A 115,343-nucleotide genomic window follows, 5' to 3' on the forward strand; every position below is an offset into this window, starting at 1 on the left:
TATCCAAAACCCGAATACTCCACGGGTTTGCTGATTTGATTGAGGTAAATGGAAGCAGATTAAGGATGTTCGGAATTCGCAGATATGCTAGTTTTTTCCCGTCAGGACTCCAAGCGGGATAGGCATCGAAGTCAAGACTGGCTTCTGGATACTTCAATTCCTTTTTCTCCAAATCCCACAAACCAACAAATGAATGATCCGAGCGGCTGGACATAAATGCCAAATACTTTCCGTCAGGAGAAAATGAAAGCATGGCTGCATTTCCTCGTGCCGTAAAAAGTTGCTTTACCGAGTCCGTGGTATCTGATGCGGCTTTCAAATAAACCGCTCCGCCAGTCTGGTAGGCAACATTTTGGCCATCTGGACTGAAAATAGGTGAGGTACCGGGAGAAAACCAACGGGATTTTTCACTTTCCAGATCTAAGCTGTAAATCTTCTTATCCGTATTTTCCTGAAGTTGGGCTGGATTTGCAGGTTGGCCATTTGAATTTCGACCATTGCCGCGAACGAAAAGCAATGTTTTGCCATCGGGAGAAAAGACCAATGGTCCAAGATCCACTCCGATATCACCTTTGTAATCGGTCAGCTTTTTGGCGGCATAATCCGGAGCTTTTGCATAAAAAACATTTCGCTCGCCTTGATCATTGAAAACCCATGCGATGGCAGTTCCATCGGGAGATGCCGTCATTGAAGTTGGAAAAGGAGTCGAAAGGTAGTCGGCGATGCTTTGTGAATAGGCGAAAAATGTAAGTAGTATGAGGTAAGTGGTAAAGAGTGCCTTTTTCATTGAGTTGTGGTTTTTTGGAATTTACTTAACCTTCATCAACCCTCCAAGCCTTTTGAATCGGTTTGAGATATTTGATGTCCTATTTTCAATTCAGTTTTAAAATTCTAGCCAAAAAAATCCTAGATTTTAGCTCTTTAAACTTAAAGGGCTCACAGATGGCACGGATTTGCACGGATAAAATTAATTTCTGTGGCCAAATGAGAAATCTTAGAGAAACAAGTTATGGAGTGGGTTAGGTGTATTTTTAATGAATAAATAGCTTCGTGATAAAGGGCTCACAGATTGTACGGATTTGCACGGATGAAATTAATTTCTGTGGCCAAATGAGAAATCTTAGAGAAACAAGTTATGCAGTGGGCTAGGTGTATTTTTAATGAATAAATAGCTTCGTGATAAAGAGTTCACAGATGGCACGGATTTGCACGGATAAAATTAATTTCTGTGGCCATCTGAGAAATCTGTGAGAGACAAGAAATTTAGAGAGTTGAAATTTTGAAAATAGACTTACAGTAAAGCAAATGATTCTTCGAGTTTGTATCGTTTTTCTTATTATTCTCAGTCCCATTTTAGCTTTTCCCCAGCAGAAAAAAATCGTTTTCATCATTTTGGATGGGATTCCTGCTTCGGAACTGGAGCGAGTCGACACGCCTAATCTTGACGAAATTGCCGAGATTGGAGGTTATGCCAGAGCTTTTACCGGAGGTAAAAAGGATGGCTATTCCCAAACTCCCACGATCTCGGCTGTAGGCTACAACTCTCTTCTAACTGGCACTTGGGCCAATAAACATAATGTATGGGGTAATGGAATTGAAGATCCGAATTACAACTTTTGGACGATTTTTCGCTTTTTGAAAGAGGCTAGACCTGATGCCAAGACAGCGATTTTTTCCACTTGGCAGGACAACCGAACCAAGCTGCTTGGAGAGAACTTGCCTGAGACAAACTCCCTCAAGCTTGACCGCTCTTATGACGGTTTGGAACTGGATACCCTGACTTATCCACATGATGAAGAGCATTATTATATCCGAGACATTGATGAAAAAGTGGCTGATGAAGCGGCCAACTACCTGCTTTCGGATGGCCCAGATTTGTCATGGGTCTATTTACAGTTTACCGATGATATGGGACATAGGTTTGGCAAAAGCCCCGAAATGGATGAAGCTATCCGTCTTGCTGATGCTCAGGTTGGGAAAATTTGGGAAACTGTGCAATACCGTCAGAAAGAATTCGGAGAAGATTGGCTGATTTGGATCACCACGGACCATGGTAGAAAAGAACCAGAAGGCAAAGATCATGGAGGACAAAGCGATGCCGAGCGGGAGATTTGGATGATTAGCAATGCCCAAAACTTGAATGATCGTTTTCATTCCGGGCATGCGGCAATGGTGGATATGGTGCCTTCGTTTCTTCGGTTTTATAATTTAGTGGTGACCGAAGAAAGGGAAAATGAATTAGATGGAGTTTCTTTAATCGGACCAATTTCAATTATTGATGCTGATATAATTCGAAAAGGAAGAGGACGAATTTTGACCTGGAACTCTGTGGATAAGTCGGGTAAGGTCAAAATTTCCTGGAGCCCAACGGACAATTTTTCCAAAGGGGGAAATGACATGTATATGCTTTTGGAGGAAGTAGAGTCTGTTTCTGATCGGTTTGAAATCCCAAGATGGATTTCTAAAAAGAAGTTTTTCAAAATTTTAATTGAAGGAGAGAAAAACACGCTGAATGTGTGGAAAACTTCCAGTAAATAAAAAAGAGGCTGTACCAGAAAAAGTTTCAGTGTCAGCCTGAGCGGAGTCGAAGGCCATTTCTAGGGAACTGGACTACATTTCGACTCCGCTCAATGTGACATTAGGTACTTACGAGACAGCCTCTTCAATTACCTTTTTCAATTCTGGATTAATTCATTCCTCCTTTTCTGGTTGGAGATCTTTTGCCAGGCCACTCAGTAGGTTCACCTCTCTGATTGACCGGAATACGCTGCTCTCTCGAAACCATTTCAGACTCCTCACAGGCCATATAGACCAAAATCGCAGTTAGGATCGCATTGTTCCTCACATCTTCGAAGACGATTTTATCATAGGTGTCCAAGTTGGTGTGCCAAGTGTAATTGAAGTAATTCCAAGGCAAAGCGCCCAAATTGAAAGCCGGAACCCCAGCTGCAACAAAAGAAACGTGGTCAGTTCCACCTGCACCAGGGTTTCCCGGGAATTCGGTTTTCAGTTCACGAGTAATGTCTCTCGGCACTTTACTCAACCATCGACCGAGGTAATCATAACTGTGAACATATCCTTGACCTGAGATATTGACAATTCGACCTGTGCCATTGTCCTGATTGAATAAGGCTTGGATTTTATCAATCATTTCAGGATGATCTTCTACAAAACCTCTTGATCCATTAAGTCCCTGCTCTTCAGAACCCCAATGTCCAACCAAAATAGTTCGCTTTGGATTTGGATATACAGCCTTTAGAATTCGCATTACCTCCATCATTAAGATCGTACCGGTACCGTTGTCGGTAGCGCCCGTTCCTCCATCCCAAGAGTCAAAGTGAGCCGATAGCATTACATATTCGTCAGGCTTTTCGGTTCCTTTGATTTCTGCGATGGTGTTGTAAGTAGGCTGAACTCCTGTTTCTTTAGACTGAGCATTTAGATTGATTTGTGGTTTTTTACCACTTTCAGCCAATCTGTAAAGCAGGCCGTAATCCTCCAGTGATATGTCAACAGTAGGAACTTTCTTCGTGGAGGCAGAGAAAATTTTGTTTGCTCCAAACGCATTCGACCAATAGGAGGTGATGATGCCTAAAGCTCCTGCATTTTCAAGAGCAATTGGCAACTGGGCTCTGTTCTTTCCTGTGGCGGCAAGTCGCTTATTCCATGACTCGTTTATTTTAGTACGTTCTGCCCTAATTCTTTCTATTGATTCAGGCGTGCCATGCTCATCCCAGTTGTAGTCGGGTCGACCGGTGATCTGAGGTACAGAGATCATGACGTATTTACCCTTTACTGAAGGAAGCCATTTTTGGAAAGCCACGGAATCAGCAAAGTCCGGAAGGATAACCACTTCACCTTTGGCTCCACCTTGTGGGGAAGAAGGACTCCAAGCCAATTGAGTTCCCGCCAGCGATCTAGTCCATGGTGCGATCATGTCGATGTGCGTGATTCCTCTTTCCCAACCTCTCCATTCGCCCCATTTTTCATTTCTCGCGGGGATTCCCCAAGATTGATAAGTAGAGACAGCGAGGTCGTGTGCTTTTTGCATTTGGGGAGAACCGACCAATCTTGGTCCTACACCATCCATGATTTCATGGGCCAAAACTTCCAGTTTGGAGTTTTCAGTGGCTTCTTTAATGATGGCATCGATTACTTGGTTTTGAGCCTGTACTTTGACAGACACCAAAAGCAATAATCCGAGGCCGTAGCGATAGATTTTATTCATTGGAATTTAGTTTAGGGTTTAAAAATAGGTTTTGAAAAAAATAAAAAGGAACCGTTGGTGGATTTTGGTTAAATCAATTAAAATTTTTTTGGATATAATTTGAATTTGCAACTATATTCAGTTACTTAGAGTTGTGTCCAAAAAGGAAAAACTGTTAGAAAGATTTCTGGAACTCCCTTCTGACTTCCATTATGATGAGATGGTAAAGCTATTATCACAGTTTGGATTTTATGAGGTCAAGAAAGGAAAAACCTCCGGATCAAGAGTACGATTTGAAAATACTGAAGGTATTCCAATCATGCTTCACAAGCCCCACCCTAGCGGAATTCTAAAAAAGTATCAAATGAAGCAAATTAAAGAGTTATTGAAATTATGAAATTGAGCCTGCCTTTGGCAGACAGGCATGACTGAAAGTGACACAGAGAACAATGGTTATTGACCATGCGAGATTCCACCTGCCTGCCGGCAGGCAAGTGGGGCCCCACAGAAAAATTATAAAGACATGAAATCAAGCATGACCCTGTCGGCGACACACAGAGGGATGATTATAATTCATGCGAAGATTCCATATGGCCTTTAAAAATCAAATTATAATCATATGAAATATTTAGAATACAGAGGTTTTACTGGTAGCATAGAATATAGCCCTGAGGATGATTTGCTTTTCGGTAAAATTTTGGGAATCCAAGGATTGATATCTTACGAAGGAGTGACTGGAAAACTTCTTGAGGAGGATTTCAAGACTTCCATTGATGAATATTTGGCAATTTGCAAAGAGCAAGGAAAAGCCCCGGAAAAATCCTTTAAAGGGAGTTTTAATGTTAGAATTCCTGCAGAATTGCATCAAAGGGCTGCTTTAAAGGCCATGGAAGAAAAGAGTTCTTTGAACAATCTGGTTTCAGAAGCTATTCGGTCGCATCTCAGTAAGGAGAAGGATGTGGTTTAGTTGATTTTCAAGGCACATCTCATTTTTCTATGTATGTAATCAACTCAAATTTTAAAAAGCCTTATCAATGAACTTGGCAGATTTTATCATTTATTTTCGATTTCGAAGTACATCTATGTCAAGATCCAAGTCAATAGATCCTTTCATAGTAAGAATTCTTTTCCGCTTTGTTTGAGCTATTTTTTCCTCAAGAACTAACCTGATTGCTTGACTTTTAGTAGTTGCTCCTGTAAGCATCATTACTTCTTTGAGCAATTCTTCTGAGATTCCAATCGTTATTCGCATGGCTTTTTGTTTTCAGAGTTGCTCCATTTTCTTAAGTTAAGAATGAAGTTCTATAAATACATTCATCTTCTGACCTTCCAATAATTATGATTTTCATCAGGATTGAAGTATTTCTTCTCCCGTTTCTGTTATGCGGGATGGTTTTTTATCCGAGATAAAGTTTATTTACGCTTGAAGTAAACCAAAAATCTGACTGATGGCCTCTGATATTGAAATGAAGAGTTTTCTCTGGAAAATCATTGAAAACCGTGCGGAAGAAAAATCATGCTTTTGGCTTCGCCAAAAGGCCGAACAAATTGAAAGTTCCAGCACTAATTCTACATTCTTCCTTGCTTTCTCCCAAGCTTCTCGCTTTTTCAAAAAGGATAATCTTGGACTTAGTACGGAAGAGAAAGATAAAGCAAAAAAGCTAGTTCCAGGATTTGAACCAGGTCATTGGGATTTGCTTCAAACGGCCCGAACCTACCTTTTACTTCACTTTCCTCAGGAAAAGAAAAAGTGGTTTATTGCCATCAATCAACTTTTTGAAACTGGGGATATGTATGAGCAACAGGCGCTTTATGCCGCTTTGCCATTAATGCCTTTTCAGGAAGAATTGCTTCCTCGGGCGATTGATGGATGCCGGACAAATATGACGCTGATCTTTGATGCCATCGCGCTGAATAATCCTTTTCCTGCTAAATACTTCCCCGAAGCCAATTGGAATCAATTGGTTTTGAAATCCATCTTTATGCAGCGACCGCTCTATCGAATTCAAAAATTGGATGAGCGAAGAAATCCAGCCTTGGCAGATATTGCATCGGATTTTGCACATGAGCGATGGGCGGCAGGAAGGGAAGTGATGCCTGAATTGTGGCGGCTCGTGGTGCCATTTATCAATGAAAAGTTCATCTCAGATTTGAAAAGAGTACTTGCCTCAAATAACCAATTGGAAGTAGAAGCAGGACTTTTGGCTTTGTTCGGTTGTAAGTCTGAGGTGGCGAAACAGTTGCTGCAAGGGCACAACGAAGAGGTCATGGCCATCGAATATGGAGAAATCATCTGGGATAAAATCGGCAGGGACTTTCAGGAAAAAAGAGTTTGAATTCCTTAAAGTCCTAATTTTAAAATGACTATTCGGAATGTTGAACGTAAGCTGTAGAAACCATATTATTAGATATAAATCCCCCTTACCCCCTTTAAAAAAGGGGGAGTTGCCCAAATTAATCATCAAAGCCAGTTTCTAATTCGGTGTGTGCATGATTACCGATACACATAAAAATTTAAGTTTGAATTATTAAAACCTGAAAAAATGGAAATGTACATAGATCCTCATATTCACTTGGTTTCACGCACGACAGACGACTATGAAGCCATGCGAAAAGCCGGAATTGTTGCGACTATCGAGCCTGCCTTTTGGTTGGGTCAACCTCGAACTGAAGTGGGTTCTTTCAAAGATTACTTTAGCACTTTGGTAGGTTGGGAGAGATTCCGAGCCAGTCAATTTGGGATTGTGCACTACTGCACGATGGGCTTAAATTCCAAGGAAGCCAATAATGTGGCTTTGGCCGAGCAAGTGATGGAGCTTTTGCCGCTTTTTGCGGGGAAAGAAGGCGTAGTAGCCATCGGCGAAATCGGCTATGACGATCAAACTGAGGCCGAAGACAAGTTTTATCGCCTGCAGCTCGAACTGGCAAAAGATGTCAATCTCCCGGTACTTATCCACACTCCTCACCGGGACAAGAAAAAAGGAACTACTAGATCCATGGACGTAGCCGAAGAGCATCAAATGGATCCCGGTTGGGTGGTCGTCGATCACAACAATGAAGAGACAGTGAAAGAAGTTTTGGATCGGGGATTTTGGGCAGCTTTTACCATTTATCCACATACCAAAATGGGTTCGGAGCGAATGGTGGAAATCGTCAAGCAATACGGACCCGAGCGCATAATCGTGAATTCTGCGGCTGACTGGGGGATTTCTGATCCTTTGGCTGTGCCAAAAACTGCCAACCTGATGCGTAAAATGGGAATTCCTGAGGAGCACGTGCGACTTACAACTTATCAAAATGCTTTGACTGTTTTCGGCCTGAGCGGACAAATGGATGAAAACGATTGGCTCAAAGCTCCTTCCATTGACCAAACCAAGAAACTGGGTGGAAACTCTGTCCTACGTGGCGGTCAAGTTCCGCGAGTAGAAGGTCCTGCCGACCGAGTTGAAAATTAATCTATGGCCAAACACGGAATTTTCCCATACCTCCAACTTACTCGCCCGGCCAATGTAATCACGGCGATTGCAGATATCTGGGCGGGTTTTGCTATTGCCGGTGCATGGGATTATATGGCTACCAATTGGATTTATGGTGACCAACAGTTTTGGCAAAATCTGCTTTGGCTTTCATTGAGTACAATAGGATTGTATGCTGGAGGAGTTGCCTTCAATGATATTGCAGATGCGGAATTAGATGCCATAGAGCGGCCCGAAAGGCCCATTCCAAGTGGTCGAGCATCTAAATCCAAAGCAATTATCATGTCTTTTGCTCTTCTCGTTTTTGGAGTGCTTGCAGCAGCTCAGGTCAATTGGACGGCTGCGATAATTGCTGCAGCAGTTGCTGTTTTGGCGGTGCTTTATGATTATTGGGGAAAGCATCAGCGGATTATTGGACCAATCAATATGGGTCTTTGCCGATCAGGCAATTTGCTTTTGGGCATCAGTGTTGCACCTGAAGTATTGGAGAAAATCTGGCCGATAGCTTTAATTCCTCTGATTTACGTGGCAGCCATTACCATGATCAGTAGAGGGGAAGTGCATGGGAAAAATCGTAAAGCCCTCTTTGGTGGAGGTATAATGTATGCTTCAATCTTCTTTGCAATATTTGCCTTGGCCTATCTGCAGAGTCCGGGCTACTTGCAGATTATACCTTTTTTAGCTTTGCTCGGCTACATGATCTTTCCGCCTTTGGCCAAAGCCATCCGAACTCAAGAACCCAAATTCATCGGAAAATCGGTCAAAGCTGCTGTAATTTCCCTAATCATCGTCAATGCTTCAATAGCGACAGCTTTCTCAGGTTGGCCCATTGGAATCATCGTTTTGCTCCTTCTTTCTATTTCCCTTTGGTTAGCCAAAAAATTTGCCGTAACCTGAGTAAAAATTAAACTAAATCGCCGCTAAAATTGTCTTCAAGGCGGTAATTGCCCAATAACCTATTGCCATTCTGATGAATACCATTCTCGAACAGACCTTTTCAGTTCCTTTCCGATATCCGGTGTGTTTTACGGAGGATCTTTTTGATCCCAAAAACACCATTTTGGCTGATGTGCTTCGGGGAGAGCGTATTCCAAAAGTACTTTTTGTAATCGATAGCGGAGTTGCGGATACTCACCCGCAATTAGTCCAACAGATAAAAGCTTACTCCGAATCCTTCCAAGTCGTATTTACTTTGGCCGCCGAACCCATCATAGTCCTTGGTGGTGAAGCTTGTAAAAATGACGAGTCATTTTATCAGCAAATCGTTGAAGCCACACATTTATATGGAATTGATCGCCATTCCTACATTGCGGTGATCGGTGGTGGTGCTGTATTGGATATGGTGGGTTTCGCGGCTGCAATTTCCCACCGGGGCATTCGTCTGATTCGCATTCCGACGACTGTGCTTTCGCAAAATGACTCTGCCGTTGGGGTGAAAAACAGTATCAATGCCTTCGGCAAAAAGAATTATCTCGGCACATTTACACCTCCAAATGCTGTCTTGAACGATTTTAATTTCCTGAAAACGCTTGATGATCGTGATTGGAGAGCAGGAATTTCCGAAGCTATAAAAGTGGCGCTGATCAAGGATTTAAGCTTCTTCGAGTGGCTAGAGGCGAAGGGTGAAGCGCTTGCAAATCGAAATATGGCGCCTATGAAGGAACATATTATCCGAAGTGCCAAAATGCACATGGATCATATTTCCGGGAAAGATCCCTTTGAGTTTGGTTCATCCCGACCCTTGGATTTCGGGCATTGGGCGGCGCATAAATTGGAAAAATTGTCTGATTTCCGAATTAGACACGGCGAGGCTGTTGCGATCGGGATTGCATTGGATTCTACCTATTCCTTTTTGAAAGGGAAAATTTCACAAGATGATTTGAATCGGATCATCAATTTGATGAAGACCTTGGGTTTTGAGCTTTATGCTCCTGAACTGCAAGGCGATAATCTGATCAAGGGGCTGAAAGAATTCCAGGAGCATTTGGGTGGTCAGTTGACGATTACGCTTTTGGAAAAACTCGGAAAAGGAATCGAAGTTCACGAAATGGATGAGAAATTAATCCGCCAATCAGTAGATTTGCTTCAATCATTTCAGGAAAAATCCAGTCTGATTACTTCCTGACTTTTTAAATTACAAATATGGACATCAAGGGATTTCATCTGAGCTATTGCAGCAATATTCATCCCGGTGAAAGCTGGGAAGCCACTTTTCAAAACCTCAAAATCTATATCCCTGAGGTCCGACAGCGACTGAAAGCCGAGGGCCCATTTGGGATTGGGTTGAGACTTTCCAATGAAGCATCCATTGAACTGGAAAAACCTGAAAAGCTAAACGAATTCCAGGCCTGGATGCGCAAGTTCAATGCGTATGTATTTACCCTAAATTGCTTTCCTTATGGTGATTTTCATCGCCATATCGTAAAAGAAAAGGTGCATTCGCCAGATTGGACTACCATAGAACGCCGGGATTATACCATTCGATCTTTCAAGATTTTGTCCCAACTTTTGCCTCAGGGAATGGTAGGCGGAATCTCAACCTCACCGATTTCGTATCGGCATTGGTTTAAGTCTGCTGAGGCATTGAATAAAGGTATGGAAACCGCAACTCAGCATTTGCTGGAAGTAGTGGAGCAATTGGTGCTGATTCACCGAATCACAGGGAAATTGATGCACCTCGATATTGAGCCTGAACCGGATGGAGTTTTGGAGAATTCCGATGATATGGTTAGACTTTTTACTGATTGGTTGCTTCCAAAAGGTAAACCATGGCTTGCTGAGAAATTTGATATATCCGAAGAAGAGGCTGAAAAGTTGATAAAAACCCATATTCAGGTTTGCTATGATGTCTGTCATTTTGCAATCGTCTATGAAGAGCCGGCTGATACTTTTGCGAAGTTTGAAGATGCAGGAATCCAAATTGGCAAAATTCAGATTTCCGCAGCGCTAAAAGTTTCGATTCCTGAAACTCCCAACGGGAAGTTTAGCTTGGGTAAAAAATTACAGTCATTTGTAGAGTCCACCTACCTGCATCAAGTGGTGGCAAAGCAGGAAGATGGAATGCTAAAATCCTATTCAGACCTTCCTCAGGCATTGGCAACCTTAGCGGATACCAAAGAGAAAGAATGGCGAATACACTTCCATGTGCCTGTTTTCATGGAGAATTACGGATCATTTTCTTCCACACAAGAGACAATTTCAATTGTACTCAAAGAAATTTTATCCAATCCAGAAATCACCCAACATCTGGAAGTTGAGACCTATACCTGGGAAGTTTTACCGGAAGATACACGCCTGAGTTTGGGAGAGTCTATTGCTCGGGAATTGGGCTGGGTGATTGGGGAGATGGAGTAGTCTGAAGGTTTGTGATTTACGATTGTTGATTTACGATTTACGAGTCTCAGAGTAGTTTCAGGCTTTTTCTCAGATTTTCAACCTATTTGAGAACAAGGATTGAAGTTCAATTTGAGGCCGTAAATCGTAAATCTGAATTCGTAAATGAAGGCCTAAACCAAAGCGTAGTTGGGTGCCGCTTAATGATTTTAGAAAAAATTATGATGAAGACCGTCGTCCTTGATATAGTTGCCCTTTCTCCACGAGTCATCGGAGAGCATACGCCTTTTTTGAAGAGCTGGATTGACACCAAGCAAAGAGCGGTTGTCGAGCCAGTGCTTCCTGCGGTGACTTGCTCGGCTCAGTCGGTGTATTTGACAGGAAAATGGCCTTCGGAAAACGGAATTGTAGGTAACGGATGGTATTTCCAGGACGAATGCGAGATCAAGTTTTGGAGACAATCCAATAAATTGGTGCAGGCGGAGAAAGTATGGGAAGTGCTCAAAAAGGAAAATCCGGATTTTACCGTAGCCAATATGTTTTGGTGGTACAATATGTACTCGAGCGTGGATTATGCGGTTACACCTCGTCCGCTTTACCTTCAGGATGGACGCAAAATGCCGGATTGTCATTCCCAACCTATGGAACTTCGGGAGCGACTACAAAAGGAACTCGGACAATTCCCCTTATTTTCCTTTTGGGGACCAAAAACGTCTATCGAATCTAGTCGCTGGATCGCTGAGGCAGCCATGAAAGTTGATCAATGGCATAACCCAACCCTGAATCTTATTTATATCCCGCACCTGGATTATGGACTTCAGAAGTATGGGATTGACTTTGACAAAATCGGTAAGGATCTACAGGAAGTGGATGACTTGGCGAAAGACCTGATCACCTATTTTGAGAAGCAGGGAACTCAGGTTTTATTACTTTCAGAATATGCCATCACCACGGTTAACAAGCCTGTTCACTTGAATCGGATTTTCAGAGAAAAGGGCTGGGTTCAGGTGAAAGATGAATTGGGTAAAGAGACGCTTGACGCAGGAACTTCAGCGGTTTTTTCGGTCGCTGATCATCAGGTTGCACACATCCATGTGAATGACAAATCCAAACTTGCGGAAGTAAAAACCCTTCTCGAAAAGACGCCCGGCGTGGAAAAAGTCTTGGATGAAGCAGGTAAAAAAGCCTACCACATCGACCACGAACGATCAGGAGATTTGGTTGTGATTGCCGATGCGGATTCTTGGTTTACTTATTACTTCTGGTTGGACAATGCAAAGGCACCTGACTATGCGCGATGTGTGGATATTCATCGCAAACCCGGCTATGATCCTGTGGAACTCATTTTGGATCCAAAGATCAAGTTTCCTTTGGTGACAGTTGGCTCAAAAGTGCTGAAGAAAAAGCTGGGTTTCCGCTATCTGATGGATGTGATTCCTTTGGATGCGACATTGGTGAAGGGCGCACATGGGAGAATTCCTGAATCCGACTTGGACAAGCCACTTTTTGTCTCCGATGCAGCTATAAATTCTGGTGGAAACATCCAAGCTACAGAAGTTTTTGAGCTGATTCTAAAGGCAGTAAGAAGTTAATATTCCAAAAATAATGTTGGTTATTCTTTGATTTTAGTTTTCCTAAGCTAGTTTAGTAGTAAAATTATTTACTATGAGGAGACTTGCTTTTTTTGCTGTCGCATTGATCACTTTTTCCTGTGGGACAACTAATTCTGAAAAATCCGCTTCTTCAAATGTCTTAGAAGACATCAGTTTTACTATTGACACGGTCATGGTCGATCCGGGTGAAGAACTCATTAATTTGGCTTCGGGGCTTCGGCTTTCAGATCTTTCACCTGATAAGCGGACACTGTATCTTTTGGATGACAAAGACAAAAGTGTATCGGTAGTCGATTTGGAGGAATTGAAGCTCTTGCGAAAACTACCATTTGAAAAAGAAGGTCCAAATGGAATTGGTCAATATCTTTCCAACATCCAGCTATTACCTAATGAAAGGTTTCTTTTTGCCGGCTTTCAGAATACCGGGATTTATTCCTTCCAAGGTGAAAAAGTGGAAGACATCAAGGTATCTGGTGCTGATGTAGAAGGAATGAATGCTTCCGATGAGAACAGTATTTGGAATGGGATCAGAATTTCAGGCGATGAAAAATTCCTTTTCTCCCTTCCCGGAAATTTCTTTGAAGGTACCCGAGATTTGGTTGTTGTGGATTTTGCAAGCAAAAAAGGGAAAGTCATCGATATTCCAGCCATGGATATCACATCTGAATTTCGGATTGTGCTGCGTTCGGATGAAACGATAAATGTTTACACGGAGGAGATTTCCCTTCAGGAGCTGAATGGTAAATTAATCATTCAAACCACCGCCGGAAGTGATGCTTACCTTTATGATTATACCGCCGATTCGCTCAGGTTATTAACATTCGACCACAAACTAGTTCTGAAAAAAAAGGAAGGAACGGTTCGAAATGAAGTGACTTCACAAAAGGAATTCGAGGATGAAATGGGCAAGTTGAGTTCGCAAATCAGCTTCGAGAAGTTCATTTGGGACGATGGCAGTAAGCGATATTTCCGATTTGCGAAGATTTTCTATCCAAAAGTAGACGACAAAACTCCTCGAAAGGCTGATGTTTTTCTTTTTGCATACGACCAAGATTTCAAACTGATCGGTGAAACCCAACTGAAAGAACTAACGAGTGTCCCTGCTTATCCATTCTTCAAAAACGGCAAACTCTGGTCCTATGTGAATGTGGAGGATGAATTGGGCTTCGCGGTGATAGACTTTAAATTTTAATCAACTACAACATGAAGTTAAAACCAGTTTATCTGATGATTTTGGTGCTTTTTTCCTGTGGGGGAGAAGGCGAAAATGTAGAAAAAAAAGGAACAGTTCTGGAGAATTTCAGCTACACTGTGGACACAGTCGTGGTCAATCCGGGTGAAGAAATCATCAATCTCTCCCGAGGGCTGGGCACTGCGGCTTTAAGCCAAGACAGAAAATATATCTATCAACTGGATGTTGCGAACACCAAAATCAATCAGGTCAATCTGGACAATATGATATTGGAAAAGCAATTTCCCATGGAAAAAGAAGGTCCCAACGGCATTGGTCAGTATGTTTTTAGCATGCAATTCATGGACAATGGAGATTTGTACATGGGAGGATATAATTCCAATGGGCTCTTCAATTTGCAGGGTGAGAAGGTAAAGGACCTCAATGTGAAACCTGAGGAATTGGCGGGGCTTGAGAAGGTGGAAAGTAACTTGCTCACCTCTGGGCTGAAGCTGACCAAAAATGGAAAGTATATGTTTTCCCTACCAGGTGATTTCTTAGGAGAAACCATTGATTTGGCAATCATTGATGTGGAAAATAAATCTGGGAAGCTCCGCAAAATCCCGGCAATGGAGACTGCTTTGAAATACAATCTCTCATTTCGAACAGATAATATGATTCAATATTATGGAGAGTCAATTACTGTCAACTTGATTGAAGACCAAGTTTTGATTACTAATTCGGCCAACAATAAGATCTATAATTATAATATCGAGCAGGATTCCCTGTACCTGATAGACTATAATTTTACTTTGACCGCGAACGAGAAAGATAAGCCGATCATTCAAAAAGTTACCTCAGAACAAGCATTTAAATCCGAGCAGGAGAAAGCTCAGATGCAGATCTATTTTGGAAATCTCCTTCACGATCGGGAGAATAAGCGGTTTTTTCGCTTTGGGAGAATATGGGGACCTCAGGTGGAGGAAGGTCAAACAAGAAAAGGAGAGTTTTTCATCTTCGTTTTCGATCAGGAGCTTAAGTTGATCGGGGAGGCAAAGCTCGAAGGGATTAAGGATATTCCCTATTCGGCATTTTTCAAAGCCGGTAAACTTTGGAACTACGTCAATGTGGATGATGAGTTGGGCTTTGCTGTTTTTGACTTTAAATTTTAAAATGATGAGAAGACTAGTAGCATTACTTTTCCTGCCTTTGATTTTTTCCTGCGGAGATAATTCTTCCGAAAGCGAAACTAATATGGGATTCCTGGAAAATTTCTCTTACACCATCGACACGGTGATGATCGATGCCGGAGAGGATTTTATTTTTCTCCAAGCTCTGAATTTCTCTTCGCTCTCTCCTGACGGAAGCCATCTGTACAGTTATAATTTCAAAGAGGTACAGCTGGAGGTCATCGATCTGAATCAGCTCCGGCTTAAGGAAAAAATCAAACTGGACAAAGAAGGCCCGCTTGGAATTGGAAATTCTTCTAATGTTAAAATCACTAAAAACGGTGATTTTTTCTTCCTTGGTTTTTCAGGTATTCATCAGCTTGATCCCAAGCTGGAGAATATGACTTTGTACGCACTACGAAGGCAAAAATTTGAATTACTTGAACCAGGCGAGACTTTAGATTTTGGTTTTTCCATCTCAGAAGACGGTCAGACCGCTTATGTGGCTTATGGTAAAGAAGATGAAGAGCAGGCAAGAAGCGGACTTGCTGTGATTTCGCTCAAAGACCTAAGCCTTCGCAAGATTCCTGTCAAAATCTGGGAATCATTACAGCCCTATGTGCGGACGCTTTTAGAAAACGGCGAGATGCGCATGAAGACGATTGAGCCTGTAAATAAGACACAAGTAGGTAATCGACTTCTGCTTTCCTCGGGGAATTTCAATGAAGTCTATGTGATTGATTTGGAGACGGATTCGGTTCGGCATATTACCTACACATCCAAGCTTACCCGGGATATGAAAACCCTTCCTGAAAGGACAACTGCAAATTCTAATCTGGAAATGCGGGAGATGTTTGATCAGGCGAATCGGGAAGTAGAGTTTAAGGAATTTCATTTCGATAATAAAAGCAGGAAGTTCTTTAGGTTTTCCCGAGATGTATCGAGGACTATCGCAGACTCAGTGGTGTACAAGTCAGTATTGACAGTTTTTGATGAGGAACTAAATCAAATCCACGAGGAAGAGGTACCACTTGACATTTTTGGACTTCGATTTTTCAAAGACGGCAAGCTTTGGTCTTATGTCAATGTGGAGGATGAATTGGGTTTTGCTGTAATGGATTTTAAGTTTTGACCCATTATGAAAACACTTTACTTCCTCCTTTTCCTTTCAACATTATTTTCCTGTGGAAAAGAGACTTCTGAAAACGCGGAATCAAGAAATATCCTTGAAAATCTAACTTTTAGCGTGGATACGATTATGGTGGATGCGGGCGAGGATTTTCTGAACCTTGCTGGTGGAATTTTTCCCTTCAGTCTAAATGAGGATAAAAGCCAACTTTGGTTTTTTGAAAAGTCTCCAAAAAGGCTTGTTCAAGTGGACTTGGATCAACTGAAAGTTCTAAAAAAGTCAATATTCGAAGAGGAAGGGCCTGATGGGGTAGGTAGCTATGTTTCTGATCTAGAAATTGGTCCCAATGGCGAACTTTATTTAAAAAGCAATTCGGCTGTTGTGATATTCGATCCAAACGGCCAAAAACTTCAAAATCTGATGTTTGTCCCCTCGGGAATAGATTCCATTTTGGCAAGAAACAGGCACGCCATTTTTGATAAATCTGTCTTTGATTTTGGTACTAAAAAAATTTATTCCCATCCCAGTTTCGCAGATGCTGGAGAGTATATGCTGTTGATTCTCAATCCAGAAACTCAATCCGCCACTTCCCTGCCCGTCCCCAAAATGAAAGTCGTGAATGATTATAGCAGAACACAAACTTTTGAAATAGGAGGAAGAATGGCAACATCTTTTTACAGTGTGGGAAGTGACATCACCTTACTTCCAGGAGAAGTAATACTATCCAATGCTGCCATGAGCGGGATTTACAGATTGAATATCCAAACAGAAAAGCTTGAATTTATTGATATCCAACACCAAAATTTCCCCAACTCAATGGATATAGAGATCATTCAAAATCCAGCAGGACCGGAACAAATGTTTGAAAATCAGAAAAAAATATTGGAGCATATCAACTATATGGAGCTCCTTTGGGACGATAGTCGGCAGCTGTACTTTCGGTTGGGAACCAAAACTTTCATGGGAGACAAACCTGGCCCTCCTTCGGTAGAATATTATCTATTTGTATATGATCAGAATTTCAAGGTGCTGGGAGAAACCAAATTGGAGGATGTAAAGGGTTCACTTTGGTCTAGTTTCTTCAAAGATGGCCAGCTTTGGTCCTATGTCAATGTGGAGGATGAATTAGGTTTTGCTGTAATGGAATTTAAATTTTAGACTGATGAATAAACTACCTCTCATATTAGCCTTAGCCTTTTTTTCAGCATGCGCCAGCAATTCTGACACTAGAGAAATCTCTCAAGAAGAGGAACCGTCCAATGTGCTGGAAAAAATGACCCTTTCTGTTGACACGGTGATAATCGATTCAGGAGAAACAATTATTGATACCAGAAACTTGGTTGAGTATGTAAAAAAAGTCTACAGTTCTGTGTCTGAAGATGGGAAGTTGCTTTACATTTTTGATAGAGAGAAGCTGATTCTCCAAGAAATTGACCTGAATTCTTTGAAACTAGTCAATAGATATCCCTTCGAACTAGAAGGCCCGGATGGTGTAACTAGGTTTGTTTATACGTTCAGAATACTTTCTTCCGGTGAGTTTTTGGTGACGGATTTACTTGGAAATGCTGCCCTTTTCTCTGAGTCAGGAAAAAAATTAAGAAGTATTAAACCGAATGGCGAAAAACTGCTACAGAACACGAATCTAGAGCCATATTCTATCAACTCGGATTTGGTAGTGGATAAGAAAGCGGAAAAACTCTATTCGCTTCCTCGTAATTTTAGAACTAAGGAAATTTATTTTGCTGTCATGAATTCTATCGGTCAGACAGGTGAGATTTTTGGAATCCCGGAATTCCAAAAACCATTCAATTTCAGTGTCGAATATAATTCAGGAGGGGGAGGGAGTTCACAAGGAGAACAACTTAGGCTTCAAAAACCAAACGATTTAGTCATACTTTCTTCCACTTTTGGCAATTCAGTTTATGTCTATGATCCTGAACTTGATAGTCTTTACTATAAAGTATTTCCTCATGAGTTAGCGCCTTTAGAGAAAGATATCGAGATCAAAAATCAAGTCTCGAGCGAAGGAGAATTCCAAGCCGAAATTGAAAAACTCTACACCCAGATTGAATATGGAGAGTTTTATTGGGATGAGATATTTCAGCGTTATTACCGTTTTGCGCGAATCGGACTTCCGCGAGCATCACGTGACTCTCCTAAAAGGTATGAGTTCTTTATGTTCGCTTACGACAAAGATCTGGAGCTTAAGGGTGAAACCAAGCTGCAGGGAGTCACCGAAATACCAGAAAGCGGGTTCTTCAAAGACGGCAAGCTGTGGTCCTATGTCAATGTGGAGGATGAGCTGGGCTTCGCTGTGATGGATTTTAAGTTTTAGTGGCCGCATATGGAGACTGAAAAATTATTAATGATGATACGAACCATATTAATCACGACTTGTCTAAGCTTTTTTCTCTTGACTTCTGGTTGTAACGAGGATTTAAAACCTTCAAAATCGGGTTACATCATTTTTGGACACTTTTATGGAGAATGTTTGGGGGAAAAATGCATCGAAATTTTCAGGTTGGAGGACGACAAACTTTTCGAAGATAGCAATGACAGGTATCCAAGTTCTACCGGTTTTTATGTTGGAAAATGGGGAAAACTATCGAGCCAAAAGTTTAATGACACGAAAGACTTGACTAATGATTTTCCATTGGACTTGCTTAATGAAACAAGTACTGTAATTGGACAGCCGGATGCAGGTGACTGGGGCGGCCTTTACATTGAGTATAACTTTGATGGAATTAGAAAATTCTGGTTGTTAGACCAAAAGAAAAGTAATGTGCCCATGAAATATCACCCCTTCATTGATAAGGTAACCGAAAAAATAAACCAACTGCAATGAAAAAACACCTTTTACTAATTCTTGGTATGGGCTTGCTAATTTCAGCTTGTTCCCAAGAAAAGAAAACTGATTCTCCAAATTCCAATTTGTTGGAGAATCTAACTGTCACCATCGACACGCTTCGAGTGGACGTCGGCGAGGAACTTTTCATCGCTGGAGCCTATCAAAAAGGCCAAATCAGCCCCGATGGTAAGCGGATCTATTATGAATATTCCGAAAACCAGGAAATCCATGAGATCGATCTGGATGAAATGCGGCTATTGACCCGCCATCCTTTGGCCAAAGATGGTCCAGATCGGGCTCCTCAATATGTTCAAGGATTTCAGCTATTGCCGGACAACCAGTTTTTTATGTTGTCCCAAAGGATGGGTGGAATCTATGAACTGAATGGGAAAAAAGTAGAATCTATCCCGAATCAATTGGCCGAAATTCCCGGTTTGGAGGAGTTGGAAGGAATCAGTTATTTCCCTCAAATCTGGATAAGTCCCGATCGCACGAAGTTGATGGCTATTCCTTTTAAACATGGAGAGTGGTTTTTGCGGCTTGTTGTGGTTGATTTGCCCAGTCAAACTGGAAAACTGTATAAACTTCCCGCATTGGATATTACAAAGGATTACCAAGTCAGGCAGGAAGAAAAGGATATGAGTATCACTGCCGGAGATAATATTTCATCTTTCTTGATCAATGATCAATTGGCAATTGGAAGTACTTCTACGGCTGAATTTTACCTTTTTGATTGGAAGACAGATTCTCTAGCGCTGATAGAAACTACTCCCCGAATCCTTCTAAAACAGAAATCCGGAGCCATTCGAAATCTAGTAACAACACAGGAGGAACGTTGGGAGGTTTCTCGGCAATTAGGAAAAATGGTCAACTATCGTGATTTGTTTTTTGATTCATCTAGACAGCTTTATTTTCGACTAGCCTCCCAAAATGCCCGATACGACGACCAAGGAAGATCTTTGGGTTTTGACACTTGGCTATTGAGTTATGATTTAGACTTTAAGCTGACCGGGGAGCAGCATATCAAAGAAGTAGATAAGATTCCGATGAATCCATTTTTCAAAGACGGGAAATTATACAGTTTCACAATTTTAGAAGAAGATCCTGGCTTTGCGGTGGTCGAATTTAAATTTTAGATATATGAGACAAACACACTTGATTTTCACTTTGATTTTTCTAGGTTTCACTGCTTGTCAACCTGACAAATCACGACTTAAACCAAAATTCAATAACCCATGAAATATCTTTTCTCCCTTTTGATACTCGCCGGCTTGGCAAGTTGCTCGACTGAAAAAAAATCTGATAAGCCTCAGTTCCTTGACATTTCCGTAGAAATGGATACAGTAAAAGTTGATGCCGGTGATGAGCTGATTTATGTCAATTGGAGTCTATCTTCTTCTGGGGAATCTCCTGATGGTAAATACTTATACAATTTCAAACGTACTAAGCCGATCGCTTTGGAAATTTTGAATCTGGAAACCCTTAACCTAGAAAAGATTGTTCCCATGGATTTGGAAGGACCCAATGGTTTGGGGACAGAATATATTTCAAAAGTTCACCCCACTCCTAAGGGAAATTTCATTTTCCGTGATGGATACCAAGTTTCTACTTTTGATAATGATCTAAAAAAAATCAGCTCTTATATACTTGATAAGGAAGAATTTATTCTGAAATCTCTCCCTGAAGGTCTCAGAGTTTGGCTTGATCAAGCCTTGTCCGATGATGGGAAAGTTTTAGCGGCATTCTATGGAGGTCAAAATATGACTGATCCGAAAGAGGGATTGATTGTAATTGATTTTGAAGCTCAAAAAGCGCAGATTTTTCCATTGGAATCGCTTAAAACTTGGAAAAAATATCAGACAACATTCCTATACAATGGAGAACATCCTGTTAATGCAACCTTCCCACCGAACAATCTATTGGTAACGGGTGAATCAGTGGTATTCTCAATCGGAGCAGAAAATAAGGTTTACTTTCTGGATTTGAAGACTGACTCGATCAGTTCCAAAACATATGGAAGCCAGTTTACTAGCCAGGTTTCACAGGCTTTATTTCCTGAAACTGTGGACTCGGAAGAAAAATTTCAGGAAATTTTCAAAGAAAAGCTGAATGAAGTCCGATATGGGAATTTTCATTTTGACGAAAAAAATCAGGTTTACTGGAGATTTACCATGGAGTCTCCAAAAGCTGTGCTTACTGCATTTTCTACTGATTTCGAACAACTGGGCGAAATTCTTCTGGATGAGAAATTTAAATTGCCCTCAAAAGTTTTTGTCCGTGATGGAATGATTTACACTTTCCTTAATCAGGATGATGAAGTGTATTTCGTTAGGCTTAAACCTCAAATAAAGTATTAAACCAATCCCAGCCTTTTCTTTACAGTCAGCAGATTTTCTTGTTTTTTTGGCTCGCGGTGCTTTTGGCAGTACTCAGTGTGAAAATGGTGCTTTTGCATAAAAACCAACTGCAATTCGTCCCAAGCCTGCTCTGTAAAATCCGGATTGAAGTGCTTCAACTCTTCAAAAAGGGTTTTGCCGATTTTCTCAAAAAGATCGGTACCCAAGTATTCCAAATCGGCATCTGCGAGGATGTTTTCCAAAAGTGAGGTTGGGCTTTGCGGGATTTTGGTGGCCATGATCATCCCGTAGATTTTTTGAAGTTCTTCGTTCGTATAAGCTTCTTCCAGATAGCCTCTTGCGATTTTGCAACCCTTTTCCTCGTGGTCTTTTGGATTGTCGATAAAGCCTGTATCGTGAAAAAGCGCAGCCAACTTCAACAAATGAAGGTCATTGGCCGAGACTTTCAGTTCTTTTGCCAGAAAAATAGCTTTCTCTATTACGTAAGCCGTATGCTCCAGATTGTGATACGTCAGGTGCTTAGGCAATTTTGCCAGAATTTCCTGATAGACCGTATGTTGAATTTCCTCAAATACCATCAGCTGTGTTTTTTACCGACCCTTTTGATCACTCCTCCTTTTACTTCCTTGATCGTCTGTACATAAAAGAATGCTTTCGGGTCTATTTGTTGAATTGCCTCTTTCATTCGGTGAACTTCCAGCCTAGTCACCACTGTCATGATAATATCACAGGGATGTTTGATATGAAATGTTTCTGGAAGATAACCTCTTTCACCTTTATAAACTGATATTGCCTTTCCAAATTCCTTTACAATAAGCTCTTTTACTTTGTCATCCTCTCTTGATATAATGGTCAAAGCAGTGTACTCTTCAAATCCCTCCACCACGTAATCAGTCATCTTGATTGCTGTGAAGTAGGTCAGTATGGAATATAGAGCAGCATCAGTGCCAAAATAAACTGCAGCGGCTAACATGATAATAGAATTTAGGAAAACTGTGATTTCACTGCCTGAAAAAGCCGAATTTTTCTGAACATATTCCGTGATAACCTCAAAACCATCAATCAAACCTCCACCACGAATAATAAGCCCAATCCCGGTGCCCATTAAAACCCCACCAAATACTGCTATCAGCACTTTATCCTCTGTGAAAGGGGTGATTTCCATAAATTCCAACACCACAGTCAGAAGAAGAACTGAGAATGTAGATTGAACAGCAAAGGTTTTACCTATTTTTTTCCAGCCAATCCAAAGAAAAGGGATGTTGATCAAAACCAAGAGTAGGTTTAAATTCACACCGAATCTAAGATTGACGATAATTGCAATGCCAGTAACGCCCCCATCCAAAAATTTATTTGGAAGCATAAAAGCTTCAAGTGCAACAGCTGCGCAGAGTACACCGATTATGATATAAAAAAGAGATGCGGGATCGAAGACTGCTTTCCAATCGATTTTCTGCCTGGATGATATCATTCCCGCATTTTATTTAAAAAGTACATGTATTGCAATCTTCATATTTCCTGAAAATTTAATCAAAATCCTAGGTTGCCCAAATATTCTACAGCGGAAACTTTAAGGAAAGTAGAAATAATCTTTGTTTTTTGGAAAGTTGAGGCAAATTCTTATCCCAAGCGTGGCAAGCTAAGCTTATATTTCATGGCAATCATGCGAATACTGATGATCAGCGACATGGAAATAAGCATATTGTAGTTTCGTTCCACTCCATAATTATATAGAATCAAATAGAGAATCGCACCGACCAAACAGGCTGAGGCATACACTTCTTTTCGGAATAGAATCGGAATTTCATTGGTGAGGGTATCTCGGATTACTCCTCCCATTACCGCTGAAAACATTCCCATGATCGCCGCTATTTCAGGCCTTACGCCCAAACTCAGGGCTTTTTCCACACCCAAAACGGTGAAAAATCCAATCCCTAAGGTGTCAAAGAGAAAAAATGTTTTACGGAGTTTGCTGAGAATAGCCGGAAATAAAAAGGCAGTTAGAATTCCTGCCAAGATCGCATAAAGCACCTGCACATTTCCAATCCAAACCAAAGGATGACTGTCCAATAAAATATCACGAAGCGTTCCTCCGCCGATTGCAGTGATAAATCCTGTAAATCCAGCACCGAATAGGTCGTGCTCTTTCTCTCGGATAGCCAATGCCCCCGAAATCGCAAATACAAATGTTCCGGTAAGTTCAAGTCCGTATTGAAGATCCATGGGTTAGAAAGGGGATTGAGATGTGGAAGATATTGAATTGGAGTATAGGGTGAAATGGCTTGGAAGAAACAAGACCCTTCAAAATGCTCAATTACCAATGTTCAATTACCAATTTTCAAGTAGGAGGTATGTAACCTTGAAAATTGAACTTTGAATTTGATAATTGAACATTGTCCTGTCTTGCGTCTTAAATCTAAAGTCTCTCCTCACTCTTTCTCCATCACAAACACCCCCATCGCCCGCTGTCCATGTACCAAGACAGATTTTGGGTTTTCTAAATGTCGGAAACCCATTTTCTCCAACTTATCCACATGTGCCTGAGTAAGCAAAAATCGCTCTGATCCGTCAGGAAGGAAGAATTTACCGTTTCTAAAGTCTTCACTTTCTTCTAATATGCCTCCAAAACCTGTCGTCATTCGAAACCAAAAAATCCCGCCGGGTTTAAGAACGCGATTGATTTCCGTGATCATTTGCCAGAAGTTATCCACATTTTCAGCGAAGTGTAAAACTGCCGAACAGATCACCACATCAAAAGCTTCTATGTGAAATGGAATTTTTTCCAGTCTCCCAACTTGAAATCGATGTGCATCAAATTCAGGATTTAAGCTTTTGGAAAGAAATCGACAATATTGGACTGCAACTTCATTTGGATCGATTCCATAGATCTGATAGCCTTTTTGGATAAAATACACGGTATTGCGTCCTTCTCCACAGCCTGCGTCCAGGATTTTCATTTCTTTGGTAAATCTCCCTTTCAGAATTTGATCCAGCAAGTAGATATCCACATTGCCTAAAAGTCGATTTAGTTCAGTTATTTCCATTTTCCAATTTGTCCAGTGCTTCTTTAGCTTTTTGTCGTCCGATTTCTATCATCTCCGGTGCTCGATGAAACTCCAGTGTTCCAGCTTGTTTTCGTGAAACGCGAATCGTCACATCAACAGGATATTTTTCGATCAACAATTCACAAAAGCGATCTTGAAGTAAGTCAAATGATCTGGTCAGAAGGTTGATGGAACTGAGTGAAGTTGGTTTTTCCACTTTAATTTCTTCAGGGAAATAGTGTCGCATCTTATCCCGATAATCTTTCAGCCAACCTGGCATTGACAAATAACGGTTTCCTTTTTCATCTTTTTTTGGAGCTTCGACATAATGAATATCTGGCCCATTGACTTCCACGACTACCAACATTCGATTTTCATGGGTAGAAATCAGAGAAATAGGAACGGGATTCACCACTCCACCATCAATAAATTCATGTCGGTGATGCCGTGCAGGCTGAAAAACAGAGGGAATACTACCTGAAGCCCGAATTGCACCATAAAGACTCCCCTCACGAAAAATCACTTCCCTCCCCGTCTTGTAATCCACCGCATTGCAGGAAAATGGAATCGACAAATCTTCAATTTGACAGTCTTTGACCACTTTTTTTAATGCATTGTAGACTTTTTCTCCTTTTATAAAGCCCCGACTGGAAAAAGTGAAGTCCATCAAAGAAAAGACATCTACCCGATCAAGATTGCAAATCCAATCTTTGAATTCGGGCATTTTTCCTGCCGCATACATACCGCCTACCAAGGCTCCGGCTGAGCAACCTGCAATCTCGGCAATCTCGTAGCCACGACTTTCCAACTCCTCAATCACACCGACATGCGCCAATCCTCTCGCACCGCCGCTGCTCAAAACCAATGAAACTGTTTTCTTTTTTGACATATCTTTAGTGCTGGAAAAAACTTTAATTTAGACTAAAAATTATCTGCTAAACTAAGCATTATGAGCGAATTTAAACCCTTCCACCTAGCTTTCCCTATTCGGGACATTGCCGAAACCCGCGCTTTCTATGGAGATTTACTGGGGTGTGATATCGGGCGCAGTACTGATAAGTGGATCGATTTCAACTTCTTCGGACATCAGCTATCCGCTCACATCAAACCTGAAGAACTCGCCAATGCAAAGACAAATGAAGTTGACGGAAAGAATGTTCCCGTTCGTCATTTCGGCGCAATTCTAGGTTGGGAAGAATGGCACGAACTTGCGGATAAGCTAAAATCCCACGGAATGGAGTTCGTAATCGAGCCATATATTCGATTCAAAGGCGAAGTTGGAGAGCAGGCGACGATGTTTTTCCTGGATCCTTGCGGAAATGCATTGGAGTTCAAGTCATTCCAAGATCCAACACAGATTTTTGCTAAATAAAGACTGAATTGAGAAATCATTACCTAGATACCGGAATCGGTCGGATGATCGAGATTGACGGAAAAGAATATTTCTATTTCAGCGGAACCTCCTATCTAGGGATGGCCCAAGACATGGATTTTTTGGATATTCTGGCCAATAACCTTTTCGAATATGGAGCTAACCATGGACAAAGTAGAAACAACAACATTCGGCTTCGAGTATTTGAAGAGTTTGAGGAATCCTTTTCCATTTCGGTCAATGCTGGAGGTGCAGCCGTGCTAAGTTCTGGATATTTGGCAGGAATCGCAGCATCCAAATCGTTAACTGGAGAGGCAGATGAAATTTGGATAGCCCCTGATTCGCATTCCGCTATCGTACCAGATGGCCATATGCCTTCTGCTCAATTAGATTTTTTACAATGGAAAAATGACTGTTTAGCTAATTCTGAGAAGCTTTCACCAAGGAAAATTCTCATCATAGGAAATGCCCTAAATCCTATACTTTGCGAGATTCACGACTATAGTTGGGTTAGAGAAATCGCAAATAAGCATCAGGTTTGTCAACTCATTGATGATAGTCATGCCTTTGGTACGCTAGGGTCTAGCATCTATGGTACTTATGACCAATGGGCAGACCCTCGGATTGACTTAGTGATTACAGGTTCCTTGGGCAAGGGTTTGGGTTTACCGGCAGGTATTATTTTGGGCTCTGCTCTGCAAATCCAAAAAATTAAAGCTACGCCCTTATTTGGAGGAGCATCTCCGGGTTCTCCAGCTCATTTGAGGACTTTTTTGGAAATGGAAGATCGATATTTGGAGAAAAAAGGCTGGCTTGAAGATGCCTGCGGGATCTTTGCTCAAGAAACGGCCAACATCACACAAATCAAGGGGAGCAAACTGTTTCCGGCGTTTGCTTATACGGAAGATGCCTGGGTCAGAGAATTTGAAAAAGCTGGAATTATTACTTCCTCATTTTCATATCCGACTGCCAATAGTCCGAGCGTGAATCGGATAGTAATTTCCGGGTTTCATGAACTGGATGATTTGATGTATCTCAATGGAATTATTCAAAACCTAGCAAAATGACTAGATACCTCTTCCTATTTATTTTAGCGACTCTATCTGTTTTTTCATGTTCCGAAAAGCAGAATGCGCCATTTCAATCTGATTTGGAGAATTACCCAACCTTGAAAAAGGTCTTGGAAGATTCCTCCAAATACCAAGTTCAGATCCTCTACACGCAAATCGACCGGAATGAACATGTTAATCCCTTGATGACAACTTTCCAGTTTAATTTGGATGATGAGCGCTATTTTTATCCGGCATCTACAGTGAAGTTGCCGATTGCATTATTGGCTTTGGAATGGCTGGAGGAACAAAATATAAAAGGCTTGACTGCTGAGACCATCATGTTGACCGATTCTGTTAGGCCATCTCAATTTGCGGCTTTGGTGGATAGCACGGCTGAATCAGGCATGCCGAGCATTGCTTATTACATCAAGAAAATTCTGTTGGTTTCTGACAATGATGCATTCAATCGACTTTATGAATTGCTAGGTCAGGATTTCATCAATCAGAAACTGAAGGAAAAAGGACTGACTCACACAGTGATCAATCACAGACTCAGTATGCCCATGAGTCCTGAAGAAAATCGGCAATTCAATCCCATTCGATTTGTGGATAAGTCCGGAAATGTGATTCTAGAAATTCCAGCGAGAAGTACTGAAACTGTGTATTCAAACGCCGATAAACCGATAATAGGTAAGGCATATTTCTCAGGAGATTCTTTGATCAATGAGCCTTTGAACTTTACCTTCAAGAATAAGTTTTCGATTTCAGATTTTGACGGGGTGCTGAAACGTATCGTTTTTCCTCAAGCATTCCTTGGAATCGAGCGATTTGAAATCAATGAGGAACATCGGAACCTTGTACTAAAGTACATGAGTATGTTTCCGGGGGAAAGTGATTTTCCTAGTTATCCACAGTCGGAGTACACCGATAGCTACTCCAAGTTTTACAAATTTGGACTGGATAAAAATCCAATTCCTTCCCAGTTTCGAATCTTTAATAAGACAGGTTGGGCTTATGGTCACTTGATTGACGGCAGCTATTTTGTTGATTTTGAGAATGGTGTCGAATTCTTTGTGACAGCAGTAATCTACACTAATGAAAATCAGACTTTGAATGATGATACCTACGAAACAGAAGAGATCGGCCTTCCCTTTTTCACTGAGTTGGGAGAATACTTGTTTCAAAGAGAGTTGAAGCGAAAAAAGCAGATTCCTGCGGATTTGAAAGGGATAAAGTTTGATTATTAGGGACAAAAGCTAAAGCATTTTTTTGCCACGAACCTGCCTGACGGTAGGCGGGCATGACCGATAAGGAATCGAGGTTTTTTTCGACACCCTCTGGGGTCGTTGGGAATATTTTACACATTCCTGTTCCACGGTTTTCACCCGCGGTTACGCCATGCCTGTGCGCCTGTGGCGTAGCGCACAAGTATTCAGAAGTTTGACCCCTGTCGGGTTCAGATTTTTATTATTTACCGAAAGGATTGATTAATGATGAAGAAAAACGATCCTGAAAAGATCGAACTTCTCAATAGCCCTAGGTGCAACCTAGGGAAACGAAGAATTAAATATTTACATGACAACCCCGAATGGGGTTGAACTTTCCGGAAATCCAATCCTCCTTTTCCTCTATAGGTAAATCCTCCCATTTCCTTCTTTAGTAATTTGTAAGTAGTCAGTGGAGATTTGTGAATTAACAGAACTTACTACTTACTTTTTACCACTTACAAAACCCTTAGCGCCTTCCCTACTGAAAACTGAAACTGCCTTTTTGACGCTATTCGCATTTTCTTTCCCTGAAAAGCCCAATTCTTCTATCTTTGTGCCTTGTTTTGAGCGGGATGCCCCGCGTGAGGGATAGAAGCGGCATCCCGTCTCCCCGATGACAATCGGGGAGACGGGATACAGCGGATAGCCCGACCCCGGCTTTTTCTGCCGGGGGCACGCCCAAAAGCACCTTTTCTTCAAGTTTATCATACCCACGAAATTGAAAACGTACCAGGAATTTAAGCAGGTCAACTACCCACAGATCGGGGAAGATGTCCTTCAGTATTGGAAAGAGAATCAGATCTTTGAGAAGTCGATCGCCAACAGAGAGGGTGCGGAGACTTTTACTTTTTTTGAAGGGCCGCCTTCGGCAAATGGTACGCCGGGAATTCACCACGTGATGGCACGTGCGCTGAAGGATATTTTCTGCCGCTACAAGACGCTGAGAGGTTTTCAGGTAAAGCGAAAAGGCGGATGGGATACGCATGGATTGCCTGTGGAGCTTCAAGTGGAAAAGGAATTGGGCATCACCAAAGAAGATATCGGCAAGAAAATCTCTGTCGAGGAGTACAATAAAAAGTGCCGGGAGACGGTGATGCGATTCAAGCATGAGTGGGACGATCTGACTGAGAAAATCGGCTATTGGGTGGATCTGGACGATCCGTACATCACGTTTGATTCCAATTACATCGAGAGTTTGTGGGCACTGCTTCGCAAGCTTTATGATAAAGGCCTGCTCTACAAAGGCTACACCATCCAGCCTTTCTCCCCCGCAGCGGGAACGGGATTGAGTTCGCACGAACTTAACCAACCGGGTACCTACAAGGATGTCAAAGACACCTCAATCACGGCTCAGTTTAACCTGAAAAGGGAAGAGAATACCTTCATCCTTGCTTGGACTACGACGCCTTGGACATTGCCCTCCAACTCAGCTTTGGCTATTGGAGAAAATCTGGATTATGTAAAAGTGAAAACTTTCAATCCCTACACTTACGAGGCTGGGAATGTGATTTTGGCGAAAGCCAGAATGAGTGCATACTTCAATCCAAAGGCCGCTGAACTGAAGCTGGAAGACTATCAACCGGGCGATAAATTGATCCCTTACGAAGTCATCGAGGAGTTCAAAGGCAAAACTATGCTGGGTTGGGAATATGAGCAACTGTTCCCGATAGCGGAATTGGCATTACCTCATCCTGCTTTTACCGTCATTTCCGGTGACTATGTAACCACCGAAGATGGTACTGGAATCGTGCACTTGGCCAAGGCTTTTGGTGCCGATGACTTTCGGACTTTGGTGCAGAATAATGTGCCGGGGGTATTCGTGAAGGACGAACTCGGAAATGAGATTCCTGTTGTGGACAGACAAGGTAAATTTCTTCCTGTAGTCGGAGAATACCTTTCTGAGAAGATGAAAGAACATGGAATCACCGCCCACAAAGAATATGGAGTGGATGATTTCTTTGTGAAAAATTACCCGAAGGATGATGAAACAGTCCCTGACTACAAAAACACTGACGTCATCATTTCCATCATTCTGAAAAATGAAAACAAGGCCTTCAAGGTCGAAAAATACGAACACACTTATCCGCATTGCTGGAGAACTGATATGCCGATCCTCTACTATCCGCTGGAAAGCTGGTTTATCAAAACCACAGCCTACAAGGAACGGATGGTCGAGCTCAACAAGACGATCAACTGGAAGCCTGAAGCGACCGGAACGGGTCGATTTGGCAACTGGTTGGAAAATCTAGTGGACTGGAACCTCAGCCGATCCCGTTTTTGGGGAACGCCGCTACCGATCTGGAGAACAAGTGACGGAACGGAAGAGAAATGCATCGGCTCAATTGCAGAATTGAATGCTGAAATCGAGAAGTCGGTAGCTGCCGGTTTCATGGCAAAATCTCCTTACGAAGGAAAGGAACTCGATCTCCACAGACCTTTTGTGGATGATGTAATCTTGATCTCGGACAAGGGTGAAAAGATGTTCCGAGAGACGGACCTAATCGATGTTTGGTTCGATTCAGGTGCGATGCCGTATGCGCAGTGGCACTATCCTTTCGAAAATGAGGAAATCTTCAACGCCAACTATCCTGCAGATTACATCGCCGAAGGCGTGGATCAGACACGGGGTTGGTTCTTTACGCTTCATGCGCTTGCTGTGATGCTATTTGACAGCGTAGCATTCAAAAATGTGATTGCAAACGGACTTGTCCTGGACAAAAACGGCAACAAAATGTCCAAGCGTTTGGGCAATGCAGTTGATCCATTCAAGACCTTGAAGGAATATGGACCGGATGCCTTACGCTGGTACCTGATCAGCAACGCCAATCCATGGGATAACCTGAAGTTCAACTTAGATGGCGTGGCTGAAGTGCAGCGTCGATTCTTTGGCACACTACAGAATACCTATAATTTCTTTGCACTCTACGCCAACTTGGATGCTTTCGTCTATGACAAGTCCAAGTCTGTCCCGGTCACCGATCGAGCGGAACTCGATCAGTGGATCATCTCCAAGCTTCAATCCCTCATCAAAGAGGTGGAGGATGCGATGGACAATTATGATTCGACTAAGGCGACTCGCGCGATCATGAATTTCACCGTAGATCAGCTTTCCAATTGGTATGTGCGACTGGCGAGAAAACGATTCTGGAGAGGGGATATGAATGCGGACAAGCAGGCAGCTTATGAGACGTTGTATGAAAACTTACTCAGTCTGACGCAATTGATGTCTTCATTTGCTCCATTCTATGCGGATTGGATGTACAAAAACCTCCACGAAACCAGTGAAAACGGACTTGAGTCTGTACACTTGACAGATTGGGTTTCGGTGGATCATTCCCTGATCAATACCGACCTGGAGGAAAGTATGGATTTGGCACAGACCATTTCTTCATTGGTTCACTCGTTGCGCAAAAAAGAAAAGATGAAAGTTCGTCAGCCACTTCAGCGAATCCTGATTCCGGTTTTGTCAAAGAAAACTCAAGCTCAAATCGAGCATGTGCAGGAGTTGATCAAATCAGAAGTCAATATCAAGGCTATCGAGTATTTGGATGACGCTTCCGGTATTTTAGTGAAAAACGTGAAACCTAACTTACCGCTTTTAGGTAAGAAACTGGGTCCAAAAATGCGATTTGTTGTTGCTGCTATTAATGCTTGGGGACAGGAGGAAATCGGACAAATCGAGCGAGAAGGTAAAATCGGTGTTCAAGTCGAAGGAGAACCTATCGAGCTTTCTTTGGAGGAGGTATTGATTACCTCACAGGATATTCCGGGCTGGTCTGTAGCTTCTGATCAAGGTGTTACTGTTGCACTGGATGTGACATTGACCGATGAATTGAAGCAAGAAGGCGTGGCCCGTGATTTAGTCAATCGCATCCAAAATCTCCGCAAGGAAATGGGATTGGAAGTGCAGGATAAAATCAGGATTATTGTGTCCGAGGAGAAGGACTTGGTGAAAGCTTCAGTTTCTTCTTTCGGAGAATATATTCAATCCGAAACTCAGGCTGTAACCTTAAATCTAGGCCATGTAACCGATGGAACAGTGTTGGATATGGATGACTTTGAATTGGCTGTAAAAGTAGAAAAGGCTTAAGCCTGTATCACAGATGAACAACTACGTAAAATATTTCGGGATCGCATTTCTGGTGATCGCCATCGATCAGATTGTCAAAATGCTAGTTCATTTTGAGATGGATTTTGGTACTCCGGGTCAGATTCCGATTTTTGGCGACTGGTTTAAGCTGCATTACACCACCAATCCAGGCATGGCCTTCGGGATGGAACTCGGCTCGGAATACGGTAAAATGATTCTGACTTCATTTCGTTTGGTAGCCATGGTCGGCATAGGCTACTATTTATATTATATCATTGAAAAGAAAAATCATCCAGTTTATATACTCTGCATTGCTATGATTCTGGGTGGAGCGATCGGTAATTTAGTAGATTCTGTTTTTTACGGAGTATGGCTAAATAATGCTCCGTACAATGCTCCGACGCCTTGGTTTCATGGGCAAGTGGTCGATATGTTTTATTTTGATATTTGGGAAGGATATATTCCAGAATGGGTCCCGCTTTGGGGCGGAAGTTATACGGCATTATGGCCAATATTCAATATCGCAGATGCATCTATATTCATCGGAGTAGCTATAATTTTAATTTATCAAAACAGATTTTTCCCCGACAAAAAGGAAGAACCCATCACTGAAGAGACCGAATCACTTTCCTGATTTTCAATAAAAAACTGATTCCTGGCCCGAAAATTCAAATTTTCGGGCTTTTTGCGTTTATTTTTCAAATATTATGGAGTTTTTTCAAAATGGAAGCACTTTTTCAGTAATTTCCATTTTGCATGTACAATACCCAATCTTAAAATAATTAAATATAGTTATCAGAATATTTCTCTATAGCTATATAGCGTATATATAACAGACGATGATAGTTAATTCTGATCAACCATTCCAAATAGTATATTCTATTTTCAGTCATGAATTTCTGGGGTTACTTTTTGAATCATTTGCAGTCCAATTGGATGATAAAGGAAGACTTTCTTTAGCTAATCAAAATATCAGTTCTGCAAATGCAGCTGAGTTTGATTCTGGTATGGATGAGTCAGATTATGAGCTGATCAAGTTAATGGATTCCATGCAGCCAGAGGTAGTGGTCAAACCCTACATGAAAAAAAACAATCTGAAGCCTAAGGATTTTTTAGCCAAGATTTACGATCCAAAAACAGCTGACCCCTCAATACAGGAACTTCTCGCCAAAAATCTGGAAATCAAGAGAGCCAAAATTCTTCCCTTACTCATCGGCAAGAGGCTTTTTGAAATGGGATCTGATAACAATCCTATCTGGAAGGAAATTACGGTCAATGCAGAACGAGCTACAGTTATTTTTCACTTTGATAAGGGTGAGTATAATACTCAATATTATCCTGTAGTGAAGTTCAGGGGAAAAAAGCTCGAGTGGCAACATAAAAACGGCTATCTGATTTGTAAAGATCCGGCTTGGCTGATTGTTGAACAGCAACTTTATCACTTCGAAAAGGGAATCGATGGCAAAAAGCTTCAGGCATTTCTGAATAAAAGCCGCATCATGATCGAGCGGCGATTTGAACTCGAATACTATCGGAAATTTGTCACGAACCTGATTACTCAGTTTGAAGTAATAGGCACCGGATTTCAAATTAATACCGAACAGGGCACTCCACAAGGTTTACTCGCCTTCAGTGAACTACCCGGAGGTGCCAAGGAAAATCTTTTTGGAGAAGAACTAGAGCACTTAAATGAAGATATTATTGTCTTTGAATTACGCTTTAAATACGGTGAATATGACTTTGGTATTTTATCCAAAGACGGTGAAAATAACGGAAATTCCTGTCGATTTGAGGAAAAGGATGGAGAGTTTACTTTTTGGAAAACGGTCCGTACACCTCAGGTAGAGAAGAAATTTGAGACCATTCTGAAGAAGGTAAAAATGGTCTTTACTAACGGGAAGTTTGCCTTGCCAAAAACTCAAGCCTTTGAATGGCTAGGAACCAATGAAGACTATCTCGAAGAACACAAAATCAAAGTCATACAGCGAAGTAATCTAAACGGTAAAACATTCCATGTTGGCAAAGCTCAAATCACCATAGAAGTCAATGAGAACATTGACTGGTTTGATGTCAAAGCATTGATCAAATTCGGAATTTATCTGGTGCCATTTGCAAAAATCCGGAAACTGATCATTCAGGGGAAATCCGAATTTGAGCTTCCAAATGGTGAGGTAGCAGTAATCCCCGCCTCTTGGTTTGTCAACTATTCCGAACTTTTCAATTTTATCGAAGAGCGCTCTTCAGAGGAACTCGTCCTTCGAAAGCATCACTTAGCATTTGCCCGAGAACTTCAAAATGGCGAATTAATCAGGTTGAATCTCAGCTTGAAGCTAGAGCGTCTGAGAAATTTTGATGCAATTGATGATTACCAGTTACCTGAAAGTTTTGAGGGAACTTTGAGACCTTATCAACATTCAGGTTACAATTGGCTTCGATTCCTCAATGATTACCAGTTTGGTGGTTGCCTTGCCGATGACATGGGACTCGGAAAAACGGTACAGACCCTGGCGCTTTTGGCACATGAGCGAGAGGAAAATCCTGGGTTTGCTTCGCTATTAGTGATGCCTACCTCCCTGATATACAACTGGGAATTGGAAGCCAAAAAATTCACACCTGAACTGAAAATTCTAGTCTATTCAGGAACCTCAAGAATAAAAGATCCCTGGAAGTTTCGAGGTTACGATATCGTCTTGACTTCTTATGGACTTGTACGACTTGATATAGATATCCTGAAAGATTTCTACTTCAACTATGTAATTTTGGATGAATCACAAGCCATCAAAAATCCAACGTCAAACATTGCAGTAGCGGTAAATAAGCTGAAAAGCAAACGCAGGTTGATCCTGACTGGTACGCCAGTCGAAAATGGCACAATGGATCTGTGGTCTCAAATGAACTTTGTAAATCCCGGACTCCTTGGCAATCAGAATTTATTCAAAAAGCAATATCTGATTCCGATTGAAAAACAAAACGATAAGGCGAAGGCGGTCAGGCTGAATGCCATGATCAAACCATTTATCCTTCGGAGACTGAAATCTCAAGTGGCTAAAGACCTACCGGAAAAGCTCACCAACGTGAAGTATTCGGATATGACTGCCGAGCAAGAGAAAGTCTATGAAGAGGTTAAAACCTACTATCGAGAAAAAATTATTGGGGAATTGGATGGTATGGGTCGCGGCTCGCAGCAGTTTACTTTGCTTCGTGGCTTAACTCAATTGCGACAAATCGCTAACCACCCAAAACTGGTTCGTGAAAACTATGAAGGAGAATCTGGCAAATTGGAAGACATCACTTACATGCTGAAGGAAACAATTTCTGAGGATCACAAAGTGCTTGTTTTTAGTCAGTTTGTGAGGCACCTGACCATCGTAAGGAAATATCTGGACGAACAAGGCATTCGTTATGCCTACCTCGATGGATCTACAAAAGACCGCCAAAAACAAGTCGAGAATTTCCAGGAAAATCCCGACATCAAAGTGTTTTTGATATCGCTAAAAGCTGGTGGAGTCGGACTTAACCTGACCAAAGCTGAATATGTCTTTTTACTGGATCCTTGGTGGAATCCTGCTGTGGAAGCACAGGCAATCGACCGTGCTCACCGGATTGGACAGGAAAACAAGGTTATCATCTACAAATTCATCACCCGAGGATCTGTCGAGGAAAAGATCATGGCCCTCCAGGATAGAAAGCTCGCACTCGCAGGTGAACTGATCAGCAATGAGGAAAGCTTCATGAAAAGCTTGGACAATGATGACATTCGGACGCTATTAGATTGAAAGATTTTAAGATTGGAAAATTAGAAGATTAGGGATTAAATGATTGTTTAATTTGCATTGTACGCACTATCAGCGGTTGTTGAATTTCATTTTGGTTACACCTCGACTTCGCTCGGTGACCAGTTTTCTTGTAATTTAGGGGGTAGAAGGAAAGGCGGCTGGCCGCCTTTCTTTCTACCCCTCGTTTAAATTATCAAATCCGGTGGCCGAGCGAAGTCGAGGCCGAAATGATTCTGGGTTAGTGGAAAATTAAATCCCACTAATCTTTATCATTTTGATTTTCAACTCTCTACCCAGACTTGACAATTCTTAACCATTTTTTATCGCAAGTTCTTAGCTTTTGATGTGGATATTTTTCTAATTTAATTCTAAAGAGTACCACTACAATTTTCCTGCGCATGCCTAGAGCCAAGTCCGATAAAGATCGGAAAATCTTTGTGCTGGACACATCCGTGATCCTATACGCACACAACTCCATCATGAATTTTGCTGAGCATAATGTGGTGATTCCTATCACCGTGCTGGAGGAACTCGATCAGTTCAAAAAAGGGAACGACACCAAAAACTTTGAAGCCCGGGAATTTATCCGACTGCTGGACAAACTGTCCAAAGATCAGCGGATCGATGAATGGGCTCCTTTAAATGGGAAGACCAGAGGGGACTTTAAGGTGATGATGTATCATCCTGAGAATGAGAAAAATGCCAATGTGATTTTTGGAGAGGACAAAAACGACCACAAAATTCTAAATGTCGCACTTCATCTTCAGGAAAAAGAAAAAACCCGAAAGGTAATTCTTGTCTCCAAAGACATCAACCTCCGACTGAAGGCAAAATCGCTCAATATCCAAGCTGAAGACTACGAAACGGGTAAAATCAAAAACATCACCGAGCTCGAGAACACCGGGAAGTATGTGATGGAGAATGTCGATCCGGATGCAATCAATAAATTGTATGAACAAGGATTCATTGAGGCGAAAACGATACTAGGCACTCGGAAGCGAAAGTCAAACGCATATTATATCCTCAAAAGCGATAAAAACTCAGTTTTGGCATTCTTCAATTCGGATGAGAATGTACTTGAGCGAGTAGACAAGCGATTGGCTTACAATATCAAGCCGAAGAACGCCGAGCAGACTTTTGCCCTGCATGCGATCATGAATCCTGACATCAAGCTGGTTTCGATTCAGGGTGTGGCTGGAACGGGAAAAACCCTTCTTGCCCTTGCAGGTGCTTTGGAACAGCGACGGGAATACAAGCAAATCTTCCTAGCCCGGCCAATTGTCCCACTTTCAAATAAAGACATCGGTTACCTACCGGGTGATATCAAGTCCAAGCTAAACCCCTACATGGAACCGCTATGGGACAACTTGAAGTTTATCCAAAACCAATACAAAGAGACTGACAAAGAATTCCAGAAAATCACTGAATTGGTCAATCAGGAAAAGTTGGTAATTCAGCCTTTGGCTTACATCCGTGGACGTTCGCTTTCCAATATCTTCTTTATCGTGGATGAAGCGCAAAACCTAACTCCGCATGAGATTAAAACGATTATCTCAAGAGCTGGAGAAAATACGAAGATCATCTTCACCGGAGATGTCTTCCAGATCGATACCCCATATTTAGATTCGCAGTCAAATGGTTTGTCCTACCTGATCGACCGAGTGAAAGACCATCCGCTCTATGCACATATCAAGCTGGAGAAAGGCGAGCGATCTGAGCTGGCTAACCTGGCGAATGAGTTGTTGTAAGATTTAGGTAAAATTTGCCAATAAAAAAGCTGTGAGATATTTCACAGCTTTTTTGTTTTTGTCACTTTCAACGGTTACCGCTCTACCCTGATTTGCTTACGGATCAGTCCATCTTTGTTTTCGATGTGTAGGTAGTAGAATCCGTTTTTGAGTTGGCTAAGATCTATTTTAATGGAAGGATTTTTGGTCGTTTCGGTTAAGATTATGCCTCCAACAGCATTATAGAGACTTACTTGATAAGGATCAATAACTTCAGACAATACAAACCCTTCAGCGTCCATCCATTCTAGGGTCAATTCATTAGATACTGGATTAGGATACATTCTTGGGCATGGATCACAGGAACCTGATGGTGTTACATACAAAAGCGAAGCTCCGCCTGTCCCACAAGGATTTACTCCCATCGCTTGAACATATCCCTGCGAATCTCCAACATTGGCGGTTATCAAAATATCATTTTGACCGGAATAGAATGACCAAGGCTGAGAACATCCTACACAGTAGGGAAGACTCCAAGTCATGGATGTCGCTCCAGATGGTAGATTATTGATATAATATGGCGTTAGACTACCCGGTCCAGGTGATGTATTTCCGGTAATTGGGCCTGGGGGCGCAGGAGCCTGAACCCATATCATTTTACTAAATTGAACTACTCCACATGATCGAGTAATTGTAAAAGTCAATTTTGCTTGGCCTCTTGTATTTGGATGATAAGGAGTAAGTGTCACTGACGTACCTGTACCGGATGTAGTACCCGAAAAAAGATTTGTCGGACTTGCAGTCCAAGAGATAGAACTTCCAGAAGGCGGGCTATTCAGTGTGTAGCTACTTGTCGAGCATAGATAACTTGTTCCAGAAATAGAACTATCTAAGCAATTACATAAGCAACTTGCATTCGCCACCGAATTCCGAATCACATTTCCAGGCTGAGTACCAAATCCCTTCGTAAAATTTACTCCCACACCCGGGATTTGATTACAGTAGCTCATAATTGTACCACCTCCTGATGGATGCCCTGGATTCCAGCAGGTCGTATTTACACATCCATCAATTGCAGTATTATTTCCGTTCCAAATACAAGCATGTGTATGCTGTGAGCCTAATAAATGCCCAAACTCGTGGGTCATTACCTTCACAGGTCTGCTATAGACTGGAATATTATTGAAAGTAGGGGTAATCTGAGCCACAGAAAGTTTTTTCCTTACTGACACATTACACAAGCCATCTCTTCCAGCGGCTATGCCCCCATTAACATTTCGAAAAGTTAATAATTGACCAAGGTCACCTTCAAAACTTGTTCTTGTATCCTTAAATTAATTAAGGAGGTCAAGCGTATTGGTTTCAGTATAAGGGTCAGTAGTATTCCACACAAAAATCTGGGAAATATAAGTACCGATATTTTCATTCTGATACAAGATCGCCACTTGGTTATATAAGGAGGTGACAAAAAGCTCAAGATTCTGTACACTGCCTTTATTTTGAAAAATATCAAACTCAGTTTCAAAATAGAACCTTACACATTTATCAGATGAGTTTATAGCTAATTTACTTTCTTGTGAAAGTACTTTAGGATCATAACTTTTGATTTGACTATCTGCCACATCATTTTCAAACTGCATGGGATTTGAAAAATCCATGACAGCAATATCATTTTCATTAAAAAACACAAACTTCTCCTCATTGGAAATAGAAGCAAAATTAAAATTTCCTTCTTCAGTTGCCACTAGACCAATTACTTCATCTTCAGAAAAGGTAAATGCAGCCAAACTTAATTCCTTATCTTTTACAACCCCTCTATAATGCTTTATATTCTGATTAGCACCAATTTTCTTTCCATCACTAGTAACGATATTGTAATTATAAAATGCACTAGGAACATGGAAAAGTTCAAGTGATATATCGCCTTTATTGGAAGGAATGTTTATCGAAATAGCTTCACCTAACCTTGAAAATAAAGACTTATCATAAGTGTAAAATGAGATATTACTCTCATCATTTGCATTACGCAATAATTTATAGTCTGGATCTGTTGATCTAAATATATTATTTACATCAACAAATTCAGTCCCAAGTATTTTTTGCTCGTTAACCTTATTCAATATAAGATTTTCCTGAGAAAAAGTATTGAAAGCATATAACGCTATCAAGAAAGTAATACTATATTTCGTGTTCATTTTCGTGATTTTAAAAATTGTTAATCTAAAACTTCAGCCACTCTATAAAAAATAAGTATTTCCCCATCCACATACGTACTATTTAATACCATTTTATCCTTTTCCACTAAGCATGGATGATCGAAGTTGCTTAATCGCAAAGTGGAGTTACCAAAATCAGCTAATTTTTCCCCATAATTAAAATCATATGTTAAATTTGAAAACATTGGCATCTCGGGATTGAAACCTTTTACTACAAAATTTCCATTTTCTAGAAAGGTATAAGCAATGTTATCACATGAAAAGTCTTGAGTAGTTTCTTTTCCTGTCTCCAAAACCAGAAATCTTCTACTTACCAATTGCCAGGTTCCAAGTACACTTTTGGGGTCACCATTGGTCTTATCAATAGGACAATTGGGCTTTTCATCCTCTGAGCATCCAAGGACAAGGATTAGGCAAAGAGGTAAAAAGTACTTTAAGGTGACTTTTTTTCTTAATAGATTCATTTCATTATTAGTCAAGTTTTTAAAAAAAGTTGGTGATCCCAACATCATTCAGTAGCTGCAAAAATCCAATTCCGGGTAAAAAAGCATCCCAAGAATTGAAACCATAGGCTGGAGCTATCAAAATTAGATCCTTATCTGAGTGCCTAGCATGATAAATCGATGTTAACTAAATAAATAGAAACTAAATTTCAAATTAAGTTTACGATTATTTCTTTGGTTTTTACTTTTGAATGTCTAAAATGTCACAAAAACAACTGTTTTTCTATACTCCCTGATGATATCTTTTGAATAGAATTCCATAAGAGCTCAGCTTTAGAAAAAATGCTAGCGGAAAATCAAGAAAACGTAACACCAAGATCATCTTCACGGGTGACGTCTTTCAGATCGATACACCTTATTTGGATTCGCAGTCCAATGGATTATCCTACCTGATCGATCGGGTAAAAGACCATCCGCTCTATGCACATATCAAGCTGGAGAAAGGCGAGCGATCTGAGCTGGCTAACCTGGCGAATGAGTTGTTGTAAAGTTTGAAATTGATTAGATCACAATATCGGCACAGGTCTTTGGGCTTGTGCTTTTTTTTATGCCTTCGAGGATTTTAGCAAGCTCGAAATCCCGAAAAAAGACAGATAAAATTTGAATACTCCATAATTAGTATATACTTTAGGTACTACTCAAGAAATTATGAAGACACTCTCGCTTAAACTAAAGGAAACTATCTTGGAAGAAACCGAAGAAATTCTTCGGGAAAAGCAAATTCCAAGAAATCGATATATCAACGATGCCTTAGATTTTTATAACCGCTACCAAAAGCGGAAAAAGCTGGCCAATGCTTTCAGCAAGGCATCTTTACTGGTGCGAGAATCCTCAATAGAAGTCAATAGTGAATTTGATCGGCTGATAGATGAAGGTGCAATATGACATTTGGCTGGTTAACCTAAATCCATCACGAGGAACGGAGTCGGGCAAGATTCGTCCCGCTGTAGTCATTCAGACAAACTTGCTAAACCAGGTAACTCATCCATCAACCTTGATTTGTCCAATCACCTCCCAACTTTCTTCCGAGGAAAACATTCTACGTGTTCGGGTCGATACCTCAACTACTGGTTTGGATCAAGAATCTGAGATTTTAGTGGATCAAATCAGAGCTTTGGACAATCAGCGATTCATTGAAAAGTTAGGAAGGCTCTCGCCATCAAAATCACTTGAACTTCATCAAAAACTACAAGCGATCCTGGACTTTTGAAAAATTAGATCCGTATCTGCGCGCTAAGCATTATGTTCTGATTTGATTATATTTGACCATTATGAAATCGAGCCTGCCTGAGGCAGACAGGCATGACCCAAAGCGACACACAGAGGGATGATTAATGCATGCGAGATTCCACCTGCCTGCCGGCAGGCAGGTATGGCCTTTAAAAATCAAATTATAACCATATGAAGTTAGATAGTCATCAAATCAAGCAAATCAAGCAATATTTCAAAGACAAACCTGTCTTGAAAGCTTATTTATTTGGCTCTTTCAGCCGAGAACAAGCTTCTGCTGATAGCGATATTGACATCTTAGTCGAATTAGATTATTCTCAAAAAATCGGCTTAAAATTTTTCCGGATGCAAAACGAGCTCGAAGGGATTTTGGATCACAAAGTGGATCTAGTTTCCAATGGAGCACTCTCTCCACTCATCAAGCCTCAGGTAGTTCGCGATAGAAAGCTCCTTTATGAAAAATAAGCTTGGAGATGAACAGCGGCTTCGACATATTTTAAATGCGATTGGAGAAATCGAATCCTACACACTCGGAATTCAACTAGAAGACTTTCTTCAAAACTCAATGATGAGGTTCGCTTCTATAAAACAATTGGAAATTATCGGTGAAGCTTGCAATCACCTTTCCAAGGAAATCAAACAACAAAGTCCGGCTGTTCAGTGGGATGAAATTATTGGAATGAGACATGTTTTCGTTCACGAATATTTCGGCATAGACAACATTTTGCTTTGGGAGATCATCACCCAAGATCTACAGGATTTCAAAAAATCAGTAATTCCCCTCCTTGGAAATTTCTAGCTTGTCATAAGCTTTACGCTTTGCACTTTTTGGCTTGTCAGCTGACCAAAAACCATATTTCATTCAGTATTTTGTCCGCCACTGGGGGATAACCGTACGAAACCGAACATCATTTTTCTACAAAAGTGCCTTTGAAGCTTTTTTTAGGCCTTTTTAAAGTTTGGTCGCCTTTTGGCATAATGTGGTATACGAAAACAAACCAACATATTATTACTGCCATGACTACTGCAATCTTTTCTCAAAAAAACGTCTGTGCGGCACTGGGACTTGCAATGGCAATTACCATTGTTATCAAAGCGAAAACTGAAACTAGCCTTGCACAGCAAACTGCCCGATTTGAAACTACTAAACCAACTCCACAGATCGGATTTGCAACTACAACAGGTCCTGAAGCACTTCAGGTAAACATCTACAAAACAGAAAAGTCCCAGAGTTCTGAGACTTGTTAAACCCGGAATTATGCATTAGGATCCGTAGTGAGAGCTAAAAATGCAAGAAAATCAAGGATTTAACGAATGAGGCATAGCACCGCTACGGTGAATGAGTTAAATGCAGCGTAGCGATTGATTTTAAAGCATTTTTAGCTCGGAATAGGAAACCTAATGCATATTTCGGGTTAAAGACAATTATCCGTAAGGGTTAATTTGGTTGATTGTTTGGTTAATCTAAAGAGGCGGATCATGTCCGCCTCTTTTTTATTTCTAATAACTTAAAATTTCCCGCTGATCACCGCTGATAAATTCGCTGATTCACACGGATTAAGTTTCTGACTACATCTTCTTGATCCGCTATTTCATCCTACGGAGTGGGACTTATTTCAATTGTATTTCGCTTTCAGCGTATCTCATTTCAGTATTTCGCCAAAGGCATATCTCTATTATATCTCGCTTTAGCCTATCTCCCTTAACTCAACTTTCAGTAATCGTATTCAATTTCGCCAAAAAGCTATTGTAATACTGCCTTCCAACCTGAATGATTCCTCCCTGAAGCAGGGTGATTTCTTTGGTGTTAAAGCTTTCGATCTGTCCGAGGTGAACGATGTAGGACTTTTGAACTCTTAAAAACAGATTAGAAGGAAGGATATCTTCGATTTCCTTCATCGACTTTCGAATGCTGTAGTCTCTGTTTTTGGTGAAAATCGTCACCATGTTTCCATTGGCTTCAATATAAAAAATGTCATCATATTGAACGCGCTCGAAGGCATTGTCCGCTTTAATAAAGACTGCATCGTTTACTAAATACGGACTTTCGTTTGCATTTTTAACGACCGCAGCTTCAGGTGCGGGTTTTGTCCGTTTGTTGTAAAGTACGATTTCGACAATCGCATGAATATCGTTTGTATTAAATGGCTTCACGATAAACCCGGCAGGTGCGATTCGCTTCGCCCGCTCAATAATGGTCGGGTCACTATAGGAAGTCACAAACACTAAGGGAGCATCTACCATTTGCTTGATGATTTCTCCAAGTTCAATACCATCCTTATCGCCTTTCAATTTGATATCCATAAATATCAAATCCGGCCGGTATTTCTTAATTATCTTAATACACTGATTCGCAGAATTGGCAATGTCAATGTTGATATAGCCTAGGAGCTCAAGTATTTCCTGAATATTTTCTGCGATACTTAAGTCGTCTTCAACTATTAGGATGCGTTCTTCTTTCATAAGCTGGTCAAGTGTAATGAGTTATGGCAACAATAATGGGTGAAACTATATCAAGGGGAGAATTATAACCCTAATGTCAAAATTTTCTTCGGAAAATCAAATGCTTTTTTATGCATACGAAAACATTATAAGCTCATCATCTCCTTGAACCGAGCTGCTTGTCTTCGGCTTACCTCTATTCTGTCTCCACCTTTGAGTGTGACTACTAGGCCACCGTTGAACCAAGGTTCTATCGCTTCTACCCATCCAAGATTAATAATGTGCTTTCGGCTGGCTCGAAAAAACGACTTTTCATCCAAGCGCTCATCCAAAGCATTCAGCGATTTATGAATCATCGGCTTGAAGTTGTCAAAGTATACTTTGATGTAATTGCCATCTGATTCGAATAGTCTTACATTGGATAATCTCACAAACCAGCATCGATCCCCGTCTTTGACAAAAACCTGATCTTCCAGCGTCAATTTTTTCTGGTTTACAAAAGAACCTTCCTCATCACGCTTAGCTCCCCCTTCGATTTTACCCAATAATTTATTGATTGCATCTTCGAGTCGTTTTGGTTCGATTGGCTTGAGTAGGTAATCGAGCGCATTCACTTGGAATGCCTTTAGTGCATATTCATCGTATGCAGTGGTGAAGATGACATGAGGTACATAATCCAGTTCTTCGAGTAGATCAAAACCAGTTTTCTCTGGCATTTGAATATCCAGAAAAATCACATCGGGTTGGAGTTGCTCTATTTTCTCTTTGGCATCATCTACATTCACAGCTTCACCTACCACTTCTACCGTCTCCAGCTGATTGAGCAGGGTGATCAGTTCTTTACGAGCAAGTCTCTCGTCATCGATTACAATGGCTCTCATAGTTATTGAGTTTGTTATTCTAAAGTAACTCTTTGTTTTGGTATTTTAATTTCGGTGATCACGAATTGACTTCCTGAATTGAAAATCCGGAAACTGGCCTGATTACCATATAATAATTTCAATCGTTGCCGGGTATTTTCTATCCCATGTCCTCCTGCATCCTTTTTGGATCTGGATGTATTTGGATTGAGATATCCACTATTTTTCACTTGAATATAAAGCTCTTCCTGTAAGCCTTCTCTGCATTTAATCTCTATCAGACCTCCCTTTACCAAGTTGGAGATCCCATGTTTGATCCCGTTTTCCACGATAGTCTGCAGCATCATGGGTGGAATTTTATAGCTGTAGGCTTCGTCCTCTATTTGATAGACCACTTCTAAGCGCTCTTCAAAACGGATGGATTCAAGCGCAAGATAATCCTTAACTGTAGACAATTCATCTGCAAAGTCAATTACCTGCTTTTTGTCCATCATCAGGGAAAACCGTAGCATGTTTGAAACCCTGGTAATAGCGGATTTGGCTTTTTCAGGGTCTTCATCCACCAAAGCGCGAACAGAATTCAAGGCATTGAAGATGAAATGAGGGTTAAGCTGGCTTTTCAGGTGGTTAAGTCTAATTTCATTGATTTTTGCTTCGTATTTCAGGCTGCTGTTATAATTATCAAGGAAATGGAATAAAAAGTAAAGCAAAAACCAAAATGCGTAATACAAGAAATTTACAAATAGCGTGACCGCTATGATTACCGATCTGAAATCCTGGTCGGGGTTCAGTGTGCCAAAAGCCAGGTTGATCAGGATCTGAGCTATAAAATTTAAAATCGAAAGACCAAGCAGGGCAAGTATAGTCTGCAACAGGAGCCTTAAGATACCCATCTTAAACCAACCGTAGGTTTTGACTATATGTCTAAATCCATGAGTAGAAAGCAAAAAACACATGGCCCAAGCCACGAAAGCCCAACTTTGCTTGGGCGTAATTCCCTCTGAAAGGGTGGCAAAAATGATATTCACTAAGGCAAAGGCTCCCCAACCTAGTAGCTGCAATATCCAATAAAGCCTAACCCTGTTCATACTAGGCTCAAAGTTAGAAATGGAGGAGGATTGCAAGCTCTTAATTTGATAGAAGGACAAGACACCTGATTTTGGTGTCAATTTCAGCGTTTTAGTTCAGCTTTCAAAAATCTACCCGTGTGACTTTTGGGATGTGCAGCCACTTCTTCAGGTGTTCCTTGGACTACGATTGTACCTCCTTTATTTCCACCTTCCATTCCCAAGTCAATCACCCGATCTGCCACTTTGATCACATCAAGGTTATGTTCGATAATCAAAACGGTATTTCCCTTATCCACGAGTTTTTGTAACACCCCCATCAACAAATCAATGTCCTGAAAATGCAATCCGGTGGTTGGTTCATCCAGAATATAAAAGGTCTTACCTGTATCTTTTTTGGAAAGTTCAGTTGCCAACTTCACCCGCTGAGCTTCACCCCCAGAAAGTGTCGTGGCATGCTGTCCCAAGGTGATATAGCCTAGACCAACTTCACTAAGCGTTTTAATTCTTCGCAGAATTTTTGGTTGAAATTCGAAAAAATCAACCGCCTGCTCCACGGTCATATCCAGAACATCAGAGATCGACTTTCCTTTAAATCGGACTTCCAAAGTTTCTCGATTGTATCGCTTGCCTTTGCAGGTTTCGCATGGAATATGAACGTCAGGAAGAAAGTCCATCTCGATCAGTTTCATTCCCGCCCCTTCGCAATCCTCACATCTTCCTCCTTTAACATTGAAGGAAAAACGACCGGGTTTGTAGCCTCTGATTTTTGACTCCGGCAAATCAGTAAATAATGCCCTAATGTCCGAGAAAACTCCAGTATACGTCGCCGGGTTGGATCTTGGCGTCCGACCGATTGGAGATTGGTCTACTTCGATCACTTTATCCAATTCTTTGAGCCCTTCGATGCTTTTGAAAGGCATCGGATCTTTTTTGGAGTTATAAAACTCCCGATTCAAAATCGGATAGAGGGTTTCATGTATCAGTGTGCTTTTACCACTTCCGGACACGCCGGTGATCAGGATCAAGGTACCCAAAGGAAGCACCAACGTGATATTTTTCAGATTATTTCCGGTAGCCCCTTTTAGAATTAAACTTGTGCCATTTCCTTTTCTACGCTGTTTTGGAATCGGCAAGCCAATTTTTCCGCTTAGATATTGAGAAGTCACAGAGCCGTTAGTGAAGATATCTTTTGGGTGACCAGCAGCTACTACATGACCTCCATGCCGACCAGCCCCAGGACCCATGTCCAGGACAAAGTCGGAAGCCAGCATCATGTCTTTGTCATGCTCGACAACCAAGACAGAATTACCCAAATCCCGAAGACTCTGAAGTGCTTTTATCAGTTTTTCATTGTCCCGCTGATGCAGTCCAATGCTTGGTTCATCCAAAATATAAAGCACTCCAACCAACTGTGTTCCGATCTGAGTGGCCAGTCGAATCCGCTGGGCTTCACCTCCGGATAGCGTCCTCAAAGGACGATTGAGGGATAGGTAACTCAATCCGATATCTAGCAAAAAGCCTATCCGCTTTCGAATCTCCTTCAGTACTTCGGCACCGATGATATTTTGCTTTTCGGTAATTCGGCTTTCCAATCCTTCAAACCATTCGGCAAGGCCTTGGATATCCATCATTGCCAATTCACCGATGTGCTTTCCATCGATTCTATAGTACAGTGCTTCTTTTTTTAGTCGATAGCCTTCACAGTCAGGACAAGTCTTAGTCACGGTAAATTCTGAAACCCAATCCTGGATTTTGTCCGAACTTCCTTCCTGATATTTCTGGAGAAAGTTCACAATACCTTCGAATGTGGTATTCCACTTCGTACCTGGATATTTCACCGAATCGACTGCGACTTCGACTTTGTCACCAAAAAGTAAAACCTCCACCACGTGATCAGGAAGATCCTTGATTGGCGTGCTCATGCTGCATTTGTAATGCTTGAGTATGGCCTCGATTTTCTTGAAAATCCAGATATCTCGATATTCTCCTAAAGGAGCTATACCACCTCTGGTGATACTTAGTGAAGTGTCTGGTATAATGCTTTCCCGGGTGATTTCCTCAATAATTCCTAAACCATTGCAGGTAGGACAAGCGCCATAAGGAGAGTTGAATGAAAATGCATTCGGTGCAGGTTCATCGTAGGATAGGCCTGTCTCCGGATCCATCAGATACTTGGAGAAATGATGAACTTCTCCATTCTCCTGTCGGATCATGATCACGCCTTTACCATGCTGAAGACCTGATTTAAGGGATTGTGTGATGCGGAATCGGTCGGATTCATCAGCCACGATGCGATCAATGACGATTTCAATGTCATGGATTTTGTAACGATCCACCTGCATTTTGGGCACGATATCCATCACCACACCATCTACTCGGACTTTGGAAAAACCCATTTTCCGTATTTGCTCAAAAAGTTCGCGGTAATGTCCTTTCCTACCCTTGACCACTGGCGCAAGTACATAGAGTTTTTTCTCCGAAAAATTTGAAAATAATTGATCAATGATCTGATCTTCAGTCTGACGGATCATCCGCTTTCCTGTTAGGTAAGAATAAGCTTCACCAGCTCTGGCATAAAGTAATCGCATGAAATCATAGATTTCAGTTACGGTGCCAACGGTAGATCGGGGGTTTTTGGAAGTAGTCTTTTGCTCTATGGCAATCACCGGAGAAAGTCCGTTGATCTTGTCCACATCAGGACGCTCCATTCCACCCAAAAAAGATCTGGCGTAAGCCGAAAAACTCTCCATGTAGCGACGCTGTCCCTCTGCATAGATCGTGTCAAAAGCCAAGGAACTTTTTCCACTTCCACTTAGACCCGTTACGACCACCAATTTATTGCGAGGGATCTTTACATCTATGTTTTTGAGGTTATGCTCTCGGGCACCAAAAATTTCAATATATTCTTCCTGTGAAGCAGGGGATTGACTCATGAAAGTGCGGAATTATTAATCGGCGAAGGTACAATTTTTTGAGGGGAAGAGTGATGCTCAGCCCACAGATTGTAACCTGAAATAGGCGGACTTGGTTCTCGCAAATTTATAATTCGAAAGGCTGCGAAATCGAAGGGCTTGGCTTGGAAAACCAAACCGGTCCAGTTGCTGTCATGTAGACACAATCTTCATGTCTTACTCCAAATTCTCCGACGATGGAAATGTTGGGTTCGATACTGAAACACATTCCAGGTTCCAAGATCTGCTTATTCCCCCGGACGGCATTTCCCCATTCGTGTCCATCCATACCGATACCATGTCCTGTACGGTGAGGCAATCCCGGTAATTTGTAGTCCGGCCCAAAACCTGCGTCAGTAATTACTTTTCGCGAAGCGGCATCGACATCTCCGAGTGTTGCGCCGATTTGAGCGGCTTTAAATCCCGCAGCTTGAGCTTCTTTTTCGAGGTTCCAGATGTCGAGTTGCCTTGGAGTAGGTTCAGCTCCAAAGACGATCGTACGGCTGATATCGGAATTGTATCCTTCGATCGTACATCCACAGTCAACCAATACGACATCGCCTTTTTTCAAAATCTGAGGTTTGGAGGTGCCATGAGGATACGCTGATGCCTCCGCAAAATTTGCCAAAGCAAAGGCATGTCTGCCTCCCATTTTTTGATGAGCCTGCGCTACTGCCGAAGAAAATGCTGAAGGACTTACTCCTTCTTTGAGTGCGGCAAAACCCAAAGTCATCGCCTCAATAGTAATGTTTGTTGCTTGCTGCATCAATGCAATTTCTGCTGGTGATTTAATGATTCGGCAAGGAATAACTATCGGATCCCCACTCACTAATTCAAAATTAGTAGCGACCTGTCGTAAACCGTCTGCAATAAAAAAGCGAACCCGTTCCTCAATTCCGATTTTGCCGGAAGTGGCTCCTGAGTCCAAGACTGCCTTTTTGATTTGTTCGTATGGACTTTCATCCTCTTCCCAAGGGTAGACTTTGGTTCCAATTGTGATCCGCTCCTCCAATCTGTCCTGCTCAAATCTGGGACAGATATAGCTTACGTCTCCTTTGGCTGGAATCACAACCACCATTGGGCGTTCACTTTGTCCCCAAGTCATTCCTGTGAAGTAATTCATGGAAGTACCAGAGTCTAAGATTATCGCACGAAATCCTTTTTCCTCCATCAAACGCTGCGCTTTTGCTATTCTGGCTTTTCGCTCTTCTAGTGAAATTGGCACAACATCGCCCATTCGGGAAGTCAAGCGATCAGATGGGGATTCTAACGTTTTTGATTTAGTTGCTGCAAATGCTGAAGTTCCTGCAAAAAGCGCTGTTCCTGCTCCCAAAGCAGAGATTTGCATAAAATTCCTTCTCTTCATTTTGATCTTTTGTTGGTGGTTTTGAATTATATGTATATACGGATTTTGCCAGTAGTATTTGAATAGACTTAAAATTACCTGAAAACACCAAATGTTAGGCTTCATCGGACATCGGACCTGCCTTTGCCGGCAGGCAGGTACCCGACATCTGGCCCAAATGAGTTATTAAATGTGCTTACTGGCAGAAAAGCGTATAATCACATTCAATTACGACAATCCTTATTCGGGAAGAATTATCTCATAGGATTTACCTTTTTTCACATTGAGATTGCGGTCCCTTAGCCAAGGGTTGTAAAGTTTCACGTCTTTGTATGAGCTTCCATTTTCTTTGGCCCACCTGGGAAGATCTTTGATGTCTTCATCCACACGAACAGTTCGAAATGTTGGATTTTTGTAATAATCACTTTCCCTGAAATGATACCCAAAAGCTCCCGGATTCTCAAAAATCACTTTGAAGGCGAGGATTCGAAAGAGGTAGCGACTCGTCTCGTCGTTGAGGTATAACTCGTAATAATTATTATGAAGCTGCTCTTCTTGTCTTCGACTAAATCCGGATTGACCCATGTTATAACTTGCCGCCACGGCAGTCCAATCTCCGAATTTAGCATGAGCTTTTTTCAGGTACTTCGTGGCTGCCAAAGTGGACTTTTCGAAATGGTAGCGCTCATCGACATCTTTGGTGATCTCCAGTCCATATTCTTTACCGGTATCTTCCATTATCTGCCAAAAACCCCTTGCACCCGCAGGAGAACCCACATTCATCAAGGCGCTCTCAGCGATGGCAACGTATTTGAAATCATCCGGAATTCCATTTTCCTTGAGCATTCGTTCGATTTCGGGTAAGTATTTTGCAGATCTTTTGAGCAACAAAATCATATTGGACTCCCAATACGCATTGACGTAAAGCTCACGTTCCAAGCGCTCGAAAATATCTTCCTTTTCCAAGGGGACTTTTTCCCCTGCAAAATCAAGGTTCTTAGGAATGTCAAATAGTCGAATCGAGTCGCGCGTAATTGTAAAAGCCTGAACTGGATAAGATCGCTCTTCAATTAGGTTTGAATTGTCAACCTGAGGCTTAGGAGTTTTCAGTACAGCCCAAGTCCCCAAACCAATGGAGATAAGTAAAAGGAAGTATATCAAAAAGAGGTGATTTCTACTCATAATTCAATTTAAACCCAGATTGGATCTATTCCTAGGCTCTTTTGTAAAAGGCAGAAATTTAACCCGAGTGTGTCAAAGATTGATTTTGAATCTGAAATATATTGTTGTTTGTAAACAACATTTTATATTTCTGTTGTTTATGAATAACAATTATTACATTTGTTGTTTCAAAAAAACAATTTCATGAATCGGCTTTTAACAATTTCAGAACGGAAACTACAAACCAGCTTGCCAGAATCAGTTCGGTACCTGATGGAGAAAATCGATTGGAATCAGCGTCTTATAATGATTTTGGGGCACAGAGGTGTAGGCAAGACAACTCTGATTTTACAAAAAATGAAAACGGTGATCGAAAAAAAAGTCTACTTGAGTTTGGATGATTTTTATTTTGAAGAAAACCGCCTGATTCTACTCATAGAAGAGCTTTACAAACTTGGATATAGACATTTTTATTTGGATGAAGCCCATCGATATGCCCATTGGTCCACAGACCTCAAGTCGATATTCGACAATCATGATGATGCATTTTTTGTAGTCTCAGGTTCTTCGATCTTGGAATTGAAAAAAGGAACTGCAGACTTGTCTCGAAGAGCAGCAGTATATCACTTGGCAGGGCTTTCTTTTCGAGAATATATCAACATCGAAAAAAATGAAAACCTCTCTCAAATTTCTTTGTCGAAGATATTAGAAAATCATCATCAAGAGAGCGAAAAGCTTACTGATAGATTTGATATTCTTCAGCTTTTCGAGCAGTATATGAAGTACGGATACTACCCTTTTTCCCGCACGGGAAACGAATTGTATTATTCCCGATTACTGGAAACAACTCACTTGGTTTTGGAGATGGACATCGGCCCTTTTGAAGAGATCTCCTACAAAACAGTCAGGAGTATGAAAAAGCTTCTATACATCATCAGTGAATCTGTCCCATTCACTCCAAACGTTAGCAAACTCGCTGAGAAGCTGGAGACTTCAAGAAATACAGTATTGAAAATTCTGGATATGCTTCAGCAAGCACAAATTCTCAACCTACTGTACCAATCAGTCCATGGAATTTCTTTTCTTCAAAAACCGGAAAAAATCTACCTACAAAATCCAAACCTTGCTTTTGCACTGAGTTCATCGGAACCGAATGTGGGAAACCTACGAGAGACATTTTTTATGAATCAAGTCCAGATTTCTCATCAAGTGACCCTGCCAAAATTCGGAGACTTTATGGTAGATGATCAGTATGTATTTGAGATTGGTGGACCAAATAAAACCGCACAACAAATTCAAGGAATCCCCAATGCGTATTTAGGGATTGATCAGATCAAAATCGGTTCAGGAAACAAAATCCCGCTGTGGTTATTTGGCTTTCTGTATTAAAAAAATCACCCCATCATCCCCAAAATCTCTTCCAATAGCTCCCTGGTATTGGAAAGCCGAGGCACTTTGTGTTGCCCACCGAGTTTTCCTTTTTTGCTCAGCCAAGACTCAAAAAGTCCTTCGGGGGCCTGGTGTAGTATGGGAAGCTTCAAAGCTATATCCTTATAACGCTTGGCATCATAGTCTGAATTGACCTGCCGGAGTTTTTCATCTAGAAGGACTGTAAATTCATGCAAATCAGCTGGAGGAGTCCTAAATTCTACAATCCACTCATGTGCTCCATTTGAGCCGTTTCCTTCAAAATAAATCGGGGCAGCAGTGAAATTAGCGATCGTTGAATGGGTTTTCTCAGCCGCAAACTCTATGGCCGCTTCAGCATTTTCTACGATTACTTCTTCCCCAAAAGCATTGATAAAGTGCTTGGTTCGACCCGAAATCCGGAAACGGTAAGGCAAAGTGGAAGTGAATTTGATCGTGTCACCGATTTTATATCTCCAAAGGCCTCCGTTTGTAGAAATGACCATGGCGTAGTTTTTTCCTACTTCCACATCCTTTAATGAAATGACCTGGGGATTTTCTTTTTCATAGTCTTCCATAGAGATGAACTCATAGAAAATTCCGTAATCGAGCAAAAGCAAAAGCTCGTCTGAATCCGGTTGATCCTGAATCCCAAAAAATCCCTCAGAAGCATTGTAAGTCTCCATATACCGCATTTTGGCAGATGGGATCAATTCCTTAAATAGACTTCTATAGGGTCCAAAAGCTACAGCACCATGGAAGAATATTTCCAGGTTGGGCCACACTTCGAGAATATTTTTGGCTTGTTTTAGCTCAAGAATCCTTCGCAGCAAAACGATCGTCCAAGTAGGCACGCCGGCGATACAAGTGACATTCTCATTCATCGTTTCACGAGCCATCTTTTCGATTTTGGCTTCCCACTCACCCATCAGGGCAGTCTCCAAGGATGGTGTTCTGGCAAATTGAGCCCACATCGGCAAATTTTGCATGATCACTGCAGACACATCCCCGGCTTTGGCTGTTCCTTGCGGATTCAATGGATTTTTCTCCAATGTCCCTCCGATTGTGAGACTTTTCCCTGTAAAAAGCTTAGACTCCGGGTAATTGAAAACATAGAGGGAAACCATGTCTTTTCCACCTTTATAGTGGCATTCTTCCAGACTTTCTTCAGAGACAGGGATATATTTACTACGGCTTCCGGTGGTCCCTGAAGACTTGGCAAACCATTCGATATCGGTATTCCAAATGACATTTTGCTTGCCTTGCATCGTTTTTTCGATGTAAGGCTTGAAGGATTCGTAATCAAAAACGGGAACTTTGGAAGCAAAATCAGAGTAAGATTTGATCTGGTCAAAGCCATATTTTTTCCCAAATTCCGTTCGTAATCCAGCTTCGATCAACTCACTAAAAGTTGCTTCCTGAACTTGGATGGGGTTCGTCTTAAAATTTTCGATCTGACCCATCCGATTTTTAAAAATCCAAGTCATGAAGCTGTTGATCACTTCCATTACTTAAAAATTTTGCGTTTCAGCTCAAAGTTACTTCCAAGATAAACTTTTCGAACTTGCTCGTCAGCCGCCAATTCTTCGGCAGTACCTGCCTTCAGAAGTCGACCTTCAAACATCAGATACGCTCGATCCGTGATTGAAAGTGTTTCGTTGACATTGTGATCGGTGATCAAGATTCCGATGTTCTTGGTTTTTAGTTTGGCCACGATGGTTTGGATTTCTTCCACAGCAATTGGATCCACCCCGGCAAAAGGCTCATCGAGCAAAACAAATTTTGGATCCACAGCCAAAGCTCTTGCGATCTCCGTTCGTCTTCTTTCACCCCCTGATAGGACCATCCCCAAGTTTTTCCTCACATGTGTTAGGCTGAACTCTTCCAATAAGCTTTCCACCTTTTCTTTTTGCGCAGCTTTTGGCATTTTGGTCATTTCCAGAACTGCCATTATATTTTCTTCCACAGAGAGCTTCCGGAAAACAGAGGCCTCCTGAGCCAGATAACCGATTCCCAGCTTTGCTCGCTTGTACATCGGAAGGCTGGTAATTTCTTTATTTTCCAGAAAAATCTTTCCTTCATTTGGCTGAATCAGTCCTACAATCATATAGAAGGATGTGGTCTTTCCTGCACCATTTGGCCCTAAAAGTCCGACAATTTCTCCCTGCTCTACTTGCACGGAGATATCATTGACCACTCGGCGGCCTTTATAAATTTTGACGAGGTGTTCGGCTCGTAGCATCATATCAGTCAAATTTGATGTCTTTCACGTAGAGTTGCAAGCTACTTTTATCCCGGAAAAAATTCTCTCGCATTTCGACCACCAGGTCAAAACGCATTTTGCCCCTTAGCATGTTGACGGTGGTCAAATCAGGATCTTTTGCCCGATCTGCCATTCCAAATCCAAGACAAACCGGGGTAGTCACTTGCCCGTCTTGGACGATTTTGAATCGCAAATGCTTGTCTTTCAACACGGTGACATCCTCTGCGTAAACATTGGATATCCGAAAAACCGGTTCTGTATTTCCCGGTCCAAATGGTGCCATCTGCTTCAGAATATTATAAAACTTGTAATTAATCTGGTCCAAAAGCAAACTATCGTCGACTTCGATGACAGGTTTCAGGTGAATTTCCTCAATTCTGCTACGAACAACCAACTCAAATTTTTCCTGAAAAGCCGGAACATTTTCCACGGAAAGTGTCAATCCCGCTGCATATTTATGGCCTCCAAACTGATCCAAAAGATCTGCGCATTCCTCAATTGCTTCATAAATATCAAAATCCACCACAGAGCGTGCGCTTCCGGTTGCTTTATTATTTGATTCGGTCAGAATGATAGTCGGCCGATAATATTTCTCAATACATCGGCTTGCCACGATTCCGATGACGCCCTTATGCCAATCTTGCTTGAAAAGTACTGTGGAATTCCAACTCGCACCTTCTTCACGGATAGCTAACATTTCAAATGCTTCCTTGGTAATATTTTCATCAAAGTTTCGACGGGTGGAATTGACTTCATCGACAAGCTTGGCTCGCTCGATGGCATCATCGAGGTTTTGAGCTATCAAAAGTTCAACTGATGCTTTGGCGTGCTCCAATCTTCCTGAAGCATTGATTCGGGGCCCAATCTTGAATACGATATCCGAGATCTGGATTTCCTTTTCAACGTTGGCCTGGAGAATTAAAGCTTTTAATCCCGGACGCGGAATATTGTTGATTCGATCCAACCCATAATAGGCCAAAATTCGATTTTCTCCGGAAATTGGCACAATGTCAGCTGCAATGCTGACTACCAAAAGATCGAGGTAACTGTAAAGATTGGATTCATCAATCCCAGTGAATTTGGCGTAGGCTTGGATGAGCTTGAATCCTACTCCGCAACCGCTCAATTCCTTGTAAGGATATTTGCAGTCTTTTCGCTTTGCGTCCAAGACAGCTACAGCCGACGGTAATTCATCTCCCGGAGTATGGTGATCACAGATGATGAAATCTACTCCAAGTTCTGAGGCTAACTGAACTTTATCGATGGCTTTGATTCCGCAATCAAGTGCGATAATAAGCGAAAATCCGTTTTCTGAAGCTACTCTTACGCCACGCTCGGAGATTCCATATCCTTCCTTGTATCGATCCGGGATGTAAAATTCCACGTTAGGGTAGAAGGTTTTCAAAAAACCGTACATCAAAGCAACTGCAGTCGTTCCATCTACATCATAATCCCCGTAAACGAGGATTTTTTCCTGATTTAAAACAGCCTTCTGAATGCGACGGACGGCAGCATCCATGTCCTGCATCAGAAAAGGATCGTGCAGCTGACTGAGATTTGGCCGGAAGTAATCTTTGGCTTGATCAAAACTTTCCACGCCCCGATTGATCAGCATATTCGCCAAGGTAGGATTCACATTGATCTCCTTACCGAGTCTTTCGATAGCTGCTTGTGAGGCTTTGGGCTTTTGTTTCCAGACGTACTCCATGATTCAAAATTACAAAAGTAAATGGGATGAAAATTCGCAAAGCAGGGGGTTGGGATATTCTGGTTTTTGCGAACGATTAAGACAAAAAGTTTCTTCATTAATCGCTTAGGCCTGTTTTTGCTTTTGATATTGAAACCAGAAAAAGCCCGGGAAAACTAAAGATTTTAATTTCCAGTCATTTTTGGCTTTGAAGCTCAAACTTGTATCCTTATGTATAGTGCGATACATTTTACCGGCTAATAAGCAATGGCCTATCAGTAGTACAAAGACTATCGCATAAATGATGAGTTCGCTCATTTTTCATGAAAACTAGGAATACCCCAAGTTGCAACCTTTACGGCCTGATTCAATTTTTTCATCCAAAAGATTACCACTTTTTAACCTTCCTGAATCTTATTGTTTTTGCAAAATCAAAGCTGCCCAGTTGTCCTTGGACGATTTTTTCTGAAGATTCAAGCCTAGCGGCGAGGCAACTTCGATCAGGTCCTCAACATCTTCGGTGTAAAAACCACTCAAAAGAAGAAATCTTTCCGGAACCAAAAGCCCTGAATAAATTTCAAGCTCGTCCAAGAGGACATTTTTATTTATGTTGGCAAGGATAATATCAAAAGGCCCGATTGGATTTACTTCACGAATCGTACCCAAGCCCATTCGAGTACTGAGCCCATTCAAGTCAAAGTTTTCATTTCCATTGTCCACACACCAATCGTCTATGTCAAAAGCTTCCACTTGCCTCGCACCAAGTAGTTGAGCCATAATGGCAAGAATTCCTGTACCTGAACCTACATCCAAGACTCTTTTTCCATTGTGATCCAATTCTCCCTGATGCCGAAGCATCTGATAAGTCGTGGCATGATGTCCCGTACCAAATGACATTTTGGGATTGATCACGATCTCATGCTTGAAACCAGGTTTGGATTCATGAAATGATGCCCTTACGTAGACTAAATCTTCTACTTCTATTGGATCATAGTTTTTCTCCCATTCTTCGTTCCAGTTGACTTTGGGCATGAGACCCTCGGTCAGAGAGATTTGACCAGCTTCTTGATACTCGGAGATTACACCGTTGAATTTTTCCCGATCAAACTCCGATTCAAGAATATAGGCGTCTATTCCATCCTCATTTTCGAGAAAAGAATCAAAGCCTATTTCAGCCAATTCAGCAATAAGGATTTCCTGAAATTCTTCCAGGCACTTAATCTTAAACTCCAGGTAATCCATGTATTGATTAGAATGATTTGATGATGTCCAAGAAATCTCTGGACTTGAGGGAAGCCCCGCCGATCAATCCTCCATCCACATCTGCTTTGGAGAATAGTTCTTTGGCATTGCCAGGATTTGCGCTTCCTCCATAAAGAATGGAGATACTGTCGGCCAAGTCTCTTCCATATTTGGAAGAAATGTGTCTTCTCAGCGCAGCATGCATTTCCTGTGCCTGATCAGCGGTAGCAGTTTTGCCTGTTCCGATAGCCCAGATTGGTTCGTAGGCGATGACCACTTTTGCCATCTCCTCAGGACTTAGGTCAAACAGACTTGCAGTCAATTGAAATTTCACATTGGATTCGTGAGTTTCTGCCATCCGTATTTCAAGGGATTCACCACAGCAAAAAATCGGTGTCAATCCATTTGCTAATGCCTGTTTTACCTTTGCGGCAAGCAACTCATTATCCTCTTTGAAATACTCTCTGCGCTCTGAATGGCCCAAAATCACGTATTCTACGCCGAAGGAAGCCAGGATTTTAGCTGAAACTTCACCTGTAAACGCTCCTGATTCCTTATTGGAACAATTTTGAGAACCTAAAGCAATCCCCGGCGTGTCTCCGATTAATTTTTTGACGGGAAAAATATGTGGAAAAGGAGGGTTCAGGACAGCAATGACATCTGTCACTGCTTCATCTTTGAACATGTTTACAATTTCGGAGGTGAGCTTTTGACCTTCATCTAAGGTCATGTTCATCTTCCAGTTGCCGGCAACGATTTTCTTTCGCATAATAGGTTTAAAATTTTAAGTGGTTTGAAAAAAAGAATACGGTGGGGTAATTTGGTCTAAAATTAACAAAAATGTCCGGTTGGGGAGAAAATTACCCAAATCAAGCTCCAAAAAAGTATTGGTCACTCGATGAGGCTAAGGGAAAACTTGAAACTTACTGCGCTTATCAGGAGCGCAGTCAGTGGGAAGTGCGCCGCAAACTTAACGAAAAAGGAATAAAAGGGGATGCTGCCGAGGAACTTATTGCCGAAATGATTTCTTCGGATTTTTTAAATGAAGAGCGATATGCCAGAGCTTTTGCCCGAGGCAAATTCCGAATCAAGCATTGGGGCAAAGCTAAAATCACCCGAGAACTGAAAATGCGGGAAATCAGTCCTCGCTGTATTCAGTATGGACTTTCGGAAATTGATCCCGAGGAATATTACGATGCCCTTTTGACTCAGGCAGAAAAAAAGTGGGAAAAGACTATTGAAAAAGATGCTTTCAAAAAACGATACAAGGTAGTTCAATATCTAATGAGTCGAGGATTTGAGCAGGATTTGGCGCAGGAAGCGGTTTCCAGTTTGCAGTGATCAGTGGTCAGTTTGAAGTCGCAGTGATCAGTTTTCAGTCGCAGTTGCAGTGGGGTCGATAGCCTGCCCGGCTTGATTCTTGTTTCTTGCGTCTCTTGATTGGTTGTAATGGTTGTCGGGTTGTCATGGTTGTAGGCTGCTAAACTTTGGGCAATAGTCTCCAATCCTGTGTCTTGTTTCTTAACTGGTTGTAATAGTTGTCGTTGTTGTCGGGTTGTCATGGTTGGAGGCGACTAAACTTTGGGCAATAGTCTCCAATCCTGTGTCTTGTTTCTTAACTGGTTGTAATAGTTGTCGTTGTTGTCGGGTTGTCATGGTTGTAGGCTGCTAAACTTTGGGCAATAGTCTCCAATCCTGTGTCTTGTTTCTTGCTTCTGAATATGTCCGGTGTCGGTTGACCGAGGAGGGAAGCTAGGAAGTTAGAAGGTCCTTTTGAGCAGTTTCGTTAGTTGTGAAGAAACTGTTCAATTAACCATGTAAGAACTAAACACCCAGTATTTGTTAAACCTCCAACATTCCAAAACTGTCAACTGCGACTGCCTACTGACCACTCACCTTTAACCACTTACCATTCACAAATTCACCACTACTTTTCCATTCTGAAAACTGATCACTGATTACTGACCACTAATTCCGTCATAATCTTTGCGGACAATAACGACAGCGGAATTCCTCCTCCAGGGTGAACCGATCCACCGCAGAAATACAGGTTTTTGATATCGGAAGAAAAATTGGCGTGGCGGAGAAATGCTGCAAACTTATTATTGGAGCTATTGCCATAGAGGGCACCTTGGGCTGAAGATGTTTTGGATTCGATGGTCCTTGGATCAAGGATTTCTTCTACTTCGATCAAGGGTTCCAAATCGGTTTTTAGAATTCGGTTGATTTTCAAGATGATGTTTTTTCTTGCCTCAGCGATCATGCTGTCCCAGTCTTGACCCTGATTGTTTGGCACATTGATCATCGTAAACCAATTCATGCAGTCAGCAGGGGCATCGTCTGATTTATAGACTGAAGTGATATTAATGTATACAGTCGGGTCTGAATAGATCGTTCCTTTTTTGAAGATGTGATCAAACTCGGTTTTATAGTCCTCGCTGAAAAGGATATTATGTAGATCAAGCTCAGGAAAATTCTGGGTAATTCCCCAATAAAAAATCAGTGCAGAACTCGACTTTGGTTGATTTAATAAAAGCTTGGGCTGCTTTTGCTTTTTCAATATGGTCTTATAGGCATTGACCATATCCATATTATTAACTACAAAGTCAGCGCGGACTTTTTGACCTTGGACAATCACACCCACTGCTCTTCCGTTTTCAACCACAATCTCTTCCACCGGGGAATTGAAGTGGTATTTCACTCCAAGGGAATTTGCCAGTTTGTACAAACTCATGGTGATGTCATGCATTCCTTTTTTTGGAAAAAATGCACCGATATTGAACTCGAGGTGAGGAATGATATTTAGCGTAGCTGGAGTTTCATAGGGATTGGAGCCGTTATATGTTGCATATCGATTGAAAAGCTGCACCAATTTGGGATTATTAAACTGCCGCTCGTTGGATTTATTCATCGTGGAAAAGATTCCTAGCTTCCCCATTTTCAGATAGGATTTGAGCGCTTGGGGATTAGTCCAAGTTCCAAACTTGTGCAATGATCGGTGCATAAAGAGCGGCGCCAAGTGATCATAGATAAATGCGGATCGCATAAGTGATTCACGAATATGTCCAGCAGGTTCGCCCAACTTAGTCTCCACCTCATCCGAAAATCGATTGATATCAGACCAGGCTTTGAGCTTCTTTCCATCTTCCCAGAAATAATGACAGGCAACATCCAACTTTAGATACTCGAAGTGATCATCAGGATTTTGACCAGCTAGTTTGAAAAGCTCCTCCACTTGCTCCGGCAAAGTGAACAATGATGGTCCGGCATCAAAGCGATATCCATTGATCACCAACTCGGAAAGTTTACCGCCTGGATAGGAATTAGCCTCGAAAACTTCGACTTGATAACCTTTACATGCCAAGCGGATTGACGCTGCTATACCTGCTATTCCGGAACCGATGATGAGGGCTTTTTCTTCCATTTGGTCAATGATACCTTAATTAACTGGCGATTAATTACATGAGTTTGAATTTATTTTTAAAAATTTTTTCCTCTTTTTTTCTTCCGCTTTATGGGGATAAACTGCAACTTTTAGTGGTACCGGATTTACTGGTACAAGAACTGTTCAAGTTCAGAAATTAATTGAAGGAGAAGTATTGAGTACTATCATGCGGCTATTTCGTATTCCATACCGCAAAAAAACTGGAAATGCTCATGCCAGATAAGTGTGATCAAAGTAATACAAGCCAAGAAAGGGAATAACTCATAGCCAAAACGCTTCACCTGTTCGAAGCTGCTTGGTGGTGAGGTGGAAATCAGGAGCAGTGTGATTGCCAATGCAAAAATCGCATCGCTGAAATTCTCTAATCGACCCGGTTCTTTTCCACGCAATCGGAAATCTGTAGAAGTAATTTCTTTGGATAAGGCCTGTCGAATCATATGCATTCAGGTTGGATGTGTCTTGCTTACAGGGATTTGATTTTTAAATACCTGAAAAAATTGCAGAAGCCCAAGTGTACCTATAGTAATTCTATTCTTTTCCTTCGCATTAAATAATACACCGCCGGGTCCAAGGTCTGTGTCCCCACAGACCTTAACCATTTACATTCCCTTGCGCTGGCAATATAAAGCGGAGCGTATATCCTTTTGACCTTGAACCTTTGAGGAATGGAAAGCTATATGGCCCTATGTTTCTATGTTGTAAAAAAAACCAGGAGTTACTTAACGCCTCTGGTAAAATTCCTTTCCATGCCTTCGCGTCCTTCGTGGCAAAAAAACAAAGCTTTAGCTTTCTCCGTGCACTCAGAAAGGATTGTAAAAAATGTGAGGCTGGTGGTACAAAACACGCCCATGATGGATTTCACCTAATTTCTCAGTGCACTCTGTGGTTAAAAAATCTTCCCTTAAAAACCGGTAATGCCCCAAGTCAAAAACCAAAAAAAGTCCGACTCTAATGAATCGGACTTTTAACTTAAAACCTTATTAGAATATTAATATCCTGGGTTCTGCGTCAATGGTGCAGATACGTTGGTTTGAATTTCCACCAATGGGATAGGCCAGATAAATAGATTGCTGGCATATGGAAGCGAGTGATCCGTTGGAATCGTCCCAGTTCCTGTGTAGAAGGCAATTCCGGTGATAGATCTGGAAGTAGCTTTTGGAGGAATTCCTGCCATTCTACCCTCTCCTGACAATCTGTGAATGTTAGGGAATCTTCTACCTTCTGCAAGGAATTCGATTCTGGTCTCATTGATGATCGCGTCGATCAAGGCATCTGTATTTGCAAAGCTAGCTGCAGTGTATGCTGGAACTGTGGCTGGCAATGCTCTGCTTCTTACAGAGTTCAACAAAGTAATTGAAGCAGCTGTGTTGCCCAATCTTGCATTCGCCTCAGCTGCTGCAAGGACAACCTCAGAGAATCTCATGATAATAGACTTGTCAGAGAACGTAGTATTATCGATGTATTTGTTAGTAAACATTCCAAGTGGTCCTTGACTCACCAATCCATCTGCTGTACCTCTGATGCTTCTTCTTGTATCTTCCGGATGCCAGAAAGATGCTCTCCAAATCAATGGACTGATTTTTACAAGACCTCTAGCACCTAGATTTGGATTGCCATACATGTTGGCCAATGCTCCGTTTACTCCCGGATTGGAGTTCTGAGTGTTCTCAAAAGAGAAAATGTTGTCACTTGTAATTCCACCACTTCTGAATGGGGCCAATGGATTGGCAGTTACGGAGTATTTTCCTACCAACTTATTATATTCGGTTAATACACCTGCCCAATCTTTCATGTGCAATTTAACTCTTGCTTTCAAACCTATGGCAGCTCCTTTTTGTGCTCTGAATGGATTGGTACTTGAGTTTAACAAACCTTCAGCCTCATCTAAGTCTGCCAAAAGTTGTGTATAAACCTGCTGTACTGTTCCTCTTCCCACTGCTTCACCCGGTCCAACTTTAGACACGTCATTGATAGCAAATGTACGGTAAGGAATCCCCATCGCCGATGGATCATCAGAATATGGTCTTGAGAAATAAAGCACCAATTCATGATGTGCAAGGGCTCTAAGATAAAGCGCCTCTCCCATAAATTGATTCATCACCTCAGTAGTTATCGCGCCGCTAGTCTGTGCAATTGGAAGATTCTCGATCACAATATTAGCACGGTTGATCATTCTGTAAAGAGAGATCCACTGTCCGTTATTATTTGCTGTCTGAGGGTTCTGACCATTGATATAGGTGATTTCATAGAACAACTGATCGTTGTACATGTCTTCACCTCTCATATCACCTTGCTGAGTAGATGCTGCTCCGAATGGATATCCACGCTGAACTGCTCCAAGATAGAATCCACGTTGCGCAGATTCATAGATACCCAACACTGCTGCATTCACTCTGTTACCATCGGCAAATGCCTCTGCATCAGGGATAATGTTAGCAGGCTGCAGGTCAGTCACTTCGCAGGAGGAAGTGATTCCTACCATCGCCAAAGCGACAAACGCTGTCTTTATTTTATTTTTTAGTATTGATTTCATTTTTTGTTCGATTTTAGGTGGTTTGATTAGAATCCAACATTAAGACCCACAGACCAAGTTCTGATGATTGGAGCTACGTTCCAGTCAATACCAAAGCTCAACTGACCACTAAACTGATTAGATTCAGGATCAATTCCGGAATACTTAGTAAATATCAATGGATTCTGAACCTGTGCGAAGAATCTGGCTGATCTGATTGCACCACTGAAGGCACTGTTCAAGGTAGCTGCTGGTATTCTGTATCCCACAGTCATGTTTTGAACTCTTACGAAATCACCCTTTTCTATGAATCGGTCGTTAGCAGCAGAAGTCTGCCAAGTATTGGCGTCACGTCCAGCATAAAGTCTTGGAACATTAGTCACCTGACCGCTTTCAGTCCATCTACCCAAGATTTCTCTGTGGTTGTTGGAGAAACCTAGACCCATTAGACCTCTTAAAGATTCGTTCATGATGTAGTTTCCACCAGAATATCTGATGAAAATTTCTGCATCAAAATTTCCGAAAGTGAAGTTGTTTGACCAACCACCCTGATACTTAGGCAGTGTATTTCCTAAGAAGAATTGAGTAGGAGCAGTACCAGGAGTAGTCGTTACGGCTGGATTAGCCGGATCAAAGGCTCTCCAAGTGGCAGCACCAACTAGTTGAACGATGTTCTCGCCTGAGAAATACATCGCATTCCCATTTGCTGGGTTTACACCAGCCCACTTAAATCCGTAAAGTTGAGCGATTGGACCACCTACTTCGGTTCTGTTGTAAGTACCCGTCAACGGCTGAACCAGGTTGGTTACTTCGTTTTTGATAAAAGTAAAATTGAAGTCGGTATTCCAAGAGAATCTGCCTCGGTTGATGACATTTGAAACAGCACGAAATTCAACACCTTCGTTATACATCGCACCCACGTTCTGGCTGATGTTGTTCCCTGGTATACCTAATGAAGGAGCGGTTGGCGCATTCAATACGATTCCATCTACGTTGTTTTTGAAGTAATCAGCAGAGATCGTCACTTTACCGATCGTCATATCCAAACCAACGTTGAATTTCTTGGAAGTTTCCCACTGCAAGGCTACGTTAGCCACATTGGAATAACCGATTCCTGCACCTGCAGCTGCTTGTACTGGACCGAAACCACCTGCATAAGGGAATGAACCGCCTGGTAAGCTTACGTTTCCAACTTCAGCATAGGATGCTCTTACTTTAAAGTCAGAAATCAATTCTGAGTTAAAGAATCCTTCGTCAGATACTCTCCATCCGATAGATCCACCTGGGAAAGTACCTCTTCTGTTTTCCTTAGCCAATTGTGAAATACCGTCATTTCTTACTGCGAATGACAATAGGTATTTCCCTTTGTAGCTGTAGTTGAATCTTGCAAAATAAGAATCAAAACCCTGCTCTTGGAATCCACCACCAGAGAACTGATTGTTATAAGAGTTAGAGATCAAGTTTCTCAATCTGAAGAACTCATCAGAAAAATCTGTACCTGAGGCTGAGAAGTTGTAGAAATTGGTATACTGGTATTCTACACCGGCAGTTACATTGATATTATGATCATCAGCCAATACAGTCTGATAGTTCAAGGTGTTCTGCCAGTTCCATCTCAAAGCCGGGTTGAAAGCCATGGTTACTGAACCATTTGCACTTCTTCCATCACCATGTCTCGGATTTAGCGTAGTGAAATCATCTGCCATTGTCAAATCGATACCGATCTGAGTTCTTGCAGTCAATCCAGTCACGATATCCACCTCTGCGAAAGCATTGCCCAACAATCTGTGGTTTCTGCCTCTGTAGAAGTTGTTTTCTAAAATGTAAGCGATGTTCGGGATATTGTTGTCAGGACCGGCAAGGTTAGCACCAAAGCCAGTAGTTGCGCCATTTGCTGTGATATTGTACCCTTGGAATGCCGTATTTGCAGGATCAAAAATCGGAACGTTTGGCAATGAACGGGTTGCATTATAAATGGCTCCGGATAAAGAGTTTGCTCCATTATTTAAACCTGTGATTTCAGTGTAAGCATAAGACATGCTCGTACCGATCCTCACTTTCTTGGAGATTGCATGATCAATGTTTGCTCTGAAAGCATATCGCTTCAAATCATTGGTTTTAACCACAGACTCCTGGTCAGTGAAGCCCAAAGAGAAGAAGTATTTAGTAGCCTCAGATCCACCACTGATTGAAAGGTTATGCTGTTGAGTTGTTCCTCTTCTTAGTACAGCATTTTGCCAATCCGTGTTAACTCCTGGGTTTGCAAGAGCAGAAGCATTTACGTTTGCTCTTTTTTCGTTTGCAATTGGTACCCATTCATCACCAGTCAACAGGTCAAACTGTGCTACAGCCTCATTAATACCTGCACTGACGCTATAGTTTACTTGAGCTTTTCCAGTTTGACCTCTTTTAGTAGTAATCAGGATTACACCGTTTGCCGCTCTGGAACCGTAGATAGCCGTAGCTGATCCATCCTTCAATACTTCGTAAGACTGGATATCAGCTGGGTTGATGTTTGCCAGTGGGTTAGAAGCTACTGCGCCTGATCGGTCAGAATCTACTACTGGTACACCATCTATTACGATCAATGGATCTGCTCCACCCGAAAGGGAGTTTACACCTCTGATTCGGATGATTGGTCTAGCACCCAAGATACCACTTGGTACAGTGACAGATACACCCGCTGCTCTACCTGCTAGTTGCGTATCGAAAGAAGGTGCTACAAGATTCTCTATTGACTCATTACTGATAGAGGCCACAGATCCTGTGATATCTCTTCTTTCCTGAGTACCGTAACCCGTTACTACCACTTCATTCAAAACTTTAACATCTGTAGCCATGCTTACATTGATTACAGAGTTTGAGCCAATTGGCATTTCCTTAGTCAGGTAACCAACAAAGCTAAATACCAAAGTATTTGCGTTTTGTGGGACAGAGATCGAATATGATCCATCCAAGTCGGTAATGGTTCCTTGAGTGGTGCCTTTGACCACCACGCTGGCTCCTGGTATACCTTCAGGCTCTTCGGCCGAAGTCACCCTACCAGTGATCGTTTTGGATTGCGCAAGTACCGACACGATAGTCAGAAAACTCAGGGCAAAACCTAATAAAACTTTCTTCATAGGTAATTGATTTAGTTGATTTAACATTCAGAGAGCTAATATGAGGCCTTGGGTGCCATGTAAACAAATCTTAAAAAGCACCTAATGGATTGAATAAACAGTATTATATTTTGCAAATCGGCAATAAATAAAAATAAATTCGAATCAAAAATGGATTTACTTCATAAATCCGAATAAAGTAACATTTATTTATATTAATAGGGTATAAAATTTTATGTTATTATAAAACCCTTTATTAAAATTTTGCATATTGGTATTGTACAATTAAAAAAATCAATCTTTTAAAGATAACAATTAATTAATATTTAGATAATATTTTGTATTTTTATTAAACTCATAATTAAATTCTGAATAAGTTCTATGCTAGTTGATTGAATTCAAAATCTTCCTAACCATTTTGAAAAATTATCAAAATTTTCTGCAAGTTGTTTTTTTGTAAAAAATTTTCAACTTTTTCATGTAAATCAAGCAAAAAATTGAATTCTTCGCCTGTTAACGCTTTCCAAAGGCTATTCTTTTATCTAGCGTCCATTTTTGATCCATACGCTTTAGCACTACTAAATCATCAACAAAGAACTCTGCGAAGAAACTATTTTCTTTAACCAAATCGTAAACTTCAGCAAACTGATTTGGCTTTAGATCTTTAAATGCCACTGTAAGATGTGGGTGATAATTTCTGTCACTTAACTCATCGATCAGGTTCAGTTCTTTTTTACAAAATGTCTTCAATGAAGATTGAAGCAGTTCTAATTCAGGCGTTTTTTCGATCTTCAAAAAAATTACCCGATTTCCAAATGTCCCCACTCCCTGAATCTTGACTAAAAATCGATCTTGCCCTTTCAAAAAATCACTAAGCTTTTTCTCAAGAATCATTTCCTTAGCCTCATTATAGCTGAAAGGCATCTTTAGCGTAATGTGAGGTGGGGATTTTAATGCATATTTGATCCCAAACTCATCACGAATCAGTAACTTGATATTATGTGCTTTTTCCAAAATATCAGCCGGTGGTACTAATGCCAAAAAGTATTTTCTCATGATTTTCATCTTTGCAAATTAACCTTGAAAACCATCACATATCATCATTTAAAAAAATCTGTTCGATTTTCTGATTCAATATTTTAACTTAAGCCTAAATAAACCAAACATTATCAAAACGAGCCATCCTGAAGCAGTCATACATGACGAGTAAGCCACACATTGGCATAATAATTAGACATGTGAATCGAGCCCAGGCAGAAATGACCTTTAAAATCAAATTTATAATCCTATGAAATTCTTTTCCAGAGCCATGATTGGTCTTGATCTCACCGAGATGGATGACATTCTGATCAAAAAAACGGCAGTTTTTGCAAAATTTTTAGGAATCGAAAAATGCTATTTCGTGCATGTGGCCAAAAACTTGGAAATCCCCAATGATATCCTCGAGAAATTCCCCAACCTAATCACCCCAACGGATGAATCCATCGAATTGATTATTAATAATAAACTAAAGGAGTACAATTTTCCTGAGGAATTAGAATCAGAAGTCCTAGTCGATGAAGGAAGCCATCCTTTGGATACATTTTTACGATGGGCAAAAATCAAAAATGTGGATCTTGTCATCATGGGCAGAAAAGACACCATGCCCGGACATGGAGTCTTGGCCGATGGAGTTGCTAAAAAAGCGCCTTGCTCGATCCTCTTGGTTCAGGAAAAACGACCTATCAAATTCCCCAAGAAAATATTGATAGCAACTGATTTCTCCGCACATAATCACATCATCTATGAATTTGCCGAACAAGTTGCGGATACACTCGGCGCTGAACTTGTCCCCCTTCACTTATATGAGGTGCCCAATGGCTATTCAAAAACCGGTAAGTCCTTCGAGGAGTTTTCCGAGATTATGAAAGAAAATGCCAAAGCAGATTTCAAGAAATTTGTCAGCAAGCATAATTACCCGGATTTGGAATGTGAAACACTACTCAATGAAGGCAAAAATCCGGGAAATCTGATTTTAGAATTCGCCAAAAAGGTCGATGCTGATTTGATTTTGCTGGGTTCGAGAGGCAGAACTACTTCTGCGGCAATATTGCTTGGAAGTACAGCTGAAAAGTTAATTCATGCCAATAAATATCTTCCGATGCTGATTTTCAAGAAAAAAGGGGAAACCATGGGGTTCTTTGATGCGCTACTTAAGATTTAACCGGTTTTCTGAAATAAAAACAGGCTTGATCTCCTTTGCCCTCCTGATTGTACTGGAGGGCTTTTTCTTTTAGGGATTGTCTTTCTTTTATCGTCAGAAAAGCACTTCCTTTCTCTTCGTCCAAAATCTTTCCTCTTCGATACAGCTCTGTGGCCCAGAATTGAAAGTCAGAAGAGTCAAACTCAATTTCATCCAGTAAAAATCCTACCTGCTCAGCTTTCATTTTGAGCCCCTTCACCGTTGGGATTATTAAATGTCGCGGTGCATCAAGTTGTACCCAAAGCTCTCTGCTTTCTTTCCAAACCTCAGCATCTGCTACAGGACATCGAATAAGCAATTTTCCACCGGGATTAAGTTTTTCAAAACAAACTTTTAAAACAGCATGGGGGTCATCCATATGCTCAAATGCGTGATGCATCATGATAATATCGAAGGTATCTGCCGAATCTTCAATCCTCCCTTTCCATAATTTCACTCCAGGAGCAATCTGAATATCTTTTTCAATAAAGGGATCGAAACCCTGCAGATCGGAATATCCGCTGGCATAAAGTTCATAGAGCAGTTGTCCATTTCCGCAACCGACATCAGCTATTCGAGCCGAAAAACCAGGTTGGAGTTTTCTAAGCCAATAACCGTACATCGGAGCCTGAAATGTCAATCCCAACTTAAGATATGCACGAATCCGAAGACCTTTAAGCGCTCTAGTTAGAAAATTAGATTTGTTCAATTCCAAAAAGGAATAGTAACCGGCAGGGTAGTAACTGGACAAATCATCAGGAACAGTCACAAGTTGTAAAGAACCACAGGACAGGCATTCTGAGTAGGTAAATTCTCCTCCCAAACCCAACATACGCTCTTTAGCTTTGAAAAAATTTTGATCTGAGCTACCACAAAACTTACATTTTGTGGAGTGACTAATAGGCATTTTCCCTGTTGAAAAGTAATTCATGAATCGTCTTCACCATGATGCCCATGTCGAGAAAAAACGACCAATTGTTGATATAAAAATAATCTAACCTCACTCGAGATCTGATTTGATGTGTATTTTCGATTTCACCCCGGTATCCTTTTACCTGCGCAAGTCCGGTAATTCCTGGCCGGATTTTATGTCTGGAATTATATCTTTCAATCTGCATTTTGAAAGTCTCATTCATGGGAATCGTATGAGGGCGAGGGCCCACGATTGACATGTCTCCTGTCAGGACATTGAGAAATTGAGGCATTTCATCCAAAGATGAGTTTCGGAGGAATGATCCTATTCTTGTAACTCGAGGATCATTTTTGGTGGCTTGCTTTGAATCCGCATAATCGTTGGGAGTCATCGATCGGAACTTCAGGCAATTAAACACCTTATTATTTACTCCATTTCGCTTTTGGATAAAAAAGACAGGACCTCTAGATTCCAACTTGATCAAAATCCCAACCAAAGGGATCAACCAAGAAAGAATGAATAGGGTGACAAGACTGGCGAAAATAATATCAAAGGCGCGTTTCGCGAGATTGTTTATTGGATTATCGAGAGGAATGTCATTGACATTGATCACGAAGAAATCTCCGTATTTGGAGAAGGATAGGTTTTTTTCCAATTGTAAGCTTCCCCCGGGAATCATCTTCACCTTGATGTAGTTCTCATCCGCAAAATTAATCACGCGCTTTACAAGCACAGGATCCAATTGCTCATGAATGTAAATCAGATCCAAATCTAAATTGGGAGCTTGGCCAAAAAACTCATTAATCCCTCCTCGCGTCTGACTGCAATCAGCCTGATCGTCAAAATATCCCAGAAAATTTATTCCAAAATCTTTCCTGATTCTAAAAACATCTGCAAGTCTAGGGCTTGTACCCCCTTTACCCACTATTACTGCATTGCTGTAATTATTCCCTTTGGCCCGATATTGTCTTAAAAACATGTGAACCAGCACACGGAAACTTCCCATCAAAAATACCATCGTAATTCCCAAGCCGGTAATTTGAATCCATCTGAAATTTCCATTCTGCAGAGGAGTCCAAAGAATGGAAGTGACGGCCAAAAACCACAAAAGAGTAGCGAGAAGATTTCTCAGGGTATGATCATATTCGTCTGTACGTCCGATCTTATAATCTTTTCGAAGCGATGAAATAAGCAACCAAAGCATCGAAAGCGGAAGAAAAGCTGCAAATCCTGCTCCCCCAAATACGCCTGACAATTGAAGTAAAATATTAGCTATCAGCAAGGAAAATAAGGAAGCCAAAAAGTCAATGGCAGTAAATAGCCATGGAAAATAGGTATCGAATCTTCTCTTCATAAAAATTATAACAAACTAGATTTGTCTGGCAAAAGCAAAAACCAGACAAGAATTAGGGTTAAGCTTAAAATTTCTCGCCTTAAATTTAAGAAAGAAATTCTGTCAGCTGATTACTTTTGAATTTATTTGTGTTTCCTAAATGACGTTTACCTTTCTATGACTTTTATTAACGATCTGTTTGCATCATCAGATCACCCAAAATCCCTTGGTGCCAAATTTCGGGCCAACCGGCTTCGAAAATTTGAAAAACTCTTTTTCAGAAACTTCAATCCCGAAAAGCCAATTTTAATTTTGGATGTGGGTGGAACGGATTATTTCTGGAAAAAAAGCCAAATCCCTAATATTCCGGGAGTACGAATCACGCTTTTGAATCTTCGGCTTGAAAAAACAACTCACCCTCATATCAATTCAGTAATTGGTGATGCGACGGACATGACGGAATTCACGGATAAACAATTCGACTTAGTATTTTCAAATTCAGTCATTGAGCACTTATATACCTTTGGAAATCAGCGAAAAATGGCAAATGAAATCCAGCGTGTAGGAAGAAAATATTTCATTCAGACTCCAAATAAATATTTTCCTGTGGAAGCACATTACGCCCTTCCCTTTGCTCAATACCTTCCCAAAAGTCTGCTCTTCATGCTATTGACTAAGACGAAATTGAGCAGATTCAAACGATGGAAACCTCAGGATGCACAGCAATACCTGAACGAAATCAGATTACTAAATGCAGCGGAAATGAAAAGGCTTTTCCCAGCCTCAAAGTTATTGAAGGAGACAATCCTGGGATTGACTAAATCTCTGACTGCACACAATTTCCGCTAATCCGCAAACTGGAGACGGACCAAGTTGGCATAGAATCCTTCTTCATCGGCAAGCAAATCTTTGTGGCTGCCTTGCTCCACGATTTTGCCTTCACTTAGCGCATAGATACGATCCACCTTTCTTATCGTGGCCAGACGATGCGCTATGATTAGCGTGGTTCGGCCTTTCATCAATTCGTCGAGAGCTTGCTGCACCAAGGATTCAGATTCAGCATCGAGCGAGGAAGTGGCTTCGTCCAAAATCAAAATAGCGGGATCCTTTAGAATTGCCCGTGCAATGGCCACTCGCTGTCGCTGACCTCCAGAAAGCTTGACACCTCGCTCACCCACGAGCGTTTCGAGTCCTTCCGGGAATTGAGATATAAACTGCCAGGCATTGGCTTTTTTGGCTGCTTCGATAATTTCGTCCTCGGTAGCACCAGGTTTCGCATAAGCAATATTTTCACTAATGGATCCTCCAAAAAGCAAGACTTCCTGAGGAACTGTGCCGATTTTACTTCTCAATACCTTGAGGTCCCAATCTCTCACGTCCCTACCATCGATTCGAATTACCCCCTTATCGGTTTCATAAAAGCGTAAAAGCAGCTGGATAATCGTGGACTTACCCGCCCCAGAATGCCCCGCCAAAGCTACTTTTTCACCGGATTGAATCTCAAACGAAACGTTTTTCAACACCTGGACTTCGGGACGTGTAGGGTATTGAAACCCAACATTCGAAAATTCAATTTTTCCTTCAAATTTGTCTGAACTGGCCCCTGATTCAGATTCAGGTTCTTCATCCATGATCTCCAAAACCCGCTCCGAGCTACCGATGGCTTTTTGAAGCTGACTGTAAATATCTCCTAAACCAGCAATCGACCCACCAATGAAAGTGGTGTAAAGAACAAATGAAACCAACTCGCCCACACTCATTTGGCCTTCTGCAACTAAGCTGGCACCGTACCACATCACGGCCACGATCCCGCCAAAAAGGGCGAAAATAATAAATGAGATAAAGGCACCACGATATTTTGCTGTAGTCAAGGCAACGCCGACTACTGAATTGAGTCCTTTTCCATAGCGGGCGGACTCGTAGGCTTCACCCACAAAAGACTTCACGGTGCTAATGGACTGCAAAGTTTCCTCCACGATGACATTGGCAGCAGCTAGTTCGTCCTGAGTTTTCTTGGATAATTTTCTGATGAAGCGACCAAAAACCATCGCTATCAAAATCAAAACAGGGAAAGTCCCCAGCATAAAAACGGTCAGTTTGGGAGTATTGAAAAACAAAAACCCAATACCGGCTACCAATGTAATGACCTGACGGAACAGCTCAGCCAAGGTTGTTGAAAAAGTATCCTGTAATTGACTGACATCGGCTGTGATTCTACTGATCAGCTCTCCCGTGCGTCTTTTGTCAAAGAAAGTCATCGGAAGCCGCACTAACCTACTGTAAAGTTGCAGTCGGATATCCCGCATGGACCGTTCGGAAACTAGGGCAAAAAGCCAAACTCTAAAAAAAGAGAAAATGCTCTGCACAGCCAAAATCCCTATCAAGATCAAAGCAATGGAGTTGACATCATTGACGATCCAAGTCGATCCTTGCGCGGTGTCGATCAGCTTGCCTGCTACAAAGGGAAATGTCAATAAAGTCAATGATGAAAAAAGCAGAAAGATTAATCCCGAAATAAATGCCAGTTTATAAGGCATTAAAAACCGAAAAATACCTCCCAGTTTACTTAGATTCTGCTTATTTAATTTTCGTTTCTCCTCGGGCTCCAGCGCAGTTCCTCGTTTTTTGGCCATTCTAATATGTGGTTTTCAGTCGCAAAAGTAGCGTTTTAGCCAGAGAAATGACAGAAAAAAAGCATGCCTCCTGAGGCTATTCTTCAGTTAACATTTTTGCGAGTTGCTCACCCAAAGCAGCGGAGTGCTTAAATCCGTGACCCGAGCAGGCTGACACGATCATGACATTTGGCATCCCATCCAAAGGTTCAATGACAAAACGGGCATCTTTGGTCACAGTGTAGAAACAAACTACAGATTGGACAACATTTGGCTTCAGTCCCAAAATTTTTCCATTCACTTTTTCTTTCCAAAACAAGTCCTGCTCTTCTGCACTTACGATTCGGTTTAAAAAATCGGGATGCTCATCGTCAATAAAAGACTCCGAGCCAATTTTGACAGTTTTACCATCTAAGGAAGGAAAGCCATATATGAAATCCTCAGGATTTGCACCAAATCCCCACATCCAAACAGGATATTTTGTCCAATCAATGGCTCCATTTTCAATTTCCAGCCAGTGAAGAACTTGTCGACAGATTTGAAACCTTGGCTTTTCCGAATCAGGTAAAAAATCCTTGATCCAACCTCCAGCGCTAATCAACACCTTTTTGGCCAGTATTTCCCCCTTTTCGTTGCGTATCAAAACATCTTTTCCGGATTTTGAGAGCTCCTCCACTGGTGAGTTAAACCAGAGCTCCGCTCCATTTTTTCCAGCCAATTCAAGTTGCGTTTGGATTGCGAGCTCAGGACGAAGATATCCAGCATCAAACTCCAAATAAGCGTGTCCCGTCGGTTCAAGATTGAACGCTGGAAATCGAGCTCTGAAAGAATTAGAATCCAGGATTTCATGTTTGACTTCTTGACTTTTTGCAAAAGAAACAGTCCGCTGCCAAAACCCCTCCGAACCATGCTTACCCCAAGGCTGCATTCCGGAGTCCAACAAAACCCCGGAAGTAGTGGTCATGATTTGAACGCCAGTTTCTGCTTCGATTTCCTTCCAAATTTGATGCGATCGTTTAGCTAAAGCCACATAATCCTCTCCTTCACCGACTGCCAAGCGAGTAATCCGGCTTTCTCCATGACTGGATCCCATGGTATGTGGTGGCTCAAACCGATCAATTCCAAGGACTCTTTTTCCACTTTTACTCAATTTGAAAAGCGTAGCACTCCCCACAGCACCGAGGCCGATGACTACTATGTCGTATTTGGGGTAGATTTCTTTTGACATGAGTACAAGATAGGCTAGTAAACAAAAAAGAGGCTGTCTCATAACTGATGTTTGTCACATTGAGCGAAGTCGAAATGCCACTCTATTCGTTGCAAATGGCCTTCGACTCCGCTCAGGCTGACATAATCAAGCCTTCTGAGACAGCCTCCGCATGTTAATTTTTTCCCATCTGCGCATCTATCAGCTCTCGCTTTAATTTTCGCTCACGCTCCAAGGTGTTTTTCCGATGCTGCTCAAACTCTTCCTGAACATCCATCAGATCTTTTTCTGCCTTTGAGATTTTACTTGAGCTTCGGAAATATTGGACAGCAAAAAACGCTAAAGCCACGGCCAAAACCGTAACCAAAACCCACATCATGGTGGAGTATGCTGACTTTTGAATTCCTATCCCTAGGAAACTGAAATTGTCACGATCTGCAATCGCTTGATTTTTCTCGGCAATTTCAGCAGAAAGCTGGTTTTTCGAGGTTATTACAGTGTCATTCAGGGACGACAATTGAATTTTTAATTCTGAAACCTCTTTGGTTCTTGTTCGAATAGAATCCAAGACATTGGCTTTGAGCTGTTCAAGGTGGGATTTTTTAACCACCTCATATTCCTGAACATTATTTGAAACCCGATAGATGTAATCAAATTGGCTAATGATATTCCCCGAGCGGAGGGAGTTTTGAGTGGCGGTGGAATCTTGGGCAAAAGCGATAGAAATTCCGGAAAAAACGAAAAGTAAATTCAGGATTAGAGATTTGATCATCTTAAGGGGGAAATTAAGGATGAATAAAATTTTTTAGAATTTAACAAGAAATATGCCTTAGATCAAAAAAGCGCAATATTCTTGAGCTAAAGTTTAACAACTTATTGGCAACCTGTTAATTTTAGATTTTTTCAAACACCGAAATGAATACGAATTCACTTAAATTATGAAGTTTATCCAATCCTTTATTTTGTTGTTTTTGATTTCCAATTCCGTTTGGTCCTTTCAGGTTTCAAATTCGAATCAAGCATTTGAATTGGGTATGCTAGCTTTTGAAAATCAAAGATGGACGGAAGCTCAATCCTTTTTTGACCAATGGATTCAAACCCATCCGACTGATCAGGAAGCCCTATGGCTAAGAGGTCAAGCCTTTCAAAATCAAAGGAATTTTGATCGGGCTTTGAGTGATTTTAGCAGTTTGCTGACCTTAAATCCAGGTTATGCAGAGGCGTTATTTGAAAGAGGAAGGGTTCGATATCAATTGCAACAATACGAGGAAGCGATGTCGGATTTTGAAAGTTTTCTCAAAACCCCTCCTGGAGAAACCACTAGAATTCTTTTCAAAATAGCTCCGGGTGACAATGCCGTCTCCAGTGTCACTACGGCGCAGACAGCTAGTGAGGAAGATGCATATTACCACCTTGGCCTCTGCAGTATCGAGTTGGAAGAATATGATTTTGCATTACTCTATTTGGACGAAGCGATCCTTCTCAATCCAAGCATGGCAGATTTCCATGCCGAAAAAGGACGTGCATTAGCCCGATTAGGTGATAATGTGCCCGCAATTGAGTCCTTTGAGATTGCGCTGCAACTTGATCCTGATCATCTGCCAGCTAAACAAGGCTTGGCTTTGGTAAAAACTGGTGGAGATGCTATTTTCCAAGAACAACTCAATCAGGTAATCGCAGATTCGGAAGGCAATTCACAGACTTACAAGCAGCGTGGCTTTTATCGAATGAATCACCAAGACATAAGTGGAGCAATTGAAGACTTTTCGATTGCTATTTCGATGGACCCTGAGGACTCGGAATCCTATTTTTATAGAGGAAAAATTTACTATCGTCAGAAAAACTGGGGAAAAGCTGAAGCTGATTTTTCTGATGCGATAGCCATCGAACCTGAAAACCCTGATTACTATCTTGCAAGAGGGCAATCGCGCTATGTCAGCGAAAATCTCGAGGCAGCAGTGGCTGATTTTACAATTGTAATTTCTCTTGACCCTGAATTTGCCTCCGGATTTTATCACAGAGGGATTACCTATCAGCGGATGGGAAAGCTGTCTGATGCTTGCCCGGACCTTCTCGAAGCAAAAAATCTCGGAATGGATGAAGCCGGAAAAGCTCGGGAAAAGGTCTGCAAATAGTTACAATTCACGGACAGTATCCACTTGGGAAGCAATAATCGCCGGTCTCCAAGAAGCCAATAGCGTAATGGAAATGACAGCAGCACTGATCCAAATGAGGTCAGTCCAAACCATTCGTACCGGATATGCATCAATCACCGCTGAAGAAATCCCTAAGGAAACCAATCCAAAAGTATCTTGGGCTACTACAAGCAGATAACCCAAAACAAGGCCGATTACAGCTCCGCTAAATGCAATCAACGCTCCTTGCTTGAGGAAGATTTCACGAATCAATCGGTCTCTTGCACCCATTGCTTTCAGGACGGCAATATCTTTTTTCTTCTCGATCGCTAGCATGCTGAGCGAAAAGAAAATATTGAAGGAGGCAATAGCTAAAATAAAAGTCAGCGTGAGAAATACGAAAAGCTTTTCGAGCTTGACAGTCCGGATTATTCCTGCATGCTGCTCGTCTGCATTTTTGACCAAAAACTCAGGACCCAGGAAGCTTTTTAAGGACTTTTGAACATCATTTACTTTGTATCCATCCTTAACCTTAATTTCAAGGGAAGTCCGTTTTTCGCCATAATTCAGCAGGTCACGGGTAAAATGTAAGGGGGCAATCACGTATCCGTCATCAAACTGCTGATCAATGCTGAAGAATCCACGGGGCTCTAGCAGTGCCGATGCATATAGCTGGCTTGGATCAATACTGGCCGCAGATCTGGGTGCTTTCGGATAGAAGACTTTTACTATCGAATTGACCTCCTCTAAATTTACAGAAAGGAAAAACCCGACACCTCGGCCCAATATTGCTCCAGGTCTAATATCCGTTCCCAATGAGGTATCTCCCCAATAATATCCTTTCGAGAATCTTCCCTGATCCAAAAAATTAGCTGACACTCCCTTAATTTTGGCAACAATCTGATTGCCGTCATGCTCGAATAGCGCATTATCCTCGATCACTTCGGTCAAGGTTGAAACACCTTCGATCTTTTCGATTTCACTGAGCCACTCTTTAGGTGCGAGAAAACTTTTTCCAGAGCTGGGTTCTATCTTCAGTTCTGCATCAAAACTCGCAAACAATCCACGGATCAAATCCTCCAATCCATTAAAGACCGACATCACCACGACCAATGCAATCGTACCTACGGCTACGCCTACCATAGAAATGATTGACAAGACTGTGATGAAATTTCGCTTCTTCTTACTTCGAAAATAGCGTCCGGCTATAAATGAACTGAAATTCAAGGCAATTACGATTAATCTTCGTCTTCTTCATTCTCTTCCTCCGGAGGTGCTGGAGGAATATTTAGATCAGATATTACCTTATCCATGTACTGGGCATAGGTAGCCGAATCGTCCGGAAAAAATGCGATTTCAGGAATGACCCGAACGGACTTCCCGATTCTTTTGGAAAGATGATGACGGATTTCTTTCTTGTGATCATTGATCAGTTCGTAGGCGGCCTTTGGGTCGGCTAAGAGAAAACTTACATAAACCTTTGCAAAACCCAGATCGGGACTGACCATGACACGGGTAATGGTGACCATGGCTTTTCCAATAAGGTGTTTTGCTTCCTTCTGAAATATATCACCAAGCTCTTTTTGTATGAGCTTCGAGTATTTTTGTTGTCTTTTGCTTTCCATGTGAAGTATTTGTGGAACAAATTTAGCGAAATACTTGGGCAAGCTTTAATTTCGACCCAATCCTAACAACTCTACACCAAAACCTTGTTAAGTTTTTTCAAAGTAAACGACCCATTTAGACTAATTGGAGTAGCTATCTACCTGATTTTGCTTGCAATCCTGATGCTTGGATTTTTTTCATTTCCAATTACTCAACCAAGGCTTCTCTGGATGGTTTTGGGTGAACGATTGAGTGATGGCTATTTTATCTATCAAGATATCATTGATGATACAGGGCCCCTTTCCGCCGGATTTTTTGCTATTGTCTACTTCGTTTTTGGAAGAAGTGAGTGGGCTTATGAACTCATCGGAAGATTATTGGTCCTTGTACAAGTGATTTATTGGAATTCAGTTTTGATTCGCTATAGGGTTTTTGAAGAAAATACCTACTTGCCAGCAATCATTATGACTGCCCTCTTCCATCTTTCATTTGATATGATTGGACTGTCACCGGCTTTGTTGGGAAGTACATTTCTTGTTCTAGCAATCGGACAGCTATTTTCTCAGACCGTTCTTCAGAAAGAGACGAGCGAATCCACCTTATTGATTGGAATTTATGGTGGAATAGCGACGGGGTTTCATTTGAATTTTGGGATTTTCCTCCCCTTTATGATATTTACAGGAATTGCGATCAGCGGCTTTTCCTTTCGTCAGCTATTTTTATCCCTGATTGGATTTTTCTTGCCTCTACTTTTGATTTTGGTGTTTTTCTTTTGGAATGATGGGCTCAAGGAAACCTTGCAAATCTTTCCCCTAATTTTCACTTACGAAAAATATAATTATCAATCACTAATAACTTGGGCAATTTTGGGAGCCTTTCCTGTTTTGATTGCTTTAGTTGGGTATTTCTATAGCGCAGTCCTAAGAGGAGCTACGATTAATCAGCAAAAGCAGCGTCAAATAATGATCCTGTGGTTGATAATTTCTCTGGGTGGCTTATTTCTGAATAAAAGACAAGCAACCTACCATCTTTTAATTTTCATCCCGGGATTGACTTATTTGATTACCCAGTTTTTTCTAAATATCGGCAGAGGCTTGATTGGAAAATTAGCATTTTTGATTCTCCTTTTCGGACTTCCAGCATTGGGATGGTGGTATAATCAAGTGCTATTGACTACCTCTTCAACTTATTTTGTAGAAAGATCAAAGGAATATATAGGTCAATCAGGCGAAAAAATCATGGTCCTATCCTCAGATTCCAGTCCTTTTCTTGATAATTCGCTTGGTGGCCCATTTTTGAACTTCAATCTGACCAAGGCCTACGTGGATTCTGAAAAATCACTGGAACAAAAAGCTAAAATTTTCCAAAATCTTACCATTCAGAAACCTCAGGTAGTAGTAGACCCTGCTGGGATATTCAAAAATCTTCTGGAGGAACTCCCCGCGCTCAAAAATCTATATACTGAAACTCAGCCAGGAATTTTTCGGTTGAAATAAAAGTTTTGGCACTATTTCTAAACCCCATCCTATCATAGCACGATACTGGCTTTACCAATTTTAACATTACATCCTTTATTCTTCTTCTGTACCAAATTACCTTTATCAAATGAATAAACCCTTGTTTAAATCACTAGCCAGCTTAAGTATTGGACTGCTAGTAATGGGTTGCAGCACCTCAGCTGTAATTACCGCTCCCCCGATTTCCTACACTAATATTTCACCCAGAATCTCCGAACTGTCTGTTTCCGACACCAAGCGTTGGGGCCATTTGGATTTGATAAGGGACACCATTCCAGGCATGAGTGTGGATCGGGCTTATAATGAGCTTTTGAAAAAGAGAAAAGGTCAAACAGTCGTCGTAGGAGTAATCGACTCAGGAATAGATCTCAATCATGAAGATATCAAGGATGTCCTATGGGTAAATCCAGGAGAAAAGCCGGGGGACGGAATTGACAACGACGGCAACGGCTATATCGATGATATTCATGGGTTTAATTTCTTAGGTGAATCCTATCATGAACAGATGGAAATCGCCCGAATCATCCGGCTTAAAATCGGAACTGAAACTTATCAGGCGGCAGCTAAAGCAGCATTAGACTCCAAACTTCCGGAAGCTAAAGAGGGACTGCCTCAACTGCAGCAAATAGAGCAGTTTGTAAGCATGGCTCATCAAAACATCCAAAAGGAGTTAGGAAAAGAGTATTATTCCATTGAAGATTTAGAAAAATATTCTCCAAAAACACCTCAGGAAGAGCAACTCGTAGGAGTTTTGATTCAGGTGATGGGAATGGGTCAGGATATTCCTACTGCACTTGCCGATCTCAATCAGGGGATCAACTACTACCAAGGACAAGTAGATTATCATCTGAATGTCGATTTTGATGGACGAAAGCCAGTGGGTGATAATCCCTATGACTTCAATGACCGAAAATACGGAAATGGGAATCCAAATATTCGTGATTCCAAGGAAAGTCATGGAACTCATGTAGCAGGCATAATTGCGGCTACAAGAGGCAATCGAAAAGGAGTGGATGGCGTAGCCAAAAACGTCAAAATCATGAGCCTTCGTGCCGTACCTGATGGAGATGAATATGATAAAGATGTGGCTTTGGCTATCCGATATGCAGTGGACAACGGAGCTAAAGTCATCAATGCCAGTTTTGGCAAAGGGTTTTCCCCAAATGCAGAATGGGTGTATGAAGCCTTAATTTATGCGGCATCCAAGGATGTTTTATTTGTTCATGCTGCAGGAAATGACGGAGCAGATTTGGATGATCCCGAAAACCCCAATTTTCCAAATGATCACAAGCTCCGAAACTCTCCTGAAATTTCGGATAATGTCATCACAGTAGGCGCACTTTCCTCCAGCTTTGGCCCTGAGATGGTGGCGTCATTTTCAAATTATGGAAAGCTGAATGTGGATATTTTTGCGCCCGGTGACGGGATTTATTCATCCATGCCAAATAACGAATATGATTTTCAAGGAGGCACTTCTATGGCAGCACCGGCTGTAGCAGGAATGGCAGCAATGATCCGTTCTTACTATCCTGAGCTTACAGCAGTTCAGGTTAAATACATCATCATGAATTCAGGAATTGAACCTCAAATCAAAGTGATGATCGGTGGGCCTGAAGGTTCCGAAAAATCATTTGCTGAAATTTCCAAGTCAGGAAAAATTGCAAATCTGTACAACGCCATCATTCTAGCTGATCAAGTATCCCGCAGAGAAATCATTCTGTAAATAGAAATCTTACTATTACCAAAAAGGCCTCGGAAAATTGTTCCGAGGCCTTTTTTATGTGGTAAACAGATTTTAGCGACAAGCTATTTTATCTACTCGATTTTGGTGTCTTCCACCTTCAAAAGCCGTGTTAAGAAAGATCTCAGTTAGGCGTTCAGCATGCTCGTACGAAATAAATCGTGCAGGTAAAGCAATCACATTAGCATTATTGTGCTGACGGGAGAGGGCAGCGAGGTCCTCATTCCAACAAAGTGCTGCTCGGATTCCCTGATGTTTATTTGCAGTAATTGCTACTCCATTTCCACTTCCACAGATTACGATTCCCAGTTCAAATTCACCTTCTTCGATTGCCAAACACAAGGGGTGCACGTAGTCAGGATAATCCACTGAGGAGTCAGAAAAAGGCCCAAAGTCTTTCACTTCAAATCCAAGAGAGGTAAGTTTTTGAATCAATTTTCCCTTGTATTCAAATCCTGCGTGGTCACCTCCGATTGCAATTTTTTTAGCCATGATCTATTCTTCTTCAGTTGGATGATTTTTTAGGTATTCAGCTTCAGCTATGGCTCGCTTTTTCTCAAGTCTTTTTGCTATCGAGATCCCCACTTCATACAAGACCATGATTGGCATTGATATGAGCAATTGCGAAATCACATCCGGTGGAGTAATGATAGCTGACAGAACCAAAATCACCACAATGGAGTGCTTTCGATAAGCTTTCAACATTTTTGAAGTGACCAGACCTGACATGGACAAGAAATAAACCACTACTGGCAATTGGAACATAATCGCCGAAGCGAGAACCAACATCACCAATGTGCTCACGTAGGAGGTGATGTCAAATTCATTAAGAATGGTAGGATCCAATTGATAGTTTGACAAAAAATTAATAGAAAGCGGTGCCAATACGTAATAGCCGAAAGCCGCACCCAGCAAAAAGAGAAAACTTACGAAGAAGACCGCACCTCTAGCTGCATTTTTTTCTTTATCATAAAGACCCGGACTGATAAATCGCCAAAACTCCCAAAATACATAGGGAAAAGCTGCAATGAATCCTACTATAAAGCTAGATGTCATGTGCATGGAAAACTGCCCTGTCATTTGACGGCTTTGAATCGTGAAAGGGAGTTCATCAATGCAGAGAGCAGGTACATCCAGCCAATTAGCTAAATCACAAAGCACACGGTAAGTAAAGAAATCTACTTTGGAAGGCCCAAGTATGAGCATCCCAAAAACGACACTCTTTGCCAAAAAGGCAATAACTGAAAAGATCAGAATAACCGCAACAGATCGAAGCAAGTGAAAGCGCAAGGCTTCCAAATGATCCAAAAACGACATTCCTTCTTCCTCTTCTTGAACTTGATCTAGGGCCACTTTGGTAATTCAGTAATTAGTATAAGGGAAATTGAACCATCCACGAATTGACTTCTTCCTTGATATCAGCAAGTGCAGTTGCGTCTGAATGGCTTTGCAATGCACGATCAATCAATTGGACGATTTTTCGCATATCGTCTTCTCTTAATCCTCGTGTAGTCACTGCGGCAGTTCCTACACGCATACCCGAAGTCACAAAAGGTGACTTGGTATCGAAAGGAACCATGTTTTTATTAATGGTGATGTCCACTTTGCCAAGGGTTTCCTCGGCAAGCTTTCCAGTAAGTTCTTTATTCCTCAGGTCGATGAGCATCATGTGATTGTCAGTGCCACCAGAAATAATCTGGTAACCGAGACTTACGAACTCTTCTGCCATGATGGATGCATTCTTTTTTACCTGAACTACATAGTGCATGTATTCGTCAGAAAGCGCTTCCTCGAAAGCAATGGCTTTCGCCGCGATGATATGCTCCAATGGACCTCCTTGGGTACCCGGAAATACACCCATATCCAAAAGTGCAGACATTTTTTTGATCTCTCCTTTTGGAGTGGTCAATCCCCAAGGATTATCAAAATCTTCCCTCATCAGGATCAAACCACCTCTTGGACCTCTGAGGGTCTTGTGAGTGGTAGTCGTCACAATATGACAATGCTCCAATGGGTCTTTCAACAGTCCTCTTGCTATGAGTCCAGATGGGTGTGAAATATCAGCCAACAAAAGTGCTCCTACTTCATCGGCGATTTCCCGAAGTCGCTCATAATCCCAATCTCTGGAATAAGCGGAAGCTCCACAGATGATCATTTTTGGTTTTACTTCGATAGCCTTTTCCTCGACTTTATCGTAATCGATCATTCCGGTTTCTTCCTCGACTCCGTAGAAATTGGCCTGATACAATTTACCTGAAAAGTTTACCGGAGATCCATGAGTCAAGTGCCCCCCATGGGAAAGGTCAAATCCTAAAATCGAATCCCCTGCTTTCAAACAAGCTAAAAATACAGCTGCATTTGCCTGCGCACCTGAATGGGGCTGAACATTAGCCCATGTCGCACCAAATAAAAGTTTGGCTCGATCGATGGCGATCTGCTCTATTTCATCTACTACTTCGCAGCCTCCATAGTACCGCTTACCTGGTAGACCTTCTGCATATTTATTCGTCAAGACGCTGCCTGCAGCTTCCATCACTTGTTTACTCGTGAAGTTTTCTGAAGCGATCAGTTCGATGCCTCTTTTTTGTCTGTCTTCTTCTCTGGCAATGAGGTCAAAAACAAGCGAATCTCTTTTCATAATCAGGAATTTGTAAGCAAAGTATGAACACCGGTGATCTTCCGGCTGTTTGAAAACGAGCCCAAAAATAGCCCGAAAGTCCCTATAATCCAATGTGGAAAAGCAGTTGAAAATCTGCTAGGTGATAAAGTTAAAAAGAAAGGATATTACAAACCTAAATAGAGCTGATTGTCAGCAAATTAACGTTTGCGTTTATAAAGATTCTGCACCAAAGAGAAATAAAATTTTTGCAATAATTTCAAAAGCTCGCCAGAATCTCATTTTCGATAAGCTCAGCTAAATTGTACTTCGTATTTTTATTGCATGTTTGATTTCAAATTTCAGCCTGAAAGCTACTTCACCTCAGAATCCAACGCTGTAACCCTAGTGCGGCTCCACTATCCGGAAAGCACTTGGGGTGAGCAAATCAGTATTTATGCTCACCTATTGGAAGGCAAAATCACGTTTGAGGTAATCGATTTTTACGGAAATGAATACTCGGTGTATCCAAGTAGCACTTGGGAGCCGCTTTCTTTTGAAGATATGATCTACTTGATCGAAGGCATGCAAGTCAATCAAGATGCGGCTGAGGGAAATATTCCCTTGGTATTGGATGGGATACCGGAAGCAGAAAGCGAGTTCTATCCCGAACTTATAAAATATTTTGATGAAAAACGGAAAAGTTTCGGCTTGGGTTAAAAATCCAACAGGGCATGTCTTTGTCCTGAAATCTGATCACTTTTAAACCAATATTCATACATATCAAAATCAAGGCAGTCGTTTAATTCCATTCCTTGAAAAATGACTTTTTTAAGGCAATCGACAGGAAGTATAGATTTTAAAGATTGGACTTGGTCTGAAGAAAGCTGTGAAAGCTGAATCCATTTTTTCCCCTCAATAAAAATTGGTATAAGTTTCGTCATAGCTATGAAATTAGAATGTCTAAAAGTATGCTGATATTCAGGGCTATACAAGAATTCCAAATTATTTCTATGTTAAATAAAAATAAGTTTCAACATATTCGGTAATGGCAGGATTGATTATCGCGTTAGCATGTCTGTTCTTAGGCATTTTCCTTAGAAAATTTCCAAATTTCCCCACAAACATAGCTTCAAGCTGGGTTCAGGCTTATTTGATCAACATTGTGTTGCCTGCTTTAGCCCTTCTTTATATCCCTGAGATCAAGCTTTCCTGGGAATTATTAATACCTGTTTCCGCTGCTTGGTTAACCTTTTTACTTTCTTGGTTACTTTTTGGAATTCTTGGAAGAAAATTCAACTGGGGCAAAAATACGACTGGTTGTCTGATCATCGTGGCTGGTTTGGCAAATACTTCATTTCTTGGCTTTCCTGTGATCGAAGGATTATATGGAAAAGAAGGATTACCCACAGCACTGCTTATTGATCAGGGAGGATCTTTTTTGATTGTATCCTCACTTTCGATTTTGGTGGGCTCGATCTATGGCAACCATAGTGAAAGCTTGGCTAAGGTTCCATTGAAAATTCTCAAATTTCCTCCTTTTGGCTTTCTTGTCGGGACATTGTTAATGAGCATGTTTGACCTCAAAACTCCAGAATTTCTCATTCCACTTCTCCAACTGATTGGTAAAACAATGCCACCCATGGCTCTTTTGGCGATAGGGTTAAAATTTTCTTTAGATCGAAGCTCATTGGCCTCACGCTTTTTCTGGTATGGATTGGGCTATCGCCTGATATTGGCACCGGCGGTCATATGGCTTATTTATAGAAATCTTCTTCCTGTAGATTCGCTGGATTTGAAAGTAACCGTGCTTGAAAGTGGCATGGCACCGATGATTACGGGCTCGATTGTCTCCATACAATTCGGACTTCAGCCTAAACTAGCGACATTGCTTTCAGGTCTTGGGATGCCGATTTCGGCAGTTAGCCTTTTGATTTGGTATTTTCTTTTGGGGTGAAAGTAAGGAGGAATAACACACTTTGTTACTCTCGATTTTTAAAATAATCCTAACAAAATTTGTTTTAATGAACGCTGTTCATTTTATTTGAACCAATAAAGATTTCAAATGGGAATATCTGAACGAAAGGCAAAAGAAAAAGAAGAACTCAAATCCCTGATCTTACAGGCAGCCAAAAGGCTTTTTGTGGAAAAAGGAATCGATCAGACCACCATTCGAAATATAGCCAATGCAATCGAGTACAGTGTAGGTACTGTCTATGTCTATTACAAAGACAAGAATGACATTCTTCACGACCTTCATTCTCAGGGCTTCAAGCAATTAGGAGGCGAAATGAAAGTTCTATTTAGTGTCGGAGATCCAATGGAGAGGCTCAAAGCTTTGGGCAGGGTATACCTTCAATTTGCCCTAGATAACCCTGATATGTATGACCTTATGTTTTCATTGAGAGGCCCTATGGACTTTTTGGAATCCATGCACAAGGAAGAATGGAATGAGGGTAAAGGCACATTTGAAGTCTTGAGGGCTACTGTATACCAATGTATGGAAGGCGGTCATTTCTCAGGACATAAACTCGAACCGTTATCCTTTGCTATATGGAGCACCGTGCATGGAATGGCCTCCCTTCACAACAGTCAGCGAGTCAAAGGGGTAAATTTTGAAGATCCGAATACCATCCTAATGAAGGCATATGAGGAGTTTGTAATGATCCTAGATCGGAGGTAAAAAAATTTATTGCATTAATGAACATTGTTCATATTTAGAACTTAATTCAATCTATCCTATTCTAAATTCAACTTATAAAAGAATCAACAGACACAAATTTTAAACTAATTAAACATGAGAAAGTCAAAATTATCTATCCTATTGATCCTTCTATTTTTAGCTGGTAATGTTCTAGCTCAAATCAATCAGACAAAAGAAGGTGACGCCATTCTGGGTGAATGGATCAATGCTGAAAAAGATGCCAAATTCCAGATCTATAAAGAAGCTGGACAATACTTTGGTAAAATAATCTGGGGAACCGGAGGTGAAACCAAAGACGTAAAAAACCCTGATCTAAGTTTAAGAAAAAGAGATCTGGTCGGGCTGGTCATACTTAACAATTTCATTTTCGAAGGAAGCAATAGCTGGAAAGATGGAACAATCTACAATCCAAAAGATGGAAAAACTTACTCCTGTAAACTCACGCTAAAGTCACCAAAAACGCTAGAAGTAAGAGGTTTTGTAGGAATATCCATGTTTGGGAAATCAGAAACTTGGTCAAAAATCAACTAAATCAAAAATAATCATGAATGAATACATTCTTATAACTGGCGCCTCTTCGGGGATTGGCTTTGAAATGACCCAACTTCTGGCTGCACAGAAGTTCAACTTAATCCTCGTCGCTCGAAGTGAGGATAAGTTGGAGAGCATGAGAAAGGCATTGACGGAAAAGTATCCAATTGACATCCGAATCATGCTTTATGATTTGTCTAATCCACACAATGCCCTCGAGCTATTTAATCAGGTAAAAGCTAAAAATCTGAGCGTTTCTCATTTGGTCAATAATGCGGGGTTCGGCGGATATGGAAATTTCCTCGAAACCTCCATGGATCTAGAACTGGGTATGATTAATCTTAACGTTAGTAGTCTCGTTATTTTAACTAAGCTATTTGCACAGGATATGGCTAAGCGAGAGTCAGGCAGAATCATGAATGTTGCTTCGCTATTGTCCTTTATTCCTTTCCCATACTACTCGGTGTATTCAGCCACCAAAACTTTTGTTTTGGCATTTTCAGAAACCATTGCAGCCGAACTGGATGGAACTGGTGTCGTAGTGTCCGCCCTCTGCCCTGGAACTGTAGAAACACCTTTCCACACCCCGGAAATGCGGAAAACCAATGCTATGAGCGCAAACAAACCCGTCCCCGCCAAAGATGTGGCCGCCGCAGGAGTCAAGCTACTTTTGAAGGGAAAAGGGAAGAAAATCGTTGGGTTCAACAATTGGTTTATCTCCAATCTGCCTAGGGTTACTCCTGATTTTCTCATGATGAAGATCAAAAAAAATCTTGCGAGCATTAAGATTTAAACCCATGCTAGAGTTTGCCTTACAAGTAAAATCCAGAAATGAGACCCTGTTTTATTTCGGTCTGCTTTGCTTAATAGCCGCCATGGTTTTTCTTTTCATGACAAAAGTCTCCTCAACGCAGGTGTATCAAGTCAATGCATGGTATAAACCCTTCAAATTCGCAATTTCTACTTTCACTTTTGCTTGGGCGATGGCTTGGTATTGCCATTATTTGCCATCTTTTAATATAAGTGTCTACAATTGGACTGTAGTGCTCTTATTGGGCTTTGAAATCACCTACATTGCCACGATGGCTGCACAGGGCAAGCCTTCGCATTTTAATGTCAGTCATCCATTTTTTTCGATGATGTTTTCATTGATGGCACTGGCCGCCACAGTGGTCACATTATATACGGCTTATGTCGGCCTATTATTCTTCATAAATGATTTCCCAGCACTTCCAAATCACTACCTCTGGGCAATACGAATAGGGATTTTGCTTTTCGTGGCTTTTTCTTTTGAAGGTTTTCTCATGGGAGGAATAATGAGTCACTCTGTAGGTCTGGATAATGACAATTCCAATCTGTTCATTTTAGGCTGGAGTAAGATTGTGGGAGATTTACGAGTCGCTCACTTTATTGGAATGCATGCTTTACAAGTTTTACCAGTTCTTTCCTTTTTTCTTCTAAGAAATACAAAATTAACGCTCTGGGTAGGTTTACTATACGGAGCTCTTGCTCTTTTCACACTGATCCAAGCCTTAAATGGAAAACCATTTTTGAGCGGAAAAATAACTTCTAATCAAACTTCGCCCTTTAAGAGAAACTCATGACTAGGCCCAAGATTCAGCCAAGACCTCCATAAAATCCTGATGGATTTTTCCGTTGCTAGCCACGATTTTTCTCCCGAAAACAAAATCATTCCCTCCATCAAAATCAGTCACAGATCCACCGGCTTCTTTCACAATCAATGCTCCTGCTGCTACATCATAGGAATTGAGATTGTATTCAAAAAACCCCTCTGTCCGACCTGAGGCTACATAGCAAAGATCTACAGCTGCGGAACCGAATCTCCGCAAGCCATGGGTTTTTTGCATTAAAGATTTCATTGTTGCCAGGTATTTGTCGATCAATTCGAAATTATAATATGGAAAGCCTGTAGCAATCAATGATGCCGCAAGGGATGGGGCCTCACTGACTTTAATACGGGTATCGTTGCAAAAGGCACCTCCACCTTTCATGGCATAAAAGCATTCATGACGATTGACCTCATACACCACACCTAAAATAAGATCATCTCTTTCCATCAGAGCGATACTTACGGAAAATACCGGGATATTATGGATAAAGTTGGTTGTCCCATCAAGCGGGTCGATTACCCAATTATAAATTTCCCCTTGAGTGGAGTTTGTTCCTTCCTCTGTGATGAAGCCAGCCTCTGGAAAAATGATGCTAAGTCGGTCCACAATCTGACGCTCTGCTTCTTTATCCACATAAGACACGAGGTCATTAAAGCCCTTATGCTCCACCTTCTTCACATCAAAATGCTGTCTTTCCTTTCTTATAAACGAACCGACCTCTTTGGCAATTTCTTGAGTTTGTTCCAGTAACAAAGTGAGCTTTTCTTGGGTAATCATGAGAATGGGTAGTGGGTTAGAAAGTGATTCTATCTCAAAAATAGAATTTTTGATTAATTAATTAATTGAAAACAAAACTTGGTTAATAAATTTCATAAAAATCGATTATTCCTTTGCTTCCCGTTTTTCACTCTTTCCAGCGACAACAAGTACAATTTCCCCTTTTTGAGGATGAGTTTGATAATACTCAATCAGTTCGGCTAGGGTTCCACGCACATTTTCTTCATGGAGTTTGGTAAGTTCTCTGGAAACGCAAGCATGCCGGGAAGGTCCAAAAGCTTCCGAAAGTTGCTCCAAAGTCTTCATTAGCCGATGGGTGGATTCATAGAGGATGATTGTCCGAGTTTCCTCCACTAAGGATTCGATTCGTGTTTTTCGACCCTTTTTATGTGGTAAAAACCCTTCAAACACGAAACGGTCATTTGGAAGACCGCTATTGACTAATGCCGGAACAAAGGCGGTAGGACCAGGCAGACATTGCACTTCAAGTCCGGCAGCAAGAACTTCCCGTACAAGCAAAAATCCAGGGTCAGAGATAGCGGGAGTACCCGCATCACTCACCAAGGCGAAGATTTCTCCTCTTTTCATGCGTTCGACCAGTTTCTCTGCGGCCTTATGCTCATTGAAAATATGATAGCTCTGCAAAGGCTTGGATATTTCAAGGTGTTTGAGCAAAATTCCACTGGTTCGGGTGTCCTCAGCCAAGATCACATCCACTGCCTTTAGTATTTCTATGGCTCTAAGTGTGATATCTTTCAGATTCCCAATCGGGGTTGGCACCAAATAAAGACTGATAGGGGTTTCATTCATTCTTGAATTTTATTGATTGCTTTGGCCAATTTACGATCTTTTTCGGTCACAGTATTTCCTTCATCGTGTGTAGTGAGCTCGATCTCTACCGTATTATACACATTGGACCAATTGGGGTGATGATTGTGTTTTTCAGCTAAAAAGGCGACCCGAGTCATAAAAGCAAAGGCCTCCTGAAAGTCAGAAAATTTAAAAGTTTTGGTCAGTTTATTATTTTTCTCAACCCACATATTTTCTATTGATTAAAGTGAAATTACTCCTTCAATTGCTGAAGCGCGCTCATAAATGCCTATTATCTGATCTGCACTGTCCATCATAGCTTGAATCGTGGCACTCACATATTTTCCTCCTGAACTAGCCTTAAGTGACATTTCATTTTTTGGAAATAATGCGCCAACCTCAAATTCCTTTCCCATTGGTACAATGAATTTGAACATATACAACATCGGAAATTCTCCTGAGGACTCAAGTTTTTCTTTGAACGATGCGCTATCAAACTTACTATTCATAATCAAACTTACTTCTTTATATTAAGTAATGGAATCACATAAAAAAACCCATGCCTTTCGACATGGGTTCCTTTTGGTTGAATATTTTTAATTTATTTACGCTACTTTGATAGTAGATCAAAACGATTTATGGGAATTGGCTCAAATTCTTATTTTCAAGCCCTCTTCGCCTGCGCGCCGTGGCGTGGTCTTCGGTCTCCGGTCACTTGTGCTGAGCGTAGCCGAAGCATCCAGCTCCAACCTGTGGAAAACTTGCCTACTGTCAGAACAGCGTATAATCAGATTATTTCTTAATAATACTTGTATCTGTAATCCTTCACATCTGCCAAGTCCTGCAACGCCATCATGATTTGATAGGTCATTCGCTGAGAACCTGATTGACTCATTTGTGCTTGATAAGAGGTATAATCCCCAATTTCAGAAGCAGGTGTCAAGTTATTGACCCTTCCTACTAATACCCCGATATCTTCACGCACCGGCTTGGTGATTTGTCCTGAAGCAGTAAGGCCAAAAATAGACCCTACAGCTCTTGGTGCAAATCCAATACCCGGTATCACTGAAGCGCTCAATCGCAGGTCAGGAACTTCATTGATGGATGCATCGGCAAAAACCGCTTTCATTTCTTCTAAAGTTGTCTTTCCAGCAAGCTTTTCAGTAATCATTGCTGCTTTCTTCTCATTACGAACCTGCTGCTCCACTTGCTCTCTTACATCCTCAAGTTTTGCTTTTCCTTTTTCTTTTCTGGTTACAATAGTTGCAACTACATAAGAATTGTCGAGTTCAAAAACCTTTGAAACTTTACCTTGGGAACCTTCTCCAAATGCCCAAATGATCACTTCACGGGCGTTTTGAAGGTTATTAAGATTTCTTGAGGTAGCATCTACATTATTTGCCTGAAGAATTCTGTATCCTTTTTCGGTCGCATTTTTAGTGAATTCATTTCTGTTGCCACTTTCTGCAGCGAAAGAATCAGCATTTCTGAATGCCTCATTTCTAGTGCCATCAGATGCTACCAACTCCACCTCAAGGGTTGCAAGTTTGGTGTATTTTGAATTCGGAAGCTCGGTGACTTCAATGATATGGTAGCCATACTCAGTCTCAACTAAGTTTGGCAAAAGACCAGCAGATTTAGCTGCATAAGTTGCGGTAGCAAAAGGCTCAACGAAATCATCTTTCGCAAACCAACCTAAATCACCGCCATTTTGTGCGGTACCATCCTGTCCGTATTGACTGGCCGCTACCGCAAAGTTTCCATTGGCTTTGATGTCAGCTAGTACAACCTCGGCTTGTGCTTTCACTGCGGCCTTACCGGCTTCATCTCTACCATCTGTACTAAACAGGATATGCGAAGCTCTCATTCGAGGGGTTCCATTATACTGATCAGTGACTTTATAGGTCACATATGTAGAGTTGGCTGTGACATAAGGACCGTAGGTTTGTCCTACTTGGAGCTCAGAGACATTAGAAGAAAGAATTGCAGGCAACGCATCACCCGGTCTGTAGGTAATGAATGGATTTTGGATTTCTGAGTTTCTGCTGACGAAAGCGGAATCTTCAGTCGTATTTCTCAATTCTTCAGTTAATGCATTGATGCTCGAAATTACTTCAGAAGAATCCTGACCACTTGGCAAAATGCTGAAAGAAACATATTCCAAGTTGGCTGTATTACCGATTTGAAATTTATCCTGATGCTTGCTCAGGTAGGAAGTCAGATCCTTTTCTTCGATTTTTACATCCCCATCAGGAATTACATAATAAGGAATGTAGAGAATAGAAGCATCTGCTATCGTATTAGCGGACTTATGCTCAAGCTTGGCTTCTGCAGTGGTGAAGTACTCCGAGGTAGCCAATAAGTTATCGTATTTGACCCGCTGTCTAGCCTGTGCAAATAATTGCTCTTGCTGAGCCCAACCAGCTTGCTGTGCAGGATCGGCGGTCTCTAATGTTTGGAGAAAGGATATGAGTTGGTTCTTGTCAAACTGACCAGTCTGTGGATTTATCAGTTGAGCTCTAAGCTCAGGCACGATATTTTTGCCCTGAACCATGTCTACAAGTTCAGCACTTGACACCGTGAGACCAAGCTTTTGGTACTCCTCGTCGAATACTCGCTCGACAATCATTGCTTGCCACGCTTGCTCTCTCACAGAAACCATTTCAGGCTCCGATGCTACACGTCCGGATCGCTGTTGAAACATTGCTTTGAATTCCTCTACTTTTAGAGAATACTCTTCAAGCGTGATTTCATCCCCTGCGATTTCCCCAACGATATTTTTATTGGAATTGAGAAGACTGCTATTAGGACTCAAGAGATCGCCCCCGAGAAGGAATAGAATTAACCCGCCTGCAATCACACCGATTGCAAGACCTGTCCGCTGTCTTATTTGTTTAATTAACGCCATTTTAAATACTACGCTTTTTAGAAGTGTCGCAAAATAATAGCATTAGGGGCGAAATTCAAAATTTACCCCAGAACAAAGTCAGGCTTGGTCTCAGTCTGATTCGTTGATTTTCAGTCGCACTGTCTCAATTCGGTGGGCCAACTTGGTCATAATTGTGAAAGTGTAACGCTCAAAAGTGACATGTTCTCCTTTGTTTGGAAGATTTTCTGTCAGCGATAAGATCAGTCCAGATAGGGTCTCAAAGTCTCCATACGGCAAATTCCAACCGAATTTATCATTTAAATAATCGATTTCATGTCGAGCGCTTAACAAATATTCACCTTCGCCTACTTTCTGTTCGATCAAATCGTGGTTGTCATATTCATCGTCGATTTCTCCAAAAATTTCTTCAATAATATCTTCCATCGATACGATTCCACTCGTTCCTCCAAACTCATCGACGACTAAAGCCAAACTTTTCCTTTCCTGAATAAACTGTATGAGAAGTTCATTTGCCAAGGCTGACTCAGGTGCGATAATGATAGGAGTCAAAATTTCTTCAATGGTTTTCGGCTTTCTGAAAAGCTCCAGTTGATGACAATACCCGATCACTTCATCAATAGTCTCCCGATAGACAATCACCTTGGAATGTCCACTTTCCTCAAATACTTTTTTCAATTCTTTTATAGAATCATCCACTTCTACGGAGACGATGTCGGTACGAGGAACCATGCATTCTCTCACTCGCACAGTTTTAAATTCAATCGCATTGTCAAAGATCTTGGAATCGATCTCCATCTTTTTGTGGTTGGAGTTTGCCTGACGAAAATGTTCCTTAATAAAAGCGTTCAGATCAGTAACTTTAAACACCGGCTTTTCTTCATTGTATTCCAGCCTAAGAACCTTGGTAATAAAAACTCTGGAAAGTCCCACGATCAACCATACGATGGGATACATTAAATAATAAATTCCAAAGAAGGGCAAAGCAAATAGCGAAAGCATGCTGTTGGGGTTCAGCATAAAAAAGCTTTTGGGAAGAAATTCTCCGGTAATCAACACCACAATGGTGGAAATAACAGTCTGGGAGAGTAAAACAACCACATCATTATTTAAGGATTCCGGAAGTAGATTTTTTAGCGGTTGCTCCAGAAGAAAGGCCATAAAAATACCATAAAGCACCAACATGATCGTATTCCCGATCAAAGTAGTCCCGATAAACTGTCCTGGCTTTTGGACGAATTGACTGAGAATCCGACCGCTCAATAATCCTTGCTTACTTTGAAGTTCTATTTGAAGTTTATTGGAGGAGATATAAGCAATCTCAATCCCTGAAAAGAATGCGGAGAAAAGCAGCGTAATGAGAACATAAATCAAATAGGTGGTATCCATTATGAGCGTTTCATATGATTATAATTGTTTTTTAGCGGTCATACCTGCTTGCCGGCAGGCAGGTGGAATGCCCTGAATAACCATTTCCCCGTGTGTTCCCGTACGGACGGGATCATGGGCGTTTCTTCTTTTGTTTTGGTTTGATATGTTCTTCATTTTCAGCGGACAGCGTCTTATTTCGACGAAGTTGAAACCAAAATAGCAAGCCTGCGGCAAACATAAAAATGAAGTAAGAACCCCCTATTCCCACGGTCATACTCTGATGAACTCCAATGATACTCAGGGCCAAAGCCAATGAAAGGATCAAGACATCAGCTAGCTTCATATTCCTTCTCCAGGTAAAAGAGTCCGACTGTCTCGCACCTCTTTCAGGGTGTAATTAGAAAAGCTGTCATCAGCTTCCATTCCTGTCCCATTGAATAATGTCTGCTTATCCTGAATCGTCACAAACTTGTCTGTATAAATTTTCTTTCCGGGCTGATCCCAAAAAATTTCTTCTGATTGAAGCTTTTGGTCTTTGAGAAAATTCTGGATTTGTACGTTCCCATCTCCGCGATAGAGATTTTCATTCTTCATGAAATATCCACGATCCGCACGCATCGTCGTCTCCAATTCACCATCTTTTGTGTAAAACTTAATTTCAATTCCTTCCGGAAATTCAATATTCCCATTGAGAAACTCGAGTTGCTTGGATGCTGTGATCTCTGAACGGATGATTGCTGAATCACTTTGGACCATAAAAATGTTAGTCGCTGAGTTGATGGGTCCATCATAGACTTTCAAGGCATCAGGATCTATACTTTCTCTGCAGGAAAAAATAACTGATCCAACCAGGACCTGAAGTACAAGGACACGAAGCTTAAACACGGCTCAAATATAATTGAATAGTACTAATTCACGCAAACGAAAAAAGGCAGCCCATTGGACTGCCTTTCTACATTATATATAATAGTTAATCTCTTGTAGCAAGGGTTACTGTCTCACCAATCCAGCATCCAGTGCTCATTGAAGCACCTGGCTGAAGACCTTCTGTGAACAATTCTTCCTTGGATGGAAATCTTGATCTTGCTTCTCCCATACCTTTTGAATCACCGGCTCTTTGGTATGCGGCGTATGCTGCAATGAAGATTGACTGATCTTTTGCTCTACTTTCTCCTCCTCTGCAATCATTGCTGGATGACATATATAAGTCTCCGATCAATGAGAAAGCAGAAGCAGTCAGTTCTGGGTTAAGGGTAGCAGCTTCTCTTGCTGCAGCTCTTGCCTGAGATTTTCTTCCGGACTGAGCGTGGATTTTTGCCAATTCCATTTGTACCTCACCTTTTTGCTTGTTGTTTTCTGCCAAAGTCAAGGCTTTTTCCAATACAGGCTGAGCTTTATCAAAATCTCTTGTTGACATGTATTTCATCGCTCTAACCTGAGAGGTAGCAAAGGTTGGATTCTTTGAGTCAATGAATTCCAATGCTGCCATAAAGGAATTGGAAGAATAACACTTGTACTGTACTGAATACTTGAAGATTTGATTCGCCAATTCCTCGTTAGTAGGATCAGCTGCAAGCTTAGGACCCATGGTGTTTTCGATGAATGCACAATCGATCAATTCCATATTTACCAAAACCTGCTCAAGTAGACTTCTTGAACTTGTTACATCTTTGCCTTCCTCTTCTGATTTATTCAGCAATCCATTAGCCATTTCATATTTTGCCAATACTTGCTCACCAGTGTAAGTCTTGTTGAAGGCGTTGTCTCTATAAATCAGATCAAAGTAAGCACCTACTAATTGAGGATTGATATTGCCATTAAGCTCAATCGCTTTTTCAAAATCTTTGATAACACCAGGGATTCTGGTCTTATCTCCTTTGAAGAATTGATAGCCGTAATAAGCTTTATTTTCCATCCACTTCTCTTGATTTTTGTAGATCTGTCCGCGTTTGTCATAAATCGCCATCACGCTGTCCTGATAGATCAATTTCTTAGCTGCATCAGTAGTGGCCTTTTGGGCACCTTCATATATCTTGACTCCATTGATATAAATGGATTCATTTAATTCAGGAGTATTTACAAGTAGCCAATGTAAAGGCTTGGTAGCTTCTACAAACTGATCCGACTTCATGTAGTCTGTGTAGGCTGCATTTAGCTCGCGAGCTTTCGCTTCTTGTACAGCATCGGCAGGCCAAGTCCAGCCGTCTTGTGCTTGAACCAACCCTGAGAGCAACATGGCCCCCATAACCATAAGTGTTGATTTGATTTTCATATTTAGTAAGGTTTTATTCGGTTTCTTTGGTTTGATTCCTTTGTTAGTACTGATATTACAAGTATTGGGCCTTGTTTTCTTTTGTTTTCTTAAAATATGTTATTCGAATACTCTCTTATAGAACCAGCTGTTATCATTAAGTGAAAAACCCAATGTGAAATTTACGTAATTTTCTCTAATTAAGCCTTGATCCAAGGTTCCTCTTTGACCAACTTTCAATGCAATATTCATCATTGATAACTGATTTAGATAAAGTGATGTTCCCAGATTTAATCCTATGTCATTGATATTGGTCTGATTAAGAAAATAAGGGGTCTGCATCCACTCCAATCCAATTCGATAAGTCCCGCGGTTGAGGATATTGTCGAATGATAAATAATTCGGTATTATCAGAAATCCAATTGACAATTTTTTGGCTGCCTGAAGGTCAAGTGGATCGCCAAAGAAATTTCGATATTCTGAAAAATCCTGGAATTGACCCTCGATACTGAACGCATATTTATTCACTTTCTCAAAAGTCACCCCCCCACCGATTCGATTTGGAATGTAAACGCTTCCCGGCAAATTGTTGGCAATTAGGTCTCCATCTGTATCGACCTTGCTAGCTTGGCCAATCCCTGCAAGTTTTGCAAATCCAGTTCCATTAACGTTGCCAAATTTCTGATAAATGGTGCCAAACTGAAGATTTGTTTTCTCCGAAGTCTTCACCAAATAGTGAGCCCCCAACTTGAAACCCACATCAGACACGGTCAATCTTTCATAATATTCTGATGGACTACCTACTTCCACTCCCTTGTCATCTGTAATCAGCAATTGATTGGATCGGATTGTAGAACCAAAAAGGTAGGAACCATGAAATCCAATGCTTAGGTTTTTTGCCAGCAGGTATCCAAAATTGAGGTAGGTCTCAGAAATTCCCCCGTCTCCCCGAAGAAAATTATTTGCTTTGAGGTCCGAATTGTCCACTTCGCTTTCTACTTGAAGGCGATAATTCACACTGGTAATTTGACCCAAACCCATGCCTGCGGTAAACTTTCCTGTTTTGACAGGAAATGAAAGTGCCAGGTAAGAAAGTCCTCCTCCATCAACATTGGAAGCATCGCTTCCATTGTTTACGTTGATCCGTTTATAGTTCAGCGCGGCTTGGAAATTAAAAATGGTATTGCGGGTGGTGAGGGCCGGATTTACATTGTTTACTTGCCAACCCGTACCATAGCTTATCCCCATACCTCCCATGCCTTGATTTTGAGTAAGTCCGGAGTTATTGAATTCTCCGATTCCTAGGGCACTGTAAGTGGAAACACTATTTTGTGCATTTACCTCTGACAATAATAAAAGGGTGCATAGCGCACCCAGCGACTTCAACCAGTTTTTACTCGACATTGTGGTTTAGAATACAATTCAATCCATGGAGGACTAAATTTGGGACTACAAATATGTGGTCTTTTACCAATGATTCAAAAGAAAGCGAATCACCTCCACAGATATATACCTTAATTTCAGGAATTTTAAGACGATAGGTCTCTATTTGACCTTTCAACTCATACTCTACTCCAAACCAAATTCCCGCTTGCATGCAGGTAATGGTGGAATCACCAGTTGGATTTTCAGGCTTTTGATCCAGTTCTACCAGAGGTAACCTAGCCGTGAAGGAATTCATAGCCTTGGCACGCATTTGCAACCCTGGGCTGATGGCACCTCCTCTATAGGTGGCTGATTCATCTACAAATTCAAAAGTGATACAACTGCCTAAGTCAATAGCTAAGACGGGATTCCTTCCTGCCAATTGCCAGGCACCAACTGCCGCAGCAATCCGATCCAAACCCAGTGTTTTGGGTGTTCCATAGTGATTAAGAATTGGTAAAATCGTGCTGTGATTTAGATATTGGAAGGGGAAAAAAAGTTTTTTGGCAATTTCTTCTTCAGAATATCTAACCGAACTGATCAGACACGCCTCGAAATCCAAAGTTTCCCAGAAAGTCAACGCTGTATCGAATTCCTCGAAAAAATGTTCTTCAATCAAATCATCAACTTCAAAAAGCGCTGATTTGATTCGAGTATTGCCAATGTCTATGACCAAATTCATTCCCTTGCAAATTAGACATTATTAAAAAGGAGACTTTTACTTGCTTAAATTTATCTTTGATCTGCTTCCTGACTTAACAATCTTTAACCCATGCACCCACAGAAATACAGTTTGATCGGTTTGATGTCCGGGACTTCCGGAGATGGACTGGATATGGCCTATATTCACTTTGAGCTGAATGAAGTTTGGAGTTTCCAAATAGCTCGGGCCAAAACGGTGTCATTCCCAGTGGACTTAGGAAGAAAACTTCAAGAAGCCCACTTACTCAGCTCCTTTGAATTAGCTCAGTTGGATGTGGATTTTGGTAAATGGATGGGAATTCAGGTCAGTGATTTTTGCAAAGAGTTTCAGCTTAAACCGGACGCGGTCGCCTCACATGGACACACCGTCTTTCATCAACCGGCAAGCGGCCTCAGTCTTCAAATTGGCAATGGATGGGCACTTCATCAGGCCTCCGGCAAAAAAGTGATCAACGACTTTCGGATGCTTGATGTCCAATTTGGCGGTCAAGGAGCACCATTGGTTCCGATTGGAGATCAATTGCTTTTCCCAACGGCTGATTTCTGCATCAATTTAGGAGGGATCTCCAATATTTCAATGGAAAAGGGCGGAGTCAGAATAGCCTTTGATTGCAGCCCTTTCAACCTATTATTAAACGCAGAGGCAAATAAACTTGGAAAACCTTACGACTCCGGGGGAGAAAAAGCACGATCAGGCGAAGTCAACCTGACATTATTTGAAGCATTGAATAAGCTGCCGTTTTATTCCAAAGTTTCCGCAAAATCATTGGGCAGGGAAGATATGGAAAAGGATTTTTTCCCTTTGCTCAAAAAGTCAGGCCTCAGTTCTGCGGACACCCTGAGCACATTGGTAGAGCATTTTGCATTTCAAATCACTTCGGTAATCAAAACTTTTTCTCAAAAAGAAACCCCGGCCGTTCTAATCACCGGAGGAGGTGCATACAACACCTATTTTATCGAGCGATTGGATCATTATCTGAAAAAAAGCTGGATACAAGTAGCCGCAAATGCCGAATTAATTGAATTTAAAGAAGCTTTGATTTTTGCTTTTTTGGGCGCGTTGCGGCTTCGTGGTGAAAATAATTGTTTAGCCTCAGTAACAGGAGCATCCCGAGACAACTGCGGTGGAACCCTCTATGGGTAACTTGTCTTCGAAAGGTTGTTGAGGACCCCATCATATTTTTCCTATTTTTGGCAGCGAATATAAAACCCAAAAAACAATGCAGGAACTGCTGGAAAAATTTGAAAATAAAAAACCAGAAATCGTTTTTGAATGGAGTGATTCCGAAACCGAGGCGGAAGGATGGGTAGTCATCAATTCCCTTAGAGGTGGTGCCGCCGGTGGAGGAACGCGCATGCGAAAAGGTCTGGATAAAAGAGAAGTGGAATCACTGGCCAAAACTATGGAAGTGAAATTTACTGTATCGGGGCCGGCGATCGGAGGTGCAAAATCCGGTATCAACTTCGATCCATCCGACCCGAGGAAAGCTGGAGTTTTGGAACGTTGGTACAAAGCAGTAATGCCCCTCTTGAAAAATTACTATGGAACTGGAGGGGACTTAAATGTCGATGAAATCCATGAAGTAATTCCCGTGACAGAATCGTATGGACTTTGGCATCCACAGGAAGGTATTGTCAATGGACACTTTCACGCCAACGAACCACAGAAAATCCGAAAAATCGGTCAGTTGAGACAGGGAGTCTCCAAAGTTCTGGAAGATCCAAACTTTACTCCAAACGGATCGAAAAAATACACAGTAGCAGATATGATCACTGGCTACGGTGTAGCAGAAGCCGCCTGTCATTATTATTCCATCTGGGGAGGAGATATCCGTGAAAAGCGTGCGATAATTCAGGGCTGGGGAAATGTAGGAGCTGCGGCAGCCTGCTTTCTGGCTGTCGAAGGAGTAAAAATAGTCGGCATTATAGATAAGGAAGGTGGTTTAATTAAGGAAGAGGGTTTTGATTTGGACGAGATTCGGGAGCTCTTTGTAAAAAGGACAGGAAACAAACTTATCGCTGAGAATTTGCTTTCCTTCGAAGAAGTCAATGCCAGAATATGGGATCTAAAAAGCGAGATTTTCATCCCGGCTGCCGCATCTCGATTAGTGACTCAGGACCTTGTGTCGCGGATGGTAAATGCAGGATTGGAAGTAATTTCATGCGGGGCCAATGTCCCTTTTGCTGATTCAGAAATTTTCTTTGGTCCGATTGGCGTTTCGGCAGATGAAAAAGTAGCTGTAATTCCAGACTTCATTGCCAACTGTGGAATGGCAAGAGTGTTTGCTTATCTGATGAGCGATGATGCGGAAGTGACGGATCAGGCAATTTTCTCCGACGTTTCAAAAACTATAAAACTTGCAATGAAAAAGACCTTTGCCAAGAATCCTTCAAAAACAAAACTAGCCCAAACTTCCTTTGAAATAGCTTTGACACAACTCGTGTAAAAGGATATTAAAAGAACCGAGTTCGGAATTAATTTTCATGAATTCTGGATTTGGTTCTTTTCCTAGTTGGACAGTTTACCTCAAAATCTGTAGTTTAGTAATCAGTTTAATACTGAATGCACCCTAAAAAATTTGCTTAAATTTCCCGAAAGTAATACCCTGCATACCTAAACGACCAAATGAAGAAATATCTTGTAAGTTTATCCATACTTTTCGGAATATTATTTTTTGGCCTCGTTGAGACAACACCTGTTTTTGGCTATTCCGCTGAGAATTCGGTGGAATTACTTGCCCATGCTGATGCAGATTTTACACAATTGGAAGCCTCAACAGTCGAAATTCATGCAGAAGCCGGGGAACATGATACTCATTCCGCCCCTGCATGGTTGGTGATTCCCTTTATTACTTTGTTGTTAATGATTGCCACGGGACCACTTTTTTATGAGCATTTCTGGCATCACAATTACCCTAAAATTGCGGTTGGCTTTGCTTTGATTGTCGTCTTGTATTACCTCTTTGTAATTGGAAATGTCCATAGCCCCGTTCACGCTTTAGCGGAATATATTCAGTTCATAGCCCTCTTGGCTTCGCTCTACGTTGCATCAGGAGGCATTTTAATTGAGATTGACAAAAAAGCGACTCCAATGGCGAATGTTTCGCTGCTTTTGATCGGAGCTGTCGTATCCAATCTTATTGGCACCACTGGGGCTTCCATGCTTTTGATCCGGCCATTTATCCGATTGAACAAAGGAAATATCCAAGCTTATCACATCGTGTTTTTCATCCTGATGGTGAGTAATGTCGGTGGTTCCTTGACTCCGATTGGAGATCCTCCTTTGTTTTTGGGATTCTTGAAAGGGGTTCCTTTCTTCTGGACCATCGAACACAACTGGCCAGCATGGGCTTTTGCACTGGCTTGCCTTTCTGTAATCTTTTATTTTGTTGACCGCAAGTTTGGAAAACTTCCAGAAGACGAATACACCGAAGTAATAACCTACACCAACAAGTTCTCCATGATCGGAGTCAAAAATTTCGGTTGGCTCTTCATTATAATCTGTGCAGTATTCCTAGACCCAAATGTAATCGAAGGCGTTCCTGCGATTGTTTATGACGGTCAGAAATTTTCCTATCTGAGAGAAATTATCATGCTTTCAGTGGCCTATTTCTCCTATAAGTTCGGTGACCAAAAGGCCCTAAAAGGAAACGAATTCAACTTTGAACCCATCCGGGAAGTAGCTTTTATTTTCGTTGGAATTTTCGGTACGATGATGCCGGCTTTGGAACTGGTTGGCAACTTTGCCAAATCCCCCGAAGGTGCGGCCATGATCACTCCAAACACATTGTATTGGGGAACAGGGGTGCTTTCTGCCGTACTCGATAATGCTCCTACCTACCTGAATTTCCTGGCAGCGGCAATGGCTTCCGAAGGGGCGAATATTAACAGTATTGCTGAGGTAAGGGAATTTGCAGCTAATACCATGAATGATTCTGATACCACGTTTCAACTTTTGGCTATTGCGATCGCCTCGGTATTCTTTGGAGCGATGACCTATATCGGCAATGGCCCTAACTTCATGGTAAAGTCTATCGCTGAGCAGAGCGGAATTAAAATGCCTTCTTTCTTTGGCTACTTGATTCGATTCACCATTCCGATTCTACTTCCAATCCTTTTCTTGGTTTGGCTGTTATTTATCGCCGTTGTCTAATCCTATCCCTTGAGAGTAATATTTAAAGGATTTTTGCTTTTAACTGTACCCAAAAAGGTTCATTAAGTCTAAACCTGTATTTGACTTAATATCTAAACTTTTCTTGGATATGGTGGACATAAGATCATCCGTTTCTTTTTTACATCCTACCAAGCGAATAAATGCAAGATGAAAAAGTTTAGTTCCTCCGATGGAAACTACCATCCGCTATATGATACATAGAGAAATGAGTCATCGACAAGATTACGAAAACTCATCTATATTAATTTTAACATTTTTCTAATCACCTTAACAAATAGGCTTGCCTTGAAAAGTTAGTCCTAAAATCTCGGATATTCATATTTTGAAACTACCAATTCATCTTCTAAAGTATTTTTTTCAGGATTTATAACATAAAAGAAATTCTTAGTGAAAAACATAAATCGATAATCAAATTGATCAATTTGATACGATCCCAAATTTTCGAATGAATTCGGATCATAAAACGACAACACAAAATTAAACTTGTAAGGATTTTCTTGGTGCCTTAAAATATCAAAGTCTTGAATCCCTAGAAAACTGACTCTGACGATTTTATTGTTTTTTTCATCATAGAAGACAGAAAAATGCCCACCTTGTGTAGCATTATAAATTAACTGATTAACCCCTCCGCTTTCTGCCTCGTGAAATTCGGTTAAATCACTAATATCTTTAAATGGTTTCATTCCATCTACTTTACTATGAAATGAAGTCCAGTTTCCCTTCGAAAGATCTCTGACATATATGGAGTCAGAATTGTAATAACTGTAATAGACTACATTTTTTATTTTATTTACCGCTCTAGAAGGTCTTAATCGAACAGAGGAATAATAATGATCTTTTAAGTAACTAGTAGGAAGATAGGTTTCTCTATACACTTCAAAAGATTTGAGATTTAGAACTACATCAACATTTTGATTATCAATTATTTTTTGTGATTCCACTGATCCACCAAGTGAAATTAAGTCTTTATCTAAGAAATAGGGTTTCGATTCAGCATAAATCCCCGACCAATAGCTTCTATCATTGGGAAAATTTCTCATAAACTCAAATACTTTTGAGGCCTTCCCGTTTTGATTCCATAAGTACAGAACATGCTTCCTATAGTCATACAAAAAAATTGAATCTAAACTATGGATATAAAATCCTGAAGGTGGAGCTAATCCAATCTTTAAATTTTCAAAATCATCCTCAACTTGAAACTCTCCAATTTTTGATTTTGTTTTGAAGTCAAAATAAACGAATCTATTGTTGAACGGTGTGAGGACATAAAGTACTTCTTTATCGTTTTCAGAATAGAGTTCATAGTGATTCCCGCTATTTGAAGTTAAAGAGTCAAGTTCGAAAACCACTAGTTCCGGTAATTTTAATTCTTTTGAATTATTTTGGGAAGTTGAACAACCAAATAATCCAAGAGCGAGCAATAATGATATCCAAAAATTTTTTGCCATTTTTTTCCCTTTATTAAAAAAAAAGGAGGAATAATTTTCCTCCTTAATACCAATTTAGACCATACAATCTCCAGGCCCCTCTGCTCCAGTATCACACCATGTTTGGGTTACATCCAAAATCGTGACACTTCTGCACTGACCAGCTGTACCAGTTTCTCCCGCCATAACAGGTGGACAATTCGCAAATGAATTAAATCCAGTAACTGAAAAAACGAAAACGATTAAACAAACAATAATCTTTTTCATAACAGTTTACTTTTTAAGTTAAATAATGATTTTACTTGAATATAACTCAATAACTTGGAGAAGAAAAATAAGGAAATATTTCTCTTTGCTAATTTTATACGAATGGTATTTTTTAGGGTTTATTGGTAAGATTTTAAAATTAACACTCCCAATTACTTAGACAACTTCAAAAACTTATGACAATCGACTATATGGTCATTGATCAGACCAGATTAGCCTGTAAAGGGGGAAAAAAATTTGGCCCATTTTAAATAAATGATCGAGACTAGCGTTTTTCTTAACTAAGTCACACTCTTTTCAATGCGGCTTTGCCAGTCTTGAAATTCAATTTCAAGTTGGAATACTTTTTCAATTCAGTAAGCGTTTTCCTTAACAAAAAACTATTAAATTATATTTTGTTGAAATTGACCAACTTAGCTAAGGAATATGTTTAGGAAATCGTTATTTCATTTACTCCTCTTCTTGCTGCTGCTGTCATGCAACGAGGAGGATTTTCTTCCACAAGGAAGTCAGCTCATGTTAAATCCCAATTTATCCCTGTATCCTGACTCGGTTGTTCCCTGGACACCCTCAAATCTTAATGGGATTCAACACGGGGTCAGCAGCGAGGAATTCATTAGCGGAAATCGGTCACTATATATTGAAAATCTAGGAAGTACATTCGCAAACGCATCCTTCTGGAGCCAAACTTATTCTGGGCCGATGCCAGCGCCAGGAAGCACACTAGGCTAGTGGCATTTGTAAAGGGAGAAAATATCCAGGATCTTACGGCGGGAGGAAGAATTTTTATTGCCTTGAAAGTATTCCCCACGATTAAAACGGAATCCGTCGCTTCTGCTGTGTTTGATTTTCAAGGGGATGTTGACTGGGTTCTTTTAAAAGCTACTTTGGAAGATTTTCCGAAAGATGCCGAAAGCATCCAGGTAACTCTAAATGTGCCAACGCAGACTTTGGTCAAGGCATATTTTGATGAAATCAATCTGACAGTAAAGTGAAATTATTCATTCGGCTTGTCGGCCATACATATTTTTTAACCGAAGAACCCAAGCTTATAATTTCTGAGCTCTTGATATCGAAAGCAACTGACCAAATGGTCGTTGACCAAGCCTGTTGCTTGCATGTGCGCATAAATCGTGGTGCTACCCAGGAATTTGAAGCCACGCTTTTTTAGATCTTTGGCAAGTCGGTCAGATTCAGGAGTGGTGGCCAATGCTTCACCCATGGTTCTGAGGGAATTTTGAATAGGTTTTCCACCTACAAACCCCCAGATGTAATTTGAAAAACTTCCAAACTCTTGCTGTACTTCCATAAATCGCCTTGCATTGGAGATCGCTGCTCGGATTTTCAAAACGTTTCGAATAATCCCAGAGTCCTGCAGCAATTCCTGAACATAACTCTCCGGAAAATCTGCCACCAACCGATAATCAAAGTCTGCAAATGCCTTGCGGTATCCTTCCCTTTTCTTCAAAATCGTAGCCCAACTCAAGCCCGCCTGTGCACTTTCAAGTACTAAAAACTCAAAATGAATTCGGTCATCATAGACAGGCACTCCCCATTCGGTATCGTGATAGGAGATGTATTCGGGAAATCCAAGGCACCAAGGGCAGCGAGACTTTTGTGGGTTTTCAGACATATCAATTTTGATTGATCTAACAATGTTAAAACTAATCAAGAATTGGGATAAGAATCCTTAAGGGTTTAAATTTTGCCGCAAAACACTTCAAAAATCAATGCATCATACTTCCAGCCTGGAAATCAGTGCCAGCGCTTATAGTCAAAATATCGCATTTATTCGCTCTCGAATTGGCTCCAAACCCTTGATTTCAGCGGTTGTAAAAGGAAACGCTTACGGTCATGGTATCGCTCAACTTGTGCCAATTGCAGAGCAGGCAGGGGTCCAGCATTTTAGCACCTTTAGCTCGGATGAAGCTCGGGAAGTCTTGGCAAGCAGTACTCAGTCCAATGAAATTATGATCATGGGAATGCTCCATTTGGAGGAAATTCCAGATTTGATTCAGTTGGGTATTCAGTTTTTTGTCTTTGATTACGAGCGATTGGAAAAGGCAATAGAGGCTGCAAAATCCTTGGAGAAAAAAGCCAAGATTCATGTGGAAGTCGAAACAGGTTTTCGAAGAACAGGATTTGAATGGGAAGACCGGGAAAAGCTTCTGAAACTCCTCCAGAACAATGAGTCAAATTTGGAATTAAAAGGACTTTGTACACATTTCGCAGGTGCAGAAAGCGCTCAAAATCATCCCCGAATTCAAGAACAGATCGATCTTTTCGAAAAATTTCGAATCTTCTTCGCTGAAAATAAAATTGAATTTGAGCGACTGCATACCGCTTGCTCGGCAGCAACCCTACTCTTTCCGGAGACTCACCTGGATTTAGTGCGAATCGGAATTTCCGGATATGGGTTTTGGCCGACACGGGAAACTTTTGAATTGATCAAAAGCCAACTTCCGCCAGAAAACCGAAATCCTCTAAAGCGACTACTGACTTGGAAAACCCAGATCATGAGTCTCAAACAGGTAAAATCTGGAGAGTTTGTAGGTTATGGGAAAAGTTTCCAAGCAAGTGAGGACATGACTTTGGCAATTATTCCAGTAGGTTACTCCCATGGGTATGGTCGCAATCTGAGTAATAATGGAAGAGTCCTTATCGCAGGGGAATATTGCCCAGTCATTGGCACTGTAAATATGAATGCAGTAGCAGTCGATGTCAGCCAATTGGCCGAGATTAGAGCTGGAGATGAGGTAGTTTTGATTGGAAATCAGGGCAAAAATGAAATTACAGTAGCTTCATTTGCAGAAACTTCAGACTTAATCAATTATGAGATGCTGACACGTCTACCTGCCCAAATTCCCCGAAAAATTGTGGATTAATAGAAAATAATGGTCTTGTTTCTGAAAGCCATTACCTTTCGATCTACATGATACTTGATGGCCTTGGATAGCGTGACTTTTTCCACATCCTGACCAATTTGCACCAATTCGGGAATCGTATTATGATGCCTCACCCGTGCTACTTCCTGTTCGATGATTGGCCCTGCATCGAGCTCCTCGGTCACATAATGAGCGGTGGCTCCGATGATTTTCACTCCACGTTCATAGGCTGCATGATAGGGTCTCGCGCCCACGAATGCAGGCAAAAATGAATGGTGAATGTTTATGATTCGATTAGGGAAATTCTTAATGAAATCTCCTAAAATAATCTGCATGTAGCGCGCCAAGACGACAAAATCCACCTGATGCTCTTTTAATAGTTTTAATTGCTCGGATTCAGCAGATGCCTTATTGGAAGAATTAACTGGGATATGGAAAAAAGGAATTCCAAAAGCCTCCACAATACTTTTCAAATCCGAATGATTGGAAATCACCAACGGAATATCCACCTCAAGCTGCCCGGCATGATGCCTTCCCAAAATATCAAACAAACAATGCGAAAGTTTGCTGACAAAAATCGCCATCCTTGGCTTGGGAAAGTTGAAATAAAGCTTAAACTCCATCCCGAATTTCTGCCCGACCTCATCCTTGAATTTGGCTATTATTTCTTCCTTTTTCAATAAAAAAGAATCCAATTCCCAAGCCGCACGCATGAAGAAAAGGCCCATTTCCTCGTCCACATGCTGATCCACTTCAAGGATATTCCCATTGTAGGAATACAGAAACCTGGAGACTTCAGATACGATTCCCTTCTGATCGGGACATTGAATAAGTAAGATTGCCTTGTTCATAGGGATAGTTTATGAATTCCAAATTGTCCATGCCGCTTCTGCCTGAAGTACAAGCATGTCCATCCCGTTTTTGACTTTTCCTCCTCGGTCAAGACAAGCTTTCATAAGCGTGGTTTCCGAGGGATTATAGACTAAATCATAAACTCGGTTAGACTTGTTTAGCATTTCAACAGGAATATCAGGCATTTCATCCGTTTTTGGGAAAGTCCCAAGTGGAGTTGTATTGATAATCAATGGAAATTTTTGAAGAAAGGCTGGGTTGGTTTTCAGGTCAGAATAAGTGATTTGATTTTCTCTTGGTCTTCGTGAAACCGATAAAAAATCAACCCCCAAGTCTTTTAATGCAATTCTCACCGCTTTGGAAGCTCCTCCTGTACCCAGAACCAAGGCTTTAGGAATATCAGTCCCTAGCCAACTTTTCAACGATTCCTTAAACCCGATGTAATCGGTATTGAAGCCTTTTCGATATCCATTTCGGATTTGAATACAATTAACTGCACCGATAATCTCGCAAGCAGGATCCAATTCATTTAAAAAAGGAATCACGTCCTGCTTATAAGGAATGGTCACGGACATGCCTTCCAGCTCTCGATTTTCTTCCAATACTTTTTCGAAATCGGAAATATCAGGTATCTCGTATAGGTCAAATTGACAATTTTGGATTCCTTCTTTTTCAAACTTCTCTGAGAAATATTTCTTGGAAAAAGAGTGGGAAAGTGGGTATCCGATCAGTCCAAATTTTCTCATGATTTCAACAGTTTTGAAGCTAACCATTCAATGAAAAGTACCAAACCAATTCCAAAAACAAAAGCCAAAACCGCTGCTAAAATTTGTGGTTGCTCGCCTACTTGTTCCAAATAACTGCCAGGAAGGATATTTTCGGTCAAAAATGGTTTTTGCTCACCGCTGGAAGAGGTTCGCCAAGCTGTGACAATTTTCCAAGGCCAAAGCTCATTGACCGAACCCAGCATAAAACCTGAAAGAAGGCCAATTGTCGCTGAATGATATTTTTTCAATAACCATGAAATTACTCGGCTAAATGACAAAAGCCCGACGATACAGCCTAATGCAAAAACAAAGATTTTTAAAATATTCCGCTCGGTTACTGCTTGGAGAATCCCCTCATATTGGCCAAGAATCAGGAGTATAAAACTTCCACTGATTCCAGGCAAGATCATCGCACAGATAGCGATCGAACCTGCAATAAAAGTAAACCACAAGGCATCAGGAGTAGTAGAAGGAGGCAAACTGGTAATCCAGATGGCAAGAACTATTCCTATCAAAACTGCCAGAACCACACCCAAATGCCATCGCTTGATTTCTTTCAAAATCATAAAAGCACTAACTAAAATTAACCCGGTGAAAAAGGACCAAAGCGGTATCGGATGATTACTCATCAAATAGGTAATCAAGCTCGAAAGCACAAAAATACTGGTAAGAATCCCAAGCAGAAGACTCAATAAAAAAGACCCATTAACCGCCTCATAGAATCGTTTGAATTCTCCTTTTGTAAGAAGCTTGAAGTTCTCTAAGGAAAACGAATTAATACTATCAAGCAATTCTTGATAAATTCCCGCAATCAAAGCAATCGAACCCCCGGAGACCCCAGGAACAATGTCAGCTGCACCCATAGCCATTCCCTTGAAGTAGGTAAGGGCATACTTTTTTATTGAGTTCATAAACAAAAATAAAGGCTGACCAACGAATCGATCAGCCTTTTTGGCTTAGATTTTATTAAAGTTTAATTTCTCCCAAGAAATGGTCAAACGTGTCACCCCTTAACCCTAATCGGATAGTCTCTAAAGGAATGATTTCCGAAGGACTTATATTTCCGAGATTAACATTAGCTCCCAAAAGCTTGATAAACCAAACTTGCTGGGATTTTTGAGGGGCTTCCCAGATTATTTTTTCTTCAGGAACTTGAGTTAAAATTTCTTCCACAAGTCCTTGACGAACTTCGCCAGAGTCTCGGAATAGACCGACATTTCCTCCCTCGCGGGCTTCTCCGATTACTTTCCATGCTCCTGCCTGTAATTCAGTTTGCATTTGCTCGATCCACTTGTATGGAGGAATGATTTTCGCGGCATCTTTTGAACCAACTTCTGAAAGTACGGTGACTTGCTTCGCAAGCGTGGTGATGTACTCACATTTTTTATCATGATTCAATGAAATCGAACCATCCGAAACTTCTGCAAATTCCAAATTGTACTTATCAAGTACACGCTGATAATCCTCGAATTGACCTCGCACGATGAAGGCTTCAAAAAGTGTCCCTCCGAGATATACCGGAATTCCAGCGGCTTTGTATACAGCAAGCTTCTCGTTCAGTTGCTTAGTAACGTAGGATGTTGCCCAGCCCAATTTGACTATATCAACAAAATTAGAGCAACTGTCAACAAAATCTTCGGTTTCCCGAAGGCTAAGACCTTTGTCCATAGCCATAGTGAATCCCGTGGTACGCGGCTTATCAGTCCGTACTGGAATATTCTTTAGCACATAGTTCATGTGTTTACAATTTGATTTTTAATGGCCACGCCTGCCTGCCGGCAGGCAGGTGGAATCTCGCAAAGTTTATAATAATCCCTCTGTGTATCGCTTTGGGTCATGCTTGATTTCATTTGCCAGGTTTTAAAGTTTAGAGCAGGGAATGGTCATCCCGAAATTGAGCGATGATCTTGTAGATGGCCTTTTGTTCTTTGAGTTCAGGCATCAATTCATACAAGATCGTATGCTTATCAAAGTCCAAAGTTAACGCATTTTCTAAATAAGAGAACGCATCTTTGTATTTGCCCATCTTTACCAGGTAAACTACCATTCGGTAATAGAGTTCGGGCTCTTCGGGGGCTTCTTCGATGCCCTCTCTGACTACATCTACGGCTTCTTCGAATCTGTTTTGCTCAAAATAAATCACCGAGAGATTGACATAGGTCTCCATGATTCCCGGTTCTAGATTAATGGCCTCCTCATAAGCTTCGGAGCTAGCCTGCATGTTTCCAAGATTAAATTCGGCATCGGCTAGACCCACCCAAAAGTTTGCGTTTTCTTTATTAAGATTGAGGGCCTTTTTGAAATAATGGATTGCTTCGAAAAATTTCTCCTTTTTAAGCATGCACATGCCAAGTCCAAACCAGGCATCGTCATATTCCTCATCCAGTTTTGCTGACTTCTTGAAATATTTGAATGCTTCATCGATGTTTCCCAACTTTTCGTAGGCAGCACCCATGTAGCAGCAATTTTCCGCATTGACTCCTTCACAGTTGATGGTATTCTGATAGGCCTCCAGGGCTGCCTCGTATTGATGGGTATTCATCAAGGAGTTTCCTAAGTTGAAATACGCAGAGGCGAAGGCATCGTCAATTATCAAAGCATACTCATACGCCGAAATAGCATCTTCAAATCTGCCCAGCCGATTGTAAACGACACCCAGATTATACCAAGCACCTGCAGAATAGGGATCCTGATCAATGAATTCCTGATAGAATTGGAGGATTTCGTCAAATGAACCTTCCTCTTCGGTGATCATCGCCAACTGGAACAAAGCGTCCTCATGGTTGATTCGGTTCTTAACTGCCTCTTTGAAATATTCACTTGCTTTTGCGTTGTCGCCTTTGGCTCGATAGAGATTTCCGAGAGAATAAAAAACTTCCGCTTTATCCTCTGCCATGGGCAGATAATTCTCTAAAAGTTCAATTCCTTCCTGATGATTCCCCGCCAGAATCTGCGCATTGGCCAAGGCCAACACAATGTCCTCATTGTTAGGAGAAAGATTATTGAGGTTTTCCAAAATACCCAATCCCTCTTCGAGTTCATCATTGAAGATTAAGCATTGCGCTTTAAGCAGACGGATTTCCACCGAAAAAGGAAACTTTTCCAATGAGTATTCAGAGGCTCTTAAAGCTTTGAGGAATTTCTGCTGGTCGAAGTAAAACCGAATGATATCTTCCAGTTCTTCTTCTTCAAAATAGAGGTCCAGGTTGGATTTCAGGGAGTTTTCAAAACGCTCAACGAGTTTTTTGTCTTCTTCCCAGTCGTGGTCGTGATCTCCGGTCATTCGGTGATGTTATGGTTTATTTAAGATACCAATTATTGAGGTATCTCAAAATATAGGTTGTTTAATTTTTCCTTTAAGCCAAATTTTTTTTTGAAATGATTGGGCTGTTGATTCAGGAAGACAATCATTGGCTAAACGATGAGGCCGAAAAATAAGTTTATTTCAGGCCTCCTTCGCCCATTCCAAACTCTCCCTAAGTGGAAAATAATTATAAGCAAGCAGGGTTTGAATTTTTGAATTTTCAAAGCGGATTTTTTGCTGAGTTAATCTCACCGTTTGTTTATTAAGTGGGCTTTTGCTTAGTCCAACTACGCGAAGAATTGCTGTGGAAAAGGATGCGACAGATATCAACCAATTCGGCAATGCCATGCTTGGAGCTTTTTTTCCAAACACAGATGCGATTTCAGAAAAAAACTCCCGGTAAGAAATACTCTCCTTATTTAAAATGAATCGTTCGCCCCAAGCTTGTCTGTTTACTAATGCCCGAGTGATCTTGGCCGCATCCCGCACATCGATGTAATTCAGATCTCCCTTTGGGAAAAATTTGTTTCCTTCCAGAACATATGAATATATGGCTGTACTACTTTTCCCATAGTTTGCCTTCCCTAATAATATGGAAGGATTGACCACGATCAATTGTAAGCCTTCCTGTTCTCCCCTCCATGCTTCGAGCTCAGCCCAATATTTGGAAACTGCATATTCTGTATTGAGTGGAGATTCAGTCCACTTAAATTCCTCATCAATTTGGTTTAACTCCGGACTTCGGCCAATTGCTGAAACCGAACTTACATGTACCAATTTATTGACCCCACTTGCAAGCATCGCATTGACGAGATTTGCAGTACCCACAGTATTTACTTCGTAAAGTTTTCCTTTATCCTTAGCTGAAAATGAAACAAGTCCGGCAGCATGTACCACCAGATCAATCTCTTGTAGGGATTCAAGCAGGGATTCCATATCGGATAGTTCCCCTTCATGCCAATGGATATCTAGTCCATCCACTAGACTTGGCTCGGAGTTTTTCCGCCTGAGCCCATGGATTTGTCCTACTTGGCTGAACTCTCGGGCGAGATGACTTCCAAAAAGCCCTGTAATTCCCGTGATTAAAATGTTCATATACAGGCCCTAAAGCGTCTTGTTAATTAACTCAAGATGCTGGATTTTCTCAAAAATCTTTTGGTGTTTTGGCAATGTTTCGAGCATATCAAGGTAGCGTTCATTGTGACAATCTGTCCCTAGAAGCGCCACTAATCCTTTGTCCACGAGCATTTCTCCAAATTCTTTCACCTGCTTGGAATAGAAGCCTGTAAACGAAAGTAAATTCACCTGGAAAAGAAGGTTCCTTTCGAACAGTTCTTCTTGAAGCTTTTTATCACTTATTAAGTATTGATAACGCTCCGGATGTGCTAGAATCGGCTTGTAACCAGCCATTTCAAGATGAAAAATGATGTCCAGAAGCATTTGGGGTTTATTGATAAATCCCGTTTCGACCAAAATATAATTATCACCAAAGGTGAGCAGTTTCTCCCCGGCTTTCACTTTTTCAAGAAATATCTCATCCAAATAATACTCAGCGGCGGCATCTATTTCGATTTCGATCCCTTCCTTCTTTATAGCATTTCGAAGATCTTCAAGTCCCATATGGATGATTT

Annotated in this window: 105 protein-coding genes and 2 pseudogenes (2 of these 107 running past the window's edge); 48 read left to right on the forward strand and 59 right to left on the reverse strand. The window is 41.2% G+C overall.

Annotation, left to right across the window (positions count from 1 at the left end; translation table 11 throughout):
• Positions 1–787: the start of a S9 family peptidase gene (locus tag ACK4HU_RS02640; RefSeq protein WP_409803295.1), read on the reverse strand. Its footprint begins 1,283 nt before the window's first position; only the first 787 of its 2,070 coding nucleotides appear in the window; its start codon is at positions 785–787; the stop codon falls past the left edge of the window.
• A 518-nt stretch (positions 788–1,305) separates the two neighbouring features.
• On the opposite strand from ACK4HU_RS02640, the gene ACK4HU_RS02645 reads away from it, so the two are divergent.
• Positions 1,306–2,538 (forward strand): alkaline phosphatase family protein, encoded by a 1,233-nt coding sequence (locus ACK4HU_RS02645; RefSeq protein ID WP_409803296.1) that lies wholly within the window; start codon positions 1,306–1,308, stop codon positions 2,536–2,538.
• A gap of 148 nt (positions 2,539–2,686) precedes the next feature.
• Here ACK4HU_RS02645 and ACK4HU_RS02650 read toward each other — a convergent pair whose 3' ends face one another.
• Positions 2,687–4,228, reverse strand: a complete 1,542-nt coding sequence (locus ACK4HU_RS02650; RefSeq protein ID WP_409803297.1) for a M20/M25/M40 family metallo-hydrolase — start codon at positions 4,226–4,228, stop codon at positions 2,687–2,689.
• Between the two features lie 199 nt (positions 4,229–4,427).
• Between ACK4HU_RS02650 and ACK4HU_RS02655 the strand changes: the two genes are divergently transcribed.
• Both ACK4HU_RS02655 and ACK4HU_RS02660 read left to right on the forward strand, forming a co-directional pair.
• Positions 4,428–4,604 carry a type II toxin-antitoxin system HicA family toxin gene (locus ACK4HU_RS02655; protein ID WP_409803298.1) on the forward strand — a complete coding sequence of 59 codons (177 nt, stop codon included), beginning with the start codon at positions 4,428–4,430 and terminating at the stop codon, positions 4,602–4,604.
• 222 nt (positions 4,605–4,826) lie between these two features.
• Positions 4,827–5,174, forward strand: a complete 348-nt coding sequence (locus tag ACK4HU_RS02660) for a type II toxin-antitoxin system HicB family antitoxin (protein ID WP_409803299.1) — start codon at positions 4,827–4,829, stop codon at positions 5,172–5,174.
• A 90-nt stretch (positions 5,175–5,264) separates the two neighbouring features.
• On the opposite strand, the gene ACK4HU_RS02665 is transcribed toward ACK4HU_RS02660, so the two are convergent.
• Complete coding sequence (locus ACK4HU_RS02665; RefSeq protein WP_409803300.1) at positions 5,265–5,459, reverse strand: type II toxin-antitoxin system VapB family antitoxin; 195 nt, start codon at positions 5,457–5,459, stop codon at positions 5,265–5,267.
• 196 nt (positions 5,460–5,655) lie between these two features.
• Here ACK4HU_RS02665 and ACK4HU_RS02670 point away from each other — a divergent pair, with 196 nt between their 5' ends.
• From ACK4HU_RS02670 to ACK4HU_RS02735, 14 genes are all read left to right on the forward strand, one after another.
• Positions 5,656–6,543: an EboA domain-containing protein gene (locus tag ACK4HU_RS02670; protein WP_409803301.1), complete on the forward strand. Its 888-nt coding sequence runs from the start codon at positions 5,656–5,658 to the stop codon at positions 6,541–6,543.
• A gap of 207 nt (positions 6,544–6,750) precedes the next feature.
• Positions 6,751–7,662, forward strand: coding sequence for a TatD family hydrolase (locus ACK4HU_RS02675; RefSeq protein ID WP_305353214.1), 912 nt, complete (start codon positions 6,751–6,753; stop codon positions 7,660–7,662).
• A 3-nt stretch (positions 7,663–7,665) separates the two neighbouring features.
• Complete coding sequence (gene eboC / locus ACK4HU_RS02680; protein WP_409803302.1) at positions 7,666–8,580, forward strand: UbiA-like protein EboC; 915 nt, start codon at positions 7,666–7,668, stop codon at positions 8,578–8,580.
• Positions 8,581–8,653: 73 nt separating this feature from the next.
• Positions 8,654–9,808 carry a 3-dehydroquinate synthase gene (locus tag ACK4HU_RS02685; RefSeq protein WP_409803303.1) on the forward strand — a complete coding sequence of 385 codons (1,155 nt, stop codon included), beginning with the start codon at positions 8,654–8,656 and terminating at the stop codon, positions 9,806–9,808.
• Positions 9,809–9,825: 17 nt separating this feature from the next.
• The gene (gene eboE / locus ACK4HU_RS02690; protein WP_409803304.1) at positions 9,826–11,037 is read left to right on the forward strand and encodes a metabolite traffic protein EboE; all 1,212 of its coding nucleotides are present in this window, start codon (positions 9,826–9,828) and stop codon (positions 11,035–11,037) included.
• A 200-nt stretch (positions 11,038–11,237) separates the two neighbouring features.
• On the forward strand, positions 11,238–12,608 hold the full coding sequence (locus tag ACK4HU_RS02695) for an alkaline phosphatase family protein (RefSeq protein WP_409803305.1): 1,371 nt from the start codon (positions 11,238–11,240) through the stop codon (positions 12,606–12,608).
• Between the two features lie 73 nt (positions 12,609–12,681).
• The gene (locus ACK4HU_RS02700) at positions 12,682–13,821 is read left to right on the forward strand and encodes a DUF4221 family protein (protein ID WP_409803306.1); all 1,140 of its coding nucleotides are present in this window, start codon (positions 12,682–12,684) and stop codon (positions 13,819–13,821) included.
• An 11-nt stretch (positions 13,822–13,832) separates the two neighbouring features.
• Positions 13,833–14,972 carry a DUF4221 family protein gene (locus ACK4HU_RS02705; RefSeq protein ID WP_409803307.1) on the forward strand — a complete coding sequence of 380 codons (1,140 nt, stop codon included), beginning with the start codon at positions 13,833–13,835 and terminating at the stop codon, positions 14,970–14,972.
• 1 nt (position 14,973) lies between these two features.
• On the forward strand, positions 14,974–16,101 hold the full coding sequence (locus tag ACK4HU_RS02710; protein WP_409803308.1) for a DUF4221 family protein: 1,128 nt from the start codon (positions 14,974–14,976) through the stop codon (positions 16,099–16,101).
• A gap of 6 nt (positions 16,102–16,107) precedes the next feature.
• Entirely contained in the window at positions 16,108–17,256 is a 1,149-nt protein-coding gene (locus tag ACK4HU_RS02715) for a DUF4221 family protein (protein ID WP_409803309.1), read from the forward strand.
• A 4-nt stretch (positions 17,257–17,260) separates the two neighbouring features.
• Positions 17,261–18,433: a DUF4221 family protein gene (locus ACK4HU_RS02720; RefSeq protein WP_409803310.1), complete on the forward strand. Its 1,173-nt coding sequence runs from the start codon at positions 17,261–17,263 to the stop codon at positions 18,431–18,433.
• A gap of 30 nt (positions 18,434–18,463) precedes the next feature.
• On the forward strand, positions 18,464–18,943 hold the full coding sequence (locus ACK4HU_RS02725; protein ID WP_409803311.1) for a hypothetical protein: 480 nt from the start codon (positions 18,464–18,466) through the stop codon (positions 18,941–18,943).
• Entirely contained in the window at positions 18,940–20,082 is a 1,143-nt protein-coding gene (locus ACK4HU_RS02730; protein WP_409803312.1) for a DUF4221 family protein, read from the forward strand. The genes ACK4HU_RS02725 and ACK4HU_RS02730 overlap by 4 nt, the downstream gene beginning before the upstream one ends.
• 99 nt (positions 20,083–20,181) lie before the next feature.
• On the forward strand, positions 20,182–21,303 hold the full coding sequence (locus tag ACK4HU_RS02735) for a DUF4221 family protein (protein WP_409803313.1): 1,122 nt from the start codon (positions 20,182–20,184) through the stop codon (positions 21,301–21,303).
• Here the strand turns inward: ACK4HU_RS02735 and ACK4HU_RS02740 are convergent.
• From ACK4HU_RS02740 to ACK4HU_RS02760, 5 genes are all read right to left on the reverse strand, one after another.
• On the reverse strand, positions 21,300–21,881 hold the full coding sequence (locus ACK4HU_RS02740) for an HD domain-containing protein (protein WP_409803314.1): 582 nt from the start codon (positions 21,879–21,881) through the stop codon (positions 21,300–21,302). The two genes, ACK4HU_RS02735 and ACK4HU_RS02740, sit on opposite strands and share 4 nt — an antisense overlap.
• Positions 21,881–22,774: a YitT family protein gene (locus ACK4HU_RS02745; RefSeq protein ID WP_409803315.1), complete on the reverse strand. Its 894-nt coding sequence runs from the start codon at positions 22,772–22,774 to the stop codon at positions 21,881–21,883. Before ACK4HU_RS02745 ends, ACK4HU_RS02740 begins: the two co-directional genes overlap by 1 nt.
• A gap of 149 nt (positions 22,775–22,923) precedes the next feature.
• Positions 22,924–23,526, reverse strand: a complete 603-nt coding sequence (locus ACK4HU_RS02750) for a trimeric intracellular cation channel family protein (RefSeq protein ID WP_409803316.1) — start codon at positions 23,524–23,526, stop codon at positions 22,924–22,926.
• Between the two features lie 206 nt (positions 23,527–23,732).
• Positions 23,733–24,347 (reverse strand): class I SAM-dependent methyltransferase, encoded by a 615-nt coding sequence (locus ACK4HU_RS02755; RefSeq protein WP_409803317.1) that lies wholly within the window; start codon positions 24,345–24,347, stop codon positions 23,733–23,735.
• Entirely contained in the window at positions 24,334–25,236 is a 903-nt protein-coding gene (locus ACK4HU_RS02760) for a patatin-like phospholipase family protein (protein ID WP_409803318.1), read from the reverse strand. The genes ACK4HU_RS02755 and ACK4HU_RS02760 overlap by 14 nt, the downstream gene beginning before the upstream one ends.
• 60 nt (positions 25,237–25,296) lie before the next feature.
• On the opposite strand from ACK4HU_RS02760, the gene ACK4HU_RS02765 reads away from it, so the two are divergent.
• From ACK4HU_RS02765 to ACK4HU_RS02795, 7 genes are all read left to right on the forward strand, one after another.
• Positions 25,297–25,719 carry a VOC family protein gene (locus ACK4HU_RS02765; RefSeq protein WP_409803319.1) on the forward strand — a complete coding sequence of 141 codons (423 nt, stop codon included), beginning with the start codon at positions 25,297–25,299 and terminating at the stop codon, positions 25,717–25,719.
• 8 nt (positions 25,720–25,727) lie between these two features.
• Positions 25,728–26,786: an aminotransferase class I/II-fold pyridoxal phosphate-dependent enzyme gene (locus ACK4HU_RS02770; protein WP_409803320.1), complete on the forward strand. Its 1,059-nt coding sequence runs from the start codon at positions 25,728–25,730 to the stop codon at positions 26,784–26,786.
• Complete coding sequence (locus tag ACK4HU_RS02775; RefSeq protein ID WP_409803321.1) at positions 26,783–28,018, forward strand: serine hydrolase; 1,236 nt, start codon at positions 26,783–26,785, stop codon at positions 28,016–28,018. Before ACK4HU_RS02770 ends, ACK4HU_RS02775 begins: the two co-directional genes overlap by 4 nt.
• Positions 28,019–28,757: 739 nt before the next feature.
• The gene (gene ileS, locus ACK4HU_RS02780; RefSeq protein ID WP_409803322.1) at positions 28,758–32,129 is read left to right on the forward strand and encodes an isoleucine--tRNA ligase; all 3,372 of its coding nucleotides are present in this window, start codon (positions 28,758–28,760) and stop codon (positions 32,127–32,129) included.
• A gap of 13 nt (positions 32,130–32,142) precedes the next feature.
• On the forward strand, positions 32,143–32,763 hold the full coding sequence (locus ACK4HU_RS02785; RefSeq protein ID WP_409803323.1) for a lipoprotein signal peptidase: 621 nt from the start codon (positions 32,143–32,145) through the stop codon (positions 32,761–32,763).
• Between the two features lie 205 nt (positions 32,764–32,968).
• Positions 32,969–35,905 (forward strand): DEAD/DEAH box helicase, encoded by a 2,937-nt coding sequence (locus tag ACK4HU_RS02790; RefSeq protein WP_409803324.1) that lies wholly within the window; start codon positions 32,969–32,971, stop codon positions 35,903–35,905.
• A gap of 398 nt (positions 35,906–36,303) precedes the next feature.
• Complete coding sequence (locus tag ACK4HU_RS02795) at positions 36,304–37,653, forward strand: PhoH family protein (RefSeq protein WP_409803325.1); 1,350 nt, start codon at positions 36,304–36,306, stop codon at positions 37,651–37,653.
• Between the two features lie 74 nt (positions 37,654–37,727).
• Here ACK4HU_RS02795 and ACK4HU_RS02800 read toward each other — a convergent pair whose 3' ends face one another.
• The 4 genes and pseudogenes from ACK4HU_RS02800 to ACK4HU_RS02815 form a co-directional block, all read right to left on the reverse strand.
• Positions 37,728–38,642, reverse strand: a complete 915-nt coding sequence (locus ACK4HU_RS02800; protein WP_409803430.1) for a T9SS type A sorting domain-containing protein — start codon at positions 38,640–38,642, stop codon at positions 37,728–37,730.
• A pseudogene (locus tag ACK4HU_RS02805) lies at positions 38,637–38,933 on the reverse strand (M12 family metallo-peptidase); the annotation flags it as partial. The pseudogene ACK4HU_RS02805 and the gene ACK4HU_RS02800, both read right to left, overlap by 6 nt.
• A gap of 33 nt (positions 38,934–38,966) precedes the next feature.
• Complete coding sequence (locus ACK4HU_RS02810; protein WP_409803326.1) at positions 38,967–39,827, reverse strand: hypothetical protein; 861 nt, start codon at positions 39,825–39,827, stop codon at positions 38,967–38,969.
• 20 nt (positions 39,828–39,847) lie between these two features.
• The gene (locus ACK4HU_RS02815) at positions 39,848–40,327 is read right to left on the reverse strand and encodes a hypothetical protein (protein ID WP_409803327.1); all 480 of its coding nucleotides are present in this window, start codon (positions 40,325–40,327) and stop codon (positions 39,848–39,850) included.
• Positions 40,328–40,659: 332 nt separating this feature from the next.
• Between ACK4HU_RS02815 and ACK4HU_RS02820 the strand changes: the two are divergent.
• The 6 genes and pseudogenes from ACK4HU_RS02820 to ACK4HU_RS02845 form a co-directional block, all read left to right on the forward strand.
• Positions 40,660–40,839, forward strand: a pseudogene (locus ACK4HU_RS02820) (ribonuclease); the annotation flags it as partial.
• Positions 40,840–40,999: 160 nt separating this feature from the next.
• Positions 41,000–41,236 carry a hypothetical protein gene (locus ACK4HU_RS02825; RefSeq protein ID WP_409803328.1) on the forward strand — a complete coding sequence of 79 codons (237 nt, stop codon included), beginning with the start codon at positions 41,000–41,002 and terminating at the stop codon, positions 41,234–41,236.
• Positions 41,220–41,561 carry a type II toxin-antitoxin system PemK/MazF family toxin gene (locus ACK4HU_RS02830; RefSeq protein WP_409803329.1) on the forward strand — a complete coding sequence of 114 codons (342 nt, stop codon included), beginning with the start codon at positions 41,220–41,222 and terminating at the stop codon, positions 41,559–41,561. The genes ACK4HU_RS02825 and ACK4HU_RS02830 overlap by 17 nt, the downstream gene beginning before the upstream one ends.
• Positions 41,562–41,752: 191 nt before the next feature.
• The gene (gene mntA, locus ACK4HU_RS02835; protein WP_409803330.1) at positions 41,753–42,046 is read left to right on the forward strand and encodes a type VII toxin-antitoxin system MntA family adenylyltransferase antitoxin; all 294 of its coding nucleotides are present in this window, start codon (positions 41,753–41,755) and stop codon (positions 42,044–42,046) included.
• A complete protein-coding gene (locus ACK4HU_RS02840) occupies positions 42,036–42,380 on the forward strand; it encodes a DUF86 domain-containing protein (protein WP_409803331.1) in 345 nt (114 codons plus the stop codon). The genes mntA and ACK4HU_RS02840 overlap by 11 nt, the downstream gene beginning before the upstream one ends.
• Positions 42,381–42,598: 218 nt before the next feature.
• Complete coding sequence (locus ACK4HU_RS02845; RefSeq protein ID WP_409803332.1) at positions 42,599–42,829, forward strand: hypothetical protein; 231 nt, start codon at positions 42,599–42,601, stop codon at positions 42,827–42,829.
• Positions 42,830–43,288: 459 nt separating this feature from the next.
• On the opposite strand, the gene ACK4HU_RS02850 is transcribed toward ACK4HU_RS02845, so the two are convergent.
• The 6 genes from ACK4HU_RS02850 to ACK4HU_RS02875 all read right to left on the reverse strand — a co-directional run bounded on the left by ACK4HU_RS02850 (position 43,289) and on the right by ACK4HU_RS02875 (position 51,431).
• A complete protein-coding gene (locus ACK4HU_RS02850; protein WP_409803333.1) occupies positions 43,289–44,044 on the reverse strand; it encodes a LytR/AlgR family response regulator transcription factor in 756 nt (251 codons plus the stop codon).
• Between the two features lie 125 nt (positions 44,045–44,169).
• Positions 44,170–44,904 (reverse strand): LytR/AlgR family response regulator transcription factor, encoded by a 735-nt coding sequence (locus ACK4HU_RS02855; protein ID WP_409803334.1) that lies wholly within the window; start codon positions 44,902–44,904, stop codon positions 44,170–44,172.
• 14 nt (positions 44,905–44,918) lie between these two features.
• Positions 44,919–45,971, reverse strand: coding sequence for a sensor histidine kinase (locus ACK4HU_RS02860; protein WP_409803335.1), 1,053 nt, complete (start codon positions 45,969–45,971; stop codon positions 44,919–44,921).
• An 83-nt stretch (positions 45,972–46,054) separates the two neighbouring features.
• Complete coding sequence (uvrA, locus tag ACK4HU_RS02865; protein WP_409803336.1) at positions 46,055–48,886, reverse strand: excinuclease ABC subunit UvrA; 2,832 nt, start codon at positions 48,884–48,886, stop codon at positions 46,055–46,057.
• Between the two features lie 106 nt (positions 48,887–48,992).
• Positions 48,993–50,270, reverse strand: coding sequence for a M24 family metallopeptidase (locus ACK4HU_RS02870; protein WP_409803337.1), 1,278 nt, complete (start codon positions 50,268–50,270; stop codon positions 48,993–48,995).
• 219 nt (positions 50,271–50,489) lie between these two features.
• A complete protein-coding gene (locus ACK4HU_RS02875; RefSeq protein WP_409803338.1) occupies positions 50,490–51,431 on the reverse strand; it encodes a lytic transglycosylase domain-containing protein in 942 nt (313 codons plus the stop codon).
• 183 nt (positions 51,432–51,614) lie between these two features.
• Between ACK4HU_RS02875 and ACK4HU_RS02880 the strand changes: the two genes are divergently transcribed.
• On the forward strand, positions 51,615–52,799 hold the full coding sequence (locus tag ACK4HU_RS02880; protein ID WP_409803339.1) for an ATP-binding protein: 1,185 nt from the start codon (positions 51,615–51,617) through the stop codon (positions 52,797–52,799).
• 5 nt (positions 52,800–52,804) lie between these two features.
• Here the strand turns inward: ACK4HU_RS02880 and ACK4HU_RS02885 are convergent, their stop codons facing one another.
• The 5 genes from ACK4HU_RS02885 to tpiA form a co-directional block, all read right to left on the reverse strand.
• Positions 52,805–54,325: a GH3 auxin-responsive promoter family protein gene (locus ACK4HU_RS02885; RefSeq protein WP_409803340.1), complete on the reverse strand. Its 1,521-nt coding sequence runs from the start codon at positions 54,323–54,325 to the stop codon at positions 52,805–52,807.
• Entirely contained in the window at positions 54,325–55,062 is a 738-nt protein-coding gene (gene lptB, locus ACK4HU_RS02890) for an LPS export ABC transporter ATP-binding protein (protein WP_409803341.1), read from the reverse strand. The genes ACK4HU_RS02885 and lptB overlap by 1 nt, the downstream gene beginning before the upstream one ends.
• 1 nt (position 55,063) lies before the next feature.
• A complete protein-coding gene (gene recJ, locus ACK4HU_RS02895) occupies positions 55,064–56,788 on the reverse strand; it encodes a single-stranded-DNA-specific exonuclease RecJ (protein WP_409803342.1) in 1,725 nt (574 codons plus the stop codon).
• Between the two features lie 393 nt (positions 56,789–57,181).
• Complete coding sequence (prmA, locus tag ACK4HU_RS02900; RefSeq protein WP_409803343.1) at positions 57,182–58,009, reverse strand: 50S ribosomal protein L11 methyltransferase; 828 nt, start codon at positions 58,007–58,009, stop codon at positions 57,182–57,184.
• A gap of 7 nt (positions 58,010–58,016) precedes the next feature.
• Complete coding sequence (tpiA, locus tag ACK4HU_RS02905) at positions 58,017–58,778, reverse strand: triose-phosphate isomerase (protein WP_409803344.1); 762 nt, start codon at positions 58,776–58,778, stop codon at positions 58,017–58,019.
• A gap of 71 nt (positions 58,779–58,849) precedes the next feature.
• On the opposite strand from tpiA, the gene ACK4HU_RS02910 reads away from it, so the two are divergent.
• Positions 58,850–59,350, forward strand: coding sequence for a regulatory protein RecX (locus ACK4HU_RS02910; RefSeq protein ID WP_409803345.1), 501 nt, complete (start codon positions 58,850–58,852; stop codon positions 59,348–59,350).
• A 610-nt stretch (positions 59,351–59,960) separates the two neighbouring features.
• On the opposite strand, the gene crtD is transcribed toward ACK4HU_RS02910, so the two are convergent.
• The 5 genes from crtD to ACK4HU_RS02935 all read right to left on the reverse strand — a co-directional run bounded on the left by crtD (position 59,961) and on the right by ACK4HU_RS02935 (position 68,123).
• A complete protein-coding gene (crtD, locus tag ACK4HU_RS02915; protein ID WP_409803346.1) occupies positions 59,961–61,433 on the reverse strand; it encodes a 1-hydroxycarotenoid 3,4-desaturase CrtD in 1,473 nt (490 codons plus the stop codon).
• A gap of 185 nt (positions 61,434–61,618) precedes the next feature.
• Positions 61,619–61,891 (reverse strand): TMEM175 family protein, encoded by a 273-nt coding sequence (locus ACK4HU_RS02920; RefSeq protein WP_409803347.1) that lies wholly within the window; start codon positions 61,889–61,891, stop codon positions 61,619–61,621.
• Positions 61,892–62,442: 551 nt separating this feature from the next.
• Positions 62,443–63,987 carry a RagB/SusD family nutrient uptake outer membrane protein gene (locus tag ACK4HU_RS02925; protein WP_409803348.1) on the reverse strand — a complete coding sequence of 515 codons (1,545 nt, stop codon included), beginning with the start codon at positions 63,985–63,987 and terminating at the stop codon, positions 62,443–62,445.
• A gap of 26 nt (positions 63,988–64,013) precedes the next feature.
• Positions 64,014–67,088 carry a SusC/RagA family TonB-linked outer membrane protein gene (locus ACK4HU_RS02930; RefSeq protein ID WP_409803349.1) on the reverse strand — a complete coding sequence of 1,025 codons (3,075 nt, stop codon included), beginning with the start codon at positions 67,086–67,088 and terminating at the stop codon, positions 64,014–64,016.
• A 492-nt stretch (positions 67,089–67,580) separates the two neighbouring features.
• Positions 67,581–68,123, reverse strand: coding sequence for a 2'-5' RNA ligase family protein (locus ACK4HU_RS02935; protein ID WP_409803350.1), 543 nt, complete (start codon positions 68,121–68,123; stop codon positions 67,581–67,583).
• Positions 68,124–68,355: 232 nt separating this feature from the next.
• Between ACK4HU_RS02935 and ACK4HU_RS02940 the strand changes: the two genes are divergently transcribed.
• A complete protein-coding gene (locus tag ACK4HU_RS02940) occupies positions 68,356–69,270 on the forward strand; it encodes a universal stress protein (RefSeq protein WP_409803351.1) in 915 nt (304 codons plus the stop codon).
• On the opposite strand, the gene ACK4HU_RS02945 is transcribed toward ACK4HU_RS02940, so the two are convergent.
• Both ACK4HU_RS02945 and ACK4HU_RS02950 read right to left on the reverse strand, forming a co-directional pair.
• Positions 69,260–70,219 (reverse strand): class I SAM-dependent methyltransferase, encoded by a 960-nt coding sequence (locus ACK4HU_RS02945; RefSeq protein ID WP_409803352.1) that lies wholly within the window; start codon positions 70,217–70,219, stop codon positions 69,260–69,262. The two genes, ACK4HU_RS02940 and ACK4HU_RS02945, sit on opposite strands and share 11 nt — an antisense overlap.
• Complete coding sequence (locus ACK4HU_RS02950) at positions 70,185–71,555, reverse strand: exopolysaccharide biosynthesis polyprenyl glycosylphosphotransferase (RefSeq protein WP_409803353.1); 1,371 nt, start codon at positions 71,553–71,555, stop codon at positions 70,185–70,187. The genes ACK4HU_RS02945 and ACK4HU_RS02950 overlap by 35 nt, the downstream gene beginning before the upstream one ends.
• 156 nt (positions 71,556–71,711) lie before the next feature.
• On the opposite strand from ACK4HU_RS02950, the gene ACK4HU_RS02955 reads away from it, so the two are divergent.
• Positions 71,712–72,383: a methyltransferase domain-containing protein gene (locus ACK4HU_RS02955; protein WP_409803354.1), complete on the forward strand. Its 672-nt coding sequence runs from the start codon at positions 71,712–71,714 to the stop codon at positions 72,381–72,383.
• On the opposite strand, the gene ACK4HU_RS02960 is transcribed toward ACK4HU_RS02955, so the two are convergent.
• From ACK4HU_RS02960 to ACK4HU_RS02970, 3 genes are all read right to left on the reverse strand, one after another.
• The gene (locus tag ACK4HU_RS02960; protein WP_409803355.1) at positions 72,380–74,167 is read right to left on the reverse strand and encodes an ABC transporter ATP-binding protein; all 1,788 of its coding nucleotides are present in this window, start codon (positions 74,165–74,167) and stop codon (positions 72,380–72,382) included. The two genes, ACK4HU_RS02955 and ACK4HU_RS02960, sit on opposite strands and share 4 nt — an antisense overlap.
• A 76-nt stretch (positions 74,168–74,243) precedes the next feature.
• Positions 74,244–75,416, reverse strand: coding sequence for an N-methyl-L-tryptophan oxidase (gene solA / locus ACK4HU_RS02965; RefSeq protein ID WP_409803356.1), 1,173 nt, complete (start codon positions 75,414–75,416; stop codon positions 74,244–74,246).
• Between the two features lie 112 nt (positions 75,417–75,528).
• A complete protein-coding gene (locus tag ACK4HU_RS02970; protein ID WP_409803357.1) occupies positions 75,529–76,125 on the reverse strand; it encodes a hypothetical protein in 597 nt (198 codons plus the stop codon).
• Between the two features lie 166 nt (positions 76,126–76,291).
• On the opposite strand from ACK4HU_RS02970, the gene ACK4HU_RS02975 reads away from it, so the two are divergent.
• Entirely contained in the window at positions 76,292–77,488 is a 1,197-nt protein-coding gene (locus ACK4HU_RS02975) for a tetratricopeptide repeat protein (RefSeq protein ID WP_409803358.1), read from the forward strand.
• Here ACK4HU_RS02975 and ACK4HU_RS02980 read toward each other — a convergent pair whose 3' ends face one another.
• Both ACK4HU_RS02980 and rbfA read right to left on the reverse strand, forming a co-directional pair.
• Positions 77,489–78,715 (reverse strand): FtsX-like permease family protein, encoded by a 1,227-nt coding sequence (locus ACK4HU_RS02980; protein ID WP_409803359.1) that lies wholly within the window; start codon positions 78,713–78,715, stop codon positions 77,489–77,491. It abuts the gene before it with no gap.
• 11 nt (positions 78,716–78,726) lie between these two features.
• A complete protein-coding gene (gene rbfA, locus ACK4HU_RS02985) occupies positions 78,727–79,113 on the reverse strand; it encodes a 30S ribosome-binding factor RbfA (protein WP_409803360.1) in 387 nt (128 codons plus the stop codon).
• An 84-nt stretch (positions 79,114–79,197) separates the two neighbouring features.
• On the opposite strand from rbfA, the gene ACK4HU_RS02990 reads away from it, so the two are divergent.
• On the forward strand, positions 79,198–80,589 hold the full coding sequence (locus tag ACK4HU_RS02990; RefSeq protein ID WP_409803361.1) for a hypothetical protein: 1,392 nt from the start codon (positions 79,198–79,200) through the stop codon (positions 80,587–80,589).
• Between the two features lie 109 nt (positions 80,590–80,698).
• Complete coding sequence (locus ACK4HU_RS02995; protein WP_409803362.1) at positions 80,699–82,333, forward strand: S8 family peptidase; 1,635 nt, start codon at positions 80,699–80,701, stop codon at positions 82,331–82,333.
• A 72-nt stretch (positions 82,334–82,405) separates the two neighbouring features.
• On the opposite strand, the gene rpiB is transcribed toward ACK4HU_RS02995, so the two are convergent.
• Genes rpiB through glyA form a run of 3 tightly spaced genes read right to left on the reverse strand, consistent with a single transcriptional unit; the run spans position 82,406 to position 84,989 of the window.
• Positions 82,406–82,843 (reverse strand): ribose 5-phosphate isomerase B, encoded by a 438-nt coding sequence (rpiB, locus tag ACK4HU_RS03000; protein WP_409803363.1) that lies wholly within the window; start codon positions 82,841–82,843, stop codon positions 82,406–82,408.
• A 3-nt stretch (positions 82,844–82,846) separates the two neighbouring features.
• Complete coding sequence (gene tatC / locus ACK4HU_RS03005) at positions 82,847–83,704, reverse strand: twin-arginine translocase subunit TatC (RefSeq protein ID WP_409803364.1); 858 nt, start codon at positions 83,702–83,704, stop codon at positions 82,847–82,849.
• Between the two features lie 16 nt (positions 83,705–83,720).
• Complete coding sequence (glyA, locus tag ACK4HU_RS03010; protein ID WP_409803365.1) at positions 83,721–84,989, reverse strand: serine hydroxymethyltransferase; 1,269 nt, start codon at positions 84,987–84,989, stop codon at positions 83,721–83,723.
• 303 nt (positions 84,990–85,292) lie between these two features.
• Here glyA and ACK4HU_RS03015 point away from each other — a divergent pair, with 303 nt between their 5' ends.
• On the forward strand, positions 85,293–85,667 hold the full coding sequence (locus ACK4HU_RS03015) for a UDP-glucuronosyltransferase (RefSeq protein ID WP_409803366.1): 375 nt from the start codon (positions 85,293–85,295) through the stop codon (positions 85,665–85,667).
• Here the strand turns inward: ACK4HU_RS03015 and ACK4HU_RS03020 are convergent.
• Positions 85,664–85,942, reverse strand: coding sequence for a hypothetical protein (locus tag ACK4HU_RS03020; RefSeq protein WP_409803367.1), 279 nt, complete (start codon positions 85,940–85,942; stop codon positions 85,664–85,666). The two genes, ACK4HU_RS03015 and ACK4HU_RS03020, sit on opposite strands and share 4 nt — an antisense overlap.
• Before the next feature lie 53 nt (positions 85,943–85,995).
• On the opposite strand from ACK4HU_RS03020, the gene ACK4HU_RS03025 reads away from it, so the two are divergent.
• The 5 genes from ACK4HU_RS03025 (at position 85,996) to ACK4HU_RS03045 (ending at position 89,786) form a co-directional block, all read left to right on the forward strand.
• On the forward strand, positions 85,996–86,904 hold the full coding sequence (locus ACK4HU_RS03025) for an AEC family transporter (RefSeq protein ID WP_409803368.1): 909 nt from the start codon (positions 85,996–85,998) through the stop codon (positions 86,902–86,904).
• Between the two features lie 108 nt (positions 86,905–87,012).
• On the forward strand, positions 87,013–87,630 hold the full coding sequence (locus ACK4HU_RS03030) for a TetR/AcrR family transcriptional regulator (protein ID WP_409803369.1): 618 nt from the start codon (positions 87,013–87,015) through the stop codon (positions 87,628–87,630).
• 114 nt (positions 87,631–87,744) lie between these two features.
• Positions 87,745–88,182 carry a DUF2147 domain-containing protein gene (locus ACK4HU_RS03035; RefSeq protein ID WP_409803370.1) on the forward strand — a complete coding sequence of 146 codons (438 nt, stop codon included), beginning with the start codon at positions 87,745–87,747 and terminating at the stop codon, positions 88,180–88,182.
• Positions 88,183–88,195: 13 nt separating this feature from the next.
• Positions 88,196–88,975: an SDR family NAD(P)-dependent oxidoreductase gene (locus ACK4HU_RS03040; RefSeq protein WP_409803371.1), complete on the forward strand. Its 780-nt coding sequence runs from the start codon at positions 88,196–88,198 to the stop codon at positions 88,973–88,975.
• Between the two features lie 4 nt (positions 88,976–88,979).
• Positions 88,980–89,786 carry a hypothetical protein gene (locus ACK4HU_RS03045; RefSeq protein ID WP_409803372.1) on the forward strand — a complete coding sequence of 269 codons (807 nt, stop codon included), beginning with the start codon at positions 88,980–88,982 and terminating at the stop codon, positions 89,784–89,786.
• Here ACK4HU_RS03045 and ACK4HU_RS03050 read toward each other — a convergent pair whose 3' ends face one another.
• The 11 genes from ACK4HU_RS03050 to ACK4HU_RS03100 form a co-directional block, all read right to left on the reverse strand.
• Positions 89,787–90,590 (reverse strand): inositol monophosphatase family protein, encoded by an 804-nt coding sequence (locus tag ACK4HU_RS03050; protein WP_409803373.1) that lies wholly within the window; start codon positions 90,588–90,590, stop codon positions 89,787–89,789.
• A 105-nt stretch (positions 90,591–90,695) separates the two neighbouring features.
• Positions 90,696–91,400, reverse strand: coding sequence for a 16S rRNA (cytidine(1402)-2'-O)-methyltransferase (rsmI, locus tag ACK4HU_RS03055; protein WP_409803374.1), 705 nt, complete (start codon positions 91,398–91,400; stop codon positions 90,696–90,698).
• A complete protein-coding gene (locus ACK4HU_RS03060) occupies positions 91,397–91,630 on the reverse strand; it encodes a 4a-hydroxytetrahydrobiopterin dehydratase (protein ID WP_409803375.1) in 234 nt (77 codons plus the stop codon). Before ACK4HU_RS03060 ends, rsmI begins: the two co-directional genes overlap by 4 nt.
• Before the next feature lie 12 nt (positions 91,631–91,642).
• Positions 91,643–91,909 (reverse strand): DUF493 domain-containing protein, encoded by a 267-nt coding sequence (locus ACK4HU_RS03065; RefSeq protein WP_409803376.1) that lies wholly within the window; start codon positions 91,907–91,909, stop codon positions 91,643–91,645.
• A 290-nt stretch (positions 91,910–92,199) separates the two neighbouring features.
• Positions 92,200–94,308 carry a SurA N-terminal domain-containing protein gene (locus tag ACK4HU_RS03070; protein WP_409803377.1) on the reverse strand — a complete coding sequence of 703 codons (2,109 nt, stop codon included), beginning with the start codon at positions 94,306–94,308 and terminating at the stop codon, positions 92,200–92,202.
• Between the two features lie 90 nt (positions 94,309–94,398).
• Entirely contained in the window at positions 94,399–95,676 is a 1,278-nt protein-coding gene (locus ACK4HU_RS03075; RefSeq protein ID WP_409803378.1) for a hemolysin family protein, read from the reverse strand.
• 112 nt (positions 95,677–95,788) lie between these two features.
• Complete coding sequence (locus tag ACK4HU_RS03080) at positions 95,789–96,001, reverse strand: hypothetical protein (protein WP_409803379.1); 213 nt, start codon at positions 95,999–96,001, stop codon at positions 95,789–95,791.
• On the reverse strand, positions 95,998–96,543 hold the full coding sequence (gene lptC, locus ACK4HU_RS03085; protein WP_409803380.1) for an LPS export ABC transporter periplasmic protein LptC: 546 nt from the start codon (positions 96,541–96,543) through the stop codon (positions 95,998–96,000). Before lptC ends, ACK4HU_RS03080 begins: the two co-directional genes overlap by 4 nt.
• Positions 96,544–96,628: 85 nt before the next feature.
• Positions 96,629–97,930 carry a hypothetical protein gene (locus tag ACK4HU_RS03090; protein WP_409803381.1) on the reverse strand — a complete coding sequence of 434 codons (1,302 nt, stop codon included), beginning with the start codon at positions 97,928–97,930 and terminating at the stop codon, positions 96,629–96,631.
• 99 nt (positions 97,931–98,029) lie between these two features.
• Positions 98,030–99,313, reverse strand: coding sequence for a hypothetical protein (locus ACK4HU_RS03095; protein ID WP_409803382.1), 1,284 nt, complete (start codon positions 99,311–99,313; stop codon positions 98,030–98,032).
• On the reverse strand, positions 99,303–100,016 hold the full coding sequence (locus ACK4HU_RS03100; protein ID WP_409803383.1) for a type III pantothenate kinase: 714 nt from the start codon (positions 100,014–100,016) through the stop codon (positions 99,303–99,305). Before ACK4HU_RS03100 ends, ACK4HU_RS03095 begins: the two co-directional genes overlap by 11 nt.
• 90 nt (positions 100,017–100,106) lie before the next feature.
• On the opposite strand from ACK4HU_RS03100, the gene ACK4HU_RS03105 reads away from it, so the two are divergent.
• From ACK4HU_RS03105 to ACK4HU_RS03115, 3 genes are all read left to right on the forward strand, one after another.
• On the forward strand, positions 100,107–101,180 hold the full coding sequence (locus tag ACK4HU_RS03105; protein WP_409803384.1) for an anhydro-N-acetylmuramic acid kinase: 1,074 nt from the start codon (positions 100,107–100,109) through the stop codon (positions 101,178–101,180).
• A 76-nt stretch (positions 101,181–101,256) separates the two neighbouring features.
• The gene (locus ACK4HU_RS03110; protein ID WP_409803385.1) at positions 101,257–102,483 is read left to right on the forward strand and encodes a Glu/Leu/Phe/Val dehydrogenase dimerization domain-containing protein; all 1,227 of its coding nucleotides are present in this window, start codon (positions 101,257–101,259) and stop codon (positions 102,481–102,483) included.
• 179 nt (positions 102,484–102,662) lie between these two features.
• Complete coding sequence (locus tag ACK4HU_RS03115) at positions 102,663–104,189, forward strand: sodium:proton antiporter (RefSeq protein ID WP_409803386.1); 1,527 nt, start codon at positions 102,663–102,665, stop codon at positions 104,187–104,189.
• A 320-nt stretch (positions 104,190–104,509) separates the two neighbouring features.
• Here ACK4HU_RS03115 and ACK4HU_RS03120 read toward each other — a convergent pair whose 3' ends face one another.
• The gene (locus ACK4HU_RS03120) at positions 104,510–105,658 is read right to left on the reverse strand and encodes a hypothetical protein (RefSeq protein WP_409803387.1); all 1,149 of its coding nucleotides are present in this window, start codon (positions 105,656–105,658) and stop codon (positions 104,510–104,512) included.
• Positions 105,659–106,635: 977 nt separating this feature from the next.
• On the opposite strand from ACK4HU_RS03120, the gene ACK4HU_RS03125 reads away from it, so the two are divergent.
• Positions 106,636–106,899 (forward strand): hypothetical protein, encoded by a 264-nt coding sequence (locus tag ACK4HU_RS03125; RefSeq protein WP_409803388.1) that lies wholly within the window; start codon positions 106,636–106,638, stop codon positions 106,897–106,899.
• Positions 106,900–106,934: 35 nt separating this feature from the next.
• On the opposite strand, the gene ACK4HU_RS03130 is transcribed toward ACK4HU_RS03125, so the two are convergent.
• The gene (locus ACK4HU_RS03130) at positions 106,935–107,537 is read right to left on the reverse strand and encodes a DNA-3-methyladenine glycosylase I (RefSeq protein WP_409803389.1); all 603 of its coding nucleotides are present in this window, start codon (positions 107,535–107,537) and stop codon (positions 106,935–106,937) included.
• 97 nt (positions 107,538–107,634) lie between these two features.
• On the opposite strand from ACK4HU_RS03130, the gene alr reads away from it, so the two are divergent.
• A complete protein-coding gene (gene alr, locus ACK4HU_RS03135; RefSeq protein WP_409803390.1) occupies positions 107,635–108,789 on the forward strand; it encodes an alanine racemase in 1,155 nt (384 codons plus the stop codon).
• On the opposite strand, the gene purU is transcribed toward alr, so the two are convergent.
• The 7 genes from purU to ACK4HU_RS03170 form a co-directional block, all read right to left on the reverse strand.
• Positions 108,786–109,640 (reverse strand): formyltetrahydrofolate deformylase, encoded by an 855-nt coding sequence (gene purU / locus ACK4HU_RS03140; protein ID WP_409803391.1) that lies wholly within the window; start codon positions 109,638–109,640, stop codon positions 108,786–108,788. The two genes, alr and purU, sit on opposite strands and share 4 nt — an antisense overlap.
• Positions 109,641–109,649: 9 nt before the next feature.
• Positions 109,650–110,387 carry a shikimate dehydrogenase family protein gene (locus ACK4HU_RS03145; protein ID WP_409803392.1) on the reverse strand — a complete coding sequence of 246 codons (738 nt, stop codon included), beginning with the start codon at positions 110,385–110,387 and terminating at the stop codon, positions 109,650–109,652.
• Entirely contained in the window at positions 110,384–111,319 is a 936-nt protein-coding gene (locus ACK4HU_RS03150) for a DUF368 domain-containing protein (protein ID WP_409803393.1), read from the reverse strand. Before ACK4HU_RS03150 ends, ACK4HU_RS03145 begins: the two co-directional genes overlap by 4 nt.
• A 55-nt stretch (positions 111,320–111,374) precedes the next feature.
• Positions 111,375–112,145, reverse strand: a complete 771-nt coding sequence (locus ACK4HU_RS03155; RefSeq protein ID WP_409803394.1) for a phosphosulfolactate synthase — start codon at positions 112,143–112,145, stop codon at positions 111,375–111,377.
• A 130-nt stretch (positions 112,146–112,275) separates the two neighbouring features.
• Entirely contained in the window at positions 112,276–113,691 is a 1,416-nt protein-coding gene (locus ACK4HU_RS03160) for a tetratricopeptide repeat protein (protein WP_409803395.1), read from the reverse strand.
• 162 nt (positions 113,692–113,853) lie between these two features.
• Entirely contained in the window at positions 113,854–114,807 is a 954-nt protein-coding gene (locus ACK4HU_RS03165; RefSeq protein WP_409803396.1) for an NAD-dependent epimerase/dehydratase family protein, read from the reverse strand.
• Positions 114,808–114,816: 9 nt separating this feature from the next.
• A protein-coding gene (locus ACK4HU_RS03170) for a tyrosine-protein phosphatase (protein ID WP_409803397.1) crosses the window boundary here: on the reverse strand, positions 114,817–115,343 show its 3' portion. Its footprint extends 223 nt past the window's final position; 527 of the gene's 750 nt are visible here — the last part of the coding sequence; its start codon lies beyond the right edge, outside the window; it ends in the stop codon at positions 114,817–114,819.

The sequence above is a fragment of the Algoriphagus sp. genome (assembly GCF_046296635.1).
GTDB lineage: Bacteria > Bacteroidota > Bacteroidia > Cytophagales > Cyclobacteriaceae > Algoriphagus.

Coding starts and splice junctions, on each gene's coding strand:
- prmA (WP_409803343.1), bottom strand. CDS start 58,009: ATGGATTACCTGGAGTTTAAGATTAAGTGCCTGGAAGAATTTCAGGAA.
- ACK4HU_RS02875 (WP_409803338.1), bottom strand. CDS start 51,431: ATGAGTAGAAATCACCTCTTTTTGATATACTTCCTTTTACTTATCTCC.
- ACK4HU_RS02670 (WP_409803301.1), top strand. CDS start 5,656: ATGGCCTCTGATATTGAAATGAAGAGTTTTCTCTGGAAAATCATTGAA.
- ACK4HU_RS02645 (WP_409803296.1), top strand. CDS start 1,306: ATGATTCTTCGAGTTTGTATCGTTTTTCTTATTATTCTCAGTCCCATT.
- ACK4HU_RS02940 (WP_409803351.1), top strand. CDS start 68,356: ATGAAATTCTTTTCCAGAGCCATGATTGGTCTTGATCTCACCGAGATG.
- ACK4HU_RS02880 (WP_409803339.1), top strand. CDS start 51,615: ATGAATCGGCTTTTAACAATTTCAGAACGGAAACTACAAACCAGCTTG.
- ACK4HU_RS03045 (WP_409803372.1), top strand. CDS start 88,980: ATGCTAGAGTTTGCCTTACAAGTAAAATCCAGAAATGAGACCCTGTTT.
- ACK4HU_RS02855 (WP_409803334.1), bottom strand. CDS start 44,904: ATGAGAGCCATTGTAATCGATGACGAGAGACTTGCTCGTAAAGAACTG.
- ACK4HU_RS03160 (WP_409803395.1), bottom strand. CDS start 113,691: ATGACCGGAGATCACGACCACGACTGGGAAGAAGACAAAAAACTCGTT.
- ACK4HU_RS03050 (WP_409803373.1), bottom strand. CDS start 90,590: ATGATTACCCAAGAAAAGCTCACTTTGTTACTGGAACAAACTCAAGAA.
- ACK4HU_RS02795 (WP_409803325.1), top strand. CDS start 36,304: ATGCCTAGAGCCAAGTCCGATAAAGATCGGAAAATCTTTGTGCTGGAC.
- eboC (WP_409803302.1), top strand. CDS start 7,666: ATGGCCAAACACGGAATTTTCCCATACCTCCAACTTACTCGCCCGGCC.
- ACK4HU_RS02695 (WP_409803305.1), top strand. CDS start 11,238: ATGATGAAGACCGTCGTCCTTGATATAGTTGCCCTTTCTCCACGAGTC.
- ACK4HU_RS03150 (WP_409803393.1), bottom strand. CDS start 111,319: ATGAACTCAATAAAAAAGTATGCCCTTACCTACTTCAAGGGAATGGCT.
- ACK4HU_RS02935 (WP_409803350.1), bottom strand. CDS start 68,123: ATGAGAAAATACTTTTTGGCATTAGTACCACCGGCTGATATTTTGGAA.
- ACK4HU_RS02975 (WP_409803358.1), top strand. CDS start 76,292: ATGAAGTTTATCCAATCCTTTATTTTGTTGTTTTTGATTTCCAATTCC.
- ACK4HU_RS02735 (WP_409803313.1), top strand. CDS start 20,182: ATGAAATATCTTTTCTCCCTTTTGATACTCGCCGGCTTGGCAAGTTGC.
- ACK4HU_RS02810 (WP_409803326.1), bottom strand. CDS start 39,827: ATGAACACGAAATATAGTATTACTTTCTTGATAGCGTTATATGCTTTC.
- ACK4HU_RS02650 (WP_409803297.1), bottom strand. CDS start 4,228: ATGAATAAAATCTATCGCTACGGCCTCGGATTATTGCTTTTGGTGTCT.
- ACK4HU_RS02920 (WP_409803347.1), bottom strand. CDS start 61,891: ATGATTCGACAGGCCTTATCCAAAGAAATTACTTCTACAGATTTCCGA.
- ACK4HU_RS02910 (WP_409803345.1), top strand. CDS start 58,850: ATGTCCGGTTGGGGAGAAAATTACCCAAATCAAGCTCCAAAAAAGTAT.
- recJ (WP_409803342.1), bottom strand. CDS start 56,788: ATGGAGTACGTCTGGAAACAAAAGCCCAAAGCCTCACAAGCAGCTATC.
- ACK4HU_RS03070 (WP_409803377.1), bottom strand. CDS start 94,308: ATGGCGTTAATTAAACAAATAAGACAGCGGACAGGTCTTGCAATCGGT.
- ACK4HU_RS02715 (WP_409803309.1), top strand. CDS start 16,108: ATGAAAACACTTTACTTCCTCCTTTTCCTTTCAACATTATTTTCCTGT.
- ACK4HU_RS03060 (WP_409803375.1), bottom strand. CDS start 91,630: ATGTGGGTTGAGAAAAATAATAAACTGACCAAAACTTTTAAATTTTCT.
- ACK4HU_RS03165 (WP_409803396.1), bottom strand. CDS start 114,807: ATGAACATTTTAATCACGGGAATTACAGGGCTTTTTGGAAGTCATCTC.
- ACK4HU_RS02765 (WP_409803319.1), top strand. CDS start 25,297: ATGAGCGAATTTAAACCCTTCCACCTAGCTTTCCCTATTCGGGACATT.
- ACK4HU_RS02800 (WP_409803430.1), bottom strand. CDS start 38,642: ATGAGCTACTGTAATCAAATCCCGGGTGTGGGAGTAAATTTTACGAAG.
- ACK4HU_RS02655 (WP_409803298.1), top strand. CDS start 4,428: ATGGTAAAGCTATTATCACAGTTTGGATTTTATGAGGTCAAGAAAGGA.
- ACK4HU_RS03105 (WP_409803384.1), top strand. CDS start 100,107: ATGCACCCACAGAAATACAGTTTGATCGGTTTGATGTCCGGGACTTCC.
- ACK4HU_RS02785 (WP_409803323.1), top strand. CDS start 32,143: ATGAACAACTACGTAAAATATTTCGGGATCGCATTTCTGGTGATCGCC.
- ACK4HU_RS03065 (WP_409803376.1), bottom strand. CDS start 91,909: ATGAATAGTAAGTTTGATAGCGCATCGTTCAAAGAAAAACTTGAGTCC.
- ACK4HU_RS03130 (WP_409803389.1), bottom strand. CDS start 107,537: ATGTCTGAAAACCCACAAAAGTCTCGCTGCCCTTGGTGCCTTGGATTT.
- ACK4HU_RS02730 (WP_409803312.1), top strand. CDS start 18,940: ATGAAAAAACACCTTTTACTAATTCTTGGTATGGGCTTGCTAATTTCA.
- ACK4HU_RS02825 (WP_409803328.1), top strand. CDS start 41,000: ATGAAGACACTCTCGCTTAAACTAAAGGAAACTATCTTGGAAGAAACC.
- ACK4HU_RS03025 (WP_409803368.1), top strand. CDS start 85,996: ATGGCAGGATTGATTATCGCGTTAGCATGTCTGTTCTTAGGCATTTTC.
- ACK4HU_RS03035 (WP_409803370.1), top strand. CDS start 87,745: ATGAGAAAGTCAAAATTATCTATCCTATTGATCCTTCTATTTTTAGCT.
- glyA (WP_409803365.1), bottom strand. CDS start 84,989: ATGAAAAGAGATTCGCTTGTTTTTGACCTCATTGCCAGAGAAGAAGAC.
- ACK4HU_RS02750 (WP_409803316.1), bottom strand. CDS start 23,526: ATGGATCTTCAATACGGACTTGAACTTACCGGAACATTTGTATTTGCG.
- ACK4HU_RS02675 (WP_305353214.1), top strand. CDS start 6,751: ATGGAAATGTACATAGATCCTCATATTCACTTGGTTTCACGCACGACA.
- ACK4HU_RS02850 (WP_409803333.1), bottom strand. CDS start 44,044: ATGAAAGAAGAACGCATCCTAATAGTTGAAGACGACTTAAGTATCGCA.
- ACK4HU_RS02720 (WP_409803310.1), top strand. CDS start 17,261: ATGAATAAACTACCTCTCATATTAGCCTTAGCCTTTTTTTCAGCATGC.
- ACK4HU_RS02685 (WP_409803303.1), top strand. CDS start 8,654: ATGAATACCATTCTCGAACAGACCTTTTCAGTTCCTTTCCGATATCCG.
- ACK4HU_RS03115 (WP_409803386.1), top strand. CDS start 102,663: ATGAAGAAATATCTTGTAAGTTTATCCATACTTTTCGGAATATTATTT.
- ACK4HU_RS02970 (WP_409803357.1), bottom strand. CDS start 76,125: ATGATCAAATCTCTAATCCTGAATTTACTTTTCGTTTTTTCCGGAATT.
- ACK4HU_RS03040 (WP_409803371.1), top strand. CDS start 88,196: ATGAATGAATACATTCTTATAACTGGCGCCTCTTCGGGGATTGGCTTT.
- ACK4HU_RS02790 (WP_409803324.1), top strand. CDS start 32,969: ATGATAGTTAATTCTGATCAACCATTCCAAATAGTATATTCTATTTTC.
- ACK4HU_RS02925 (WP_409803348.1), bottom strand. CDS start 63,987: ATGAAATCAATACTAAAAAATAAAATAAAGACAGCGTTTGTCGCTTTG.
- ACK4HU_RS02665 (WP_409803300.1), bottom strand. CDS start 5,459: ATGCGAATAACGATTGGAATCTCAGAAGAATTGCTCAAAGAAGTAATG.
- ACK4HU_RS02660 (WP_409803299.1), top strand. CDS start 4,827: ATGAAATATTTAGAATACAGAGGTTTTACTGGTAGCATAGAATATAGC.
- ACK4HU_RS02845 (WP_409803332.1), top strand. CDS start 42,599: ATGACTACTGCAATCTTTTCTCAAAAAAACGTCTGTGCGGCACTGGGA.
- ACK4HU_RS02950 (WP_409803353.1), bottom strand. CDS start 71,555: ATGAAGAGAAGATTCGATACCTATTTTCCATGGCTATTTACTGCCATT.
- ACK4HU_RS03110 (WP_409803385.1), top strand. CDS start 101,257: ATGCAGGAACTGCTGGAAAAATTTGAAAATAAAAAACCAGAAATCGTT.
- solA (WP_409803356.1), bottom strand. CDS start 75,416: ATGAGACAGCCTCTTTTTTGTTTACTAGCCTATCTTGTACTCATGTCA.
- ACK4HU_RS03015 (WP_409803366.1), top strand. CDS start 85,293: ATGTTTGATTTCAAATTTCAGCCTGAAAGCTACTTCACCTCAGAATCC.
- ACK4HU_RS02860 (WP_409803335.1), bottom strand. CDS start 45,971: ATGAACAGGGTTAGGCTTTATTGGATATTGCAGCTACTAGGTTGGGGA.
- lptB (WP_409803341.1), bottom strand. CDS start 55,062: ATGATGCTACGAGCCGAACACCTCGTCAAAATTTATAAAGGCCGCCGA.
- ACK4HU_RS02870 (WP_409803337.1), bottom strand. CDS start 50,270: ATGAAGAGAAGGAATTTTATGCAAATCTCTGCTTTGGGAGCAGGAACA.
- ACK4HU_RS03080 (WP_409803379.1), bottom strand. CDS start 96,001: ATGAAGCTAGCTGATGTCTTGATCCTTTCATTGGCTTTGGCCCTGAGT.
- ACK4HU_RS02995 (WP_409803362.1), top strand. CDS start 80,699: ATGAATAAACCCTTGTTTAAATCACTAGCCAGCTTAAGTATTGGACTG.
- ACK4HU_RS03100 (WP_409803383.1), bottom strand. CDS start 100,016: ATGAATTTGGTCATAGACATTGGCAATACTCGAATCAAATCAGCGCTT.
- rpiB (WP_409803363.1), bottom strand. CDS start 82,843: ATGGCTAAAAAAATTGCAATCGGAGGTGACCACGCAGGATTTGAATAC.
- rsmI (WP_409803374.1), bottom strand. CDS start 91,400: ATGAATGAAACCCCTATCAGTCTTTATTTGGTGCCAACCCCGATTGGG.
- uvrA (WP_409803336.1), bottom strand. CDS start 48,886: ATGAGTCAATCCCCTGCTTCACAGGAAGAATATATTGAAATTTTTGGT.
- alr (WP_409803390.1), top strand. CDS start 107,635: ATGCATCATACTTCCAGCCTGGAAATCAGTGCCAGCGCTTATAGTCAA.
- crtD (WP_409803346.1), bottom strand. CDS start 61,433: ATGGAAGAAAAAGCCCTCATCATCGGTTCCGGAATAGCAGGTATAGCA.
- ACK4HU_RS02705 (WP_409803307.1), top strand. CDS start 13,833: ATGAAGTTAAAACCAGTTTATCTGATGATTTTGGTGCTTTTTTCCTGT.
- ACK4HU_RS02840 (WP_409803331.1), top strand. CDS start 42,036: ATGAAAAATAAGCTTGGAGATGAACAGCGGCTTCGACATATTTTAAAT.
- ACK4HU_RS02885 (WP_409803340.1), bottom strand. CDS start 54,325: ATGGAAGTGATCAACAGCTTCATGACTTGGATTTTTAAAAATCGGATG.
- ACK4HU_RS02740 (WP_409803314.1), bottom strand. CDS start 21,881: ATGGTATTTGAGGAAATTCAACATACGGTCTATCAGGAAATTCTGGCA.
- ACK4HU_RS03155 (WP_409803394.1), bottom strand. CDS start 112,145: ATGAACTATGTGCTAAAGAATATTCCAGTACGGACTGATAAGCCGCGT.
- ACK4HU_RS03145 (WP_409803392.1), bottom strand. CDS start 110,387: ATGAGAAAATTTGGACTGATCGGATACCCACTTTCCCACTCTTTTTCC.
- purU (WP_409803391.1), bottom strand. CDS start 109,640: ATGAACAAGGCAATCTTACTTATTCAATGTCCCGATCAGAAGGGAATC.
- ACK4HU_RS02955 (WP_409803354.1), top strand. CDS start 71,712: ATGACTTTTATTAACGATCTGTTTGCATCATCAGATCACCCAAAATCC.
- rbfA (WP_409803360.1), bottom strand. CDS start 79,113: ATGGAAAGCAAAAGACAACAAAAATACTCGAAGCTCATACAAAAAGAG.
- ACK4HU_RS03120 (WP_409803387.1), bottom strand. CDS start 105,658: ATGGCAAAAAATTTTTGGATATCATTATTGCTCGCTCTTGGATTATTT.
- ACK4HU_RS03030 (WP_409803369.1), top strand. CDS start 87,013: ATGGGAATATCTGAACGAAAGGCAAAAGAAAAAGAAGAACTCAAATCC.
- ACK4HU_RS02725 (WP_409803311.1), top strand. CDS start 18,464: ATGATGATACGAACCATATTAATCACGACTTGTCTAAGCTTTTTTCTC.
- ACK4HU_RS02710 (WP_409803308.1), top strand. CDS start 14,974: ATGATGAGAAGACTAGTAGCATTACTTTTCCTGCCTTTGATTTTTTCC.
- ACK4HU_RS02930 (WP_409803349.1), bottom strand. CDS start 67,088: ATGAAGAAAGTTTTATTAGGTTTTGCCCTGAGTTTTCTGACTATCGTG.
- ACK4HU_RS03075 (WP_409803378.1), bottom strand. CDS start 95,676: ATGGATACCACCTATTTGATTTATGTTCTCATTACGCTGCTTTTCTCC.
- ACK4HU_RS02775 (WP_409803321.1), top strand. CDS start 26,783: ATGACTAGATACCTCTTCCTATTTATTTTAGCGACTCTATCTGTTTTT.
- mntA (WP_409803330.1), top strand. CDS start 41,753: ATGAAGTTAGATAGTCATCAAATCAAGCAAATCAAGCAATATTTCAAA.
- ACK4HU_RS03095 (WP_409803382.1), bottom strand. CDS start 99,313: ATGTCGAGTAAAAACTGGTTGAAGTCGCTGGGTGCGCTATGCACCCTT.
- ACK4HU_RS02745 (WP_409803315.1), bottom strand. CDS start 22,774: ATGATATCATCCAGGCAGAAAATCGATTGGAAAGCAGTCTTCGATCCC.
- ACK4HU_RS02700 (WP_409803306.1), top strand. CDS start 12,682: ATGAGGAGACTTGCTTTTTTTGCTGTCGCATTGATCACTTTTTCCTGT.
- ACK4HU_RS02760 (WP_409803318.1), bottom strand. CDS start 25,236: ATGTCAAAAAAGAAAACAGTTTCATTGGTTTTGAGCAGCGGCGGTGCG.
- ACK4HU_RS02945 (WP_409803352.1), bottom strand. CDS start 70,219: ATGAATTACTTTTCAACAGGGAAAATGCCTATTAGTCACTCCACAAAA.
- ACK4HU_RS02755 (WP_409803317.1), bottom strand. CDS start 24,347: ATGGAAATAACTGAACTAAATCGACTTTTAGGCAATGTGGATATCTAC.
- ACK4HU_RS02960 (WP_409803355.1), bottom strand. CDS start 74,167: ATGGCCAAAAAACGAGGAACTGCGCTGGAGCCCGAGGAGAAACGAAAA.
- ACK4HU_RS03090 (WP_409803381.1), bottom strand. CDS start 97,930: ATGAAAATCAAATCAACACTTATGGTTATGGGGGCCATGTTGCTCTCA.
- ACK4HU_RS02830 (WP_409803329.1), top strand. CDS start 41,220: ATGAAGGTGCAATATGACATTTGGCTGGTTAACCTAAATCCATCACGA.
- tpiA (WP_409803344.1), bottom strand. CDS start 58,778: ATGCGAAAGAAAATCGTTGCCGGCAACTGGAAGATGAACATGACCTTA.
- eboE (WP_409803304.1), top strand. CDS start 9,826: ATGGACATCAAGGGATTTCATCTGAGCTATTGCAGCAATATTCATCCC.